The organism is Pedobacter frigoris, from assembly GCF_005116445.1.
GTDB lineage: Bacteria > Bacteroidota > Bacteroidia > Sphingobacteriales > Sphingobacteriaceae > Pedobacter > Pedobacter frigoris.
Map to the genome: position 1 here is coordinate 173015 of NZ_SWBQ01000005.1, position 115343 is coordinate 288357.

The following is a 115343-nucleotide window of genomic DNA, read 5'->3' on the forward strand; positions in this document are numbered from 1 at the left end:
AACAATAATGTAAGCAACAATGACGGTCTTGCAATAAATAATCCTTTGATCCGTCTCGAATTACTGAGTGGAAATACAGAAGCTCTTATTTCTTTCGTGCCAACCCAGATCTTTAATCAGGTTGAAGTTAGCATCAACGACGGACTTGCAGGCTTATTAAAAACAGTAGATCTGAACTATGTACAACGTTTAGCTGTAGCTCCTAAAGTAGTTTCTGCAAATGTAACTGCGTGCGAAACTCAGACTGCGCTTTTAAGTGTACAAAGTCCAAATCCCGGAATTACTTATAAATGGTATGATGCAACGGGCAACTACCTTGCAGATGGTACAACCTTTACTACTCCGGCATTGACAACAAATACAAGATTCTTTGTAGAGGCAAATACTGCTTCAGGATGTACAAGCTACAGAACGGCAGTTAATGTAACTGTTACACCTAAACCTCTGCCTCCGGTATTGGTATCACCTACAGTTAACGCCTGTGCGGGAACTGATGTGATCCTGTCAGTGAGCAACCCCCTTGTTGGAATCACTTACAAATGGTATGATAACAACGGAGTATATCAGGCCGATGGAGCAACGTTCACAATTACTGGCATCACCGGTACTGTAAGTTATCTCGTAGAGGCTGTAAATTCTTGTAGTGTAGCATCTTCAAGAACTACTGCTACAATCAACGTAGGTATCATTGATAAACCCGTAGTAACTCCTGCTTCGGTTACCGTAAGATCAGGTTCTCCAGCTGTGTTGACAGCGACATCAAGCACAGTGGGGGCCACATTCAGATGGTATGATAGTTCGACGTCTACAACGGTACTGTCTACAGACGCACGTTATGAAACAGCTCCGTTAATTAACAACGGTGCCTCACCATTAACCATCACTTATTACGTTGAGGCTTTTGTTTCGGGAGGCTGTACATCAGCTCGTACTTCAGTTGATGTAATTGTAATTCCTAATGGCACACCGACTGACGTGCCTTGCGAGGCCGCTATTAATCAGGTGAGAAGTGGGGTTGATGGTATTGCATTGCTAACAGGAGTATTTAATCCACAACTTGCGGTTGACAATAATGTTGAAAGTGCTTCTTCATTGGTAATGCCTGTAGGTGTATTAGGTGCTTCAGTTTATCAACACATTGGATTTACAGGACTTTCCAAAATTGGTGATACCGTAAAAGTACGTATCAGCTCCCCTGGAAAACTACTTTCATTGGCCGTATTACCTTCTATAGAATTAACAACTTATAACGGATCAACCAGCAACAATGATGCGGTCGTTGCTAGCAGTCCATTAATCAATTTAGAATTATTTAGTGATAACAGCGGAGCAATTTTATCTTTTGTACCTCAAAAAGAATTTGATGGTGTTGAACTAAGATTAAGATCAGGTCTTGCAGCAGTATTGACCACGGTAGACTTTAATTATGCACAACGTGTAATTGCACATCCGATTGTAGAAAGTACTTCAGCTAGTGTTTGTGCCGGTTCTTCAGCTACTTTAGCAGTGAAGAATCCTGCATCAAGCGGTATAACCTATAAATGGTACAGAGGAACAACTTACCTGGCAGACGGAGCTACAATTTCTACCGATCCAGGGTTGGCAGCAGGAACATATGATTATTTTGTTTCGGCAAACCGCAATGGATGCGAAAGTGTAAAAACCAAAGTTGTGGTAACTATACTAGCCGCACCTGATGCGCCGGAAGCTAATGCAAACCCGCTTACAACATGCCCAAATACTCCTGTTAATTTGAGTGTTAAAGCTGTTACTGGCGTGTCATTTAACTGGTATACCGCAGCGGTAGGTGGAAATCTTTTAGCTGCTAATACAAATACCTATACAACACCTGCAAGTTTGGGCGGTGGCATTCATGATTTCTATGTAGGCGCTGTTAATAGTAATTCTTGTGGCAACACAACCGGACGAACTAAAATTACACTTACAGTTAATCCTACTGCGGTTGCTGCAGACGTTACAGTTAACGGAGCTGGTGCACCATTCTGTGCAGGAACAAAAGCTACTTTGAAAGCAACAAGTACTACCGTTACCGCTCCAGTATTTACCTGGTACACCGATCCTTCACTTACGAATGCAGTATTTACAGGAGATACATTTGTGACCGATGCATTGACTGGAACGACAACTTACTATGTAACTGTAAGGGGCACAAATAAATGCGCGAATGCTGCGGCCGATGCAAAAGTGGTGACCTTAATAGTCAATCCTCCTGCGACAGCAGCTGATCTGGATGTGACGGGTGCGGGTTCGCCATTCTGTTCAGGTACTACCGCTGTACTGACTGCTACAACCAGCACAATTATAAACCCTGTATTCACCTGGTATACTGATGCTGCTTTAACAAACGCAGTATTTACCGGAGATAAGTTTACAACACCAATGCTTACAGCAAGCATAACTTATTATGTGACAGTAAAAGGAGATAACAAATGTGAAAATCTTGCCTCAAATGGAGAAGTAGTTTCATTAATTGTGAATCCTCCGGCGCAAGCTTCAGACATTAGTGTAACTGGTGCGGATGCTCCATTCTGTGCAGGAAATACAGCTAGCCTGGTTGCTACAACAACTACAGTAACAAATCCGGTATTCACATGGTATAGTGATGCCAATCTAACAGTTGTTGTTTCTAATTCATCATCATTCACCACCCCGGCGCTTACTGCAACCACTACATATTATGTTACAGTAAGAGGATTGAATAAATGTGAGAATACAGCTGCCACAGCTAAAATTGTTACCGTTACAGTTAATCCTCCTGCTTTGGCCAGTGATATAAATGTCACAGGCGCAGGCACGCCACTTTGTGCAGGAGCCTCAGCTACCTTAACAGCGAGTAGTGTAACGGTTACGAATCCGGTGTTTAACTGGTACAGTGATCCGGCTCTTGCGAACGCAGTTTGGACAGGGCCAATATTCAATACCGGTGCACTTAATGCCACAACTAATTATTATGTTACGGTTTCAGGCTCAAACAGATGTGCGAATACAGCAGCTAATGCCAGGGTAGTAACGGTAACCATAAATCCTCCAGCTTTGGCTTCGGATATAAATGTTACAGGAGCAAGCACACCATTATGTGCAGGTACGACAGCTACCTTAACAGCTAGCAGTACTACCGTAATTAATCCAATATTTACCTGGTACAGTGATCCGGCGCTTACAAATGCTGTTTGGACGGGAAGTGTGTTCAATACTCCTCCAATCACCGTGACCACAAACTATTATGTAACAGTCAGAGGGGCCAACAAGTGTGAAAATACAGCAGCCAATGCCAGAGTGGTTACACTAACAGTAAACCCGCCAGCATTAGCATCTGATATCGCCGTTTCAGGAGCAAATCCGCTGTGCGCCGGTGGATCGGCCACCCTAACGGCCAGCAGTACAACTGTTACGAATTCAGTATTCACCTGGTATACAGATGCAGCCTTAACTAATGCAGTATCGACCGGAGCAATATTTAACACACCGGTGCTAAATGCAACGACAACGTATTATGTAACTGTAAGCGGTGCTAATAAATGTGCAAATACAGCAGCGACAGCAAGAGTTGTTACGATTACAGTTAACCCGCTACCAGTTACCCCGGTAATTGCTGCTACCGGAACGAATATCTGCAGTGGCGAGTCTACTGTATTAACAGTTCAAAATGCACAAGCGGGTGTGTCTTATATGTGGTATGATGTTGCTAATGGTGGAACTTCTATATTCACGGGTACTCAGTTTACAACCGGAATATTAAATACAAATACAGATTTCTATGTAGTTGCAGTAAGTGCCTCGGGATGTGGAAATGCTACCGGAAGAGTTAAATCAACTGTAACAGTTTCTCCAAAACCGCTTGTTCCAACGGTCGCTTCTTCGTCTGTAAGTATTTGTTCAGGTAGTGCTGCAGTATTGATTGTGTCAAATCCTCAAACAGGAGTAACTTACAAATGGTATACAGCTGCTACGAATGGAACTGAGCTTGCATCAGGTACCAGCTTTACAACACCTGGTATTACAATTCCTACAGTATATTATGTAGGTGCCTCTACAGCAACATGTACAAGTACAAGCCGCACGGCAGTTACGGTAACTCCGACAGCCATTCCGGTACCACCAGCATCTGTATCTGGAGCTTCCGGACCACTGTGCTCGGGCTCAACTACAGTACTGACAGTAAACAATCCTGATGCTGCGCTTACTTATCGTTGGTACAGTACTGCAACTGGAGGTACAGCATTGTCTAGCGGGACATCATTTACTACACCAGGATTGACGGCGACAACCACGTATTATGTTGAGGCTTCCAATACGCTTACTACTTGTACCAGTACAACACGTACTCCAGTAGTTGTAACAGTTCTTTCTAAACTGGATGCTCCGGTAGTGTCAGTTCAGTCAGCTACATCTACCAGCATTACGTTCCAATGGAATGTTGTTGCAGGAGCTACGGGTTATGAAATTTCTCTTGATAATGGTTTGACTTGGATAGCGCCTACTTCAGGCACGACATACCTTGCTGCCGGTCTGCAGCCAGATCAAAGTGTAACCATCAGGGTGAGGGCAAAAGGACAATTGGATTGCCAGTTAAGTGATGCGACATCATTAACAGCGAAGAGCGAAAATCCTTTGGGCAACACTGTTTTTGTTCCAAACACATTTACACCAAATAATGACGGAAAGAATGATGTATTCCTTGTATACGGAAATACGATTGCCAAAATGAAACTGCGTGTCTACAACCAATGGGGACAGTTCATATATGAGTCATTAAGTATTCAGAATGGATGGGACGGAACATATAAAGGTGACATGCAGCCGAATGGTGTATATGTTTACTACCTGGATGTTGAATTTAATGATGGTACAAAAACAACTAAGAAAGGTACAATAACATTATTAAGATAGAAGATGAGTCCAGTTAATATGAACTATTTACCTAAAACCTCGAAAAACAAATTTGTTATGAAGAAACTAATAAAAATACTGGCAATAGGAGCATTTTTAAGTTTGGGAGCCGTAAGGGTTACAGCCCAGATCGATCCTCACTTCTCACAATACTATGCACACCCTTTGTGGTTAAACCCTGCATTGACAGGAGTAACAGATGGAGAGTACAGAGTTTCACTCAACGCGAAGCAGCAGTGGGGATCAATTTCAAACTCATTTTTAACTGGTGGTGCGTCATTCGACATGGCACCGGTTAAAAACCTCGCTTTTGGTGCGATGGTCTTGAATCAAAATGCAGGAGATATTAGTTACAATCATCTAAGTGCACTGGTTTCAGGAGCATACAGGATCCATTTTGGAAGAGCTGGTTTAAATATGATTAATTTTGGACTACAAGCAGGTATCCTTAATAAGAGTTTTGATCCTTCAAAGATTACATTGGGCTCTCAGTTTAACCCCATTACAGGATATGATCCTAATTTCGGTATCAATGAATCATTCGCATCTTCTAATACGCTGGTTCCGGACGTAAATGCCGGAGTAATGTTTTTTGATGGAAATCCTGATCAAAGAATAAATACATTCGGCGGTGTAATGGCCGGGCATATTACGAGGCCGGTAGATAAGTTTCTGGGCAACAGCGTGAGAATGCCCATAAGGTATGCTGCTCATGGTGGTGCAAGGGTAAGAGTTTCAGAGGTACTTGATATCACTCCTAATATGTTGTATATGAAACAAGGTAATGCACAAGAGATTGCCGTAGGTGCTTATGCACAGCTGATGCTAAATCAGGAATCAGATTTACTTTTTGGTTCAAATTACCGCGTTGATGATTCCGCTATTGCATTTTTCGGCTTACATCTGAAGAACATGGTGTTTGGATTGAGCTACGACTTCAATACATCGAGTTTGAATCGTGCCACAAGAAGTCAGGGTGGATTAGAACTCTCTGTTTCCTTTACAAGCAGAAAAGGAATTATAGGTCCGAACTTCTTTTGCCCACGATTGTAACTAACGAATAGAATAATAGAAAAACATAATTTCATACAGATGAAACTGCTTAAAACATTGATGATCCTTTGCCTGTTTACAACTGCTGCCAATGCTCAGTTTGTAACGAATAGTAAGAGAGTAGCGGATGTATATTTTCAGAATAAGGAGTATTATGCTGCCGCCGAATACTATAAAAAGGCATTACAAATATCCCCGGATAGTGCAGGTTTTGTTATTCCTTATGGTTTTGAAAATAAGATCAAGGAAGAAAGTCCTAAAAAGGATGACTATGAGTATAGCGTATTCCAATTGGCTGAATCTCTAAGGTTGTATAAAAACTTTACTGATGCTGAAAAGTGGTATGCCATAGCCACAGAATTCACTAATCCAAAATATATATTGAGTACCTTTTGGTATGCTGAAACTTTACGTGCCAATCAAAACTATAATGAAGCAATCACTGCGTTCAACAGGTTTCTTGCAAAATATAAAGTAAATGATATTTATTCAGTTAAAGCTAAATCTGAAATAGCTTCCTGCCAGTTTGCCCTTTACGAACTTCGCTACCCAAGACTATTCATGTTGAGTAAACTTCAGAATGACATCAATGATAAAGGGTCTAACTATACTCCGACTTTAAAAGGTGGTAGTTTTTATTTTACTTCTTCTCGTCCTGTTAGTACCTCTGGAAAAAAAGAAGTACTGACTGATAAGAATAATGAGAAAGTAACCAGGAAAGAGACACCTTATTTAAATGCTGTGTATGAAGTTTCAGGAAATCCTTTGACAGAGAATGTTTCTGTTAAAAAACTTCAGGTTACCAGCAAAGACCGGGAATCGGCAGCACCGGCATTTCATCCAAATGGTAAGTTGATGTATATCACAAGCTGGACAGCACAGAATGATAAAAAAATTTATCAGCTCAATATAGGAGCGGATGGAAAAAGCTGGTCAGATCCTATTGAGTTGGGAGGTCAGGTAAACGTTAAAGGCTTCAGTTCGATACAGCCATTTGTAACCAAAGATGGTAAATACCTTATATTCTCATCTAACAGACCTGGAGGCTCAGGTAAATTTGATTTGTGGTACTGCCCGCTTAGGGGAGACGGCTCGCTGGGTCAGGCTATAAATTTCGGAAATACCATCAATACTACAGAAGATGATCAGGCCGCATATTTCGATAGCAGAACAAATAAATTATTGTATAGCAGCAACGGACGAGTGGGGATGGGAGGATTTGACTTTTTTGAAAGTGAGGGTGATTTTACTAAATGGTCAGAGCCTAGAAACCTGGGTTATCCATTTAACTCTTCAAAAGATGACATCTATTTTACGCCCTCTCCGGTTTCCGAAAATGAAGGCTACATCAGCTCGGATAGAGAATCACTGTGCTGCCTTGAGATGTTTCACGTAAAAAAGGAATTTCTTACCGTAAAGGGAACAATATTAGATTGCAATACTTTGAAGCCACTTTCCAATGCAACGGTTACATTGACTGATTCACTGGAAGTAATAAAATTCGTCACTGATGAATCTGGTAAATATGCGTTTAAAATAAATACCAATCGTAAGATTAAGATCACTGCAGAGAAAGAAAAGTACTTCAGTAAAGTCATCAATTTCAGTTATGATGACCTAGCAAAAAAAGATACATTATTTAGTCCTGACATTTGTCTTGTTCCGTTTGAAATGGATAAGCCTATCGTGCTTAAGGACATTTTATATGAGTTCGACAAAGCTACATTGACCGAAGATTCGAAAACAAAGCTGGATTATCTGTATACGATTATGGTTGATAATCCAAAAATTGAGATAGAACTTAGCGCCCATACCGATAGTAAAGGGGTCGAAATTTATAACCTCGATCTTTCTAACAGGAGGGCAAAGTCATGTGTGGATTATCTTATTTCTAAGGGGATTGATATCAACAGGATGACAAGTAAAGGTTATGGAGAAACCGTTCCAATTGCGCCTAATGAATTTCCAAATGGCAAAGATAATCCTGAAGGACGCGCGTTGAATAGAAGGACTGAATTTAAGGTGACCAAAAAATAATACTCTTTTATCAGATTGAATTAACAGGGCATAATTAATTGTGCCCTGTTTTTGTTAGAAATATTACGCTAAAGTTTCATTAAATTGTAAATTGGCATTTCATTTTTAACTATGCGCTACTCATCATACGCCATTTTGGTAATTCTACTATTAAGCTTTCAAACAGCAATTGGTCAGATCTATACAGTTACCAGCACTGCAGATAGTGGGCCAGGTACATTGAGGGAGGGTTTGTCTACTGTTCCGGCTGGTACAACGGGTTATACAATTAACTTCAATCTTCCAGGAGATCCATCCGATTACAATAATCGGACAATTCGTCTCCGAAACCAGTTACCCGTTGTTTCTTCAAATGTAATCATTGATGGAAGCGCTCAACCTGGCTGGCCGGCTCTTGGGGCTTCCGGGGCGAAAGTAATTATAGAACCTGAAAATGCAAATACCACTTTTAGCGGTTTAGTAATTGGACAATATTATGCTGATAACAGGGTCACTTCGGGAGTAGAAATTTATGGTCTCTATCTTCGCAATTTCTCAAAGATCAATAGCCTTCAGAATATTACAGGCAACGGATCTGGTATTGTCATCGATTACAGATCAAGCAATATCAGAATAGGAGCCCCCGGAAAAGGTAATGTTCTTGGAGGTAATCTAAATGGGATCATCATTCAGAATTCAAATTATTTTACGGCAACATCTCTTATTAATATAAATATTCAATCCAACCTCATCGGTGTTTTATATGATGGAATTACGCCTCACTCTAATGTGACAGGTATTTCTGCTAATTTATACGATTGCTCTCTTAATATTGGAGGCGATAATGCGGGAGATGGAAATGTGATTGCTGCCAACCAGATCAATTTAAATATTGTTAGAAATGGTTACAGCAACGCCTCGAATCGATTTGAAGTTAATATTGTAAGTAATAAAATAGGAGTAGATTATACAGGAACAAAGGACTTTCACGAACTTCCATTGTTTCTTTCTTCCTCTTCACTTGAAATTTCAGGAGTTAAAATAAATTCTTCTAATACGCAACTTTATATGCGTAACAACATCATCTCAGGTAACCGTACTTTTGGTGTATCCATAACAAATGCTGACTTCATATTAACAGGCAATGCTATCGGAACAGGGGTCGCCGGGACAGAGGTACTCGGCAATGGGATTGGAATCAAAGTCGAACAAGGTGCTTCAGGTACTGTAGGTGGTGCCAATCCAACTGATGCAAATCTTATCGGATATAATAATTTTGGATTTGAAAGTGTTTCTGCCAGGACTGTAAAAATCACCAGAAACAGTATGTTCTGTAATAAAGTATTTGGTATAGGTAAAGCATTAAACAATTATCAGCCCTATGTACAGGTTCTTAAAAAAAGAAGTGATTATATCTCGGGGAGGGCGACTCCAAATTCCGAGGTAGAATTGTTCTATACAATTAATTGTGAGGGTATTTGTGAAGGGAGAACCTATTTCAAGACCATACAGGCGGGAAGTGATGGACGCTGGGAGTATTCCGGGTCCATAACCGGTAATGTCACTGCCACAGCGAGTTTATTAAATGCTACTACTTCTCAGTTCTCAACTGCGGCACTATTGGACAATGAAGAAGTCATTGATCCTGTTACCTGTAACGGCAATGGCTCCATTAAAATTCCTGAGCCAAGAGAAGGCTTCACTTTTACCTGGAATAAAATTGTAAATAATGGGGGGAGGGTGTTTCTGGGTAATGATCAGCAAATTAGTGGTTTAGAGGTAGGCAGTTATGAAGTGATCATCGATGATGGCTGTAAGGCAATAGCTGAAGTATTTGAAGTAAAAGATCAGAAGTTAACGGATCCGGTCGTTACCTGGCCGACACCCGTTTGTGGTCAGCTGAACTTTGCATTTTCAGCTGAGGTATTGCGCGGTAAAGGGAATATTAAATACGAATGGATCAATAAAGCGGGAAATGTTGTCGCCAGTGGTAAATCAGTATCCCTCCCTCAGGGCGAATATAAACTGAAGATTACCGATGAAGCAGGCTGTGTTAAGGAAACTGCATTTAAGGAAATTAAGCGACTCCCGGCACCGGTGATCAGTACTTCGGGAATGACAATAGTGCGTGCCGCCTGTGGTAAACAAAATGGATCAATCAAAGGGATTACGGTTTCAGACCTTACCGGAACTGCTTCATATAAATGGTATAGTTATGATGCGGCAGGCCGTATAATTATAGGGGAGGTTGCGCAAACTCAGGACCTGGAAAATGTAGAAGGCGGATATTATATTTTTGAAGTAACCGATCAGAGCGCTTGCTCGCCTGTAAGAAGCAGTCCTATTCTAATCTCGATTTATAATTCAGTGGAGATCAGTGCAGGTATACTTAAGGGTGCGACCTGCAATACCAGTAATGGTTCAATTGCCAATGTAACCATTAAAGAAGCAGATAGGTACGAATGGCTGAATTCAGCGGGTGTCAGCCTATTAAAAGGTAATTATTCTACTGGAATGGTTTTGAAACTTGAAAATCTGGCGCCCGGTACTTACAGACTTGTGGCGAGTAACAGTACTACACCATGTGCCGATACTAAATCTTTTGTCATTGAGCAGATTGCGCCTACACAATATACGTTTACAGAGTCTGTGAACCCGACTACATGTGGATTGCAAAATGGTAACATCACATTGAAGTTTGCCGCAAACACCCCTTTGCCTTACAGCTATGTTTGGAAAGATGCAGCAGGAGCAACAGTTCCGGGGAGTACATATGCAGATAGCAGGACGATGGAAATCAAAGGTCTCACCGGAGGAAGTTATTCGATGATTGTCTATGATGTTTATAACTGCGAGACTGTTTTTGGTCCCTATGTCATTACCAACACTCCTTTGTTGGTAATAGAGCCAAATACTGGAACCGTAGTCAACGACGGCTGCAGTTTACTGAGAGGGTCAATAACGGGTATAAAAGTGAACGGCGGTATTCCGCCCTATAACTTCACCTGGGAGAATGAGGCCGGGGAAGTAGTAAAATCAAATCAGGCTAATGCGGACCTTACGGGTATACCAGAAGGAAAATACAGGATGATCCTTAAAGACAATACAAGTTGCGGACTGGCCACCAGTCAGTACTTTATCGTAGCGAATCCTTCTTTTGCAATTGAAACTCCTGTGGTCAATGATATGAGGGTTTGCTATGCTACTGAAGTTATGCTTTCTGTGATAGCGCCTCAGGATGGCACTTATCAATTGTACCAAACAGAAACCGATGCTGCACCCATTTCTGTGAACGATAAAGGAATATTCACTTTTAAGGTAAGTAAAACTGCCGATTATTACATCAGACGTAAATTGGGAAGCTGCTACAGTCTTTTTGAAAAAGTACATATCGAAGTGACCAATGATAATTTGGAGATCAAAAATACAATGACTCCAAATGGCGATGGAATGAATGATTACTGGATGATTACCGGACTGCCGGATTATGGAGATATCAACATAAAACTCTATACACGAAGCGGGCAGCTGGTTTACGAATCAGTAGGTAAATACGATAAACCATTTGACGGAAGGTTCAGGGAAAAAGAACTGCCTGCAGGTGTTTACTACTATAGTATAGACTTAAGAGCAGATTGTAAACCTATCGGCGGTAGTTTAACATTGCTTAGATAAGCTGTAGACTCAAAATTGCCTGGTCGAACATTTCACATTGTACCTGTTGTTCAGTAGTATACCCAATACAATTTCATGAGTTCCATTGTTTACCGATCTGAGTGCAGATGTCGTTACATCATAGGAATAAGAAAGATTAATCAGAGAAGCCACATTAAAGCCGGCAAGAGCAGAAAAGGAATCATTATTTCGGAAGCTTCCTCCGATCCAGAATTTATCCTGATAGGCAATTTTCAGATTTGCATCCAGGGTTGGAGGGGCACTCAACCAGTAGCTGAGCAACCCAGAAGGTATAAAAGCAATATCCTCGTCAACAAAGAACTTATAACCTCCTGTGATGTAAAAGTTGGTGGTTTGATAAGCGGATAGGTTTGTTTGTTTATTTGCAGTTTTCGATCGGTATCCTAATAGCTGTTTTGCTGATGCTCCCAGGAAAAATCTCGGACTGTATAGCCATATGCCTCCGCCAACATCAGGCCTGATTTTATTATTGTAGTCTGCACTTAGCAATGGATCAGAAGAATTATCGACGAATACACTTGCCACATCAATGCTTGTAGAAGATACTCCTCCAGAAACTCCTACGGAGAGGTTCAGGTCATAGCTTAAACCCAGATGATAAGCATAAGTTGCATTAATATTTGTTTGTCTTATCCTGCCAGCTTTGTCGGTAAGCGCATATACACCAACTCCGTGGTGAGGTTCTGCAGAAGTATAAGAGTTTACATAACTGCGACTTAGCGGATTATCTCCTCTTCCTGAAAAGGAATTAACTGAACTCCTTACAAAATCCTCCCCAATCGGAGCGTGGATAGAGATATATTGGGTAACAGGTGCACCTTCCAAACCTTTCCATTGATTTCTATATCCTAATTTTACATCCGTATAGTTATCTATTCCGGTAATAGCCGGGTTGATGAGGTAATTATTAAATATGTATTGTGTTGATCTTGGGTTCTCCTGCCCGTAGCATAAAGCAGACAAGAGGAGCAAAAAAGAGAGATTAATTATTGATTTCATTATGATTCAATCCGACTGAATGATCAATAATAAGATTATTTTTTTGTAACGCAATAAAATATCACGAAATCATTGTGAAGAGTGTGATTTTTTGATATGATTATTTTCTTCACATTGAGAAAAACTTTGCCCTATTTTAAAAAGGTCATTTTTTACAATAGGAATATTTTGTAAGGTTTTGAAATAGTGAATTAAATTATTCGCGCTTAAAATGTGCTGAAAATAGAATGTAAGGCCAGTTTTTCTCTAGAAATAATTTTGCAATCCAGGTTCTTAATAAATCAGGTATGGTAATTGTTTAATGCTACCAAACATCACTAATTGCTTGTTATCAATTCGTTGCGGGTATTGTTGAAGCATCGGGAGGTAAAGGATTAAAGAAAATCAAGATGATTGGAATGGATATTATTGCTCCAGATGAAAAGGAGCGCATTGAAAATTTGAACAAGTATAAAATCATTTATACAAAGTCTGAACCCGTATTTGATCAGTTAGCTGCCATTACAGCGACCATGCTTAATACACCTGTTGCGATGATAAATTTTATAGATCGTAATACTGTATGGACAGGCAGGACTGAAAATAAGATAAACAGTGAAGGCGCATTTGACTGTATTAGTTTATGTTCTTTGGCAGTGCTTAAAGGGAGTGAACATGCATTTCAAAATGTAACCAAGGAATTGTTCCTGATTTCAAATCCCCTGATTGCAGGAGAATACGGCCTTAAATTTTATGCTGCGGCACCAATAACTACTGATGATGGCTTTCATGTAGGCTCCGTTTGCATTGTTGATAAACAACACAGAAGCTTCGGCGAAGTTGAGCAAAAGAAACTGGAATGGGTAGCTTCTATGGTCAGATTGGAAATGAATAAGAGAATTGCCCTGAACGCCTGTGCCTAGAATATAAAAATAGTCCTATTTGGTTATTTTCATAAATAGTGAGGAGCTTTCCGGAAAATTTATTTTTATGGAAAAGCTGAAGGCATGCTTTTTTTGCAGCCGTTCTATTAAGGGGCGATCAGATAAGAGGTTTTGTAATGATCTTTGCAGAAGTAGCTACAATTATGGAATCCGGCGACGGACCTCAATGCTTTTGATCAGCCATATCAATTGTACGTTAACAAGGAACAGGCGTATTCTGGATAAACTGATCACAGCTGGTCATGCACAAGTAAGCAAAGAAGTTTTATTAAGTGATGGTTTTGATTTTGAACATTATACCAGTGTTGTCAGTGAAAGTTTCAATACCTATTGCTTTTGCTATGACCTGGGTTATCAGATCATTGGCGAAGAACAGATTTTGCTGATCAAAAAGGAGGAACTCTCCGGATTAAATTCTTGAGTCTGATTTATTCTTTAAGAATTTTGAAATGTCTGGTGCCCATAACATCAGATACCTGTAACAGATAAAAACCTTTTTCTATTTTTTCTATTCCTGACAATATGTTCTCCCCGGGTCTTAATTTTCTTTGTATAATTATTCGTCCGAAGAGATCTCTTAAAGTAATGCTGCACTCGATATAAGTCGCTCTTCTTAGAAACAGTTTGTCTTTAAAAGGATTTGGATAGACCATCATTCCCTCAATACTTTCATCCGGCGGCCAGTTTTCAGTCTCTAACTGAAGGGTAAATCGTTCACTTCCGTAGGTTTCCTTTATTGCAGGATCAATAGTAAACTCATATAAATAATTTTTTCCTGTTAATCTGAGACTTTGATTTAGGTATTTGTCAAGAAGAGATACCGTTGCGCCTTTAAAATTCTCAATACCAGTTAGTGTCAGCTGATACCTTCCGGCTTCCCATCCTTTAACATGTAGTGATACCTCCTTGTCAAATCCGTTTAGCGACCTTTCATTTATGGCCAGAAGCTGACCTTTCACCATACATGCAATACTTACGTAGCCCTCGTCTATCTTTAATGCATCGCGGTCATCTATTCCGTCATTACCGACGGCCGGGAATTTGATTTTACAATGCTGTTTAAAAATTCCTTTTGAAAGCTCAAGACTCAATGTGTTCACTTCCTTAGTCGCGTCAGGTGCGTTAATGACCGAAGTTTTGATGAATGATGCCGGAGCGGGGGGTACTGAAGCATCAGAAAAATATTTGCTGGTTTCAGTAAATGTGATTGTCCCACTGGAAAAGCCATTTTTAACCTTTACAAAAAAACCACTGCCTGAAGGAATATGCGTTTCCGGTAAATCACTCACGGTATAGGCATTGTTTAATGGGTCAAATATCCAAACAAAGTCAGCCAGATTCTCTTTAATTAACTTTCTCCAGGTTATTGCCGCAGGATAAGGATTACCAATTAAATTGAAGCCATCTCCATCTTTTCCCTCGTTCCTGTTATCAAGTGCAACAGATAAATTCCCGGTATGTATAATTCCCGAGTGAGTTAAAATATAGCCCTTAGGATTTGAAAATGGGACATTTTGTATCTGCTTCAGGTATGCATTTGATACGGTTTTTTCTCCTCTGGAAAATACGCAGAGACCCTTTCCAAAAGGGATGCTTATAAATGCATTGGCTATCGGGATATATTTTTGAGAGAGCTTTCCTGATACAGACTGATCATGAGTGTAAATAGTTGCACTATTCAGAGGGGAAGGGTCAAATCCATTACTTGCACCTCCAGAGCCTGTTACGAACATGCTATTTTGTATGGCTGCAATCGTATAGCTCCTGCTGCCTTGATTTTCGGAATGATATACAGGGGAAGCAAGAAGTTTCCAGCCTCTGGCGGTTGCGGGCGAAGGGTAGTCACCGTCGATGTATTTCTGAACATGCACAATTCCGGCGATGGCTGCGGAATCCGTTTTTAGTATAGGCAAAAGTGAAGCTGTTTGCTGTTGGGTTGCCAGTAGTTTGAGGTAGCCGTTTGAGTTGAGTGTGCCATTGTCTAATTTTACTTCTCCGGATACCAAAATAGGGGCATTCATCAAGAATACGTTTGCTGCGAGGGATTGGCTGTTCTCTATCCTGTAAATGTTTGTAGTTCCACTGCCCGTGAAATGTTGAACAGGCTGGTTGCCAGAAAAAATTAGCGTACCAAGGCGCTGAGCCATAGAAATGTTTCCATGATTTATGACATCTCCACCACAGTTTAAAGATGCATTATTACCGAGAGAGATTCTCGCCATTGACTTAATCTCCACTTTACAATTCACCTTCAGTTTACCTTCGATTAAGAGCTGCGCTCCGCTCTCAAGTATAAAGCTGTTGCAACTGAGGTTTTGTGCGGCTTCAATCTGGAGCACCTTGCCTGCAGCAATAACAATATTTGAATTTAATACAGGTATCGTGCTATTTTGCCAGTTCCCTGCCGTTGTCCAGGAAGAATTGAACGTTCCTGTAAACCTGGAGCGTTCTGCAGGATTGTATTCCTCGCCAGACACGCTATAAAAGTCAGCGTTGTTCTTTTGGTTCTCATATTCGGTCTGAAGCCATGGCAGGGTTCTGACGAGTTTATGTATCCTTAATTCATCCACAATCCCTTTGAATGGCAACGAGCTAGATTTATTTGTGCCAATTCTGATAGCGCCACCAGCGCCAAGTCTTTGCAATGTGCCCGACCTGCCGAGGTCTGCGACGCCATTCACAAAAAGATTATTGTCCTTTCCATTTGATGTAGCACAGACATAATACCATTTGTCTCTTTGCAATTTAATGCCGCCGGTACTGATGAATGTAGCCGAAGTTGCCCTGCGCATTTCAAATGCAAGGTTGTCGTTGGCATTTAGCTTGAGTGTATATCCATTAGCACCGAAAGTTCCGCTGGTATCATTACTGATGATGACTTGTTCCAGTCCTGTTGCATTTAGCCTGATCCATGCTGATAGCGTGAGGACCGTACTTGTTTCCTCTCCTGTAGTCATATACTGTGAGGTTCCGTTAAACTGTACCCCAGTGCCGAGTAGTGCCGTGCTGACATCCTGCGGCCCCATGTCCGGGCTTCCTGTCAGGCGGTTTTCAGAGGCCTGTGTTTTGGCATCCCTGCTTATACAGGGCGAATCATCCAGGTTCATGTGCCAGACCCTGCTATACTCACTGTCTGTCCAGGTATTCTTAGCAAATGATCCTTCAGTATCATGCAGAACAGACGAGCCATAATACAAGAACAAGGAAGTAGGGGTAGAAGTACTCATATTAGCCGATAGTGAAGGGATCTTCACCCACAGTCTTAACTTGCCCGTAGCGGCTTCATAATGCTCCAGCTCGAAATTAAGCGGGCTTGCTGCAGCTGTACTCAACGCCAGATTTATGTCTCTTCCTTTAATGTCTCTCACCTTGTTGCCGCAATTGCCGGGTACATGAATAAAATCCGGATCGGTTAATTCAATTAAGACCGGAAAATCTGTAAGGTCATAGTAAATGGTATTTGACTGGACACGAACGGCAATAGGGGATACTTTATTCTTATCAATCGTAATCTTTTTCCTGTGTGTGTAATTGCTCATCCAGGATTGTCCAAAAGACTGATGATGTAATAAAAGGAATGTACCCGTGATCAGAACTGAATTTAAAAACTTACCCATACTTATTTGCTTGCGCAAATTTGTATAGTCAGTAGGTTAATAGTCGGTTATTCTACGCTTAATTTTATTCGGGGTTGTTTTTCTTAGTGAAATTAGATGAATTTCGCCACATGAAAGCAAATTTTAAACAGCTGAAAGTGTACATTCTATTTACTGCGCTTATGATCATGAATACCATAGCGATGGGACAGGGTAATCCAGGATTGCCAGGTGAAGATCCCGATGTGCCTATAGATGGAGGTATTGGAATCCTCTTATTTGCAGGGGCAGCCTATGGTATTAAAAAGGTCCGGGAAATGAATAACTGATTTAAACCAGGATACCTTCTTTTTTCAGGATATAGTTATAAATCCCTTCGATAGGCTTTTGGTAAATTTTCCCTAGTTTGACATCATTTTCAAGACAAATTTCGCGTAAGATATCCTGATAATAAAAAGCTATTGATCCCACAAAATGACAGTCCAGGTTTTTATAGTTTTTGTAATCTTTGATGTTGGTGTCTACAAATTCCTGAAAGCCCTCACGAAGAATATCTATAATCCAGGGGTGATCGCGATGACCTGCCATAAAACGGCTGATGGAAGCAAGATAGGTGTTTGGGAAAGATTTCTGGTAAACATTGGTGATGACTGTTTCTTTATCTACCTGGTAAGTACTTGCAAATTCTTTACTCAGATCAGCAGGCATTTTTCCATAAAGATAAGATGTGATCATTTTGCGGCCAAAATAAGTGCCGGCTCCTTCGTCGCCCAGCACGTAACCCAGACCGTGAACACCATTGTGTACATCCTTTCCATCGTAATAGGAGATATTGGATCCCGTACCCAAAATGCAGGTAAGGCCTTCCTTATCGCCACAGGTAGCATACGCAGAACCTAGCAAATCATGTTCTACCGAAACGTAGGCTTTGGTAAAAAATGATGAAATTCCGTTAGATATCACTTCAATTTTATCAGGTGAAGAACACCCCGCCCCAAAAAAGTATATTTCCTTCACCCTATCTGCATATTCAGCAATTTCCTTTTTCTTAGAAAACAGCTTGAAGATATCGTGGGCGTTTAAAAAATAAGGGTTTATACCTTGCGTGCTGAAGTTGATTTGTTCATTCGGGCTGTAACCCATCCAATCGGTTTTTGAAGAACCACTGTCTGCTACTAGAATCATTTGATAAAAATACTAATCTTATTGAATATTTAAAGTGCCACTGATCTCTTTTAGACTGATTTCTGTAAGTTTTGCCTGATATTGGGCCTCCAAAAATCTTGTGATCGCATCAATTGAATTTTTTTGGGCCTCTCTTAGCTCAAGTGGCGCAATACTGCCTAACCTGTATTTTTCAAGGGTAATCTCCAAACTTTGTTTTGCAATATCAACATTGTTCCGTTCCACTTTTACCAGATCCAGATTGGTGCTGTAATTTTGATACGCTGCAATCAGCTGGGCACTGATCTCCTGTTTTACCTTGTCCAGTGTCAGTTCTGAAGAACTGATCTGTATCTTCGCATTACGCTCATTTTGTCTTTGCAGAAACCCATTGAATATGTTCAGGCTGGCAGTCACACCATACGTAAAGCCGTTTGCCTTCTGCTGGGTATTGAACCCGGTAGGGCTAGAACTTTTTTGAAATTCATAGCCACTGTTTACCGCCACCACCGGGTAGCGCTGGCCTTTAACCTGCTTCAGGTTCAGTTCGGCTATTTTTTTGTTGATGAAAGCATTCTGTAAATCGGGATTCAACTGTTCCATTTGGGAAGCCAGAGCGGTATAATCTAGTTTTGCATCAATATTTATTACTTCATCTACCTTGAAATCCGTATTAAGGTCTCTGGCCAACACCTGGTTTAGTGTGGTTTTGGCAGTCTTCAGCAAATTCAATTCCTGCAGGTATGCTGATGTATCTGTATTGTAGTCTACCGTCGCAGTCAATACATCCAGCTTAGAACCTCTTCCTATTGAAAGTTTGTTGTTTGCTATTCTCAGACGAAGCTGTGATACATCCATAGCACTATCTCTGGCTATTACGAGTTGCTGTTCTTTTAATACCGTATAGTATGAATTTACTACGGCGCTGATGGTCGTTAAAATGGTTGCTTTGGCATTTACTTCACCTAGTTTCTGAAGTTCTTTAAGTCTTTCATAATTGGTAAACATTTGCAGACCATCAAAGATTGTCCATCCAAGGGCTACACCATAGCTCATATTGCTGTTCCTTACATTATTTAGGGTTTGCTGATTGCCGCTGCTTTGTGTTCTGGTCGTATTCTGAATACTACCGCCTTCACTGAAACTGGCATCCAGCCTTGGCAAAATACCGGCATTACCAGCATTAACGTTGTTTTTAGCAATCTGAACATCGTTATTTACCAGTTTGATATCGTAGTTATTTTTTAAAGCAATGCTGATGGCTTCCTGGAGTGTCAATTTTTCCTGAGCAGAGACCAGCTGTACCGAACAGGCCAGCATGACGATCATTGAAAATAAATTTCTATTGCGCTTCATACCCCAATTATTTTTCGTTTTCATTCTGGATGCTGTCCTTTGTTTCTAGAGATGCCTGCAAGTCCTCGTTCACTTTATGTTCCTTTGACCAATAAGAATATATGGCTGGTATTACAAATAAAGTAAGTACCAGGGAGAATGTTGTGCCGCCGACAATTACGATACCCATGCCCATTCTGCTCTTCGCCGCTGCACCCAATGCCATTGCGATAGGCAGCGCTCCAATAGCAATGGCTAAGCTGGTCATCAGAATCGGTCTCAACCTTGAAACGGAAGCTTCCCTGATTGCGTCTTGTATACTCATGCCTTTTTCCTTCAGCTGATTGGCAAATTCGACAATAAGAATACCATTTTTCGTTACCAGCCCAATCAGCATGATCGTCCCGATCTGACTGAAAATATTCCAGCTTTGTCCAAATAACCATAGAGATAAAAAAGCTCCGGCTACAGCCATTGGCACTGTCAATATGATGATGATCGGATCAATAAAACTTTCGAATTGAGCAGAAAGGATCAAATATACCAATAGGAGTGCCAGACCAAAAGCAAATAATGTGTTGGATGAACTTTCCTTAAAGTCCCTGGATTCACCGCCCAAATCGGTAGAGAAACTTTCATCCAGTACTTTCTCCGAAATTTTATCCATTGCCGCAATACCCTCTCCAATACTTCTGCCAGGTGCCAAACCTGCAGATACTGTTGCAGAAGTAAACCTGTTATTTCTGTAAAGTTGCGGTGGACTGCTTTCCTCCTTTGCTGTTACCAGATTGTCGAGTTGTATCAGTCCCCCCTTGTCATTTCTTACATACACGGAGCTCAGGTCCAGCGGATCTTTCCTGTCGCCAACCTCAAACTGCCCGATCACCTGGTATTGTTTTCCATTCATAAAGAAATAAGAAAAACGCTGACCACTCAACCCTAACTGTAAGGCAGAACCAATATCTGCTGCCGATACACCCAGGTTCTTGGCTTTTTCCCTGTCTATAGTAAGGTCTATTTCCGGTTTATTAAATTTAAGGTTTACATCAGAAGTAGTAAAGGTAGGATCCTTTGAAACCTCGTCCATGAACAAGGGAACTTTTTCCCGTAGTTTTTCAAAATTCTGTGCCTGGATGATGTAATTTACCGGCAAGCCGCCGCGTCTTCCTACGGAAATAGTTGGCTGCTGCGTTACAGTCACTTTTCCCTCACTATACTTACGGGTCATGCCGGTCAGTTTTTGTGCAATCTCTGCCTGTGTGCGATCCCGGTCTCCAAGATCTACGAGACCCATTCTTACAAAACCACTGTTGGTAGAACCGGCACCGCCAAAACCCGGAGAAGTAATGGTAATGTTCACTTTCTTTTCCGGAACAGAATCCGTTATCAGTTGCTGCACTTTCATAATGAAACGATCGGTATAGGCAAAAGACGAACCTTCTGGCGTAGTAATGTTCATGTTGATCGCACTACGGTCATCATAAGGCGCGGTCTCCTTAGGCAAGATGATCCAGAACAAAGCAATTAGTCCGACACAGACAGCTATGATTGGAATGGCAAGCCAACGCCTTTCCAGAAACTTATTGAGTTTTTCTTCATAAACCTCGTTCAGCTTAACAAAATAGGGTTCAGTCAGATTATAGAATTTAGACTTCTTATGTCCCGTTTTTTTCATCAGGTATGCATTCAGCATTGGTGTAAGTGTAAGGGACACAAATGCTGAAATCAATACAGCAGCCCCTATTACGATTCCAAACTCTCGAAAGAGCCGGCCTACGAAGCCTTGTAGGAAAATTACAGGTAAAAATACCGCTGCAAGGGTAATGGAAATAGAGATTACTGCAAAGAATATCTCATTAGACCCTTTTATAGCTGCCTCAAAAGGTGAATAGCCTTCCTCTACTTTCTTAAAAATGTTTTCTGTCACCACAATCCCGTCATCCACCACGAGCCCGGTAGCCAACACGATGGCCAGAAGAGAAAGTACGTTAATCGAAAACCCAAAGATGTACATGATAAAAAAGGTAAAGATCAATGATACCGGAATGTCGATCAATGGCCTTATCGCAATCGCCCAGTCCCTGAAGAACAAGTAAATGATCAGGATAACCAAGATCAAAGAAAGGATAATGGTTTCCGCTACCTCTGTTACCGACGATTTGATGAACTTTGTGGTGTCCAGAGATATGTTTAATTTAATGTCCTTTGGAATGTCTTTTTGCAGTTGTTCAAAACGCTTGTCAAATTCTTTGGAAATGTCCAGATAATTGGCGCCTGGCTGAGGTATTAAGCCTACAGCAACCATTGGCTTGCCAGATTCCCTCAACACAGTTTCTTCATTCTCAGAACCAAGGGCGGCATATCCGATGTCCCTTAGTCTAACGATGTTGTTGGAATCGATTTTCAGGATCAGGTTATTAAACTGCTCTTCATTCGTTAGTTTACCTAATGTTTTTACGATCAGTTCGGTGTTTGCGCCGGTTATTTTTCCGGAGGGAAGTTCCACGTTCTCTTTGTCCAGGGCAGTCACAATATCCTGGGTAGTGAGACCGTAGGCAGCCAGTTTGTCCGGTGCAATCCTGATGCGCATGGCATATTTTCGCTGCCCCTGTATCTGTATGCTGCTGACACCGGAAATGGTCTGTAAACGTTCTGCAATTACATTTTCTGCATAATCACTCAATTCCATTACATTGCGTTTATCGCTTTGTATGGTCATGGTAATTACCGCATCAGAGTTGGCATCGGCCTTACTTACAACGGGATTCCCGTCAATGTCTTTAGGCAGACTTCTGGCCGCCTGAGATACCTTGTCACGGACATCATTTGCCGCATCATCAATATTTTTGTCCAGGTTAAATTCAATCGTGATGTTGCTCGTTCCCTGGTTGCTCGACGAGGAGATGTTCCTGATTCCATCTATTCCATTGATTGATTTTTCAAGAGGCTCCGTGATCTGCGATTCAATGATATCTGAATTGGCCCCCGGATAAGAAGTTCTCACAGACACGACCGTTGGATCGATGTTTGGGAATTCCCTTACGCCCAGGAAATTATATCCGATAACCCCAAACAACAGGATCATCAGGTTCATTACAATGGCCAGAACCGGCCGTTTTATACTTGTGGTTGAAATGCTCATAAGGTGATCTTAGTTTTTTACCACAGTTACTTTCACTGGAGCATCAGCTTTCAGCGCCATTGCACCGGTTGTCAATACCGTATCACCAACTTTTAAACCAGAGGTGATTACAATACTTTCCGCAGTGCGTGTTCCCGCTTCAACTGGTACCTGCTGTGCTTTCCCATTTTTACTGATGAAAACCGTTTTTCCTTCCAGTACAGGAATAATAGCTTCATTTGGAATCAATATGGCATCTTTTGCTGTATTCAGCGACAGCTTTATTTTTGCAAAAGACCCTGGAAGCAGTTCGTTTTTAGGATTTGGTACCAGGGCTTTGATTTGTAAAGTTCTTGTTTGTGTATTTATACCAGGTTCGATTGCGAATACTCTTCCTATGAATGTTTTCGTAACACCATCAGTCGTAAAAGATACCTCAGAATTCAATCCTATCTGTCCGGCATATTTTTCCGGAACCGAAAAGCTTACTTTTAAAGGATTGATGCTGGCCAGATTAGCTATCGAAGTAGAAGAAGTGAGGTATTCCCCGGTTGAAATTGAGCGTAAACCTATCTTTCCGCTAAACGGGGCATAGATGGAAGTTTTTGCCAACTGGGCTCTGATGAGCTGTGACTGCGCTTTTAAGGATTGAAGCGCTGCTAATGAAGTGTCGTATTCTTCCTGACTGATCGCCCCTTTTTCCAGAAGTTGCTTAGATCTGTTTTCATTTGTCGCAGCCAGCTGCTGTTTGGTCAGTGCGTCCTGCAACTGTGCCTGTATGTCCCTGTCATTAATTTTAACAAGCAAAGTGCCTTTGGTCACGTTCGCGCCTTCTTTAAAGTTGATGCTGGTTACCAGTCCTGATACTTCACTTCTTAATGCCACAGATTCATTGGCTTCAAGCGTGCCACTCAGATCCAGATTATTTGTAAAATCGCTTGACTTTACTACGATCCCCTCTACTTGTAATCCTTTCCCGCCACCTTTCATGTCCTTTCCACCACGTCCTCCTGCACCCTCGCCTTCCAGTTTTTTATTGGCAGAGATTCTGTAGTAAATCAGGTAAGCAAGCCCTAAAACGATCAGGGTATAAATTACATATTTTAGCTTCATATTGGGGGTCTTGAATTAGTTAACGTGCAAAAATATTCAAATATGATGCCTGATAAAACTTGTATTAAGTATGTTACAGCTTCGGCCGTATTAAGTGTGTTACACCATTCATTGTCAGAATTGTTTTGAATCTTCTGTTAAAGCTTTCGTCATCCTGCCCTCGAAGAAGCTGCGAAGCAAAATGAACTCGGGATGATGCGTGTGCTAATTATGTCAACATCTTTGATGTTTTATTGTTTTTACATAACTGGTATCAAGGTCTAAACTCCCATTTGCATATTTTTATTTAAGTTTGGGGCAAGTTAAATATCAGCACAATGAAACAATCACTAGCAGGATTAATCGTATTACTAGCAATAAGCATGACAGCTAAATCTCAGGTAAAGATAAATTTTGAGGCCAGTTTTACCGAGCCTCAGGCACATTACGTTGAAATGGAAATGAATATTTCCGGATTATCAAAAGAATATATAGATGTTAAAATGCCTGTTTGGGCGCCAGGATCTTACCTTGTGCGTGAGTTTGCTAAAAATATCGAAGGTTTTACAGCATCAGCAAATGGTAAGCCGGTCAGGTTTGAAAAAGTAAGGAAGAATGCATGGAGGATTTACTCAGCTAAAGCCGCTAATGTTAAAATCAACTATAGAGTATACGCTTTTGAAGTATCAGTACGTACTTCATTTATAGATGACTCACATGCCTTTTTATCGAGTACAGGTATATTCCTCTATCCTGATGGAATGCTTAAACAACCAAGTACCGTAAAAATAAAGCCTTTTAAAGGTTGGGAAAAAGTCTCTACTGGTTTGGAGCCTGTAGCAGGACAACCATTTACTTATACAGCGGCAAATTTTGACGTCTTATTTGACAGTCCTATCGAGGTTGGAAATCAAGATATTTTTGAATTTACTGCGTCTGGTGTAAAGCACGAAGTGGCGATGTTCGGTGGTGGCAACTATGATAAAGAAAAGCTGAAAGTAGATATGGCGAAGATTGTTGATCATGCAACCGCCATTTATGGAGAGAATCCCAATAAACATTATACATTTATTGTTCACAACTTCTTTACAGGTGGCGGGGGTTTAGAACACCTGAACTCAACTGTTCTTGGAGCCAGCAGAAATGGATATTCAGATATTAAAGCATATAAAGGCTTTTTAAATCTTGTTGCGCATGAGTACTATCACTTATGGAATGTTAAACGCCTGCGTCCTGTAGCGCTTGGGCCATTTGATTATGACAATGAAAACTACACCACCAGTTTATGGGTAGCAGAAGGATTCACTTCCTATTATGAAAATAAATTGATGTACCGTTCTGGTTTCTTTACAGATCAGGAAACGGCTCAAAATCTGGCCACAGCCATCACGAATGTAGTTAATACACCGGGGGCAAAAATCCAGACCGTGGCCGAAGCAAGTTATGATGCCTGGATCAAATCTTACCGCCCAAATGAAAATTCTAATAATGCTACCATATCTTACTATAGCAAAGGAGAGGTAGTGGGCATGCTGATGGATATTGAGATTGCAAACGCTACAAAAGGAGCTAAGAATCTTGATGATGTAATGAAGGCCATGTATGACGAGTACTACAAAAAACTGGGCAGGGGATACACTGATGCAGAATTCAAGACCATGGTAGAAAAAATCAGCGGCATCAGCTTTACAAACTTCTGGAAAACATATGTGAATGGTACAGATCCTATTGACTACGTAAAATACTTCGGTTATGCGGGTATTAAAGTAACCAATGAGCATGCAGGTAAGAATGTTCCTTATCTTGGTTTGGCGACTAAAAAGCTGGAAGGAAGAGTGATGATCACTGCTGTTTCCCGTAATTCCGGATCATGGATCGGCGGCCTGAATGTAAATGATGAAATTATCAGTGTGGATGGAAATCCTGTGGAGGCTGCGGTTGATAAGATGCCCGCAATAACAGGTAAAAATGTTGGTGATTCAGTAACGTTTACTATTAGAAGAGACGGAATTGTAAAAGACATTACCATTAAGCTGTTGGCAGCGACTTCAGTAAAGCTTACTGCAACTGTTGATGAAAATGCAACTGACCTTCAGAAGGCCGTAAGAAAAGGATGGCTGAACTAAGCTGGTCTGGACCACTGAGAATAGATCAACAAAAAAGGCTGCGGATATCCGTAGCCTTTTTTGTTGATAGGTAGATGTGTATGTTTTATTAGAATGTAAAGCGTACGCCTAAACCAACATCACCACCCCAAAAACCTGTGTCAGGAGTTAACTGTAATGCAGGAATCCAATCCAATGATAAATTTATAGGTGCACCCTTAAATTTATAATCTAATCCAAGCACACCATTCGCTGAAAGGTACACATCACCGTCGAATCCCTTTACCTTATAAGATCCTATGGTAGCACCTGCACCATAGTACCAGTTTAGGCCTTCAGCACCACCTATTGGATTGTATACTTCATACAAACCTGTCAGGTTAAAATAAGATGTCCCTTTGGTACTTCTAAAATTACCAATTAATTCCAACATCGCTTTTTTGCTTAATCCTGTTTTAAAACTCACTCCATTGGCAGACCCAAAGCGGCCACCAATAGCATTTTTGTAATCCTGTGCCTGAGCATCAGTTAAGCCCGCCGTAAATAGCGTAGCAATCGCAATAAGAGTAAAAAGTAATTTCTTCATAATTGTAAATTTTGTTTAATTTTTAAGATGAATTGAGCTAAGCAAGTATTGTGCCTAATTTTTCAGTGAAGCCATATCAATCACAAAACGATAGCGGACGTCACTTTTTAACATGCGTTCGTAGGCCTCATTGATATCCTGCATATTGATCATTTCAATTTCTGAAACAATACCATGTTCACCGCAGAAATCCAGCATTTCCTGCGTCTCAGCAATGCCGCCAATCACAGAACCAGCTACTGATTTTCTTCCCAGGATCATCGGAACCGTATTCAGCATAGGTTCAAGTGGTCCCAGGTAACCAACCAATACGATCGTTCCATTAATGTTCAGCGTCGGAGTGTAATGATTTACATCATGTACATAGGGAACTGTGTCTATGATCAGGTCAAATTTTCCTTTCGCAGTTAGCATCTGGCTGTCGTCTGTTGATATGATCACCTGATCTGCACCCAGTTCAATTGCGTCCTGCTCTTTTCCCGGTGATCTTGAAAACAGAGTAACATGGGCGCCAAGAGCTTTCGCCAGTTTAATTGCCATGTGACCCAATCCACCCAGGCCAACAACAGCGACTTTGCTGTCTTTTCCAACTTTCCAGTGTCTGAGCGGAGACCAGGTCGTAATCCCCGCACACAGCAATGGAGCGGCCGCTGCAGGATCTAGATTTTCAGGTACCCGCAATACAAAATGTTCATCTACTACAACTTTCTCAGAATAGCCACCAAAGGTCTGCATATTCAGGTGCTTATCCTTACCATTGTAAGTGCCTGTAAATCCGGGAACGCAATATTGCTCCAGATCTTGACGACAACTCGGACATTCCCGGCAGGAATCTACCATGCAGCCAACAGCAGCCAGGTCCCCCACTTTAAACTTGGTTACATCAGTGCCAACCTTGGTTACCCTGCCTACAATTTCATGGCCCGGAACTGCCGGATAGACGCTCCCTCCCCAGTCATTTCTCGCTGTGTGCAGGTCGGAGTGACATACACCGCAATAGAGGATATCTATTTCAACATCTTTTGAGGTTGCTTCCCTGCGTTCAATATTTAATTGTTTTAGTGGAGCTTTAGCAGATGGAGTGCCGTATGCTTTTACTTCAAATTTTTCCATTTTTTATAAATTTATGTTAGGGCCTCTGTTTGATGATTCTAAGTTCGCGTTTTCCTTGCTAATTCTGTGCTTTATATGAAATGATGACATAAAAAAAACCGCACATCCATGCGGTTTTTTTTGGGATAATAAGGGATAATAAAATGCTACATGCATAGCATAGACTTTAAAACTGTAAAACGATTAAGAAGCATGGAACAGGAATAAAAATAAATACTAAATTGCATACAACCGATGTTCGCCTTTTTACAGGCAACATCCAACCATATGCAGATGTCAAATATTACAGATCCGAATATTGTTCAATATTATCCGCTTGGTGATGCAGCGATTGTGCTGCAGTTTGGTGATGAGATCAGCAAGGACATCAATGCAATGATCCTCAATGTCGCTGCCTGGCTGGATGAATATACTTTTGAAGGCTTTGTAGAATACGTTCCTGCATTTACCAGCATTACCATTTACTATGAACCCTGGGTAGTCCGCTACTCCGAGGTGTTGTCAATGCTGAAGGAGATGATTGAGGATATGGAGGAAAATGAAAATCCGGAACCTCCTGGAACAGTCACCATCCCGGTATACTATGGCGGAGCTTCTGGCCCGGATCTTAACCATGTCGCAGACTTTCATCAGATGAGCGTTGACGAGGTGATCGCCATGCATACCCAACCGGAATACCTCGTCTACATGATCGGGTTTGCCCCGGGTTTCCCTTATTTGGGTGGGATGGACGAACGCCTGGCCACACCCCGACAGGAAAGCCCCAGGGCGAAGGTTCCCAAGGGATCGGTGGGCATCGCCGGAAGTCAAACTGGGGTATATCCCCTCGAAACACCTGGGGGCTGGCAGGTCATCGGACAGACGCCGCTCGAACTATTCGACCTCAGCAAAGAAGAACCCGCATTATTAAGGGCAGGGCAGAAGATCCGTTTCAGCCCGATAACCGAAGAAGAATTTCTTAAGATAAAAGCAGATCATGGGCATTAGAATTTTAAAACCGGGTCTGCTCAGTACCGTACAGGATACGGGTCGCTATGGACACCAAAAATCTGGTATGGTAGTCAGCGGTGCAATGGATACACTGGCATTGAAAATAGGCAACATGCTCCTGGGCAATGCCCTGGCTGAAGCGGCACTGGAGTGTACCCTTTCCGGACCAGAACTTATTTTTGAGCGTGATCAGTTGATTGCGATCACGGGAGGAAACCTCTCCCCTCAGATTGATGGAGTTCCGCTTACGATGTGGAAGCCCGTTTATGTACGCGAAGGAGCGAAGCTTTCCTTTGGAAAAGCGACGAGTGGCTGCCGGACTTACCTTTCGGTTTACCGGGGGTTTGATGTACCTGAAGTATTGGGCAGCAAATCCACGTACCTGCGTGGAGGAATGGGCGGATGGGAAGGCCGGGCTTTAAAGAAAGATGACTTTATTCCATTTAACGCCATTTATCAGGGACAACACAAGTTCGATTGGTCGGCCGGCAAATATCTGTATCCGGATTTATCCAATCATAAAGTAAGGGTTATAGAGGGGCCTGAATTCGGGCATTTTACAGCCGAAAGTATTGCCGCTTTTTTTAGTCAGCCATTCGCCATCAGCAATGAAGCCGACAGAATGGGGTATCGCCTAACCGGGCAAACCCTGCAAAGACATGAAACCAAAGAAATGCTTTCTGCAGCCGTCACTTTTGGTACCATCCAGGTCCCGGCTCAGGGCGTACCGATTGTGTTGATGGCCGATCATCAGACCACCGGTGGCTATCCGCGAATTGCGCAGGTTATCAGTGCCGATCTTACACTTTTAGCACAAATGCAGCCCGGTCGGGAAATCACATTTGAATTAATTACCTTAGAAGAGGCGCAGGCCCTGCTGCTTGCGCAGGAACAGCAAATGAACCAGCTTCGGCAAACAATAACTTTAAAATATGGCTAGTCAATACATTACAGACCTGAATTGTGACATGGGCGAAAGCTTTGGCACATGGAGCCTTGGAAATGATGCGGCCATCATGCCATATATCTCATCGGTCAACATCGCCTGCGGTTTTCATGCTGGTGATCCCGCTACCATGAAAAAGACTGTGAGGCTGGCGCTGGAGCACGGTGTGGCCATTGGCGCGCACCCCGGACTATCCGATTTGCAGGGCTTCGGGAGAAGAGAAATGAAGATTACGGCAGAAGAAGCCTATGATATGGTAGTCTACCAAATAGGCGCACTAGCAGCCATAGTCAAAGCCGAAGGCGCTATATTGCATCATGTGAAACCACATGGGGCACTGTACAATATGGCTGCGGTAAAAAGCGAACTTGCCGATGCGATTGCTCAGGCCGTTCACAGCGTTGATGAGGAATTGATTTTATACGGACTATCTGGAAGCGAGCTGATCCGCTCCGGACAAAAACTTGGGTTAAAGGTCTTCAGTGAGGTATTTGCCGACAGGACTTACCAGCAGGACGGAACGCTCACTCCCCGCAACTTACCGGGTGCTTTGATCACCGACCATCAGGAATCACTAAAACAGGTGCTGAAAATGGTAAAAGAAGGTAAAGTAATCAGTCAGCAAGGCAGCGAGGTTTCCATACAGGCAGATACCATTTGCATACATGGCGATGGAGCAACAGCATTAGATTTCGCAGAAAAGATTTACGATAGATTTAAGGAAGAAGGAATCCGGATCAAATGAAACAAATAAGCAATAGAACAGCGCTGGTAGGGGCGGCTTTTTTAATGGCTACATCGGCCATTGGTCCGGGATTCCTCACCCAGACTACAGTTTTCACACAGTCGCTGGGTGCCAGCTTTGGATTTGTGATCCTGACCTCCATCATTATCGATATCGGTGTACAATTGAACATCTGGCGGGTCATTGCTGTTTCTGAAAAAAGGGCACAGGATATTGCCAATATGCTGATGCCGGGATTGGGCAGCCTGATCTCTGCGCTGATCATTTTCGGTGGACTCGCTTTTAACATCGGCAATGTGGCCGGAGCAGGACTGGGATTGCAGGCCTTATTTGGCATTGATGTCATCACCGGTTCGGTCATTTCGGCCGGAATCGCCATCGCTATATTTTTGATCAAGGAAGCCGGACGGGCTATGGACAGGTTTGCCCAACTGATGGGTTTCCTGATGATCATTGCCATTATTTATGTGGCGATCAGTTCCGTTCCTCCCCTAGGTGAGGCCGTGCTTAGAACGGTGCTGCCGACAAAGCTGGACCTGGTCACCATCATCACCCTGGTAGGTGGGACAGTAGGAGGATACATTACATTCTCAGGCGGTCACCGTCTGCTTGACGCCGGTATAAAAGGTACTGCTGCCTTGCCACAGGTGAGCCGCAGTGCCGTAATGGGCATATCTGTGGCTTCACTTGTACGTATCCTGTTGTTTTTGGCTTCTTTGGGTGTGATCAGCCAAAACCTGCTCATCGACGAAGGAAATCCCACCGCATCAGTCTTTCAGCTTGCGGCGGGAAACATTGGTTACAAGTTATTTGGTCTGGTGATGTTTGCTGCGGCGATTACTTCCATCATTGGGTCGGCATATACATCGGTATCCTTTATCAAGTCCTTTCATAAAAAGATTGAAGAGCAGGAGAATAAGGTCATCATTGCTTTTATCCTGGTTTCCACAGTTATTTTTGTTTTTGTAGGTAAGCCGGTCAGCCTGCTCATCGTAGCAGGGGCGATAAACGGGTTTATACTCCCTGTCACACTTACGGTGATGTTACTTGCTGCCTATCAATCTAAAATTGTAGGCAGCTATAAACATCCAAAATGGCTGGCGGTGTTCGGACTGCTGATTGTTGCTGTGATGACTTACATGAGTGCGAATGTATTGATCAGGATGTTGGTTTAAGGAATCCATACGCTGTCACTCACGCTCAGCCGATCGTCGCCGGCAAAAGCAATATAGGCATGTATGGTTTGTGTGAGTTGTGCCGGTTCCAAAGGAATGAAATCCCGGAGTTCGCTTCTGCGGGCTCCGCTTAAATCAAATATGGCGGTCTTGCTTTCCGGAAAATAGAGCAGGAGCATGGCGCGGTTGTATAAATCGGCATAGGTCATATCTGCCGGTATCTGCCATGTAAATTCTACGCCGTTTGGAAGCTTGCTAATAGCTGGAGATTGGGCAGGAGGCAACTCCCCTTTGCTGACCAATGCTTTGCTGTAATCCATTTCTATATCTGGGTATTCGCCTTGGAGGGCAAACCGTTTGTTGTAGGAAACAGCTTCATTGTGCTGGTTGCGATCTGTACGTTGTACTGCAAAAGCAAAACCCAGATTGATGAGAGGCAGGATGGGTTTTAAGAAAGCATTTACTACAGCCATTTTCTGATAGTTGGCGAGCTTAGGTCTGGTAGGAGGTTTTGCTGTTTGCCCCAGTTCCCGAACTACGTTTTTCCCGTTTAAAGTATAGCTGACCAGATTTCCTACTTTTCCTCTTAGGTGGCCAAATGCCCCGTTGTCTAATGTTCCCATGGTAAATGATTTGGAATAAAATTAACGAGGTGTAGCTTAGACGGCGGGCTATTAATATCCCGAACAGCGACTATTTTTCTTTATCGAATGCCGGTTGTTTCCTATTGCGTTTGGTATCCTTTCGGTGTGTGATCGTGGGATAGCAACTGAAATGCAACAGCTGTACAATTCCTACATAACCATTTGAAAGGCTGTAGCCCTTCCAACCCTTGAGTAACCCCTATGAAGGGGTTGTGAAGTGCTTTAGTGGACACGAGTGGATACCGAAAGTGTGTTGAAAGTAGAGTGAAGTCCCATTAGGGTTTGTGGGGAGAGGTTACTGAAACGAGTTCAGCACAGGCTGTAAAATTGAAAAGCGCCGCAATGGTACTGAGAGGGTTATTTCCCAGAATTTTTACTGAACATGGTGTGTTAACGCTTTCAAATGTGCTTAAAAGTAAAAGTGCTATAAAGATGAGTATTCGTATTATCAGAAAATAGAAGTGCTGTTTACTTACCTGAATAACTTTATGGATAAGGTAGATGGTCCATAGGAACAAATTGGGTTTATGAGGAGTTCACTTTGCTGATCGGTAGGATAGGCAGGATGATTGAGCAAACAAATATTACTATTCAATACAAATCTGATACGATATCTTTGTCTCTGAAAACTCAACGGCATCCTATAACAGATAAGCGAAATCCAATGATCAAAAGAAAAACTACTACTGGAGCGAAAACCTACGAACATGTTATCGAGCGGGTTGATTTTACAATCGAAAGGCTAGATTCTACATACGAGTCTACAGAATTCCAAGCTTGTACATTTGGTGAGGTCTCTGGCATTGCTTTTACAGACTGCCTTTTTACTGCCTGTAATCTCAGTAATGCACAAGTAGCGAAATGCAAAGCAATGGACTTAACCTTCCGGGATTGTAAATTAATCGGCATCAACTTTTATCAGATGCTCGATTTTGGGTTCTCGCTGCAGTTTGAAAACTGCCTTATGGACTACGCAAGCTTTGATGGTAAGAAAATGAACAAAAGCAGCTTCAGCAATTGCAGGCTTCATGGTGCGAATTTTAGTAATGCTGATCTGTCCAAAGCCTCCATGACAGGATGCGATCTTGCAGATGCGGTATTCTCAGGAACAAACCTTTCTGGTATGGATTTTACAACGAACAGAAATTTTAGCATCGATCCTCAGCTTAACATGGTTAGAAAAACAAGGTTTTCTGCGAATTCCCTTGCAGGTCTTTTAACTAAGTTTGACATTGTAATTGAGTAGGGTCAAACCGAAAAAAATCAATTTACACTATGGATTCAATCCCTATTCAGGTTACTGAACTTCTGAATTATAGCTATTCATTAGCAAAAGCACTTCTTGAAGAACAAAAAGAGTTCTTTCCCTTTGGAGTAAGCATGGATTATGAAGGCAATATTAAACAGCGGTTGGTTCATGACGGAGACGCGTTTCCGCTGAGTAATGTGCTTGTTGATGTCATTCAAAGAGATTTTGATGCTAAACTGGTATCGAGAAGCCTATCAGCATATTCCATAATTTATGATGCCCGAGTTAGGAACACGATGTATCCGGAAGGAATTGATGTGGTGGTAGCGATGGTAAAGGGTATTCATGATGAGTCAGCTGAGGTGTATTATTTGCCATATAAGAAGATAGAAGGACAGTTACAATACTTTGAACCGTGGGGGGAAAGATGAAACATACTTTAGATGATATTGTTGTGCTAGTCGGGTCATTTATCCATCAGTTCAGTCCAGGTGTTAACCTTTTTTTTACAATCAAGGCTCAGTTAACAGCTTAGTACCCTGAATTATTGATAAGAAACTGGTATCTTCATAACGATGAAAGTTTTAAGAATTGTACCCAATTTTCAAACAGATAATTTAGAGGCAGCAAAATGTTTTTATCAGCAAATCCTGGGTTTGGACATCCTTATGGATCATGGCTGGATTGTGACTTATGGGTCGCTGGAGCCTATGCAGGTTCAGGTAAGTTTTGCGGCCAATGGCGGATCAGGTACAGCCGTGCCGGATTTATCCATTGAAGTAGACAAGCTTGATGTTGCCTATGAAAAAATGAGGGAGGCCGGGTTTGAAATTGAATATGGCCCGGTTAACGAACCCTGGGGTGTCAGGAGGTTTTATGTGCGGGATCCTTTTAATAAACTGATTAATATCCTGGCTCATTTGGAGAAAATGCCGGGTGAAAGTTAGGGAATAGAGAATGCATCAATATAAAAATGCCTTTGGTGTTTGCCCTGTGAATTTTTTGAATTCTCTGATAAAGTGTGATTGGTCAAAAAATCCGGCGTCTAATACCGAATCAAGGAGCTTATGGCTCAGGGGTGTATGGACGATTAAAGATTTCATCCGCACGATGTCTGAAAACTGCTTGGGTGTCGCACCCACCACTCTTCTAAACCGTTTCTCAAAAGCATCTATGCTTATGTAGAGATGGTCGGAGAGTTCCCTGATACTAAGTATCCCATTTGCTGTCTTTATCTTTTCGACAGCATGAGCGATAAGCAGATCATGTTGTTGAGGACAAAGTCTCGAAATAAAAAATTGTTGAACAGTATTTACTTTTCCATGAATAGATTGCTGAGCCTCCATTTGTTCCTGTAGCGCCATTAGTGCTGAAGGGGCGAAAAAAAGATCCAGGTTAACACTGGATTCGAATAACTCATGCATAGGTAAATCCAGAAATGCTCTAGCACCCCCCTCTTTAAAATGAACCAATATATTTGCACTGGCATCTGCATATTCGGCCATCCTGTAAGATTTTCTTAAGCCGGAGATGGAAAACGTGGGCAGTGCAATATGTCCGCTTTCGTTATTGAATGTTACTTGGCCTCTCAATCGAATTGCAGCAACTAAAGTTGTGTCAGGCAACAAGCGGTTTACTACGGGATGGGTGCTTTCAACAACCATAAAGGATTTGATGTACGGGCGTAAATAGGAAACCGGTTCAAATACTTGCATAATAATAAAAGTACAAATTTACTTAGGTAAGCGCAACCATTTCCAAATCGCTCTGCCGATTTCTTCTGCTGAATCTTCCTGTAAGTTATGATGTCCTTTGACAATTATATGGGTTTGATTTGGACAGCGCAAGCAGGCCTTTTTTTCATTATCGGCTAAAGTACCGGGACTGGCTTCAATGAATAATTTAGAGATACTGCTTTCTGCAAGCCAACTGCTATTTTGATGTATAATCTTAATAATTTCTGTGGGTTCTCCGCCTATTGGCAACTGACGGGCCCAGTTGAGCATCGCACGTCTGTCCTCGCCCGGCTCAAGAAAAGGCCGTCTGTATTCGGCAATTTCCGGCTGCGAAAGGCTGCGTAAAATAGTTTTTGGCAAATTAAACTCGATGAAAGAATTTTCATGGAGCACCATTTTCTCGCCTTGTTTTGTACGTAGTTTTTGAAAGGTTTCCCGGGCCGCTCCTGGCACTTCTTCCCAGGAGCGAGATCTTGTGAGGGCTTCCATATAGACAATTCCTTTTACTGCTCCTGGGTGATTCCTTGCCCAATAAAAAGCGAGTGGAGCACCCCAGTCATGCACAACAAAAGTAATGTTTTGCTGAAGGCCAAGGCGGTTGAAAAGTTCGTCAAGGTATTTTTCATTATTCAGAAAGGTATGGTCTGCTGGGTTAGCGAACTTATCAGAGTCGCCCATGCCCATCAAGTCTGGGGCGATGCAGCGCCCTGCGTCCTGAACATACGGGATAATGTTTCTCCATATATAACTTGATGCCGGATTTCCATGGAGAAAGATAATTGGATCACCTTTACCTTCATCATGGTAGGCCATTTTGTAGCCATTAATGATTTGGTATTTTTTAGTCAGCGGCTTGTTGGTTGGTATGATTTCCATTTTTTTCTCCTTTTGTGATTTGATAATGATCGTTGAATGTTCTTGTGCGGTGTTAGGTGTCGATGTTAGCATCTGTATGGCTGCAATCAGCCAGGCCTTATGTATCAGTTTCATAGTTATCGTTTATGCAAAGGGAAGATTTTCTAATTCCAGAGAATAGTATAAAATCATTGATTTTAAATAGATTGTGGAGATATCACAATGGATTGACCAAACAAACCTGATGTATTTGCGTTTATTATAGAAATTTTTTTGCCTAATACCATTAAACAAAACAATCTGGATCCGATGCTGCTTGTCACTGTACTGGAAGCAACGAATACGGGAATTGTGATCACCGACAATTTATTGCCGACAACCCGATTATTTATTGTAATCCGGCTTTTGAGCAATCAGGTTACAGCAGGGAGGAGATTATTGGACGGAATTGTCACTTCCTGCAAAGTCAGGACCGGACTCAACAAGCCCGTTTTTACATTAGAGAAGCTATCGATGCCGGGGAAAGCTGCGTGGTTAAGATCCGCAATTATACCAAAGAGCAGAAACTATTTCATAATGAGCTATACTTATCACCGGTAAAGAATGACCTAAATGAGGTCACGCATTTCATCGGGATACAAAACGACATTTCCGAAAGGGTTAGAGCAGAGCAGGAACTGGAACAGCAGTACAAGGAGACAGAAGAGAAAGTAACCGACCGTACCAATATGCTTCCGGAAAGTGAAGAATACTTATCCAGCATTGTGGAGACGATCAGGGAGAGCCTGATCGTGATGGATAAGAATTATAAGGTGCTGAGCGCGAATTAGACTAAGGGCAAATTGTTGTATGACTTGGGTAACGGGCAGTGGGATATTCCGGAATTGAAAAAGATGATGGAGGATATTCTGCCTACCAATAACCCCGTTCTGGATTATGAGGTGGAGCATGAGTTTCCGCATATTGGACGCAAGCTGATGCTGCTCAATGCACACCGGGTAGAGTTGGAGGGCAAATTCAAAGACCGTATTTTGCTGGCCATCGAGGATATTACTGAAAGAAGGAATAGGGGTAAAATCCATTAATCTCATTGAACAATACTGAACGCCTTATACTAGCCGCAAACTACATAAAGATAGCCCGGAGCACATTTCTCCGGGCTATCTTATCAAATTATAATAGAGGCTACTTCTTTTTTGGTTTGCTATCTGATTTGACAGATACGCCAGATTCATTAATAGACCTCGCTGCTGGGTTTTGTCCACTGAGGCCTTGTGATTCATAAAGCGGGTTAAGCGTAATAGCATTTGGATCCCCTGTCTTATTGCTCTTTAAAACTTCAACTCTTCTTCTTTGTGCCGCGTTTTTAGTGCTATCAGCAGGATTTGCTGTTGGGGCGGTCACTCTGCCGGTCGCGGCATAGGAAGCAGCTGCTGCACCACCACCGGCTCCGGCAAGTTTACCTACTGAAGATACGGCTTGTGCTGGTGCCAGGGGTTGGGTTTGAGGTTTTACTGGTTCTTGATTTTGTTTTTGAACAGGTGATTGGGCGATAGCAACTGCACTGATCAGTGACAGGATAATAGCTGGTAGTATAGATTTCATAATCTTGATTTTAAATGTTAATTTATGGTTGTTTACAGGTATATCAATCAAGACCAGATTTTGTTACCCCTCATCGGTAGGATAAAGGTTAAAATAGAAATTCGTAACTTATGCCACATCATAAGAGCAGAAAGATTGATATGCAATATTCATCAAAAGCAGAACAACTCCTGGAACAAATCAATAGTAAGACCAAACTTGGCGACCTGCGCAAGTTGGCAAAGGAAATCAAGATGGATCATGCCCTGGCTATTGAACTTTGGAGCAGTGGCGATTTCCTGCCCAGGCAGTTGGCCATCTTAATTATGGACAATAAAGTTCTTACGCAAGAGGTGATCGATAAACTGGATAGGGATATTCAGGAGCACCCGCTTAACGAGCGAAATCAATTGACAGACTGGCTCATGGCCAATCAATTTACCAAAAACAAGAAAATCATTACATCGATTGAATCCTGGGAAAACAGCCCTTCGCCTCTCCAAAGGAGGGTCTTCTGGTATTACCAAGCGCGGTTGAGATGGCTGGGGCAAGTTTCGCCTGACAATACTGAATACTTGCTTTCTGCAATTGAAGCTAGCATAGCCAGTGAGGTACCCGAAGTGCAGTGGGCCATGAATTTTACTGCAGGCTGGATAGGTATATATGATAAAAAATACCGCGTACGCTGTATTGCTATAGGCGAGAAAACGGGGCTTTACAAAGGTAAAATGGTGTCAAAAGGGTGTACTCCTGATTATTTGCCGGAGTTCATCGCTATTGAAAGTAGTAAACGAAGCCTGTGATGAGCTAGGAACCATGTAGCGTTAGGGTCATAAAACTCGTTTAATTGTAAATTAACCTTAGACAAATATGAAGATCATTTATCTATTAATCGCAGGATTATTACTTGCTGGCTGCTCCAAAGAAAAAACTCACGGTCCCTGGAATTTAAAGGATGGACAGGAAGTAGAAGTCCTGGTCAGTCACCGTTATGCTGCTACTGATGACCTGTTGACGCTGCTCCCTCAGAAAAAAATGGATATTGGTGGTGTTTATTCCTTTACAGATCGTGAGCCGGGATACAATTACAGAGTTAAAGCAAGAATGGTTGCTCCTGATGTGCCTCCGCAGGACGGACCCTCTTATTGGCTTGAACTGGTAAAAGTACTTAGTAAAGAACGATACACCGGAAATGATTCTTTTGTTATTGAGCTAATTTACAGAGGTTGGGGTTCTCCGGGTATCATGCTGGAGAAAAAAGACGGCTTATATGATTTCCAGGGAAAAGTTAAACTAACCCCTGCAACACCGGCAATTTCGGAGAAGTTAGCCGAGATGTGGGCGTATTACGAAGACTATCTACAGAGGATAAAAGGGTATAGGCCAGGCAATCCAATGCCTGTTTTGAAATGGAAATCCATTAAAGGCAGAGTGACACATGATCCCGCAAATTTCGGTAAATCTTATTTGGTATCAAATTTAGAATTTATGGAATAGAAGGGATATATGTTTGTTCTTAATTAGTCTTGACCTTTACATCCTTGAACATGAACGGATTGTCGCTGATCCTCACCGCTTTCTTGCTGGCAGTTGTGACGTTCCTGAGGATGACTTCATTGGTTTTGACATAGGGAAACTTTTCCTGATAGGTATTATCTTTCATTTCCGGATTGAAATTGGTGAAAATAGCAATTCCCTGGTAATTGTCGGGATGCCTGGAATCGTCAATCTGAAGATTTTCGATGGTGATCCGCTTCGGCATATAACAGGTATAACCGAAATTATGCTGACCTGAATAAGAACCGCTGATCAGAGAGGCACTGATAGACTTGCCGCCTGCCGGTATAAATATACAGTTCCGGATCACCAGCTCTCCCTGCCATGTACTGCCATAGTCAGGACGCAGATTCACAAAACTCCGCCCGCGGACGGTAGAATTTTCGATGGTCAGGAGTCCGCTGCCGATGGCATTGATGCCCATATGTCCGAGGATTGAGTTGCGGATAGTGGCATTCGCAACTCCCTGGTGGGCATCGAACCTGGAGAGTGTACAACTGTCATAAAGCAGGTTTTTGCAAAAGTTTGATCCCAGGATACCCCAGTACTTGTTGTCGTCGATGTCATTGGTTTGGCTGCAATTTACGAAAGACACATTGACTGCATGGTTGACGGAAAGGTCATAGGTGCCCATTGAAACAGGCTTGCCCGCTGCACCGATGGTACTGTAAGTCTTGTGTCCGGTTAGGACGGTGTTTTTTACCGTTATATAAGCGCAGTTGGCGATGTTGATAAAGCCTCCGTATGGCGCACCCTGTTCTCCTTCGCCCTTGATGTGGTGTTGAAGACCTTCAATAAGTACATGTGATCGCCTGACCGCAATATTTCGGTTATAATAGGTGTATTTTGATTCGGCTTTATTGGCAATTGTGGTGAAATGGCCGCCGGTGATCTTCAAAAGATGCTCATCGATGGGTAGGGCGGTGATGTCTGTGATCTGTTTAAAGTCCCAGATGATTGGAGCGTTCATGTCTACATTGCCATTTTTGTCCACAACAAAAATATCTGTCTGCGAAGAGCCCTTGTTTTGGTTTAGTCCAAACCGGACGTATTGCTTTAGGTTGGAATTCGTGACTGTAATTAAACATGGACCTGGTAAAGGCAGGCTGACCTTTTGCTGGTTCCGCTTTATCGAGGAAATAGTTTCCGGTTTAAAGGGTTTCTGGCTTGAACTTACTGTGAAAACAGACGCGTCGCGATTTTTTACATCGGTATCATCAATGATGAAAGCCGCGGTTCCGAAATCAGTGTCCGTTTGGATGAACGCCGTGCGGTCTTTACCTCCGATGTAGTAGGTGGCTCCGGAGTCTGCTTTGACTGGAAGACCATGCAGGTTGGCAAAAGCATGGGCCTCGGCAATAGCATCTATATCATCAGTCTTTCCATCACCTTTGGCACCAAAGTCACTGTAACGAACTAATCCGGTAGTTTTTTGCTGTGCCTGAGTGACCAGTGTGCAGTTTAATAATACGGACATCAGAAGTATGTATTTCATCATAAGGTTTGGTACGCCATTGTGAATGACGGATATAAATGTTTTAAACAATTTTAATCAATATACTGCGGATAAAAAAATGGCACCCATTACTTTTCCCTGATCCATTGGTCAATATGTTCAGCTACCTCTTCCCAGCCTTTCTGTCCAGCTATAAAATGACTTCGCCCTTTGAATTCTTTGTAGTCGACAATACTTTCAGGTGCTTTATATCTGCCAGCAATTTTACGGGTAAGTTTAGGAGAAAAAATAGTGTCTTGTTCTCCGGCTATGAATAACAATGGCTGATGTTTTTTGTTGAAATCAACGTTAGCAAATGATTTTAATAAAGTATCTCTGGCTATTTTTCTGCTTTCCGGCACTGCTATTTCTTCAAAGGCCCTGTTGCTTTCGGCCAGTGACATATTGTTGAAGAATGCTTTTTGGTACCAGCTCTTACTCCCCATAAAGGCAGAATTTCCTTTGAAAAAATCGACAACCGGGTAAACAATTTTGATGGTAGACCATGGTGCCAGTACATTTTTTGGAGGAGCTCCATCTATGCTGATGCCTGCTGCCGCTTTGTCTAATTCCACCAGTTTTTGTACAACTAGTCCGGCTAGTGAATGGCCTATTACAATTGGCTTTTCAGGAAGCGTATCGATCAGTTTAATGATGTTGTTTACCACATCCTCAAAGCTGGTTTGTGTGAGCTCTGGATGAATATGGGTTCTCAATGCTTCTGGATTTCCTTCATGTCCGGGATTGGCAGGCGTATAAACGGTGTATCCTTTTTGTTCAAAAAAGGCTTTCCATGCGGCCCAGCTGGTATTGTTGACAAACAGACCGTGAATCAGAATAATGGTTTTTGACTGTATCATTTTTTTAGTGTTTAAGATGAACTAACGATACAAAGTTGGGGAGTAAGCAGCAGTAAAAGTTTAACCCAGGTTAAAATCGCATCATCTGTGTGAAAGTCTTTTGCGGATCCTGCTTAATGAGGGACCCTGAATCCCCAGATAAGAAGAGATATGGTATAAAGGAACTGCATTGAAGATGTCAGGATAATCTTTGATCAGATTTAGGTAACGTTCTTCAGGTGTTTGAAAGAGAAAACTTTCTGTACGTGCCATCGCCACATTAAAGGCTTCCTGCGCGAGCAGCCTGCCAAAACTCTCCCATTTATGCGATTGCTGATAAAGTTTTAACAGGTCTGCAATGTGAATATGGATTACAGACGCGGGAGTTAACGCGGTGGTATGATAGTCGCATGGGATTTGCTGGATAAAACTTTTGAAAGAAACAACAAACTGATTGCCGGAAAACAAGAAAATGTTCTTTTCTTCCCCTGTTTTCTCGTCTATGATGTAGGAACGGAACACGCCTTCTACTACAAAACCCAGGTATTTGCAAACTGACTTTTGCTGATTGTAAAAATCTCCCTTTTTGTAATGTATGGTTTTCCAGAAAGGTACAGAAAGTTCAAAATCCTGCTTGCTCAGCCCGGCGAATTGTTCTAAGGCAAGGCCCAGTTTTTCGGTCAGTTCCATGCAATAAACTTAATTATTTATATCAGGTATTGCAAGTAGTCCTTATCCAGAGTTGCGGTTTACTATAATCTTTTTATTTTAGCGGAGAGAGACAAAATTATAAGTTATGAAGCGACTACTTTTTATTGCGGCACTGTCGTGCCTGTTGAGCACCAAGGTGCTGGCTCAGACCACCCATCAAAATACAGGATGGCTATTTCTTATGAACAGCACCAAAATTAATGAGAAATGGGGTGCCCATTTTGACCTCCAGCTCAGGTCTTCGGACAATTGGGAAGACGTAAGAAATTTGCTGATCAGGCCCGGTGTTACTTATTTTATTGATAAACAAAATGATGTGACGCTTGGCTATCTTTTTACACAAACTTATAGTCAGGCCGCGGGAGTGAAAAATGCCCTGACTGAAAACAGGATCTGGCAGCAATACATTCATAAGCATAAAATCAGTAGTGTGAACATCAGTCATAGGTTTAGGCTGGAGCAGCGTTTTATAGAACGGGCGAACAATGACGACCTTTTTGCCCAGCGGGCAAGGTATTTTGTGCGGGCTTTGATTCCATTGCAGAAAAAAGAAGATGCGTTTGATAAGGGACCGTTTGCAGCATTGCAAAATGAATTGTTCTTTAATATTCAGGGTAAGAGTGGGCTTAATGGGCACGTCTTTGATCAGAATCGTGCGTACCTGGCTGCGGGGTATAGATTTAGCAAAAAAATGGATGTAGAGGCAGGGTATATGAATCAGGCAGTAAAGGGTGCAGTTAGTAATACGAATAACAATATCATCCAGCTGGCAGTTTATACAAGGTTTTAAAATCTGATGTAGATGTTATCTGGTGCGAGATGACGAATGTTGCTTTCAATGTCTTAAGAATTTAATCTGGATGAAGATGGTTTTTCAGTGATAATAATTTAGTTATTTTTAATTAAGTTTGGGAAAGGCGATTACAAAAGATTCATATCCGCACCGTCGTTGATGGTTTTTTTATAACCCTTTTAACCGAATTCCTAATTATATAAGCTGAAAGTATGGCTGCGACGATAACCAGAGTATTTGATTTACTTCAATACAATTTAGAGAAATTTCCAAAGGAAGAATTTATAAGCGGTAAGGTAAATGGCGAGTGGATAAAATACAGCACTCAAAAATTTTGCAGTACTGTGGATACGCTGAGCAGAGGCTTGATCAGTATTGGAATTGGTAAGGAATCGCGTGTGGCGGTAATGTCGCACAACAGGCCTGAATGGAACATCACTGATTTTGCGATCATGCAGATCGGTGCGTATCAGATTCCGCTTTATCCTACACTTGCCGAACACGACATTAAATTTATCATAGAGAATGCAGCGGTAACAGTTGTCTTTGCTGCGGATGATGCGATCTATAAGAAACTGCAGGCAGTCAATATACAATTGGCTTCGCCTGTAAAAATCTATACGTTTAATGATATTGAAGGTGCGGACCACTGGAGCTTGCTCTTAAAGGAAGGAGACGCTAAAACAGATGTGAACCTAGATGAGTATAGAAGTGATGTAAAGCCGGAAGATATCCTGACGCTCATCTATACTTCAGGAACTACCGGAACTCCAAAAGGCGTGATGCTGACGCATGACAACCTGGTGAAGAATTTTGAAAACTCTGCAGTGCTGTTACCGGAGGGAATCAATACCGGACTAAGCTTTTTGCCGTTGTCGCATATTTTTGAACGGATGGTGGTTTATCTATATATGTATTCCGGTGTCGGTGTGTATTATGCAGAAAGTATGGATACCATCGTAGCAGATATACAACACGTAAAACCTAGTGTGTTTTCTACAGTTCCCCGCCTATTGGAGAAAGTGTATGAGAAAATCATGGAAAAAGGAAAGGCATTAACAGGTATTAAAAGAGGGATGTTCTTCTGGTCTGTTGCGCTTGCTGAAAAATATGAAATAGACAATAGCTGGTTTTATAACTTGAAACTGGGCATCGTCCGCAAGCTTGTCTTTAAGAAATGGCAGGAGGCTCTTGGAGGGAACATCATTGTGATTGTCTCTGGAGGAGCGGCTTTGAACCCAAGACTGGCGCGGATTTTCTGGGCGGCAGGTATGCCGGTATTTGAGGGCTATGGCCTGACAGAAACATCGCCGGTGATTACAGTAAATCATTTTGATAACGCGATGTTCGGCACCGTTGGCCCTGTGATAGAAGGAATGGAGATCAAGATTGCTGAAGATGGAGAGGTATTGGCGAGAGGACATGCGATCATGAAAGGTTATTACATGAGGGAGGACCTGACTGCGGAAACTATTGATCGTGATGGATGGTTCCATACCGGCGATATCGGTGAGATCGTAAACGGAAGATTTCTTAAAATCACTGACCGTAAAAAAGAGATCTTCAAAACTGCCGGAGGTAAATATGTAGCTCCGCAAACCATTGAAAATAAATTTAAAGAAACCCCATTGGTAGAGCAGGTAATGGTGTTGGGAGAAAACCGTAAGTTTCCTGCTGCGCTGATTGTTCCAAACTTCGCAGCTTTGAAAACCTGGGCGGCTAAAAAAGGAATTGCTTATACGAGCGATGAAGAAATGGTGAAGAACCCTCAGATTGTAGAGAAATTTAATCAGATAGTAGAATATACCTGTAAAGATTTTGGTAAATGGGAACAGGTTAAACGTATTGCTTTACTTCCTAAACAATGGAGCATTGATGGCGGGGAGCTGACGCCTAAATTGAGCCTGAAAAGAAAAGTTATTCTGGAAAAAAATAAAGACATTATAGAGAAGATCTACGCAGATGCGGAAAACTATAAAGGATAATGCATTAGTACTGTTTTGTTTATGTGTTTTTTTCTTGTCGGCCTGTGTAAACGGGCAACTAGGGAAAAACAACAGTAATGAATACCGGAATGGAATGGTGGTGTCTGCCAATCCAATTGCCTCGCAGGTAGGCGTAGACATTTTAAAGAAAGGTGGTAACGCTATTGATGCAGCGGTAGCTGTACAATTTGCGCTGGCAGTGGTTTATCCGAATGCAGGTAATATCGGCGGCGGTGGCTTCCTGGTTTACCGTTCGGCGTTGGGGGAAAGTAATACGCTTGATTTCAGGGAGCGTGCTTCAATAAACGCTTCGAGAAATATGTACCTGGACTCGGCAGGAAACCCAATTACAGATAAAAGTCTTTATGGTCACCTGGCAGCAGGAGTGCCGGGCTCTGTAGCAGGCATGGTTGCAGCCCATGATAAATATGGTAAACTAGACTGGGCAGATTTGCTGGAACCTGCGTATAGGCTGGCAAAAAATGGTTTCCCTGTTACCACCAGGCAAGCTGCTGAACTCAATGGAATGAAGACGCTTTTTAGTCAGTTCAATCCTGATGGTACAGCTTTGCTGAAAACAGACGAATGGGAAGAAGGCGACTTGCTCGTACAGGAAGAATTGAGCAGGACTTTGCAGGAGATCATGAATAAAGGCAATTCCGGATTTTATGAGGGATGGGTGGCCGACAGTCTGGTGAAAGAAATGAAGCGCGGAAATGGAGTTGTTTCGCTGGAAGACCTTAAAAATTATAAAGCCGTATGGCGTAAGCCAATAACGGGCAGCTACAAAGAGTATGGTGTGATTACGATGCCGCCGCCATCTAGCGGGGGTATCGCCTTATTGCAGTTGCTCAAATCGGTGGAGGGTTACCCATTGAAAAGATGGGGTTTCAATACAGATTCTACTGTTCAGCTTATTGTGGAAGCCGAGCGTCGTGCTTACGCAGATAGGGCTGCTTATCTGGGAGATCCTGATTATTTTAAAGTGCCTCAGGGTCAACTGACCGATCCGGCATATATTAAAAGCAGAATGAGCGGTTTTAATTGGAATGCCGCGACACCGAGTATTGTTATAAAAGAGGGTCAGATGATGGACGAGCATGAAGAAACCACGCACTTTTCTATTGTGGACCGGGATGGAAATGCAGTTTCCCTGACTACAACATTAAATGGTTCTTACGGTTCTTGCGTGGTGGTAAAAGGGGCAGGTTTTTTATTGAATAATGAAATGGATGACTTTTCTGTTAAACCGGGATCGCCTAACATGTACGGACTTGTTGGTGGCGAAGCAAATGCTATTGCTCCGGGCAAGCGGATGCTGAGTTCTATGACCCCTACGATTATTGAAAAGGACGGTGAGTTGTTTATGGTGGTGGGTACTCCCGGAGGCTCTACCATTATCACGTCAGTTTTTCAAACGATATTGAATGTGATTGAATTTGAAAAGAATATGCAGGCAGCTGTTGCCGCTAAAAAATTCCACCATCAATGGTTGCCGGACGAGGTGTATATAGAAGATGGCGCCCTAGATAGTGTAGCACTGATCAAGCTGCAGTCCAAAGGATATAAGATTGTACCACGCGGACAAATTGGAAGGGTAGATGCCATATTGAGAACGAAGTGGGGTTACTATCAGGGCGGTGCGGACCCGAGAGGGGATGATGAAGCGCTTGGCTGGTAATCTATAGTTTTTATAGTCTACAATAGTATTCGGTTTAAAAAGCTTTCTGATTGGATTAGGAGGCTTTTTTTATGACATAAATATTTGAAAATTATGTTTGCATCCTAATAATTATTTCGATAGCTTTGTTATGCAAGCATAGTATTTGATGAAACAGCAGGAAACGGTAGATTATTTTTTAAAGGTAGTGTGGCAGAATATGGCCAACACCTACAACCAGATTGCATCTGGTTTTGGTATTACACAAGCCATTGGTTATGTGTTGATTAATATTGACAAAGAGGGGACGGCAGTTTCTCAGCTTGCCGGTCTGCTTGGGGTTAAGGCCACGAGCCTGTCCAGGATGTTAAACAACATGGAGGAACTGGGGTTAATATACAGAGAAGCCTCGACTGGTGATAAACGCTCTGTAAAGGTATACCTGACGGATTTTGGTGTGGAGAAAAGGCACCTTGCGAAAGGGGTGGTGATCTCGTTTAATGATTACCTCAGCAAAAACCTGACGACCGGTGAAAAGAATAACCTGATATCGACTTTACAAAAGGTGAATAAACTCACTTTAGCATATACAAATATTGAACATGATGAACAAAAGAATAAATAAAGTAGCGGTATTGGGCTCAGGTATTATGGGTTCGCGCATTGCCTGTCACTTTGCGAATATTGGTGTCGAAGTGTTGCTGCTGGATATTGTACCTAAAGAAGGTGCAAGAAACAGCATTGTAGATGCGGCATTGCAAAATGCAGTGAAAACCAATCCATCTCCTGTTTACTCAAAAAAGGTGCTGACGAAAATCACTACCGGTAATTTCGAAGACGACATGTCCAAAATTGCAGCCTGCGACTGGATCATCGAAGTGGTAGTAGAAAACCTGGACATCAAGAAGAAAGTTTTTGATCAGGTAGAACAGCATCGCAAACCAGGTACTTTAGTTACTTCTAATACATCTGGTATTCCTATCCATTTGATGGCTGAAGGCAGAAGTGATGATTTTAAAGCAAACTTCTGCGGAACGCACTTCTTTAATCCCCCACGTTATCTCCGGTTACTGGAAATTATCCCGACCCCGGATACAAAACCGGAACTGGTGGACTTTCTGATGCATTATGGTGATAAATTTTTGGGTAAAACTACTGTTTTATGTAAAGATACCCCTGCTTTTATCGCAAACCGTGTAGGTGTTTATTCTATCATGGCGCTTTTGCACTTGGTAGAGAAAATGGACTTAACGGTAGAGGAGGTAGACAAATATACAGGTCCTGCATTGGGCAGGCCTAAATCGGCCACTTTCCGTACCACAGATGTAGTTGGTCTGGATACGATGATCAAAGTGGCGAAAGGTCTGTATGAAAACGTGCCGGACGATAAAGCGCATGATTTATTTAAGCTGCCTGCATATGTAGAGAAGATGGAAGCCAACAACTGGCTTGGTGATAAAACCAAACAGGGATTTTATAAAAAAACGAAATCTGCAGATGGAAAGACTGAAATCCTGGCGCTGGATTTAAAAACATTGGAATACCGTCCGCAGCAAAAAGTAAAATCTGCGACGCTGGATGTGACCAAGCCTATTGAAAATGTAAAGGATAGAATGAAAGTTTTTGTGGCAGGTAAAGATAAAGCCGGTGAACTTTTCAGGGCCTCTTTCTTTGGTTTGTTTGAGTATGTGTCGGACCGCATTCCTGAAATTTCTGATGAACTGTACCGGATTGATGATGCCATGCGGGCAGGTTTTGGATGGGATTTGGGCCCGTTTGAAGTTTGGGATGCTGTTGGCGTAGCCGAATCTATTGAAGGAATGAAGAAATATGGTCATGAGGCTGCTGCATGGGTACACGAAATGCTTGCTGCCGGACATACTTCATTCTATAAAGTAGAAGACGGCATTAGAAAATATTATGACATTCCTTCGAAAAGCTATAAGGTTGTTCCGGGTACAGATGAGTTCATCATTCTGGATAACCTCAGGGCAAATAAAGTGATCTGGAAAAATTCCGGTGCTTCGATTATTGATCTTGGAGATGGCATTTTGAATGTAGAATTCCATTCGAAAATGAATACCATCGGCGGCGATACCTTGCAGGCCATTAATAAAGCCATCGATATGGCAGAAAAAAACTACAGAGGCGTAGTAATAGGAAATGACGGTGCTAATTTCTCCGCAGGAGCAAATGTTGGGATGATCTTCATGATGGCGGTAGAACAGGAATGGGATGAGTTGAATATGGCGATCAGGATGTTCCAGAATACTTCTATGCGTATCCGCTATTCATCTATCCCTGTAGTAGTGGCACCTCACAACCTGACTTTAGGGGGCGGATGCGAATTTAGTTTGCACGCGGATCATGTACAGTTGAATGCTGAGACCTATATGGGATTGGTAGAATTCGGCGTGGGTGTGATCCCCGGAGGCGGCGGAACGAAAGAGTTCGCATTGCGTGCTTCTGATGAGTTTAAAGACGATCAGGTTGTACAAAATGTGTTAAAAGATCGTTTCCTGACTATAGGGATGGCAAAGGTGTCTACCTCAGCTGTGGAAGCTTATGAACTGGGCTATCTGCAGAAGGATAAGTATTCCATTACCATGAACAGAAGTAGGTTGATTGCCGATGCGAAGGCTAAGGCAATTGAGCTGGCGGATGCAGGATATACTAAGCCGGTTCAGCGTACAGACATTAAAGTTTTGGGTAAACAAGGATTGGGAATTGTTTATGCCGGAGCGAACACTATGTATTCCGGGCATTACATCTCTGAGCATGATAAAAAAATCTCTGAAAAACTGGGGTGGGTAATGTGTGGCGGTGATTTGTCGTCACCTACAGAAGTGACAGAACAGTACTTGCTGGATTTGGAAAGAGAAGCGTTTTTGTCTTTATGTGGTGAACGTAAGACTTTAGAGCGGATTCAGAGCATTGTAACCAAAGGCAAACCTTTAAGAAACTAATTAGGCTAATAAAAGATACTGAAATGCAAGAAGCATATATAATAGCAGGATATCGTACAGCAGTGGGCAAGGCCCCGCGTGGTGTATTTCGTTTTACCAGGGCTGATGATCTGGCTGCAGAAGTAATCAGGCAACTGGTGGCTTCGGTTCCGAATTTGGATAAGGAGCATATCGATGATGTGATTGTAGGGAATGCTACGCCTGAAGCGGAACAGGGATTGAACGTTGGCAGGATGATTTCTTTGATGGGACTGGATACGGATAAGGTGCCAGGCGTAACGGTGAACAGGTATTGTGCGTCGGGCCTGGAAACCATAGCAACTGCGGTGGCGAAGATCAAAAGCGGAATGGCCGATTGCATCATTGCCGGCGGTGTGGAGGTGATGTCCGGGATGCCTTTTGGTGGCTGGAAGGTTGTCCCTAATCCGGAAGTAGCGATGAAAAATCCGGATTGGTATTGGGGAATGGGCTTAACTGCAGAGGCGGTAGCCAATGAATATCAAGTGAGCAGGGAAGATCAGGATGAGTTCGCGTTTAATTCTCATCAGAAAGCAGTAGAAGCCATTAAAAACGGGCATCTGAAAGCAGGCGTATTGCCGATCACGGTAAACGAGAATTACCTGGATGAGCAGATGAAAAAGAAAACCCGCAGTTATGTGGTAGACACTGATGAGGGACCAAGAGCGGATACGACCTTAGATAAGCTGGCGAAGTTAAAGCCTGTATTTGCCGCAGATGGCTGTGTCACAGCAGGAAACTCTTCGCAAACCTCAGATGGTGCTGCATTTGTTCTGGTGGTTTCTGAAAAGAAAATGAAAGAGCTGGGCGTGGAGCCTATTGCCAGATTGGTAAGCTATGGGGTGGCCGGAGTTCCTCCGCGCATTATGGGGATCGGACCTATTTATGCCATTCCGAAAGCACTGGAAAAAGCAGGGATGAAATTAGATCAGATAGATCTGATTGAGCTGAATGAAGCATTTGCCTCCCAGTCGCTAGCCATTATAAGAGAACTTGGTTTAGATACATCCAAACTGAATGTGAATGGGGGTGCGATTGCATTGGGGCATCCACTCGGATGTACCGGGGCTAAATTATCAGTACAGTTATTTAACGAATTAAAAAGAAGAGATCAGAAATACGGTATGGTGACCATGTGCGTAGGAAGCGGGCAGGGTGCGGCTGGTATTTTTGAGATGCTTTAAAATCTTATACAAGTATGGAAACTACAGACAAAAAAACAATTAAAGGCGGCGAATTCTTAATTACGGAAACGTTTTACCAGGATGTATTTATTCCTGAAGAATTTGATGAAGAGCAAAATATGATTGCACAGACCTGCCGTGATTTTCTGGCAGCGGAGGTATATCCTAATCTAGACCGAATTGATACCCAGGAGGAAGGATTGATGACATCATTGATGGATAAAGCAGGTGAATTGGGTATACTGGGTGTTTCTATACCTGAAGAATATGGAGGTTTTGGAAAGAATTTCAATACTTCGATGTTGGTAGCTGATGTAATTGGTGCGGGGCACTCTTTCGCGGTGGCACTTTCGGCACATACAGGAATTGGTACATTACCGATTTTATACTATGGAAATAAAGAACAGAAAGATAAATATATCCCTAAACTGGCAACAGGAGAGTGGAAAGCTGCATATTGCCTGACTGAGCCGAACTCCGGATCGGATGCAAATTCTGGAAAAACTAAGGCCAAACTTTCTGAGGATGGTGAGCATTATATCATCAATGGACAAAAAATGTGGATCACTAACGGTGGCTTTGCAGATGTGTTCATTGTGTTTGCGAAAATAGATGATGATGCTAACCTGACTGCATTTATTGTTGAGCGTGAATTTGGTGGCATCACGATGAATCCGGAAGAACATAAAATGGGAATCAAAGGCTCATCAACCAGGCAAGTGTTCTTTAATGATTGTCCTGTGCCTGTTGAGAATATGCTGTCTGACAGGCAAAACGGATTTAAGATTGCCGTAAACATCTTGAATATCGGAAGGATTAAGCTTGCTGCGGCTGCGATCGGCGCTTCAAAAGCGGTGATAGATACTGCTGTCAACTATTCTAATGAACGTATTCAGTTTGAAAGGCCAATTTCAAAGTACGGAGCAATCAGGTTCAAGCTGGCTGAAATGGCAGCAAAGGTATACGCCGTAGAATCTGCGAACTACCGTGCAGGTCAGAATATTGATGATGCTTATGATGCTTTGGTTGCCGGAGGCATGGATGAAGGAAAAGCAAAGTTGAAATCTACTGAGCAGTTTGCTGTAGAGTGTGCCATATTGAAAGTATGGGGTTCTGAGGCTTTGGATTATGTGGTGGATGAGGGTGTGCAGATCTATGGTGGTATGGGATTTTCAGCTGATGCGCCAATGGACAGGGCCTACCGTGATGCCAGGATCAACAGGATTTTTGAAGGAACGAATGAGATCAACAGATTGCTTACGGTGGATATGATGCTGAAAAGGGCAATGAAAGGTGAGCTGGACCTGATGACCCCGGCTACTGCCGTGGCGGCAGAACTGATGTCTATTCCTGATTTTGGGGAAGAAGACGACACTTTATTTGCTGCGGAGAAAAAGATCATCAAAAATTTAAAGAAAGCAACTTTAATGGTAGCCGGTGCTGCTGTACAAAAGCTGATGATGAGCTTGTCTAAAGAGCAGGAAATCCTGATGAACATAGCCGATATGGCAAGTTATATTTACGTAGCAGAGTCTGCAATGCTGAGAACTGAGAAACTGGTGAGTATTAGAGGGGCAGAGGCGTGTGAAGGTCAGCTGAACCTGATGCGTATGTACTTTGTAGAGGCGGTAGATGCAGTTCAGAAGGCCGGTAAGGAAGCTTTATGGGCATTTGCTGAAGGTGATGAACAAAGGATAATGATGGTAGGACTTCGCAGGTTTACCAAAATGGAGGCATTTAATGTAAAAGATACCCGTCAGAAAGTAGCTCAACAGATGATAGCTGCCAATAAATATTGCTTTTAAGATTAAGATTCATAATTAAACTGAGGACGCCCTTATTTATTAAGGGCGTTTTTTTATGCCTGATTGCTTAATCAGGGCTTTAATTGTTAAAATTGGTTAAAAATTGTTCTATCCCTAATAAAAGAGTATTTTTGTGCATTATGTTAAAAAATAGGCTTTTATTAGGGATGATTTTCATTGGTTGTGTAATTGCCGCCTGTGAAAAGCCTGAGGTCTATGATGAACAGTCACAGTATGAAATTGACGAAGCACTCATAAAAAAGTGGTCTGATAGTAGTGGAGTGGTGCTGACAAAACATGAGAGCGGGGTGTATTACAACATCATCAAAGAAGGAACAGGGGCGGATGTCGTTACCTTGGATGATACTTTAAAAGTGCAGTATGAGGGTAAGTTATTGACTGATTCTGTGTTTAGTCAAACGACTGCCGAAACTGATACATTTAGATTTGTACTGAAAACTGTGATGCCCGGATGGCAACAAGGACTGCCGTTGATAAAGGAAGGTGGGGAAATTCGATTGTTGATCCCTTCAAAATTGGGTTACAGAAACTATCCTGTTAAGCATGGGGAATTGCCCCGCCAGCAGGTGCCGGCAAATTCTGTGTTGAACTTTAAAATAGATTTAAAAAAAGTAGTTAAAAAGAAATAATAAATATGTTAAAAAAAATATCCTCGTATACCTTTGTTTTATTAGGGATGATCGTTGTGTTGAGTTCTTGTAAAAAGGAATATGAGTCAATTGAAAGTATAGATCAGGCAAAAATCCAGGAATATATTTCTAAAAATAACATAGCTGCGGTAGAAGACCCTGCAAAATCAGGATTCTATTATCAGGTAGTTACACCAGGTACTGGAGATCAGTTTGCAAACACGGACTCCGTATTGTATACTGTGACTGTAAAATCATTGTTGAATGGGACTATTTACTATGAGAGTCCGGTTTATAGTAATATAGGAACATACGTGGGGTATACCAATGCACTCCTTGGACTGAATGCCACTGGAGTTCGCACAGCAATCCAGGCCTTAAAACCAGGAGGTAAAGCACGGGTAATCCTGCCTTCCTACCTTGCCTTTGGCAAAAATGGAAATACTACTATCGGTATCCCATCTAACGAAATCATCGATGTAGTGATCTCTACGTATCCGGAGAAAAAGCAAAGATTACTTGATGACAGATTGATCAGGGAGTATTTAATTGCAAAAGGATTAACTGCAACAAAAGATCCTGTTACCGGAGTTTACTATATTGTAGTAGCACAAGGAACGGGCACTGAGGTAATAGATATGACAACTAAGATCAAGGCTAATTATACCGGACGTTATCTGTTGAACGGTAGTGTGTTTGATTCTTCCAGCGATGGATCATATTCATTTACGCTTACCCAACTGATATCAGGCTGGGATGTATTGACAAAATTTAAAAAGGGAGCGAAGGTTAGGTTGTTTATTCCTTCTTCAGAAGGTTATGGAACTGCCGGTTCTGTGAATCCAAATACAGGGCAGGTCATGATCTCTCCCAACGCAATTCTTGATTTTGATATCGAAATTTTAGACGTTACGAATTAAGCGCTTCTTTAAAGACTTTTAATATTCTTTCTCTTGCAAAAGCATGTTCGACAATAGGTTTGACATGCTTTTGTTGTTTATGTTCGGGTAGCCATTTATTGATGTACCTGTAGTCCGGATCGAATTTTTTGGTTTGAAGTTCCGGATTAAAAACACGGAAATAGGGTGCCGCATCGTTGCCACAGCCACAAGCCCATTGCCAGCCCCCAATGTTACTCGCCATCTCGTAATCCATTAGTTTCTCTGCGAAGTAAGCCTCACCCCATCTCCAATCTATAAGAAGATGTTTGGTGAGGAAACTTGCAACAACCATTCTTACCCGGTTATGCATATAGCCTGTTTCATTTAGTTGTCTCATACCGGCATCGACCAGGGGATAGCCGGTTTTACCTTCGCACCATGCTTTAAATTCATCCTCATTGTTTCTCCATCTGATCTTGTCGTACGCGGGTTTGAAGGATTGACTTACTGTGTGCGGGAAATGCCATAATATCATCATGTAGAAATCCCTCCATGCGAGTTCTGAGAGCCACTTGTCAGCATTTTGTTTCAATGCTTCACGGGCAGCATATCTTATGCTTATGGTTCCAAACCGGAGATGCATGCCGATATGAGTAGTCGCGTCATCGGCCGGATAGTCGCGTCTTTCTTCATAATCTCTCAGCTTACTCTCAAAATCTAATCCGGGCAGGGCCTGGGTAGATTTTTCAAATCCCATGTCCCTTAGTGAAGGAATCTCAAAAGGTGGCGTGGTCAGGAAGTTGTTGAAATATCTTTTTGATGGGTATGATTTAAGGTAAAACTCGTTCAGTTTTTGTTGCCACTGTCTGAAATATGGAGTAAAGACTGTATAGGGTTTTCCATCTGCTTTTAAGATCTCATCTTTCTCAAAGATGATCTGGTCTTTAAAAGTCCTGAAAGCAATACTCTCAGAGGACAGATATTCTGCTAATCCACTATCGCGTTCTGTCGCATATGGTTCATAATCGTGATTAGTGAAGACAGAGTTGACGTTGTAGGTGTTTAATAGGCCGGTCCATACTTCCTCTGGAGTGCCATATTTAACAAGTATTGAGGTGTCATATGCTTGGAGTTGCTGATTGAGATGAATGATGGTCTCATGGATGAAGTTTACCCTCACGTCCTTTTTATCTAAGAGCTTATTTAGTATGTTCTTATCAAATATAAATAATAACAATACCGGATCCTTACTTTTTAAGGCGTGATATATAGCGGCATTGTCATCCAGCCGAAGGTCTCTTCTTAACCAGCAAATGTTGATGCTTTGTTTACTCATTTGCTGTAAATATCGGCTAAAGCATCTTCAAGATGGGTGTATTTGAAAATAAATCCGGTATCTAGTAGTTTTTGTGCCGATGTATTTGTGCTGAGTGTAACGACGACACTCATTTTACCAAGAATCATTTCCAGTATTTTTTCCGGCACTTTGAGCGGCCAAACCGGACGATGTAATTCTTTTGCAATGGCCTTGGTAAGGGTAGCATTGGTGACGGGGAATGGTGCGCATGCATTGTAGGCTCCTTCGAATGTAGGATGGTCAACTGCTAGCTTAAACATTGATACTATATCATCAATATGTACCCATGGTATCCATTGTTTACCGGTGCCCAGTGGAGCTCCTGCAAAAAAGCGAATAGGTTTATCAAGAGATGCCAATGCTCCATCGTTCTTAGCAAGAACGAAGCCTATTCTAAATTTAGCTATTCGCAAGCTGAGTGATTTTCCTTCGTCTACGGCATCCTCCCATAACTTACAGCAACGCGCCATGAAGCCAGTTCCATTTGTCGATTCTTCTGTAAGGATCTCATCTTCACGATCGCCGTAATAACCAACGGCGGAAGCTGAGATAAATGTGCTAACAGGAGTTTGCGTTTCTCTAATGGTTTGATATAGTAGTTCTGTGCTCATTACCCGACTGTCTATGATTTGCTGTTTTCGTTCTTTAGTCCATTTCTTGTCAGCAATGGGTTCCCCTGCCAGGTGGATAATGGTGTCTATCCCGTCCAGACAGGCGGGATCGATCTGTTTATTATAAACATCCCATAGATAAACTTTTACGTTTTTTAAGGACTTGTTTTTTCTTGAAAGAATTGAGATAGTATGTCCATCTTGCAATAAGGCAGCGATTAGTTTTTTACCGACGAGACCAGTTGCCCCCGTAATTAAAATTTGCTTCTTCATAAATCAATAACCTGTAGTTTTAACTTTAGTTTCGAAAAATGGACTTTTAAATGTAATATTTTGTTTTGCTTATGTAAATATTGCATGAGGTATTCGTACTAACATAAAAAATCGTATATTTTTGTTGATTATAATAAAAGCCCTCTTTCAATTTAATGAAATCTAAGAAAATATTAGTTTGGTTTAGGAATGATCTTCGCTTGCATGATAATGAAATGTTGGTTGAAGCGATTGCTAAGTCAGACAGTATTTTGCCGGTTTATTTTTTTGACCCACGTTATTTTGATGACACCCGGTTTAGCACTTCAAAAACAGGATTAAACCGTACGCTTTTTTTACTTGAAAGCGTTGATGCCCTGCGAAAGGCTTTTCAACAAAAAGGAGGAGATATCCTTATTGTGCATGGTAAACCGGAGGAAGAGATTCTTGAGCTCGTGGAGCGTTTTGAAATCTCAGAAGTCTATCATCACAGGGAGGTAGGGCCCGAAGAGACGGCTATTTCTGCGAGTGTAGAAGATGCGCTTTGGAAGCAAAAAATTAATCTAAAGCATTTTATTGGGCATACTCTTTATAATAAAGAAGATCTTCCATTTCCGATAAAGGATATTCCGGATGTTTTTTCTCAGTTTAAAAAGAAAACAGAGCGGGATGCGATTGTGAAATCTTGTTTTGAAACGCCGCAAAATATTACTTTCGTAGAAAATGATATATGGGGAGATTTGCCTGATCTTCAAGTATTGGGTTTTGAACAGAATGTGGAGGAGGACAATTTAACTAAGCGTATTTCGGGTGGAGAAGAGGCCGGACTTGAGCATTTGGCTGAGCTACTTGAAGAAGGTTCAGAAATCTACTTGAAAATAAACTCTAAAGGTAATGCCGATAAACAAGGTTTTTCGTCCCGATTATCAGCGTGGCTTTCATTTGGTTGTCTGTCGCCGCGTAAAGTTTATTGGAAGATCAAGGATGCTGAGACACGGTTTGGAAATAACACTAATTTTAACCAGGTTTTGCTTGGCTTACTATGGAGGGATTATTTTAGGTTTATGTTTAAAAAGCATGGGGTCAACTTTTTTCAGGAAACTGATTTTCAGGAGTTGATACTTACCCCTGTGGAAAGTGATAGTGAAATCGTTCACCAATGGAAAACAGGTCATACCGGTCATGCATTGGTGGATAAATATATGCAGGAACTAAACGGTTCGGGCTTTATCCCACAAGCCGGCAGGCTGGTTGTTGCGACCTTTCTGGTTCATGTTTTGAAAGTACACTGGACGCGGGGAGCAGCTTATTTTGAGGAAAAACTGGTTGATTATTCTCCGGCAAGTAACTGGGGTAACTGGGCAAACGTTGCAGGGGCTGGTTTGGATCTGAAATCAAAAAACACTTTCGATCTGGAAAAACAAATTAAGATTCTGGATGTTGATTTAGATGAAGCAGTTTGATTTACTGAAATTTTTGTCGGCTGTTAGTTAGGTTTTATTCTTTTAGGTAATTTTAAGTTGCCAAAAGAATGAAGCGTTGGAAACATATTGAAATGTTAAACAAAAATTGTTTTTTAGCCAAGTTTGTTTAACATTTGTTGTAAATACTAACGTGAAGAAATTCTCAATAAGTGACATAGAAGGCCTTATCGGCATCAAAGCACATACTATAAGGGCATGGGAGGTAAGGTATGGCCTGGTACCACCTAAAAGAACGCCTACTAACATCAGGTATTACGACGAAGAGGACCTTAAAATTCTGCTTAACATCGTTGCCTTAAATGAGAATGGCTATAAAATCAGTAAGATAGCCAAAATGGGACATAAGCAAATCTCTGAGCTTGTTACCCAATTAAAAACGGACTGGAATAATGATTCTGTTCAGATGCTGAATCTTTCTAATGCTGCTATCACCTATAATGAAGAAGTTTTTTCTGAAATCCTGGCTGGTTGTATTACTGAGATGGGTCTGATTAAAACTATGGATACTGTGCTATTCCCTTTTATGAAAAGGGTTGGGATGCTTTGGCAAACAGGAACAATAGATCCCTCACATGAACATTTTGCTTCAAATCTGATAAGAGACCGGATTATAGTGGAAATTGATAAACTAAGTAAGCCTGAAAAAAAAGATTCCAAAAGATTTTTGCTTTTTCTGCCTGAGGCTGAGATGCACGAGACCGGTTTATTGTTTGCCAGATATTTACTAAAAAAGTGTGGCCATGAAACGCTTTACCTAGGTTCGGAAATTCCATACTCAGATCTTAAAAAAGTTGTAGAATCCTATAAGCCAGACTATTCATTTATTGTGCTTACATCTTTAAATTTGGGTAAGGACATTAATAAAATTATTGGTAAGGTAATGGACAATCTAAATGTTCCTCTTCTCGTAGGGGGAAGTTTGATCTCAGAATTTGATATTCTTGTGCAGGATCAACTCACGCCATTGAAAAATGTTTGTGATATGGTTGAATTTCTCGAAGATTTATAAAGAAGTTTACCTGTTATTAAAGGTAAAATCCTAATTTTGCAACACTTATAGCAATTCATACATGATGGATAATTTATCTTATCTCAACGGCGCAAATGCCGAATACATAGAATCCTTATATCAATCTTATAAAGAAGATCCTAATTCAGTTGAATTTGGATGGCAAAAGTTCTTTGAGGGCTTTGATTTCGGGAGGGGGTCAGCAGGAAGTTCTGTTAGTGCAGAGACACCTGAGCACTTTCTGAAAGAGATCAATGTTTTGAACCTGATTAACGGATACCGTCAGCGCGGCCATTTATTTACCCGTACTAACCCGGTAAGGGAGAGGAGATTACATCTTCCGACTTTGGATATTGAGAACTTTGGTTTAATAACGACAGATCTTGATACCGTGTTTAACTCGGGTATAGAAATCGGTATCGGTGCCGCTAAGCTGAGTGATATTATTGCTTTCCTGAAACAGACATATTGCCATTCCATAGGTGCGGAGTATAAATATGTGCGTACTCCTGAAGTTTTGAGATGGATTGAAGGGAAAATGGAGGGTGTCCGCAATACACCTAATTTTTCTATTGATGAGAAGAGGAGGATTTTAAAGAAACTGAATGAAGCGGTTAGCTTTGAAAACTTTTTGGGGACAAAGTTCCTTGGGCAGAAACGCTTTTCACTGGAAGGTGCGGAATCATTGATCCCAGCATTGGATTCAGTTATTGAAAAAGGTTCTGACCTGGGAATTGAAGAGTTTGTAATCGGTATGGCACACAGGGGACGTTTAAATGTCCTTGCTAATATCATGCAGAAGACTTATAAAGACATCTTTGCTGAGTTTGAAGGTAAGGGGTATAGTGCAGAATCTCCATTTGGAGGTGATGTGAAATACCACCTTGGATATTCTACAGATGTTACCACAAATAATGGAAACAGCGTACACTTGAGCTTATGCCCAAATCCGTCGCACCTTGAAACAGTAAACGGCGTGGTAGAGGGAATGACCAGGTCTAAAATAGACTTTAAATACGGCGGGGATAATTCACGTATTGCACCTATTTTGATACATGGCGATGCCTCCGTTGCAGGACAAGGTATTGTTTACGAAGTAATTCAAATGGCAGGTCTGGATGGTTATAAGACAGGTGGTACCATACACCTGGTGATCAATAACCAGATTGGCTTTACGACTAACTTTAAGGATGCGCGTACCAGCACATATTGTACAGATATTGCTAAAGTAACGTTGTCTCCCGTATTCCACGTCAACGGAGATGATCCTGAAGCTTTGGTTTATGCCATTAACCTGGCAATGGAATACCGTCAGAAATATAAAAATGACGTGTTCATTGATATTCTGTGTTATAGAAGATTTGGCCATAATGAGTCTGATGAACCTAAATTCACTCAGCCATTATTATATAAGAGCATAGAGAAACACGCTAACCCGCGTGATATATATATTCAGCAATTGATAGGAGAAGGTAAGCTAGAGGCCAGCCTTGCGAAGGAAATGGAAAAAGAATTCCGTGGAATTTTGCAGGAGCGCCTTAATGAGGCCAAAGAAATTACTTCTACTTATCAGGATGTGAAATTCGGTGGCGCATGGTCCGATATGCGTATTGCTACACCTAAAGATTTTGAGAGTTCACCGAATACCTCGGTTAAGAAAAGCACATTGCTTGAAATTGCCAAAAGAATCAGTACGCTTCCTTCAAATAAAAAGTTCTTTAAGAAAATTGAAAAGTTATTCGAAGAACGGAGCAAAATGGCAAATACTACCAATGTATTTGACTGGGCGATGGGCGAACAGCTTGCATATGGTACTTTACTTGCGGAAGGTAAACGTGTTCGTTTGAGTGGACAAGATGTGGAGCGTGGTACATTCTCTCACCGCCATGCCGTACTGACTCTTGAAGATTCAGAAGAAGAATATATCCCATTGGCTAATATTTCAGATCAGCAGGCGACTTTTGATATTTACAATTCGCATTTATCAGAATATGGCGTGTTGGGTTTTGAGTATGGTTACGCCATGGCTAACCCTAATGCATTAACCATCTGGGAAGCTCAATTTGGTGATTTCTTTAACGGGGCACAAATTGTCGTAGATCAATATATTGCAAGTGCTGAGACTAAATGGCAACGTGAGAACGGATTGGTTATGTTATTGCCACATGGCTATGAAGGACAAGGACCTGAGCATTCATCTGCAAGGATTGAACGTTTTATGGAACTTTGTGCGGATTATAACATGCAGGTAGCCAATTGTACTACGCCGGCAAACTTCTTCCATGCTTTACGCAGACAATTTAAACGTGATTTTAGAAAACCTTTAGTCGTATTTACACCAAAGAGTTTACTTCGTCACCCTCAATGTGTTTCCCCTCTTGCTGACTTTACTGATGGTAAATTCCAGGAGGTGATTGCAGATCCTAATGTGAAAGCAGCGGATGTAAAACGCGTATTGTTTTGTTCAGGTAAAATCTATTATGAATTGCTTGAAAAACAACAAAAAGATCAGATCAACGACGTAGCTATCGTTCGTGTTGAACAGTTGTATCCTACTCCTTTGGAGCAAATGGAGACCTTATATAAAAAATATAAGAATGCAAAGGAAGCCGTTTGGGTACAGGAAGAGCCTGAAAACATGGGTGCATGGCCATATTTGCTGCGCAGATTAAGAAGAACTATCTTTAGTGATATTGAAGTTATTTCAAGAAGAGAGAGCAGTAGTACCGCTACAGGATTTGCAAAACAACATGCAGATCAGCAGGCATATATTTTAGCTAAGGCTTTTGAGATGCCGGTTACTGAAAAAGAGCAGAAGATTGCTAAGAAATCAGTGAGTAAAGTATTTAATGTAGATTAGAAAAAATAATACATCAGTTATGAGTATAGAAATAAAAGTTCCGCCAGTAGGCGAGTCGATAACCGAAGTTGTTTTGTCACGCTGGGTGAAAAACGATGGCGATGCAGTAGAAATGGATGAAGTAATTGCCGAATTAGAATCGGATAAAGCAACGTTTGAATTAACTGCAGAGCAAGCCGGAACTTTAAAAACAGTAGCTGCTGAAGGTGATACTTTGGCTATTGGTGCTGTAGTTTGTAAAATTGAAGATGGCGGTGCTGCCCCTAAAGCTAAAGAAGAAGCGCCGGTAGCAAAAGCTGCTGTCGCTGAAGATAAAGTGGCTGCTCCTGCGCCGGAAAAATCGGCAGAGAGTTACGCCACTGGTACGCCGTCGCCTTCTGCCGGAAAAATCCTTGCAGAGAAAGGTGTTGATGCCGGATCTGTAAAAGGAACTGGTGTTGATGGCAGGATCACTAAAGAAGATGCAATAAATGCACAGAAATCTGCTCAGCCTGCAGCGAAAACGGAAGCTGCTAAAACAGCTACGACGCCTGCTGCGGTAGCCGGATCTAGATCTGAACGCAGGGAGAAAATGTCTCCACTACGTAAAACAGTAGCTAAACGTTTAGTTGCCGTGAAAAATGAGACAGCAATGCTGACCACTTTCAACGAGGTGAACATGAAGCCTATCATGGATCTGCGTGCCAAATACAAAGATCAGTTTAAAGAGAAATTTGGTGTTGGTTTGGGCTTTATGAGTTTCTTTACCAAAGCTGTTTGTGAAGCTTTAAAAGATTTCCCTGCGGTAAATGCACGCATTGATGGAGAAGAAGTTGTTTACAATGAATTTGCTGATATTTCTATTGCGGTATCTGCACCTAAGGGATTGGTAGTTCCAATTATTAGAAATGCGGAGAGCATGAGCCTTGCTCAAATCGAAAAGACGGTAATTGAACTGGCAACTAAAGCACGTGACAGCAAATTGACGATTGAGGAAATGACAGGTGGTACTTTTACCATTACCAATGGTGGCGTTTTTGGATCTATGATGTCTACGCCAATCATCAATGCGCCACAGTCTGCAATTTTAGGTATGCACAATATCATTGAGCGTCCAATTGCTGAAAAAGGCGAGGTTGTAGTCAGGCCGATGATGTACGTAGCTTTATCATATGATCACAGAATTATCGATGGTAGAGAATCCGTTGGATTCCTGGTAAGGGTAAAGCAATTACTGGAAGATCCAGCAAGATTGCTTCTAGGCGTGTAACTTTAAAGAATAGGTATATAGAAAGCTCCGGTACATGTGTGCCGGAGCTTTTTTTGTCTGCAGGTATTCTAAAGACTAATCAACGGTCTTCAGGTTGATGTAGAAATTCGGATCTGCCTTGAAGTTATCCTTATTGATGCTTTTATCCACAGCAATTGTCTTCCATGCTGTGCCTGGCTTGATCAAAGTATACACACCCGGTTTTAAAGATACCTTTACTGGCATGTCAAAATCTTTAACGTCCGCTACCCATTTGTATTTCAATTGATTGTTCTCGATTTTGTATTCCATGGAGGGAATGTTGCTGTGACGCAGGTATTGATCAAATATTTTATTGAGTTTTAATCCGCTTTGCTTGGCGATGTAATTCTCAATTTCCTGAGTAGTTACTGTTCTATGATAGAATGTTTTATTCAAACCTCTTAGGATGCTCCTAAATTTTTCATCATCATTAATGAGCTGTCTGATGAGATGCACCATGTTTGCGCCTTTATAATACATGTCTCCGGAACCCTCACTATTGACGTTGTAGTTACCTATGATAGGGATGTCGTTTTGAATGTTTCCTCTAATGCCGACAACATAGTCAGTCGATGCAGCTTTTCCATATTTGCTTTCAGTGAATAGTGACTCTGAATAATTTGTAAAGCTTTCGTGGACCCACATATCGGCAATGTCCTTGGTTGTGATGTTATTTCCAAACCACTCGTGCCCACTTTCATGGATGGTAATGAAATCAAATTTCAATCCCCATCCCGAACTGGATAAATCTTTCCCCAGATAGCCCATTTTAAATTGGTTGCCGTAGGCTACTGCACTTTGATGCTCCATGCCCAAATGAGGAGCCTCAACAAGTTTATAACCATCTTCATAAAAAGGGTAAGGGCCAAACCAGTGTTCAAAGGACTTTAGCATAGGTTTTACATCAGCATCCCAGTGAGGACGTGCTTTGGTGCTGTCTTCCTTTAGAGACCAGAAGTCCAGCGACAGATTTCCTTTTTCTCCTTTATACTGATCTGTCCAGTGTGCATATTTTCCGATATAAAGCGTGACATTATAGTTGTTAATGGGATTGGATACAAACCAGTTGTACTGTGTGAAACCATCAGGTTTCTGAACAATGCTTCTGAGCCTGCCGTTGGAAATATCCTGAAGTCCTTTCGGAACAGAAATGCTGATGAGTATACTATCTACTTCGTCGCTCTGATGGTCTTTGTTTGGCCACCATGAGCTGGCACCAAATCCCTGACAGGCAACTGAAACCCAGGGATTGCCGGACTTATCTTTGGTAAATATGAAACCTCCGTCCCAGGGGGCTCTTTTGGCAATTACAGGATTGCCTGAATAAAACACAGTGAAGTGCTCTTTTGTGCCTTTTTTTACCTCATTGGGGAAGTTTACAAATACAGCATTGAACTCTCTTATAAATTGAAGTTCAGTACCTTTGTAAACAACTTTTTCCACCTTTAAATTACTAAAAAGGTCAAACTGCAGTTTTTTGAAATTCTGAGTGGCAGTGAATTGAAATTCATTGCTCCCGCTGATGAATTTTTTATCTATATCGACCTTAACATCAAGGTGATAGTAATTGATATCGTAGCAGCTACGTAAAGGTGTTATCATCCCTCTTAGTGTGTCCGCACGGGTAAAGGTATGCTGGCCATCCATTAACTGCGCGGAAGCCAGCTGACAGCTCAATAAAACAGCAATTGCACTAAAAAATAAGTTCTTCATTTAAAATTATGGTTTTAAAACGTTTACGGTTATTGTAGATGAGTTGTAAACATCATGGAAAATTCTGTGTGTTGCTTTTCTAAAATCTCCGGGTTCTGCCTGATAGATATCCATAAATTGTTGGGGATTTCTATCAGCCAGAGGAAACCAGGAATTTTGTATCTGTATCATGATGCGATGACCCTTTTTAAAAGTGTGTGCTACATCAGGTAATGTATAATTAACTTTAGTAATTTGCCCAGGTACAAATGGCTCAGGTTTTTCAAAGCTATTGCGGTATTTTCCTCTCATAATTTCTCCACGTACCAGCATTTGATAACCACCCATAATGATATTTTTAGGGTTAGGAGCTGGGTTAGGTGCATCTTCCGGATAAACGTCTATTAGCTTAACCACATAATCGGCATCTGTACCTGTTGTAGATACTACGAGTTTTGCAAGCACAGGTCCGGTAAGGGTTATATCTTCTGTCAATGCTTCGGTTTGAAATACCTTTACGTCAGGCCGGCGAGCCGCGAAACGCTGATCGTCTACCATATATTCACGTGTTCTTCTGGCTTGTACGCCATCCTGATAAGGTACAGGTGCGTTTGGATCACTTACATACTCGTCCCAGCTATCTGTTCTTTGTACTTTTTCAAAACTTAGCTTACCATTAGGCTGCAGATATAAGGTTCTTTCTTCAGTATCTTTAGGTGGCCAGGTGTTGAATTCTCTCCATTGGTTACTGCCTGTTATAAAAATATTGGCTTCACCCGTCTTGAAGTCACCTTCCCCTTTTAAATAATGCTTAAAGAAAGGTAATTCAAACTTTTCCTGGTAAAGGGTGCTGGTGGCTTGTCCAAAGTCTATGTCTCCGAAACCACTACCTGTACCACGTACCCATCCTCCATGATACCATGGCCCCGCTACAAGAATATTGTTGGCTCCGGGGCTTAATTTTTCTATTGACTTGTAGGTTGCAAAAGTTCCATAGGCATCTTCAGCATCAAAAAAACCGCCCACTACCATAACTGCGGGTTTAACATTAGTGAGGTGCGGCTGTATGTTTCTGGCTTTCCAGAATGTATCCAGGTTAGGATGAGCAAAAAGGTTATTCCAGAACCTGATGCTATCTGCAAAATATTTTTCTTTGAGGTTTTTAACCGAGCCTGACTCAAGATAGAACCGGTAGTTGTCCTGAACAGGAAACTGAAAACCTTTAGGGCCTTTATCGGGAGTAATCGGTTTTGGTCTAGGCACGCCAAAACTACTCATAAAACCAAAAGCATCCATTAGAAACAAAGCTCCATTATGGTGAAAATCATCGCCGATAAACCAATCTGTAACTGGTGCCTGCGGAGAGACAGCCTTTAATGCAGGATGGGCACCAGGTAATGAGGTGGTTGAATAGAACCCAGGATAAGAAATTCCATAAATCCCTGCCTTTCCATTGTTGTTCTTTATATTTTTTACCAGCCAATCTATCGTATCATAGGTGTCTGAGCTTTCGTCGATGTCTTTCTTAGTTTTTTTGTTGGCTACATGAGGCCTGATGTCGTCAAAATTACCTTCACTCATCCATCGGCCTCTTACATCCTGATAAACAAAAATGAAACCTTCTCTCATTTCGGCCGGGAAATTACCCAGACTGGTCTTGTATTTGTCTTCTCCATAAGGAGCAACGGTATATGGAGTCCGGTTGATCAGGAATGGATATTTTTCGTGCTGATCTTTTGGTATATAGATCGAGGTAAATAACCTGACTCCGTCCCTCATGGTAATGTAACGTTCGATTTTTGTGAAGTTATCGCGTACAAAGGTAGAATCGGTTTGTTGCGCAAATAGGGGAGATAAAGTAAAAATGCATATAGCCGTAAGCCATAAAAATTTAAAACAGGCCATGATATTGAGTTGGTTTTGAAAATCTAAATATAGCAATTGGAAATGTTTCGGCTGACAGTTGTTTCTGAATTGATTAAAGAAGTTACAATCTTTCCAATATGCGCCATATTTCCATATAGGTTTATTAACTTTGTGCCACAAAAAAATCCTTAATATGCAATACGATGTAGTTGTAATTGGCTCGGGCCCGGGCGGTTATGTAGGAGCAATCAGATGCGCTCAGTTAGGCTTAAAAACAGCTGTTATAGAAAAATATAAAACTTTTGGTGGAACTTGCCTCAATGTGGGATGTATTCCTTCAAAAGCGTTGCTTGATTCTTCGGAGCATTACCACAATGCTGCACATACTTTCAAAACCCATGGTATAGACCTAAAAGATCTGAAAGTAGACATGCCGCAAATGATTGCCCGTAAGAATGACGTAGTGGCACAAAATACAGCAGGTATACAGTATTTATTCAAAAAAAATAAAATAGATTCATTTGAAGGAGTTGGTTCATTTGTAGATAAGAATACAATTAAAGTGACCAAGTCAGATGGTTCCACAGAAACCGTTACAGCTAAAAATGTAATCATTGCTTCTGGTTCAAAACCAACTGCATTGCCTTTTTTGCCGATTGATAAAAAACGCATCATCACTTCTACAGAAGCTTTAAATATTACAGAAGTTCCTAAGCAAATGATTGTTATAGGTGGTGGTGTAATTGGATTGGAGTTAGGATCTGTTTATGCGCGTTTGGGTACTAAAGTTTCTGTGATTGAATTTATGCCCTCCATTATCGGTACAATGGATGCAGGTTTGGGTAAAGAACTGCAGCGAGTACTTAAAAAGTCTCTAGGTATGGAGTTCTTTATGGGACATAAGGTAACAGGTGCTGCTGTGAAAGGTAAAAAAGTAACGGTTACTGCTACTAATGCCAAAGGGGAAGAAGTGAAACTCGATGCTGACTATTGTATCGTTGCAGTCGGACGTACCGCTTATACTGAAGGCTTGGGATTAGAGAACATCGGTATCAAAACAGAAGAAAGAGGAAATAAGATTCCGGTTAATGCACATCTGGAGACATCGGTACCCGGTGTATATGCGATAGGCGACGTGATTAAAGGAGTAATGCTTGCGCACAAAGCCGAAGATGAAGGTATATTCGTTGCAGAACGTTTAGCCGGACAGAAACCACATATCAATTATAACCTGATCCCTGGAGTTGTTTATACCTGGCCTGAGGTTGCATCAGTAGGGTATACTGAAGAGCAATTAAAGGAGCAAGGCGTACAGTATAAGTCAGGGTCATTTCCTTTCAAAGCTAGTGGCCGTGCTAAAGCAAGCATGGATACTGATGGCTTTGTTAAAGTATTAGCAGATGCAAAAACTGATGAGATTCTTGGTGTGCACATGATAGGTCCACGCGCAGCAGATATGATTGCTGAAGCTGTTGTGGCTATGGAATTCCGTGCATCTGCTGAAGATATTGCCAGAATTTGTCATGCTCACCCAACATACACTGAAGCACTAAAAGAAGCTGCAATGTCAGCGACAGAAAATAGGGCGATTCATATTTAATCATAATCCTGTTATAAAATCAAAAGGGTCTCAGAACAATCTGAGACCCTTTTGATTTTAGCTCGTGGTCTTTATATTAATGACCATGGTCCAGATCATATTCCAAAACATCTTTATGATCATATGGTTCTTCCATCATCTCATCGATGGTCTTGCCTTTTTTATTGAAACCGAATCTTTCCAATATATTATCGAAGATTTGATACATCACAGGTACAACGACCAGCGTTAAGAACAGCGAACTCGTCAAACCTCCGATGATGACCCACGCCAGACCATTTTTCCAATCGGCACCTGCACCACTTGCCAATGCGATCGGTAGCATACCAATTACCATGGCGATGGTAGTCATGAGAATCGGGCGCAGACGTGCATGGTTTGCCAATATCAAGGCCTCATGAGTAGTTTTGCCCTGTGCCTTCATTTGGTTGGTAAAATCCACCAATATAATCGCATTTTTCGCAACCAGCCCCATCAACATGATGAAACCAAGGATGGTGAAGATACCCAAAGCATTGTTGGTTAAGGCCAGTGCGAGTAAAGCACCGATTAACGCAAGCGGTAAGGAGAACATCACCACAAAAGGGTAAACAAAACTATCATATAAGGCTACCATGATGAGGTATACCAAAACGATTGCAGCTAATAATGCGATCCCCAAAGTACCAAAACCCTCACTTTGGTTTTCCTGTTCGCCCGCCCAGTAGAAGCTGATGCCTGCAGGTTTTTTCAATTTATCTAATTCCGTCTGGAAATCTGTTACCACCGAACCGGTTGGCCTTCCTACAGTTTGTGCTTTAACTGTTACGGATGTAGACTTGTTTAGTCGTTCTAACAAACTCGGACCAGAGCCTTCCTTAATCGTTGCAAACTGCGATAGCTTAATCTGCTGACCAGCCTGGTTTACGAAAGTTAAGTTACGCACATCGTCGATATCCTTACGGTCAAAATCCTGGTATTGGATATTGATGTCATATTCGTACTCGCCCTGACGGAATTTACCGTCAGTATTTCCGGCAAAGGCCGTCTGCATGGTTGCACCTACAGTTTGCAGGTTTAATCCCAGGGCCGACATTTTATCACGGTCTACTTTAACGTTGATCTCTGGAGTTCCTTTCTCAACCGATAGCTTAGTTTGTGTAGCGCCTGGTATTTTTGACAATACAGTCTGGGCTTTTTCTGCGAAAGTTAACACACTTTCTAATTCTGAACCCAATACAACAAGTTGGATAGGCGCATCATCAGCAGTTCCCAATATTCCAATTGGAACAGTTTTAATTTTAGCTCCTACCAGTATTTTCTCCAATTCACGTGTGTAAGTGGTGGAGATGATGTCGGATGCCACGTTGTTCCGCTCCGGTTTGTCTACCAACTTAACGTTGATTTCAGATTTATATGCAGTGGCTGTTGTACCACCCATACCCTCACTCGATTGTCCAACAGTAGTAATCATCTGCACAATTTCCTTTTTCTCGCTCAGATAGTTTTCAGCCTTTTGAGTATAAAGGTTGGTCTGTTCCAATGACACATCTTTAGGCATCTCTATTTGCAATAAGAATTCGCCTTTATCCGATTTAGGAAAGAATTCGAAGCCGATATATCCGGCGCCAAGCAAACCGCAGGAAGATAGAAATAACACAAACATAGACATTAAGGTAATCGCTTTGTGTTTAAGGGTCCATTCTAATATATTCGTAATCCACCTGGTAAACTTATGCAGTTGTTTTTCGAACCATAAGATAAATTTACCAAATAAGTTTTTGCCCTCGATGCGCTCCAGTTTGCCATAACGCGAGAAAATTAAAGGGACAATCGTAAATGAAGCGACTAATGAGAGCAATGTAGATATAATAACCACCACGCAGAATTGACGTAAGATATTAGCCACCATACCCGTACTTACCGCGATAGGGAAGAAAACCACCACGATAACGAATGTAATGGAAACCACAGTAAAGCCGATTTCACGTGTTCCATCCATAGCCGCACGTACTTTATTTTTACCCATCTCCATATGCCGCTGGATGTTTTCCAGCACCACGATCGCATCATCCACCAAAATACCCACTACCAGTGATAAGCCCAGTAAAGACATCAGGTTCAAAGTATAGCCGAACAGTGCTATCCCGATGAACGTAGCAATTAACGACGCAGGAATAGAAACCATTACAATAACTGCATTACGCAAGCTATGCAGGAAGAAGAGCATGACTACCGCTACTAATATTACTGCCAATATCAAATCGTGGATTACTGCGTCCGCAGACTGCAAGGTGTAAACTGAACTGTCGTTTACAATTTTAATGTCTAATCCAATGTTTTTATAATCAATTTTCAGCTTTTCGATAATCTCCTTCGTGCCTTTACTAACAGTTACCGCATTCGCGTCACTTTGTTTAATAATTTGTAAGGCGATAGAGTTTGACCTATTAATACGGGCAATTTTATCAGTCTCTTTTTGTGTGTCCTGTACGTCGGCAATATCACCTAAGCGGATCTGGGCGCCATCTTTACTGGTTGTGACCACTAAGTTGCGCATCTCTTCTACGCTGGCATACTTGCCCGATAGACGGACTAAGATATCTTGAGCCTTAGTTTTTACACTACCTGTAGGGAAATCAAGATTTGAGGCTAAGATGGCTTGCTGAACATTCGGAACCGATAAACCATAACCCTGCATCTTTTTAGCATCTAACGATACTTTGATCTCACGCTCAGCACCGCCTATTAAGTTGACCTGAGCTACACCAGATACCCGGGAAACGATTGGGGCGATACGCTTGTCCATCAAATCGTAAAACGAGATATCGTCCATGTTGCCGGATGCCGACATGGTAATCACGGGGAAATCATCTAATGAGAATTTGCTCAATGATGGCTGCTTAACGTCGTCTGGCAAATCGGCCAGGATCGCATTTACCTTTCTTTGTGCATCATTTAAGGCAATGTCTATGACTGCTTTATCAGTAAGCGTGATGATCACTACTGATAAACTTTCGTAAGAGTTTGCGTTAATTTTCTTGATGTTTTCCATCGAAGAAACTGCGTCCTCAATCTTTTTAGTTACGGTACTCTCCACCTCATTTGGCGACGCACCGGGATAAATAGTAGAGATAGATACTACGTTGGGACTGAACTTAGGTAACAGCTCATATCCTAACGAGAAATAACTCAGCATGCCCAGCATGGTAAGTGCGGCAAAAACCACAATTACCAGCGAAGGTCTTTTTATAGATATATCAGTTATTTTCATTTCTTTTCTTTCTGTAATTGGTTATTAATGCCATTTAGCAGTATTTATTTAATAACCGTAACTGGAGTGCCTTCTGTTAAATTAATTTGTCCACTTGTAATCACTGTCTCACCTTCCTTCAGTCCCTCTAGAACTTCAACGTTATCTCCTAAAATACGTCCAGATACTACTTTGCGAGTCTCAGCTGTATTTTTAGATGTGTTTAATACGTAAACTTCGTTGCTGCTTACACTGCCGACAAATGATGTGCGGGGAACTAAGATCGTTGGTGCCTGCTTAGGGAATTTGAAAACTGCAGTACCATACATGCCTGCTTTTAAGCTGTTTTTAAAGTTGTTGGCCACTTCAATTTCTATTGGAAAGTTTAGTGTTTCATCAGCTTTTGGTGCAATGAATGTTACTTTTCCGGAAAACTTATCCGTAGGGAAAACTGATGATTGAATGTCTACCGTATTTCCGATTTTTAAGTTGGCTACTTGGCTTTCGTTTACATTTACTTTCAATTTTAATTTTGAGACGTCAACGATCTCAAATAGCTGAGTTCCTGGAGTACCGGCTACAACCGCACCAACCTCTATGTAACGTTTATTGATTATGCCATTGATTGGCGACTTTATATGTGCGTCACTGACTCTGCGTTGAGATGCCTGTAAGCGCAACTTCGCATTTTGAGTAGCGAGTTTGGCTTGGTCTAGTTGCTGCTGAGTCACTCCGCCGGTCTTGAATGAGCTTTGGTATCTGGCTTCATCACGAACAGCATTTTGATAAGTGGCCTCTGCAGTTTCGCGATCGGTGTTAATGATTTCAGCGTCAATGCGTGCCAGGATCTGACCTTTGCTTACACGATCACCTTCATCTACGAAGATCCGGCTAACACGGCCAGAATTTTCGGCAAGGAAATTCAATTCTTGATTTGCAGCGAAATTACCATTTGCAGTAAAATCTAAATTCATTTCTTTACGCTCGACTGTTGCTGTTTTCACTGCTACGGCACCACTGCCTTTAGCAATAAAGTCAGTTGTTTCCTGTGCTTTCTTTTTATTATTGTTCAATACATAAGCTATTCCACCTAGCACCACAACAAGAACGACGATTATGATTATTATTCTTTTCATTATAAAAGTGATTTAATATTTCCTTGAGATTTGATTAATTGAATTTCGGCTATTTTATAGTTTAGCAAAGCCTGCGTATAACTGTTCTGCGCTTCTGTTAGTGCATTCTCGGTGTCTAATAAGTCTGTTAGACCTGCCAACCCATTATTGTAGTTATTTCGAGTGCTATTGTAAATCTCCTGAGCCAATTTTGCATTTTCACGTTGTGAATTAATGGTCGACAAGCTATTTCTCAATTGTATCTTGGCATTTTCATAAGCAAGGTTCAACGAGTTTTTCGTGTTTCTTATGTCTTCGTCAGCTTTATTTATGTCTACCTGAGCCTGACGTATTCTAGCTCTTGTTGCAAATCCATTAAAAATTGGAATTCTTAGACTTAGACCTATAGCAGAAGCATCATACCAAAAAGCTGTACTGTTAGATTTGTATAAATCGAACTTATCACTCATTCCTGTGTAAGAAATGTTTCCTGTTAGCGCTAAAGAAGGATAATATTCAGATTGATAGGCTTTCTTTTGCAACGTCAATAGATCCCGCTGAACATTTAACAGCCTAAGCTCAGTTCGGTTAGTCGTGCTGATGCTGTCGCTAAGGGCAGGTAATACCGGCACATTATTTAGTTCAGTAGGAGGTAGTGTGATGGCATTCTCAACAGGCATGCCTATAGAAAATTTCAACTGATTTTCCAATTGAATAACAGCGTTTAAAGTTTGTTCACGACGAGTTTGTAGATTAGTCATGTTTACTTTTATTCTATCAACGTCAATTTTCCTCGCCAGGCCATTTTTGTATTGATCGCCAATCAGCTTTTCAATCACCCTTACATTTTTAATGTTAGTGTCAATTACATTTAGCTGTTGTCTATTGACAAGTACCTGGTAGTAATTGTTTGCCACAACTTCGATGACCTGTTCGTCAGTCATTTGAGCATTAAGCCTATAATAATTTTCACTTGCTTTTGCTGCCTTTAGTCCGGTAAAAATGGTTTGATTAAAGAGTTGCTGATCTAACTGGACACCAACATTGGAATTCCATGTTCGCCCCATTTGGAAGGACTGATCTCCAACTACAAGTTGCCCAATAATCGGATTGTAGGTTAACCCCGCATTTCCGTTAATTTGAGGCAGGGCCTGTCCTCTAATTTCGTCAGTTTTATATTTTCCGTAGTCAATGTCAAGTTTTGCTTTTCTAACATTTGTGTTGTTTTGGATCGCATAATTTAATACATCCTTTAAGCTTAGTGTCTGTTGTGCCGTTGCGACATTTGATAATATCAACCCCATCAACAGTAGCGGGATTATTTTTATCTGTTTAATTATTGTATTCATATGATATAGTTAGTGGTCTTTACTTTAGTCCTTTGACAAAAATTCTTGATAAGTTAATCTGTTTTTCAAGCATTGCTTTGAACTCTTTTTTACTGGGAAATAGTTCTTTGTTTCCATGAAGGATACATAAAGAACTAATGCCTGCTAAACTATCGAGGTATAGATCGGCAGTTTTTTCTGCATCTGTTTCTGCAATTTCTCCATTGTTTATTGCCTCTTGAAAAAGGCCCGCATGGAATTGCTTATTCTTTTCCTTCATTTTCATAAAGTGGGATTTCAGCTCTTCAGAATTCAAAGAAGAATCCGGGCTTCCACCTGATAAATGAAGCATATAATATTTTTGAAAAAAACGGTGACCGATCTCTATGAATGAGAGTAATTTGTCTCCCAATAAAATAATAGAAGTGTTTTCTTTTTCTATCAGTTCAAAATAATCAGAGAAAATTTTATCAATCACACCGAGCACAAGGCTGTTTTTGTCGGGGAAATAATAGTATAAGGAGGGTTTAGATACCGACAAGTCTTCCGCAATTTCGTTCATCGTGGTTTTATTAATTCCATAATGAATGAAACGTTTTATCGCCCCTTCTATAATAGTGTCCCTTTTTTTATCTGTCTCTACCATTCTACTTTTTTACTTTTTGACTTTTTTATTTCAAGGGTCAAAAATACTGCCATAATTTTGGTTAAAGAATTTTAGTGTTAAAATCAATTAAAACTGACAAAGAAATGACGAACGGGGGGTTTATTTGACTTGCAGACCTGCCATGTATATATCTGCAAACATTTTTTCTTTAATGAATATTTGCTTGAATTGTTCTTTGCCAGGGAACATGAGCTTTCCTTTACTCAGTATGTTAAAATGGATTCCAGACAGCGCCTCGATAAAGATGTCGGTTGCCAGCTTAGGATCTTGTATCACAAGTTCGCCACTTGCTACCCCTCTTGTAAATAATGAGCTAATAATAATTGCTTCAAAAGTCTTAGCCCTTTGAAATTTCTCATAAAGATCTTCAGGAAGTTCATTCCCTATAATTTGATTCGATTCAAAGAGATTATAATATTTTTGAATATAGGCCTGTCTTTTTTGGAGTAATTTAAGTATCCCTTCGGTTGAGGTTTTGGTTTTGTCGATTGACTTTACCAACTCCCGGCTCATTATGTGCATAAGGTGTTCTACAGCACTTACATATAGACTCAATTTGTCTGGAAAGTAATAATATAGGAGTGCTTTTGAGAAAGTGATGTCTTTAGCAATTTCTGTCATTGTAGTTTTTGCCAGACCATAATGTGCAAATCTTTTTAGAGCGGCTTCAATGATTAGAATTCTTTTTTTATCCTGATTTTCCATACAAATAATATCGGTCTCCTGTCAAATAGTCTAAAATGTCCGGTCTTTTAACAATCGAGAGGAAAAATAGGAAAATTTTTCAAATATTGATTTAAACATATTTATTACGGCCCTTTCAGTTACATTTGTACGTTATTAATCTGTTCAAACTTCTATGTCTGTATTACAAGAAAACAAATCCTTAAAATCATATAATACGTTTAGAATCGATGTTAGCGCTAAGCATTTTACTGAAATTTTTAGTGAAAAGGATTTAATAGAATTGCTAACCTCAGACCCTGCCATTGATCAGGATCTACTGGTTTTAGGTGGCGGAAGTAACGTTTTATTTACAAGAGATTTTGAAGGATTGGTCATTAAGGTCAGTATCCCCGGTATTTCGAGCGTAGTTGATGGAAATGAGGTCATAGTTACAGCAGGAGCAGGCGTAGTATGGAGCGATTTTGTAAATTATTGTGTGGAGAATGGATTTGCTGGAGTTGAGAATCTGAGTCTTATTCCAGGTACAGTAGGAGCCTCTCCGATACAGAATATCGGTGCATATGGGGTCGAAGTGAAGGACATATTTAGTTCTTGTACCGCTTATGAAATAGCTACTGGCATTCCTCGTCATTTTAACTTTGAGGATTGTAAGTTTGGATATAGGGATAGCATATTCAAAAATGAACTGAAAGGGAGATACATTATCACATCTGTAAGCTTTAAATTAAGTAAATCTGCGCGGCTCAATACTCATTATGGGGCTATTCAGGATGAATTGAAAAGCAGGGGTATTTTAGATCCTAATATTGCAGATATTTCTAAAGTAGTATCTCAGATAAGGGTTAGTAAATTACCTGACCCATCTACAATAGGTAACGCAGGTAGTTTCTTTAAAAACCCGGTAATAGATAAGAATTTATTTGAAAAGATACTTGATCAATATCCTGACATAGTACATTTTCCAGTAGCAAACGATCGGATAAAGCTGGCTGCTGGTTGGCTCATAGAACATTGTGGTTTTAAAGGAATTATTGTTGGGAATACTGGGACCTGGAAAAATCAGGCCTTGGTCCTTGTCAACCACGGACATGCAACAGGTCAGGAAGTGTATAGTTTTTCAGAACAAATTATAAATTCCGTCGATGCCAAATTCGGTGTGAGATTAGAAAGAGAAGTAAATATTCTGTGACATCATGATAGAAGGATATATACGCCCATAAAATTTATTTCATAATATAGGATTTAATTTTTTGGTACACGAATTGTATATGTTTTAGTGTGTAAGATTAAACAAACCAGAGGTCGCCACTCTAATTTTCTTGTTTGTTTTTGCTTGTTAAACCCTAAAACTTAAAACATTATGACAAAAAATGAATTCAATCTCCAGCTCAACGACCATTCAGTTTCTTTACAGTCATTCGCTTTAAATTTTACCAAGGACATTGAAGATGCTAATGATTTAGTACAAGACACAATGTTGAAAGCGGTAACTTATTACAGCAAGTTTAAAGAAGGGACTAATTTAAAAGGGTGGTTATTTACAATTATGAAAAATACTTTTATCAATAATTACAGAAGATTGGTAAAAACAAATTCATTGATTACTCAATCGGACGATATTTCTTCAGCTAATTTGCATTATAGTGCATCGAAGAATAATAGTGAAAGTAAATTTATCATAGGCGACATTAATAAAGCTTTGGCTACTCTTCAGCCAGAATATTACGTGCCGTTTATCAAATATTTTGAAGGCTTTAAATACCATGAAATCGCAGAAGAACTGAACATTCCTATTGGAACAGTAAAGACAAGGATTCACGTAGCTCGTCAAATTCTTAAAAAATTCTTAAAGACTTACTCAAAAGAAATATTAGGCGCTGATGTTGCCTAACAAAAAAGCCGCTTATTAAGCGGCTTTTTTGTTTATTGCTTCTCTATAAACGCTTTTAAATTTGATAGTCCTTTATCGTAGTCTTTTCCAATCATAGGATCATAGGCTAGCGACATCCATCTTGAAAAAATTGAAGTATTTTCGCCCTTGAAATCCCAGGTTACTTTGGTCCCTCCAGAAGTAGTTGGCTCAAAATAGAATGAAGTCATTGCAGTGCTTTCAAAAGGTTTGATAAAGACCAATTTTTGGTCTATTTGCTTATAGGCATTTAATTTGTCCATTATAATTGCTCCTGTCCCGACTTCCTTTCCATCCCAGCTGAACTTTGATCCGGTAGAGATACCGTCGCCCGTTACATTAAATTTTGCGGCACTATCCATTTGCATCCATGGGTTCCAGGAGCCAAGATCATTTAGATTTAGGGTCTTCTGATACACGATGCTATCAGGTTTGTTGATTTCTATTGATCTGCTTACATTATAAGTTTTGGGCAGAAATAGTCCGATGATGAAGAACAGTGCAACAAGTACGACTATAATGCCAGCCAGAATTTTAATAACTTTCATGGTTTATTTATTTGGTTAAATAAATTTAACTCAAAATGTTTTCACCAACAAAATTTTATAACCTAAAGAATAATGAATTTAAATTTAATCTTCCTGTTTCTTTTGAATTGTTCGTTATATCAATAACACCCGCAAAGTATTATATGTTAACAAGGATTATAGTCGTAAGTATTTTTAAAATTTCATTCCAAATTATTATCCCAAAAACCGCATGTATGTGCGGTTTTTTATACACTTGAATCTTACTTTTTGTACGCAGTGTGCTGAAACGGGAGTTGAGAAATGGATTGTCGATCTCTCAGATATGACCTGTATTTATTATGATAAATCCCGAACCGAAATATTGGTAGAGTGTATACCTGTTCCTTAGGGAATAGTTTTTCTTTTATAATGAATTCTTTTTAATACCGATAACCCCTGCAAAATCATACTTTTGGGTGGAATTTAAACGAGTACATGAATTATACTTACTTACTGATAGATGTGGTCCTCCTGCTGCCTCAGGTATATGCATACTTCATGCTGATTATCCTGCTTACTGTATATGTATTTGAATTGTTCAAAAGTAAAGTCAGGGTATAATGGAACTGCCTATTTATACCAAACAGCAGCTGGCGTTGCGCAACGGGCAAGACAAACCGCAGATCTGGGTGGCCTATAAAGGTTTCATTTATGACGTCTCAGACAGCAGGCTTTGGAGGAACGGCAAGCATTATGAACATTGGGCAGGGCAGGACCTGACTGATGAATTACCAGATGCCCCCCATACGGAGACAGTTTTCGAGAAGTTTACCATTATTGGGGTATTAAAATAACAAAGGAGCTAATCAGATAGCTCCTTTGTTAATACCGTACTGTGTAAACAACGAATTGTTTTATGCATCAATTGTGAATGAACTCAAGTTTACAAATTCCTGAACACGGGAGGCAACTTCTTCGGCAGAAAGATTCAGGATTTTCTCAGTTCCGAATTTTTCTACGCAGAATGAAGCAAGGGCAGATCCGAAAATAATCGCATTCTTCATGTTATTAAAATTAACCGTTCCAACTTTTGCCATATACCCTATAAAGCCACCTGCAAAACAGTCTCCAGCCCCTGTGGGATCAAATACTTCTGCTAAAGGAAGGGCCGGAGCAGAAAAAATCTTGTCTTCATGGAATAGTAAAGCCCCATGTTCACCCTTTTTGATGATCAGGTATTTTGGTCCCATAGTTAGGATTTTCTTTGCTGCCTTAACCAATGAATACTCTCCGGATAACTGGCGGGCCTCTGCGTCATTTATCGTAAGTACATCAACTAATTTAATAGTCTCTAATAAATCATCCATCATAATGTCCATCCAGAAGTTCATCGTATCCAGGACGATTAATTTTGGACGATTTTTAAGACGCTCAATAACTGTTCGCTGTACAATTGGAGTTAGATTACCAAGCATCAGGTATTCACAATCCTGGTAGCTTTCTGGTATAATGGGATCAAAGGTTTCCAGTACATTCAGCTCTGTAGCCAATGTATCACGGCTATTCATGTCATTGTGATATTTTCCCGACCAGAAAAACGACTTTTCGCCTTCTTTAATCTGTAATCCTTCAGTATTTATACCATGTTCTGTAAACTTGTCGATATTCTCTTTTCCGAAATCATCACCAATAACTCCGACTATTTTTGTGTTATTGTAGAAGTAAGAAGCCGCTAAACTGGCGTAAGTTGCGGCGCCACCTACTATTTTATCGGTTTTTCCAAAGGGAGTTTCAATTGCATCGAAGGCTACAGTACCTATGATTATCAGGCTCATATAAAATAATTAAAATTTTTTTTAAATTTTTTCACTGCAAATATTGCATAAATAATTTAAAAGCCCTAATATTGCATTCCCAAAACGAACAAGACTTTATGTTCTTTAAGAGTTCAAAAAGTACGTTTTGGTAGCCGGATACTCCTTCTTAGCTCAGCCGGTTAGAGCATCTGACTGTTAATCAGAGGGTCGCTGGTTCGAGCCCAGCAGAGGGAGCTCACAATCAGTGAGTTAGCCCCACTCCGTCCGAGTGGGGCTTTTTATTTGCACACGATTTGCACACAAATTTTGGCTAAAAAAAGTTTAATTTTTTTTCCACATTGCTGTTGAAGCTGGCTTTTATCTTGACTTTTTCCTCCCTTTATACATTGCTACCATTTAATATAGGTTATAACCTTGGGTATAATCCATTACTAAAATACCATGTCTGCAATTTTGGACACAGAAATTATTAGATGTGTCAGTCCGAATTTTGCTAGGAATAATTAATTCTCTGCATGGATATAAATCTAGATCATAAAAATTAATGAACATCTTTTCAATTCTAATTGGATAATTCAGGCAAACTCAAGTTTGCAGCAAGATGTACCAATGCATGCGCATTGGGAATCTTGCCGTCCTATTGGCCGGAGAATTACTCGGAACTCGTAATTCTAAAAGTACCAGAAATGTCAAAGAAAAAGACCAGCGAAGATGAACTGTTAAAGCACAATCTGATCATTCGGGTAAACGATTCACTGCATCAGAAATTGACCAAACTCCTAACTGAAAGCGACTGCCAAAGCATTGCAGAGGTAGCTAGAAAAATCCTGACCAGCCAAAAGATCAACTGCTTCTACAAGGATGCGAGCATGAACGAGCCGATGGAAGAAATGGCTTTGATCAGAAAAGAACTTAAGGCAATCGGCGTAAACATCAACCAGCAGACCCGGTACTTTAATGCCTGTAAAACCGATGCCGAAAAGAAGTTCCATAGTGACCAGACAGTAGCCTTGTTTACCAAGGTCGAAGGCAAGGTGGAAAGACTGTTTGAACTCATTTCCAAACTGGCAGAACGATGGTTGCAAAAATAAAGTTTGGCAAGAGCATGAGAGGGATATTGATCTATAACGAAACCAAGGTTGAAAAGGGCGAGGCCAATATCATTTTGGCCAGCGGGTTTGCTATGGACATTGACAAATTAAACCTCAACCAAAAAATACAGCGCTTCAAAAACCTCACCGATCTAAACCCGACAGTAAAAACCAATGCGATGCACATCAGCCTAAACTTTGATGCCACTGACAAATTGGACTTGCAAAAGGTACAGCAGATTGCCCAAACCTACATGGAGCAGATCGGATTTGGCGAACAGCCTTTCATTGCCTATCAGCATCTGGATGCAGCGCACCCACATATCCATATTGCAACCACCGTGATGCAGAAAGACGGCAAACGAAAATACACCCACAATTTAGGGCGACTAGTTTCAGAGCCCGCAAGAAAGGCAATTGAAATCGAGTTTGACCTAATTAAAGCCGAGGGCAGAAAGCAAAATAATACGCTAGCCATTAAACCTGCGGTTTATGGAAAGCAGCCCACCAAACAGACCATCAATTCCATTTTGCTATCGGTCAGGGGAAATTATGCATTTACCTCATTAGCCGAATTCAATGCCATTCTCGGGCAGTTCAATATCAGGGCCGACAGGGGAAATGAAGAAACTGCCATGTTCGAAAAAAAGGGATTGCTTTATTCCATACTTGATGAGAAACAAAATCCAATTGGCGTACCGATCAAGGCGAGTAATTTTTATAGCCAGCCCACGCTTAAAAACCTTGAGAAGGATTTTCAGGCGGGTATGGAAAAGAGAAGACCAATGAAGGAAAACTTAAAGAAACGGATTGATTGGGTATTGCAGAAATATAATACCGTTTCCAGAAATACCCTCGTCAATGAACTGGCCAAACAGCATATCGGACTGGTATTAAGACAGAATGAAAAGGGAATCGTCTACGGGTTGACCTTTGTTGACCATAAGCTTAAAGCCGTTTTCAATGGTAGCGATCTTGGGAAAGAGTATAGTGCAAAAGCAGTTACCCAAAAATTTGCAGTCCAAGATCAGATCAGAACCTATCTCAAAGCAAATACTCCGACACATTATCTTGGAAATCCACTTGAAGCGCTTCTTGAAAAAGCAGATTATGATGCGCCAACTTTCATCGGTAAAAAGAAGAAAAAGAAAAAATCTAACCAGCAAAATTTATAGACATGAATACAGGGGAAGACATACAGGGACTAAGGAAGATCATAGATTTTACGCGGCTGATCAGTTTATTTATATTATCCATCCATTTCTACTTGTGCTGTTATCAGGCATTTGCAGGCTGGGGATTTACGGCAGGCATCACGGACAGGCTTATTGAGAATATTTCACGTACCGGACTCTTTACCGGACTGTGGCGGGCAAAGTTTGCCTGTCTATTATTGCTGGTTGTTTCGCTCATCGGGGTAAAGGGAAAAAAGGATGAAAAGATAGAGGTCAGAAGTATCATTGCTTTTTTACTGACTGGACTGCTTCTATATTTTGTTGCAGCACTTGTTTTTTACCTGCCTGCAAGTTCATCTATCATTGCCATCTGCTATATCGGCATTACCTCCATTGGTTATATGTTGATTTTGACTGGCGGGGGGCAGTTGAGCCGATTGATCAAGGACAAGCTCAACAAGGATATATTCAACGAGGAGAATGAAACCTTTCCACAGGAAGAGCGATTGCTCGAAAACGAATATTCCATCAACCTACCAGCAAAGTATAGACTTGGGAAACAATTACGGGATAGTTATATCAATGTGATCAATCCATTTCGGGGACTGCTGATTGCAGGAACGCCCGGAGCTGGTAAGAGTTATTTTGTTATCCGCCACATCATAGACCAACATATCAAAAAAGGGTTTTCGATGTTCCTATATGATTTTAAGTTTGATGACCTGAGCAAACTGGCTTATAACAAACTATTGAAATACGCCAAGAATTATCCAATAAAGCCCAAGTTTTTTGTAATCAACTTTGATGACTTGAACCGTACCCATCGTTGCAATCCCTTGCATCCAGAAAGTATGGAGGATATTACCGATGCAACTGAAGCCTCACGGACTATTATGATGGGACTCAACCGCGACTGGATTAAAAAGCAAGGCGATTTTTTTGTGGAATCCCCGATCAATTTTTTGACAGCCTGCATTTGGTATCTGCGCAAATATGAAAATGGGAAGTATTGCACCTTACCACATGTGATCGAGCTGATGCAGTCGGACTATGACCAGTTGTTTGCGGTACTGGAAACGCAGGATGAGATCAAGGTCTTGATGAACCCCTTTATTTCAGCTTATCAAAGGGATGCGATGCCGCAGCTGGAAGGACAGATTGCTTCTGCTAAGATCGGGCTTGCAAGATTAGCTTCGCCCCAGCTCTATTATGTGCTCAGCGGTAATGATTTTACATTGGATGTCAATAATCCGCAGGAACCAAAGATCATTTGTGTGGGAAATAATCCGCAGAAACTGCAAGTTTACGGGGCAGTCCTATCGCTCTATATTTCTACCATGATCAAACTGGTCAACAGAAAAGGTCAACTCAAAAGCAGTCTGATCTTTGATGAGTTTCCAACGATCTATTTCAACAATATGGACTCACTAATTGCAACAGCAAGGAGCAACAAGGTTTCTACGGCTTTGGCTGTTCAGGATTTTAGCCAGCTTAAAAAGGATTATGGCGCAGAACAGGCTGATGTAATTACAGGGATAGTGGGAAATGTAATCAGCGGACAGGTGACCAATTCGACAGCTAAAACATTGTCGGAGAATTTTGGCAAGATTTCCCAGCAAAAGGATTCAATGAGCATTAATAGTAGCGATACGTCCATTACTAAGGCAACCCAGATGGATTATGCCATTCCAGCTAGCAAGATTGCCACGCTTTCTTCGGGGGAATTTGTTGGGGTTGTTGCCGATAATCCAGAGCAGAAGATCAAGCTAAAAATGTTCCACTGTGAAATCCAGAATGACCATAAGGCAATTGCAAAGGAAGAAGCTGGTTATAAAGATATTCCGATCATTAAAAATGTTTCATCAGAAGATGTAATGGCAAACTATAACAGGATTAAGGAAGAGATTGCGGATTTGTTGATGGAAGAACTGAAGAAATTGCCGCCGCTCCAAACTACGACAGAAAAATCTGGTAAGACCAAAAGCGAGGGTCCCCGAGCAGATAAGTCGGTTTCATTCTGATCATGATTTTGTACAATTCTAATAGTAAATTTAGTTTCACCAAAACCAAATCAAATGTTAGAAATACTCAGCTCCCGGTTACTTGGGAAAATGGAAAGCGAACTGGAAGAGATTTATCATGGGGAAGAAAACCTTCAGGAAAAAACGAACCTGACGCTCAAAAAATCTGCCCATCTCATAGGAATAATAAATAATCATGTCGCTACCAACGGATTTGAAGACCAAGAGCAGGAAATCGATTTTTTCCGCAATACGCTCCCAAGTTTTTATAGCCTCAAAATATTCTACGATGAAATTTATTTCATTGAGTTAAGGATGCCTATTGGTGGACAGAAAAAAGTTGTCAGTTTTTATCAAAGTGAAATTGATATTATCGAGCGGTTTTTTGAAAGGCATTGCTTCTTTTTTGGTTATTATAAGATGAATGCCACCGACCTCGATCATACCTTTTTTGTTCAGGATGTGAAACTAGACAGTGTGCTTTTGATGGGACTGGAAGAGGTCGAAAGTAATACTAGTACCCCGGTCAGCTATCTGTTTGCTAAGTTCAAGGCCTATGAACAGGTGATGGTGATCTTAAAGCACAGGATGATGGAACAGATCAAAGGAAATATCAATTTCAGAACCACCGTCAAAACCTTGGATACATTGGTCTGGACTGGCGAAGTTATAAACCTTGTCGAACTGGCGTTTGGTATTTATCATACCAAACAGCTTAACAACGGTTCCGCTGGAATTGGTTCGATCTGCCATTGGTTGGGGGAAAGCTTCGGTGTAAATTTGGGCGTTCCATCTAAACGGTGGTCTGAAATTGCTCGTAGGACAACGATGAGCCATACTAGATTTTTGGATCAGATGAAAAAAACGATCATTTCAAGAATTGAGGATGATGCAGCAAGAAAATCCGAACCATCTAATCTTATTTGAAAAGTAAAATATCAAAAGTGGTTACCTTACGCATAACCACTTTTGGTAAAACACTAGTTCTGATTAATACTCATTTAATTATTGGCCTTGAGCCTGTTCATCAGCCTGTGCGGCCAATTGGATTACATAGCCAACCAAGAAAGAATCGACGAATGAAAGCGCATAGTCACGGTCTATGGGCAACATGTCCTCGCTCAGTAGTTCTTTGTCGATAAAATGTTCCGCATTCCATAATGCACGGGTCAATTCTGGGTTTTCAGGTTCGATGCGCTCGAAGATGCGCTCAAACGAGCGATTTGCCGCTTTAATAAATTCATCACGATCATCTCTGTTGAGCGGGAGAAATGTGATTTTTGCGGTTGAATTACTTTCATTATCCTGAACGTATCTTTCATCCGGCAATAGGCGATAATCGTCATAGTAAACATCCTGTTCCCTTTCCAAAAATACCTCTTTAAATATCTGTAATCTAAAGTCGTCATCAATCGTAACTTTATTTTCAGTTTCTATGCGGGAGATGTATTCTTCCCAGTCCCGCACACTGACCCTGTCCATGTTATCGAACAGCAGGATTGCTAATTCAACTCTAGCAGGCAAAGCTTTTAGCAGCTCAACCCATTTGGTAAAGCCACATAACTTGGCAATGATATGCTGTGCATTCCCGAGTTTGAAGCTGTCTTCATTGATTTTGAAGTCAGGCACGAGCATATCGAACTTAAAATAATTCGGTTCGTAGTCGTAAACTTTACTTCCCAATTTTGGGTCGAAAGAAAAAGTTTGGGTTTTGAAATCTTTGTTAAGATTTTTTGATTGGATTTTTAAATACTCAATAGGTGTCATAACACATTCCTGTTTAGAGCTACTTTATTATCCGGGGGTATTTGCGTTCGTCATCTTGTTTGGATAATAAGCAGGAAGGTTTGCATTATTAAACAATTAATTGGCTGAATCTATCTTTACACGAACGGGAAAGCTTGCCAATAAGCTTAGGCAATTATAGAAATAAAAATTATCATTGTCAATACCTAGATTCAAAATCGTAGTGCTTTTCTTTTATGGCCACCAATCGGATTGTTTGCCACATAGTTGATTGCTTCCTGCTCTATCTGGTCATTGCTTTTTATTCGATAATTCAGCAATATCTCATTCAGCGCTTTTTTCTCGAACCTTAAATATTTACCATACTTCAAAAAAGGGATTTCGCCGCTGCTTGTTTTCTTGTACATCGCAGATTTGCTGAGGTTCATGAACATGCAGGCCTGCTCGATGTTTAAAATCTCATCCTCTTCGAGTGAAAATCCTTTTTTGGATAGCAAAGCTTCTATGCGTTTAACTGCACTGATCAGTTCGCTGATTGCTTCAGGCAATTGTTCAAAGGTTAATTTTTCCATTTAATCTTTCCTTTTGTGGGTTATCACAAGAACTATCATTTTTAATCTGGATGGATTCAGCACTAAAATAGAGAGAACAACAAACTGTTCAGTTTCATCCGGAGAACTTTTATGGCCTTATGGATCTGTTTTTTGACAGTATCATCGGCAATGCCAAGTTCCTGTGCGATCTGGCTATGGCTCATGCCCTGTTTTCGGCTAAGCTCAAACACTTCCCTCATCTTTGTTGGAAGCTTGGAAACCTCCATCTCCACCTGTTGGGACAGTTCCCTGAACCTGACCTGCTCATCGGTGACAAATTCCCCCTTTTCGTAGATTTCCGAAAGCGAATCCAAATAAAATCCCTTTACCTTGCTGTGGCGGATCTTGCTGATGATGCGGTTACGTACCGACACATAGAGATAAGATTTGATAGAGCTGGTGATGTCAAGGGTTTCGCTGGCGTTCCAGATATTCGTGAATACGTCCTGCACGATGTCGACGGCTTCGTCTTCATCCTCCAGAAGCTTGGTGGCAAAACTGGCCAGTACCGCCCAGTACCGGTTGTAGATTTCGGTGAACGCGGCACGGCTCTGCCCCTTGAGTAGTTCAAGCAGCTGATGGTCCGTGTATGTGCCGTCTAATTTCATCTGGAGTTTGATTGGAGCTAGCTAAATTTACTTAAAATAACGGGCAATGTTAAATATTTATTTCCTAATTGTAATTCTTTTAACGTTTTTATTGCCCTTTCTTCCAGTTATTTAACATTTAATTCCCCACATTTAAAAAAATTCATTTTTTTCTGAATCCCGCGTACCACCTTGGGCCGAGCTGTGCGTCCTATTCTAAATGGGGGCAAATATTCCCCTTGGCATATGGAAGAAAAACAGGCAAAAGAACTTTTGGACAAATACCTTTCCGGAGATTGCACCGAGCGGGAAAAAGCGGTCGTGGAAACATGGTTCAATTTGCAGGCAACCAAAAAGGAAAGTCTGGGCATAGCTGATTTTGATGCGATCAACCAAAGAATCATGGAAGGTCTTCCAGAGGGTTCAGTCATTAGGCCAACAAAAGCTAAGTTATGGCCTCGTCTTGCCGTTGTTGCTTCTATAGCTTTAGCGGTAATGGTGGGTGGTTATTATTATTACGACAGTATAAATGAAAATAATATTCCCCAGATCGCCCAACAGCATGATATTGCTCCGGGCAAGGATGGGGCAACGCTGACCTTGGCCGACGGAAGGAGGATCCTGATCAACGATGCGCTGGCTGGAAATATTGCCAGTCAGTCGGGGGTTAAGATTTATAAGACTGCGGACGGCCAGATCATTTACGAAGTGACGGATCAGCAATCAGGATCTTCACAGTACAATACCTTAACTACCTCAGCAGGGGAACAGACACGGGTGCGTTTGCCTGATGGTTCGATAGTGTTTTTAAATGCGGCCTCTTCACTCAAATATCCGGTAAGTTTTGCTAAATCAGCGGCCAGGCGGGTTTCTTTAACGGGTGAGGGCTATTTTGAGATTGCCAAATCTTTTGCCTCAATCGGGGGACAACGGACTAGGCAGTCTTTTGTGGTGGAAAGCCGTGGTCAGCAGGTGGAGGTATTAGGTACGCATTTCAACATCAACAGTTATGCGGATGAGGCTGAGGTGGCGACGACTTTGATTGAAGGGAGCGTGAAGGTGTCGCGAGCCGGTAAAGAGGTGATCCTGAAACCTGGGCAGCAGGCGCTGAATAAAGAAAATGCATTTGTGGTGGCGGCAGTGGATACGGAAAGCATTACGGACTGGAAGGATGGTGATTTTCACTTTGAACATGCGGATTTTCGTTCGGTGATGCGCAAGATCGGCAGGTGGTACAATGTGGAGGTAGTCTATGATGCCTCGGTACCGGACAACATTACCTCCAACGGTCTGATATCGCGAAATAATAAATTATCGGAAGTATTGAAGTCTATTGAGAAGGCCGGAGAGGTGCATTTCAGGATACAGGGAAATAAAGTATACGTCACCAAATAAATATTATTACCTATCGATACAATCAACTTAACCATTAACAACTAACCAAAAAACATGAAACAATTTTTACGACAGCGACATTAGGGAATAAAGCAAACCAGAAATGCGGACACTCCTGGTTTGTGTTTGGAACAATTCAAAAAATTCAAAGTGTTAACCGCAGCAAGCCAAAGTTTTCGACGACATGGGGCTGCTGCATAGAACCAAACTAAACAAATGTACGATATTATATCACCATTTGGTAGGCTTCGGCTATACCACAAAATTATGCTAATAATGCGCTTAACCACCGTTATACTCATAGCATCCCTTATGCAGGTCAGTGCGGCGTCCTTCGGGCAGCGCATTACCCTGAACAAAACCAATGCGTCCTTATTTTCTGTGCTGAAGGATATCAGGAAGCAGAGCGGGTTTGATTTTTATTATGAAGAAAAGACGAATTTGCAGGATCAGAAGGTTAGTCTTTCGATTTCCAATGCGACTTTGGAGGAAGCGCTTTCTACTGCGCTAAAAGGTCTTGATCTTGTTTATGAAATTGACGGGAAGATTGTGTCTATTAAAAATAAGAAGGTGCCTTCCTTTCTGGATCGCTTGGCTGAGCGCTGGGCTGCTATTGATGTTCGGGGTAAGGTGGTTGACAATAAAAACGGCCCGCTTATAGGTGCTACGATAACCATTAAGGGAACGACAAGATCTGTCAGAACTGGAGATGATGGAGAGTTTAGATTAACAGATGTGGACGAGAAGGCGGTTCTAGTGATTTCTTATTTGGGATATGAAATTAGGGAGGTAAGTGCTAAATATGACTTGGGTACTATTACGATGATAGTCACTGAAGCTAAGCTTGATGAGGTAAGTGTAGTGAGTACGGGCTATCAAACCATTCCAAAAGAAAGGGCGACTGGTAGTTTCGTGCAGATTGACAATGAACTTCTAAATCGCAGGGTTGGAACAAACATTTTGGATCGGCTGAACGGTGTAGCCAGTGGCGTCTTCTTTAACGGCACTGCTTCAAATACAATTGCAACGACGGTAAATAACAGGAACAACGGTATCACCATACGTGGACAAAATTCATTTAGCACGACCACAGCGCAACCTCTGATTGTAGTTGACAATTTTCCGTATGAAGGTGAGATTAATAATATCAACCCAAATGACATAGAATCGGTTACGGTGCTAAAAGATGCCGCCTCAGCTTCCATCTGGGGTGCCAGGGCGGGAAACGGCGTAATTGTAATTACCACAAAGAAGGGTGCTAAGAATCAAAAGATGAAAGTGGAGCTTAATAGTAATGTTACGATAATTGATAAGCCGGACTTGTACAATAGTAAAGATTTTCTGAACTCAAGTAGTTATATTGAAGTAGAGAAGGTATTATTTGATGCGGGATTCTTCAATTCAGATATTACCAATACATCGGCAAGACCAACAGTTTCACCGGCCGTCGAGTTATTTGCTTTATTGCGGGCAGCAACTAATGATGCTGATAAAGCAGCAATCAATGCAAGGATAGGTGCCTTGAAACAATATGACGTGCGTGATGATTATGATAAGTATGTGTATCAGAAAGCCGTAAATCAGCAGTATTCGCTAGGAATCAGAGGTGGCGGAGATAACCTGTCTTATTCATTAAGTTTGGGTTACGACAATAATTTAAACAGTTTGATTGGTAATTCATACACCAGGACAACAGTAAATTCTACAAATACCTATACACCGGTTAAAAACCTAGATCTCACTGCTAGTATTAACTACAGCCAAAACAAAACTACCGAAAACAATGAATTTGGCTATAAGACTTATACAGGAACAGGTGGAACTAAATACAACTATCTATATCCGTACGCAAGATTAGCCGATGATAACGGAAATCCCTTATCTGTTGACAATAGTATTAGAATGTCTTACCTGGATTTAATGGAAAGCAGGGGTTTCCTAGATTGGCACTACCGTCCGTTGAATGAAATCAAGACAAATGATTACACGACTAAAATAAATGATTTGACCATGCGGCTTTCAGCCAGATATAAGATTCAGCCTTCGCTGAATGCAGAGGTAATTTATCAGAATGAGAAGCAGATCATTGACAGAAACAACCTGAAAAGCCAGGATACCTATTATACACGTAATTTGATCAACAAATATTCAGTATACAACGCTGCAACTGGAAAAGTAACCTATGTATTTCCATTGGGTGGAATACTGACCAAAGGTAATTATGACTGGAGTAACTACAATGTAAGGGGCCAATTAAATTACAACGAAAAAATTGGTCAGCATGAGATAAATGCCATTGGTGGTGCGGAACTAAGGGAACTCAGTAATGAGGGCTTTACAAGATTATCTTATGGTTACGACGATCAGTTTGGTACTTCGGTGCCCACTCTTGATTTTGTAACAAGTTATCCAACCAATCCATCTAGTTCAGCTAGGATACCAAGTCTATCATCCAGCATAAGTGGGTTCACAAATAGATATTTATCCTACTATGCGAATGCGGGTTATACCTACAATGAAAAATATACCTTAACCCTAAGTGGTAGAAAAGATGGAGCCAATTTGTTTGGTGTAAATACCAATGATAAGGTTACCCCTTTGTGGTCAGCAGGTGCAGGCTGGGACATTAGTAAGGAGTCTTTCTACAATGCGGAAATTGTACCTTATTTGAGATTAAGGACGTCCTATGGGTATAATGGAAATGTGAACAGGAATGGTACGGCTTTACTGACAGGCTCTTACACCACCGACCCAATAACTGGGGCTAAAATCATTTCTGGAGCTACTGCTCCCAATCCAGACTTAAGATGGGAAAAGATCAAGAACATCAATATCGGGATAGATTTTGCCTCTAAAAATGACATCTTAAGAGGTACTATTGAAGGATTTTATAAAAAAGGATTTGATTTGTTCCAAGCTACGGCATTAGCACCACAGACTGGTTTTACCAGTTATAATGCAAATGCAGCAAATTCACAGTCAAAAGGAATTGACCTGACTTTGCAAAGTCAAAATCTTCGTGGAATTATTGGTTGGAACTCTACGTTGTTATTGAGTACATTAAACGATAAAGTTGTCAAATATGATCCACCATTGACTAGTAACAGCATTACAGGTTTGGGGTTTGTCGTCGGCTATCCTATGTATTCCATGTTTAGCTATAAATGGGCTGGATTAAATGCAACAAATGGCAACCCGGTGGGTTATTTAAATGGAAAGACAAGCGAAGAATACACGGCTATTCGCAACAACTTCAAACCGGACAGTTTAGTATATAGTGGTTCAGCAAGGCCGACGGTTTTTGGCTTTTTAAGGAATGACTTCACATACAAAGGATTTAATCTATCGGTAAATGTGAGTTACAACCTCGGCTATGTATTTAGACGAAACACTACATCTTTGAATTACCGGGACGTGTTGTTAACCAGACAACATGAGGACTATGATTTGAGGTGGAAGCAAGTTGGAGATGAATCAAAAACAGATGTTCCTTCTTTAGTTTATCCTAATAATAGCGATAGGAGCACCTTCTATCAGTATTCAGAAGTACTTGTCGAGAAAGCAGATAATGTTAGGATACAAGATATTCGGTTTGGATATGACTTTTCGCCGAACATATTGAATAATCTTTCCATACGACGGTTACAGGTATTTGCATATGGAAACAACATTGGAATAATCTGGAGGAAGAATAAACTTGGCATAGATCCAGATGCTGGCCTATTTTCCAATCCCCGGTCTATTGCGTTCGGTTTATCCGCAAACTTTTAAAATTAAGGGCATGAAAAAATTTAATACATACATATTAATTATTCTTACGATTTCCGCACTATCAGGTTGTAAAAAACAAAATGATTGGCTTAACGAAAAGACGAATAAATCAGATATTGTTCCTCAAAAAATTGGCGATTATCAGGCAATTTTGGACAACACCCTTGAGATGAACGAAAGGGCATTTATTAATTCAGGTTTAGTTGCCTCAGATAATATGTTTATCCGGGATAAGGATGTTGCAGTTTTATGGGAATACGAACGTAATATTTATTTGTGGCAGGGAAACTACTGGGAAGGTGGGAATTCTTCTGAATGGAACTATGGTTTTAGGGGAGTTGAGTTTTCAAACCTTGTTCTTGAAGGCTTAGCGGCGATTAATAATGTGACTGCCGAACACAATAATGTAATGGGTCAAGCCTATTTTTATAGAGCATTTGCTTTGTATAATTTGGCGCAACTATTTTGTAAGCCCTATACAGAGACATCGGCAGGGTCAGATTTAGGATTACCTATACGGGAAACATCAGATGTGAACGTGATCATAAGAGAACGTTCATCGTTAAAACAGACCTATGATTTTATTCTTGCAGATCTTCAACATGCTATAGAACTATTACCTCAAACGCAGCCATATAATACTAGGCCAAACGTAAGGGCTGCAAAAGCGTTACTTTCAAAAGTATATCTTGTAATGGAAGATTATGCAAAGGCTGGTATATATGCTGATCAGGTGCTGACTGCGTATGGTCAATTATTGGACTTCAATAATACAAGTATAATCAATTACAATAGCGACAATCGCTTCCCCCTGTATGGCACCAATAATCCCGAAATACTGTTCTACGCACAAAAGTATAATTATACAAGTATTACTGCTGCCACCATTAATACGGGTGTTATCGTGCCAGAGTTGTACACATCCTACTCCTCCGATGATTTACGGAAGACATTGCTTTATACAACAAGAGACGGTGCGGTGCGGTATGTGGGATCATATACCGGGTGGTATTACAATTTTGTGGGTATAGCTACCAATGAACTTTATCTGATCCGGGCGGAATGTTCCGCCCGAAATGGCAGTAAAGACCAGGCACTAGCGGATCTTAACCTGCTGCTACAGAAGAGATTTAAAACAGGCACGTTCACAGGTATCACTGCTAGCAGTGCGGAAGATGCTTTGAAGCTTGTACTAATTGAAAGGCGTAAAGAACTGCCCTTTACTGCCAACTTACGATGGGAAGATCTAAGGCGGTTAAATCGCGACCAAAGATTCCAAAAGACAATCACGCGAACAGCTAATGGTACAGTTTATACCCTTTTGCCTAATGATAAAAGATATGTGTTCCCAATTCCTGATTCGGAGATTGAGCAAAGTGGTATACAACAAAATGAAAGATGATTAGATTATTAACGTATAGTATGAAAAATTTTTATAAAATTTCTTTACTAACTGGGTTTTGTACAATCGCTTTAATGGTCTTACCCTTTCAGTTGAATGCAAAAGCTTCATCCTTTAAACCAAGTAAAAAGATTACGCTGAATGTGACTTTTTTACAAGCGACAGATAGTTTGAAACTTAGGATTTCTAATAAGTATATCGGGGCCTTTGTTGACGAGCCAGCAACATATTACGGATTCAAAAATAGTAATGGTTCGTTCCAGTTTACTATACCGGTAAATGCTGATTTCGGTTACTTTGAATTGAGTTCCCCAAGAACTCATACAGGCATCGGGAGCTCAGATGATTACTGGATCATTATTGAACCCCAGTTTTGGGAACAAGGCGACAGCATCGCAATTCAAATTTCCGCAATTGAAAAAAAAGCGGGAATTTATGCTCAGTGCCAATTTTCCGGCAGAGGTTCCGGGAAATACCAAGCGCGATATGAGATACAACAAGTCAAATACAAAAATGGCCGGCCCACCTTCGACGGAAACATATTAAAGTCAACTGACTATTTAGATTTAAGTAAATCTGCTGAAGAAAAGTTAGTTAAATTAACTCAATTGAAATCTAAAATGAGTTCTCTTAGTTTTGATATACTGAAAGCCGATATTTTCTTTTCTGACCGCGAGGGTCTTTTCTTTTTTATTCAACAGTATTACCAAAAAATGATTAAATCTAATCAAACTGATAGTGCGAATTTTTATAGGATTGCTTTTTACAAGAAGTTTGGTTCGGAATCTTTTAATGGTCTGTCCGAAAAGGGAATGGAAAATTCTATTGGCTTTATTGGGTATTCATATCGAAAAGCTACGTGTATGACGTATCTGAGTCATGGCTCTTTCTCTTCGCATTTTCTGTTTAATACTCTAGTCGATAATTTTAAAGGTAAGGCAAGAGAAATTATGCTTCTTTATTATTTTAAGACAACAAGGAAAAGCGAATATAGCGCCGCCGAATTTCAGAAAGCAGTTTTAATTATAGCAGAAGAACAGAACCAGAAAATACTAAAACATTTAAGCAATGCTTTGCCCGGAAGAAAGTTTAGCGATTATTCCTTAACTGATTGGAAAGGCAATAACATTAAGTTGTCAGACTTTGATGATAAAATTGTGTTTTTAGATTTTTGGTTTACTGGATGTGGGTATTGTTCTGTATTTTATAAAACGGTGTTGTCGAAAATTGAAGATAAGTTTAAAAACAATCCCAACGTAGTGTTTCTTTCAATTTCGACAGACAAAACTCTTGAAAAGTGGAGCGTGGGCATAACTAGTGGTGATTACACATCTTTAGGAGCCGTTAATCTGTTTACGAATGGAGAAGGGTTTAATCATGCCATAATTTCAGAGAACAATATTTACGGTTATCCTACAACTATCTTACTCAGTAAGGGGCGCGTTCTTCATTCATTTAACGCGGAAAGTTTATACAAGTATGATTCTTTATTGAAAGAAATAGAAAGTTTGCTTTAACTAGCTTTAGGTAATAAGCGGATATTTAATGCTTATTACCTTTATTCTAGATTTCGATCAATCTCTTAATGTTTAAGTGGATACTGACAATTGAAAAATTAGATAAAAAGAAATTGCTATGATAGAATATATTGCTGGGACACCAGTTGAACATGACTTTCCTTATTTCTTCATTCAATGTGAGGGAAAAGGGAAATTGATGCGGATATTAAAGGATGAGATCTTATTTGTGGAGAGTGCGTTGAACTATCTGCGTATCCATTTGCATTCTTGCAGTTATACTACTTATCTGACGATAACCGAGATTGGCGAGATTTTACCTGAAAAGCAGTTCTTGCGGGTACATAAGTCTTTTGTGATCAATATTGAAAAGATTACTGGTGTGGAGGGGAATATGGTATATCTGGGTAATAGCGTGACAGTAGTACTTGGACCGAATTATCGAAAGTCTTTCTTTGACAGGCTGGAGCCGATGTTGGTTAGGAGTAAAAGGAGAGGGTAATATAACTTAGGTTTAAATATGCCGGTATCAGCCGGCATATTTATTCAGTGGTCGTTGTACCTAACAAGTTTTAGAAATAGTTGGTAGGGTCAAAACGGTCGTTGACATGTTCAATATGCCTTCCGCTTGATTTTTTTTAAATTTAAAAGCTGTTTTTCTTTTCAACTGTGTTGTTAATGTTTTCATAATGAATAATTTTTAAGTGATTGAATTGTCTATTTAAAAATAATACTAAAGGTATCCAGTTCCAATTATTTTACACCAACAGGCGTTTTCGGTAGATCAAAAAAGTTATTCTTCTGTTTGGCCTTTTCCCTTTGCAGTTCTTTGGTCAAAAAGTAATACATGATCATTTCATGGCTACGCTGGTTGGTGCTAGATAGACGGTTTATATGCATGTGTATCAGGTCTCCTAGCAACTGTCTTCTTTTGATCGCTGGCTGACATCCTGCAATAGTTTGGTTAAAGGATTGGGTGAAGCGCTGGCGGAGGAATTGCTGCGCCTGTGTTAGAATGATTTCGGGTTCAGCTTTGAATTTCTTATAGGCGATATTCAGTTCTTTGTAGTCGGCAGCCTCCAGCTGATGCTCCTCATTAAAGTAGGTGGAGACCTTGTTGATTACATAGGTGAATTCATCGTCTTTGGAGGTGAGGACTCCTGCTTTATCAATGTCCTGGGCAAGGGTGATGCATAGCTGGTACAGCTGGTTAGTAGATGGATTAGTAGCGAGCAGCGCTGTAACGTAATCGCTGTCTTTGCTGAAGTGTGATTCAACGGCCTCAATGCCGGCATGGCCGTACCTGGTGATCTCTCTTTTATAGGTTTTGATCAGGAATTCGGAAACTACTCCGGATTGTATTTCTTGCTTTAGCCCTTCAGTCAGGGCAGCAGTTATGTAATGTGCGTTTGTGGGATCGTTTAACTGTATTCGAAGACGTATATGCTGGCCATACTCATTATAACGGATGAAAAACCACTTTTTGATGAGAGCTGAATATTCGTCCACCAGAGGCTGGATATGGTTTGTCAATACCTGGTTGCTGCGCTGGGGATGGGTATAAATTTCAAAATACAGCCAGTCCTGACCTGGGGGAATGTTCTTTTGGATGCAGTTTTCATCTGTATGTGGTGCGGGGACATAGGTTTGTCGGTAAATTTGCTCTTTGTGGGTCAGGCTCAACAGATACTGACCAAGATAGGGCTTTCCTTGACTGTCTTGAACCAGGCTGCTTGGGAGAAGGGCTTCTTCAACATAAGTGCTTTTTTGTTTACGCAGGTACTGAAGGAAGGCGGAAAGATCGGCGGATTTTTCCCTGTCGAAGCAAAGCGTTTGATCGGCAAAACCAGCTTTGAAATACCTGCTGACCTTAAGTTTTTCCAGTTGTAGTTTTAAGCTTTCTTCAATTAACGGTGTAGCATGGTTGTTGGTTAGGTCTTTAAAGACTATTTTCCATTTTCTAGGTGACAATATAAAATTTTTGAACTGCAGCCTGGGGTAAAAGGCTGCATCAGGAAGGATAGCTTGCAGGTCAAGCGCCAAATTAGCGGTAATCCCCTGATTCTGCATCGCGCACAACAGCCGAAACAGGGATAGGTCTGAGCGTGAGTAGTTATAGGCGGTAGCCAGCCGGGGTATGAGCCGCTTGTTATGTTTTTTTGAACGGAGAATCAGCCAGCCGCGCTGCGCAGATATCATGATGTCGTTTAAAGTGAGTGGCTGCTCGGTCGTGTCGTAGTTTAACAAGCTCACCTGCATAGGATAAACAACTGATCTGCGGCTGATGTTGTCCACATTGTTCTCAGCGATATAGGCGATGTCAAAAAAAAGAACTTCGGGATTTGCCTGTTGTTCAATGGCTGCAAGTTCTCGGCTTAGGCCTGTATATTTCTTTCCGGCTAGGGTAAAGCGACCAAGCAAGGTATTGGCATTATTGCCGCCAAGGGAGTCAACGCTAATGTATTCATCTCCTATAGTAAGTAAAGCACTGAGCGTATTGGGCAGAGGTAATTTGGCTGATTGTGTGCCTGACTGAAGTTGATCGAGCTGAATGATCTGATCGGGGTTGGGCTGCCCGTTCAATAGCGCAGATAGCAGCGTAGTTTTCAATTCAGTTTCAGCAGTTTTGCCAGTGTTTTTTTTTGCAATAAGTTTATTGATCAGCGGATCGGGATGGTCCGATTCTTCCAAATCATCAAAACCGACACCCAGTTCAGGATCGAGTGCCTGCATTAGGGGAATTTCCTCTTCGCCGAATTTTTGGCTTAATCTGTTGATAAATTGTTTTAGTGGTTCGTTTTCTGTCTGTGGAACCAGATTGTGAAGCAAGTTTATCAGCTCGTCTAAATTCTTAAAAAGGGATTCGTCTAGGTGTCCTGAGATTAATTTGCGCTCAGCTATGATGTATTTATCGGGGTAGTTTTCCGATTGGAGATTGATCCGGTTAAAGTATTCCTCGCCGATCAGATTGGGATGCTTGCTGCTGAGCAGGAGCTGCAACTCGACCATTTGTTCAATTAACGTTGCGATATCTTCGGTTACATAATTCTTGTCACGGAGTGCTGTTACCATCGTGCTGTAGGGGATCGGATGCTCGCATATTTCAAGGATGGTGATGAGCATTTCATCCCAGTCAAGTTCTGAGATCTGGAATTCTCCATCCAAGTGTGTGATATAACGGATCAGTTCTTGGAATTTATAATAACTGCTGTTGGCAAACAATTTCAGGTCTTTGTCTACGATTTCATCAATGGTGATTTTGATCTGCTCTTTGTAGGGCCAATCGATAAAACTGTGCAGTACTTGCTGTCCATCTATTTGCAGTTGGGATGACGCATCGCCTTTTCCGATTGGACAAAGCCCCACACCTGCAAAGCTAGCGTAAGGAGTAGCCCTGTACTTTGCCCGGTTAAAGTATTTCCATATGGTGTATTGCATGGCAGTTGTTAAGGTGTCCAGCTGATCTGCTTTGATGTCTTTGATGTTTTTATAGAATTCGGTCGAGGAAAGGGAAATTGCTGTTTTAAGTTCTTCCCAGGACTGTTCGAGGGTTGCGTTCAGCGGAAATAACGGCACTCTAAATAATGCGGTAGGATGGATAGTGACCTTCATGTGCTTTAATGTATTTTGACACATTAAGCTAATGGATAATGGGTGGTTTTACTAATCTTTTACACCAATGGACACATGCGCTAGCTGTACAGGTTCATTTGGTAGATGAAGTGTTTTAGTGGATTTTTTATTTGTTGGTGACGTTTGTGGCCGTGTTTCTTTTCTTCATTTTTTTGGTTGTGTCGCATACCACCAGACGCGGAGCTGTGCGTCCTATAGGAAATGCGGTTCTATTTAAGGCGTATTTAATTTAGGTAAATAATTAATGAGGGGCTGGCTTCGGTCAGCTCTTTTTGAAGGCTTAGTTAACCAAATGGATATGAAAAGAATACTGATGAATTTGGGATTGATGATGTTGTTCGTGGTACTTGCCTCGGGTGTAAGTGCACAGATCCAAAAACCGGTGAAATGGAGCTATGCGGCAAAGCGGACAAGTTCGACCACCGCGACACTGTATCTAAGGGCGGCCTTGGATGAGGGATGGCATATCTATTCTACAGGACAAAAGGATGGCGGGCCGCAGAAGACGGTTTTCCGTTTTGAACCTACAAAGGGCTATGTGCTGTTGGGGAAGCTTGTGGAGCCCAAGCCAAAGGTGAGGCATGAGAAGGTTTTCGATATGGACGTGCAATATTTTGAAAAACAGGTGGTATTTACCCAAAAGATCGTGCTGAAGGCAAAACAGGTTTTGTTGAAGGGAACGGTCGAGTTTATGGCCTGTACTGATACATCTTGCCTGCCGCCAGATGAGGTGGCTTTCAGCATTCCAGTGAAATAAATTTTTAGGAAGTAATAGTTAGTTAATTAATGACATGTGCTGGATGGATGTCCGCACATGTTTTTTGTTTAGAGAGGATTTTAGTTTTATCATCTGGATGCGTGGTTTTTAGTAGATGATAAATTTTTTTTCGCTAACGACCCTTAATTCCCCACTCGGGGCATAAACACTGTCGAACTTGCTTTAAAAACAGATAAGCATGAAACCATCATGATCTCTGACAAAAAAATATAAAATGATGAAAAATATTGATTTTGAAAAGGCAAGTTTTAAGGACTTCGAAAACATTCAAGGAATGGATCCGTATGGATGGGCAAAACTTTGGAGTGAGTATGTAACTGACCGTAGCAAGAATGGGCAGTTCAATTATCGACAGGAAAATCTTTCGGGCTGTGGACCAGAGATCGAACTTAATCTGCCCAGTAACCCACACCGTAACTTTGTGAGTTTGGTTTCAAACGACTACCTCGGTTTTACCCAGCATCCAAAGGTAAAGGCAGCCGCTATTGCCGCAATCGAAAAATATGGTTCTGGCGCTGGTGCTTCGCCCGCAATCGGTGGTCATTACCTTTTCCATCAGGAAATTGAGAACAAGATTGCCAAATTTTTTAAAAGGGATAGTGCAATTGTATTCAGTACGGGCTATACGGCAAATAGTTCATCATTACAGGCATTGCTTAAGAAAGAGGACTTGGCAATATTAGATATGGCTGTTCATGCGAGTGTATATGAAGGCTGTCTCAATACTAACGTGAAAACATTTCTACACAATGATCTGGAGGCGTTGGAAAGGATTTTGAAAACTTCAAAAGACAATTACCGTACCCGGATGGTGATCATTGATGGGGTGTATTCGCAAGATGGAGACTTGGCACCACTGGATAAGATCATTCAGTTGACCAAACATTATGGGGCTTATTTGGTGGTAGATGATGCGCATGGCACAGGTGTAATTGGCGATACAGGAAGAGGAGTAATCGAACTGCACAATTTGTATAAGGAGGTGGATATCATTACGGGTACTTTCAGCAAGACCTTTGCCCATGTTGGAGGATATTTGGTGGCCAGTCCAGAATTGGTTGGTTTCCTGAAGTTTCAGGCCAGACAGCATATTTTTTCTGCAACGCTTTCCCCAGCCTCGGCATGTATTTCCAAGGCAATTGATCTGGTGGATGAAGAGCCGATATGGATGCACAAGCTTTGGGACAACATTGAATATTTGAAAACCGGGCTTGAGTCGTTAGGGCTAGATACGGGGATATCACAGTCTGCCATCATCCCTGTAAAAATTGGGGATATCAATTTGAATGCAAAAATTTGCGGGATGCTGCTTGAAGCGGGTATTTACGCCAACCAGATCAATTATCCAGCCGTATCAAGAAAAGATGCAAGGGTGCGGATGAGCGTAATGGCGACACACACGCATACACAACTCGATAAGGTATTGAACGCTTGGGAATGGGTAATCAAAAAAACACATCTGGAAAAATAAGATTTTGACTAAAAGACGCCTAAATAAGATCAGGGATGCGGATGCGACAAAAAGAAAATTTTTGGATGTAATAGGGACGATTTTGACCGAACAGGGCTTTAGTGCAATAAGAACGAATAATATAGCAAGGTTACTTGGAAAGGACAAAAACCTGATCCGCTATCATTTTGGCAGTTTAAATGGACTTTTGAAAACCTATATACAGGATAAGGATTATTGGAAGCCATTTTTTGAGCGTTTCCGTTTTTCCGATAATCCAGATGCCAAGGAAATTGAAGCTTTATTTGTCGGCCTGATGCAGGAGAACTTTAAGGTTTTCTCCGCAAGTGAGGAAATGCAAAAGATCATCCATTGGCAGATATCAGAGGCAAGTGCGTTAATGAGAAGCATTTCTGATGAACGTGAGGTTGAGGGGGAAAAACTGTTGAAAATGGCAACCCCCTACTTTAGGGAAAGCGCAGTAAATTTTAAGGCAATTATTGCGCTGTTATTGGGAGGAAGCTATTATATGGTGCTACAACATAAAGCAATCAATGGCGTGGTCTGTGGTATCGATCTTAATAGCGAAAAAGACAGGGCCGATGTGATGGTGGCGATAGAAAAAATAGTGGAATGGTCGTGGCAATTTGCCCAGGAGAACCATAATGATAAATTACAATCTACCGAAAAGATGAATTACGAATTTGAACAACTCGAAGAATTATCGGAAATCCTGATTAAAGATCCAAGGGACGCTACGGCATTGAACAAATTGGAAAAGGAACTCAAACGCCTGGAACGGGTGTTGTTAAAACAATTGCTCGAGCTGTCCAATGAAACGCAGATTAGTAATTTCCTGCAGATCAACCTCTATCGGATGGGAGAAATATGCGATGACCATTTTGAGCCAAACAGAAAGGAGAACATGGTGGCGCAGGCCATACTTAATTTGATGGATCACCTGACTTCACAGGTTGAGCCATTACTGCCAGACACCTTGAGCCTTCCCAAACTTTTCTGCAAGCAACAGTCCCTGATCTATTATGAGAAATGGCAGTTTCTCAAGAACTGGCTACAGAAAATAGGAATAGATGAGCAGCTTTTGTTGGTGACGGGAATACCATTCGATCAATTTACCCATGATGGAAAAATGCGATGGCACAATTATAAGTACCTTAAGAAGTATGAAAAGGTGTTTAACGAAACAGGTGAAGAACTTCCAAGGGATAATTACGAGCTGATGCATTTGCTAGTAGGCCTTGGTTTTAACCACGTCAGGTTTGAGAACTATTGCACCAAGCTCCTTTCAGCCAAGATGGATGGCCTTGGCGGCGCAGAAGCAAAATCACTGCTGAAAACCGAAAGGACAAAGGTGTTCCAGGTCAACCTACATACAAAAATGGTGTTTGATCAGGATAGAAAACCAGTGGACGAAGCTTTGGCAAAATGGATCGATGCTACCATCAAGGGGCTGACCGAGAGGCCGCAGGATATCCAGCTAAATCCATTGAAGCTGAAAACAAGATTGACGGCGATGCAGTTGGCACTGTTTGAAAAAACGCTATATGCTCATGGCTTTTATGATGAACCCAACCTTGATGTTTTCTCGGAAAAGATTGCCTGTAATTTTTCTACCAAGGGGCAGGATGTACTTTCGGCACCAAGCGTGAAATCGAAGATGTACACCAAGGATATTTCTGCTATCAAACCTTTGGAACCAATGGTTGCTGCGGTTCTGGAAGACCTGCGCAGTTTTTTAGTATAATAAAGTTATTAGTTTAGTATAGTTGGGGCCTGGCAGATTAATCTGTCCGGCCTTTTTTATGGGTCAATTAGATGTGCCATTTGGTTCGACTCCATAAATTCTACATACTCATAGATTAGATGTTGGGTGAAACCGGGGAGGTTTAACAGTTTAGCTGTACGGTGTTGTAGCAGTTCTGAAAAAGTATGAAAGCCAAGTATCTCTGTTACTGTCTTAAACTCTGTACTTAATGGGCTTTGTGCAATTGGCTGATCAAGAATAGCAACATTTTCTGATTGCTTCATAAGATTGGTTTAGGTCTGCCATCCCGAATGCAGAAAGTATATAAACGATATAGCGCGGGACACAAGTCATATCCGCTCTAGAGGTCCCGCTAAGAACCCGACAAACAAGACAAACTGCGCCCGCGCTTTAGCGCAGACGATCAGTCTATTCTTCCTTGTTTGTCTTTTGAAATTTAGCGGGTTTCTAGAACAAGTCAAATAGCTATCGCTATATAATATTTTAACTGTGGCAAATATAAGCATAAGGTTGAGAATTCGGTGTACATGTTTTATACATCCACTTTTTCCCTGCGTGGTGAATTGTGTTCTTTGGGCTCAGATCCGTCTAGGTTGAGCTCTTATTTACTTACTTAAACTTATAATTATGATGGATGAAAAGATGAATGGGCTGCTTGTCAGCCTTGAAAAAGAGTTGGAAGGTTTTGCATTGCTTTCGCCACTGGAACGGATGCGTTCTGAAATTGCTTCGGTGAAAAGGGTGCTCGTGCAGGTCTATGGTTTATTTGATGTTTCAGGCTTCTCGAGGAGGTCAGAAGAAATCGGATTTTTTAAGGTGATTAAGCCAAGGTTTTATTCGCTATTGATCCTTGCGATGGAGCGGTACTGGATGGAGCTGGAAAGACCTATTGGCGTTGGCGCTGATCTGTCCTCTTTTTATGATCGGCAACTGGATCATATTGCTAGGTTCTTTCGCCAACATGAATTCTTTTACCAGTATTATAGGCTCGGCGGCGTGGAGCTTGACGAGCAGTACTTTGTAAAGGATACGATTGCTTCAGTTCTGGTGAATTCGGATGTGCCGGAGCTTGACCCATCTTACGCCACCATTGGGGATTACCTTTTTTCAAAGTTTATGGCGCTGGAACGGCTTCGCGAGGAAATCCTTTTGGAGATGCAGGGTGGTGGTTCTTCACCGGTAGTTTCGGTCAAGAGCAAAAAAGGCCGCGAACTGCGTTGGACGGGTGATGCGAGCAATTTGATTGAAATTCTTTATGGTGTTTTTGAAACCAAGCAGTTCAATGATGGGGAGGTGGATATTGCAGATCTGGTGGATGTTTTCGAGCGGGTGTTCCGTGTCAACCTTTCCAACTACTTCCAACGGTTTGCAAAGATCAAGCAGCGAAAGCTGGTTTCCAAGACCAAGTTTCTGGATGAGATGGTGGTAGCGGTTGCTAAACGCATCGATGATTCTGATGCCTATGTTCCCTCCTGGGCGAAGTAGGCTGATTATTTCTTGGGTTATCTACCGGGTTATAAACCCATTTCAATTTGCGGGTTGCTGAATTTTGGGATGTGCTAAGGGCAATTCAGCGCCTAGCGAAAATTATAAAGATATGTTACAACAGTTTACTTGGGGGCAGTTTCTGCTGGCCTCGTTCATGCTAAGTTTTTTATGGTACTGCTTTGTGATCTTGGTTTTTTACCGCAAAGAGGTATTGGGTCTTTTGGGCAGTGGGGTTTCCGAGCCATTGCCGCACCGTTGGGAAAAGGGGGTGGAAAGCTTGGAGGCAAATGCAGGTTTTGGTGAGGGTCTTGATGTCGGTTTGGATGGTTCGGATTCGCTGATGGGCAGGCCGGCAATGCCCGAGGGGATGGCTATTGTTGGGATGGGCCAGCTTTCTTTTGCAGGCACTAGTGGTTCGGATGGAAGGTATGATCAGGTCGGTATGGTTGCAGATGTGGTGCAGGAGCTGAAACTGATTTTTGCTAGGCTGGAATCAGAGGCGGGCTCGAAGCTTGATTTTTTTAGGCTGCTGGAAAAGGTGAAAGAGGATTATGGGAAGATAGGTGCACATCCCAGTGTGGGTGCCATCAATGAATTTATTGCCGCCCATGTGCCGTTCCATTTGAGCGCCGATGAGCTGGAGAACTTATGGTACTAGGTTTTATTTAAAGGATTTTTTATGAAAAGATTGAGCGAAAAAAAAGAGTTTGGGTTTCGGAATTTGGTGATTGGGTTTTGCAGTGTGCTGGTGCTGTTGTGCGGGCTATGTTTTGGGCAGGACGGCAATGCGGGGATACAGGAAGCGACCAATAAGGTAAAGGGGTATTTTGATACTGGCTGTGACCTGATGTATGCCATTGGTGCAGTTGTGGGGGTGATCGGTGCGGTAAAGGTTTTTTCCAAGTGGAATGCAGGAGAGCCTGATACCAATAAGGTGGCTGCGGCCTGGTTTGGTTCCTGCATTTTTCTTGTTGTGGTGGCGACAGTTTTGAAATCATTCTTTGGGATTTAATTTATCGGTTATGGCTAGTGTATACAGAATAAATAAAGGGGTTTCTAAGCCGATTGTTTTTAAGGGACTAAAAGCGCAGTATATCGCCTATCTGGCGGTTGGGCTGGTGTTTCTTTTGGTGCTATTTGCGGCCCTATATATTTCAGGACTTTCGCTTTTTGTAGTATTGCCGCTCATCCTTTCTTTAGGTTCGGGACTATTTTTTACGGTGTTCAGGCTATCCCACAGGTTCGGGGAGCATGGGCTGGGCAAGTACTTTGCTAAGCGGGGTATTCCAAGGTTTATCAGGTTCAGTTCCCGTAGGGTGTTTATTGCTTTGAAGGGAGGTCGTGATGAAAGAGGCTAGGAAAATACTTCCGATCTATAAGATTGAACACAACTGTATCTTGTCAAGGCAGGGTGATATAACCGTAGGATTTAAGGTGACTTTGCCAGAGATATTTACCCTATCGGACAGGGATTATGAGAGCTATCACCAGGCCTGGGTAAAGGCGATTAAACTCCTTCCCCAGCACTGCGTTTTCCATAAACAGGATTGGTTTTGTGCGGGTAGCTATAAGGCTGATTTTGGTGCTGCTCGTGATAGTTTTTTGTCTCGTTCTAGTGAGCGTTTTTTTAACGAGCGGGAATGTTTGGACCATTCCTGTTATATCTTTTTGACAAAAAAGCCGCTGGGAAGGAAACTGTCTTCTTCGGTGTATAGCAATGTGCTGCGTAAAAGTATCGCTCCAGCGCAGGTCATAAATAAATCTTTGGCTTCTGATTTTCTGGATTCGGTTGGGCAGTTCGTTAGGGTAATGGAAGATTCTGGGTTTGTATCCCTGCATCGGTTGACTGATGATGAACTGGCGGGAACTGCGAATGTGCCAGGGGTGCTGGAGCGATATTGCTTTCTTTTGCAAGATGGACAGGCTTCTGTGATTAGGGATATCCATTTAAAGGAAGGGATTAAGGTTGGTGATAAGGCACTGGAACTGTATACGCTTTCTGATGTGGAAGACCTGCCTTCACTATGTGGTTCTCAGATCAATTATGATAAATATTCTACCGATCGGACCAAGTTTTCTGTAGGGTTTGCTTCTCCCCTTGGGCAGCTATTGCCCTGCAACCATATATTGAACCAATATGTGTTTTTGGGGGATTCTTCGGTTACGCTGAAGAGGCTTGAAGCGAAAAAGTTGCGATTACATTCGTTATCCAGTTATTCTAGGGAGAATGCGATCTCGCGGGATTGCGTAAATGATTTTTTGAATGAGGCGATTGCCTCGGGCAGGCTTCCGGTCAAAGCGCATTTTAATGTTTTGGCGTGGAGTGATGATACTAGTGGCCAGTCTGATATGCGTAACCTGGTTTCCTCTGCCATGGCGCAGCTGGATGCTGTGGCCAAACAGGAGACCGATGGGCAGGCGCAGATCTGGTTTGCGGGACTTCCGGGCAATGAGGCGGATTTTCCGATGAACGATACCTTTGATACGTTTCTGGAACAGGCGACCTGCTTTTTTAATCTGGAAAGTAATTACCGTTCGAGTGTTTCGCCATTTGGTATACGTTTGGGCGACAGGTTAACTGGGCGTCCGGTACATGTGGATATTTCTGATGAGCCGATCTCTTTGGGCTTTGCGACCAACCGGAACAAGTTCATCTTGGGCCCTTCTGGTTCGGGTAAATCCTTTTTTACCAATCACATGGTTCGCAGCTATTATGAGCAGGGGGCGCATGTGGTTTTGGTGGATGTTGGGCACAGTTACAAGGGATTGTGCGATCTAGTGAATGGCTATTATTTTACCTATTCACAGGAGAATCCGATCGCCTTTAATCCCTTCTATCTGTCCGATGGTGATGTGATGGATACCGAAAAAAAGGAGAGTATAAAAACGTTGCTTTTAGCATTATGGAAAAAGGATGATGAGAACTTTAGGCGTTCAGAGTACGTGGCGCTTTCCAATGCGTTGACCCTGTATTTTGAGCATCTGGAATCGCGGAGTGATATCTTCCCCTGCTTCAATACCTTTTACGAGTTCTTGCAAAGTCAGTACCAATCGGTACTCGACCTGTCCAAGGTGAAAGAGAAGGATTTTGATATGGGTGGATTCCTGTATGTTCTTTCTCCCTATTACCGTGGTGGCGAGTTCGATTACCTATTGAACGCTACCGAAAACCTTGACCTTTTGAATGAACGCTTTATTGTGTTCGAACTGGACCAGGTGAAGGATCACCCCATTCTGTTTCCCGTAATTACTTTGATCATCATGGAGGTGTTTATTTCCAAGATGCGAAAGCTCAAAGGGGTGCGAAAGGTAATCCTTTTGGAAGAAGCCTGGAAAGCGATTGCCAAAGAGGGAATGGCAGAATACATCAAATACCTTTTCAAAACGGTTCGTAAGCATTTTGGGGAAGCGATCGTAGTGACCCAGGAAGTGGAGGATATCATTTCCTCTCCCATCGTTAAGCAGGCGATCATCAATAACTCGGACTGTAAAATTTTACTCGACCAGTCAAAATACCAGAACAAGTTTGACCAGATACAGGAGCTGTTGGGTCTCACCGAAAAGGAAAAGGCTCAGGTGCTTTCGATGAACAAAGCGAATGATCCAAAGCGGAAATACAAGGAGGTATTTATTTCCATTGGAGGTCAGCTTTCCAAGGTCTATCGTACCGAAGTTTCATTGGAAGAGTACCTGGCCTATACCACCGAAGAGCGGGAAAAGGTGCAGGTACATGAGTATGCAAGGCGGTACGGCTCGATCCAAAAAGGCATTGCGGTGTTGGCAAATGAACTGAGAACTAAATAAAAAAAGCTATGAAAAATTTATTGTTAAAAATGGGTGCAATAATGTTGGGCCTAGTGGTTTTGTTGGGATGCTCATCCGACAAGGTCAGGGATTTTATTCCCGGGGTTTATGTGAATTCAGCAGGTGGGGAATTTTCGGTGGCGAGCGATACGCTTGCTGTTGAACTAATCGAGGGCAATAATTATCTGATTCATCGTATGACTGGCTTCAATCTGGTAACCAATGGGAAACTAGGTAAAAGAGAATATGAGGTGGAAAAGTGGATTGGGGTTTATAGTTCCGATACTCAAAGGTTAACCGAAACCAAAAAGGGAAAACTGATCTCGTTTTTTCCTGAAAAAGGTTCGCTCATGGTCGGACAAAGGGTCTACAGAAAGGTGGACTAGTGATAAAAAATTAATGTGGAAAATATTTAAAAAGTTGAAAATGAAAATATTCAAGAAGATGAAAAAATTTATGGTTATCCTGCCGTTGAGTACGATGACGCTGTTTGTCGCATTGCCTGTCGGGGCGAATGCGCAGGTAGCAGTTTTGGAAGTGATCAAGGCGGGAGTTAAAAAAGTAATCAAGGCAATGGATCTGAAAGTCCAGCGCTTGCAGAACGAAACGATCTGGCTACAGAATGCGCAGAAGGTGCTAGAAAACCAGTTATCCAAGTTGAAGCTGACTGAAATTTCAGATTGGACGCAGAAGCAGAAGGAACTCTATTCCAGGTATTACGAGGAGCTGTGGAAAGTGAAATCGGCAATCGTCTATTACAAGCAGCTGAAGGAACTTTCCGCCAGGCAACTGGATATTGTGGAGGAATACCGCTGGGCCTGGAGCCTTTTTAATAAGAGTGGCCACTTTTCGGTGGATGAGCTTTCCTCGATGGAAAAGGTGTACTCTGGGATATTGACCGAAAGCGTAAAAAATGTAGACCAGATCTTGGTGGTAGTAAATTCCTTTAAGACCCAGATGGGCGATGGGGCTAGGCTTGAACTAATCTCCGAAGCTGCAAAGGAAATGGATCGCAACTGGTCAGATTTGAAAAGGTTCAATAGGGAAAATAGTCTGTTAAGTATTCAAAGGGCCAAATCGGTTGATGAGGCGGCTAAACTAAGGGAGCTATATGGGATCGAAAATTAAAATATTGGTGTTAGCGGTTTGTTTGGCTTTCGTCTCCAGCCTTTCATTTGGACAGACCTATGCGGAGTTTTTTAGGCAGAAGAAAACGCAGGAAAAATATCTGCTGAAACAACTTGCCTATCTGAAACTGTATGCGGGTTACCTGAAAAAAGGTTATGATGTTGTTTCTGATGGACTGGGTACGATCAAGGGGTTCACCTCTGGGGAGTTCGGTCTGCATGAGGCGTTCTTTGGTTCGCTTGCTTTAGTAAATCCGCTGATCAAAAATGATTATCGCGTTTTAGAGATTGCTTCGATGCAGGGCAAAATTTCAAAGGCATTTAATTTGATGCTCCGTTTGGATCTGGGGAATGAAAACCTTACTTATATCCGCTCGGTTCGTGATGGGGTAATTGAAGAATGCAATAAGGATCTGGATGAACTGCTGCTGGTGGTTTCAGCTTCTAGTTTAGAAATCAGTGATGAGGATCGACTTTCTAGGCTTGCTAGGGTGCACGGCTCGATGTCAGAAAAACTGGAATTTGTTTCGGGATTTTATGTGGAGGTATCTTCGATTGCACAGTCTGGAAGAGATAATAAAAGCGAAGTTTTAAAAATAAGGAGGTTATATGAAAAGGATTAAAAAGATTGGGGTTTTAGGAACTTTGCTTTTTCTGCTGTGCGTTAATATTTGCCTGGCACAATCTTCGGAGGCAACGCAGTTGCTCTTGAACATAGAGAAATTATCACAACTGAAGAACATCCTGACGGATATGAAAAAAGGATATACCATTGTGTCAAATGGTTACCGTTCGGTAAAGAATATTGCAGAAGGGAATTTTTCTCTGCACGAGGTGTTCTTGGATGGGATGATGCTGGTGTCTCCGGAAGTAAAAAAATATGCGAGGGTAGCAGACATCATTACCTATCAGAAGAACATTGTTTCAGAATATAAGCGGGCACTGAAGGCTTTTCGTTCGGCGGATATGTTTTCAGCGGATGAACTCGAATATGTGGGACTGGTCTATGAAAATCTGTTTGACCAGAGCTTGCAGAACTTGGAGGATCTGACAATGGTGATTACTTCTTCTAAACTCCGCATGAGCGATGATGAAAGGCTTCGGGCAATAGATAGGATATTCCTTGATGCCCAGGACAAGCTGATGTTCCTTCGAAACTTCAATTCAGAGACCAATATGCTTTTGCTCCAGAAAAAAAAGCAGAAAAAGGAAATTGGACAGCTCAAAGGCCTTTACTGATTTTAAACTAGAAAATTATGGATAGAAAGATTTTTTTAAGCGCCGTTTTGGTGCTGATCGGGATGGTGTTGCCCCTGGTTTCCTTTGGGCAGGGAGTATCGGAGTCGCTTCGTGGGATGCAGCCGGTTTTGGACAGGGTATATTCGGAAATGATGCCGCTCTGTGCTCGGCTCATTGATGTTGGTCGTGGTTTGGCAGGATTTGGTGCGCTATGGTATATCGGTTCTCGGGTATGGAAACAGATTGCCCAGGCCGAGGCAATTGATTTTTATCCCTTGCTTCGTCCGTTTGCCTTGGGGCTGGCAATACTGATGTTTCCTATGGTCATTAGTTTGATGAACGGAGTTTTGCAGCCGACAGTTTCGGCAACTGGTGAAATGGTGAAGGATTCCAACAAGGCGATTGAAAGGTTACTCGCTGAAAAGGAAGCTGCCTTGAAAAAGACAAAGAAGTGGCAGGTCTATGTTGGGGAGTCTGGGGATGGTGACAGAGAGAAGTGGTATAAGTACAGACATCCAAAAGACCCGAATGGTGATGATGAAGGGTTTTTGGACGGGATGGCCAACGACATCAGTTTCTATATGGAAAAGCAGCAGTACAACTTTGAAAACTCGATCAAAAAGTGGATGAGCCAGGTGCTGGAGGTATTGTATGCGGCAGCTGCGCTTTGCATCAATGTGGTACGGACGTTTATGCTGATCGTTATGGCAATCCTTGGGCCTTTGGTTTTTGGCTTTGCGGTATTTGATGGGTTTCAGCAGACTTTGACGGTATGGATTGCAAGATACGTGAACATTTTTCTCTGGCTTCCCATTGCCAATATCTTCGGGAGCATCTTGGGTAAGATCCAGGAAAATATGTTGCGCCTTGATATTTCCCAGATCGATTCCGCTGGAGATACCTTTTTCTCCTCGACCGATATTGCTTACCTCATATTCCTTTTGATTGGTGTGGTTGGTTACGCCTGCGTACCCTCGGTTGCAAATTACGTAGTCCACGCAGGCGGCGGAAATACGGTGGTGCAAAAAGTGAATTCGATCATTTCGGGAAGCTCTTCTGCTGGGATGCGTGGGGCTTCAGCAGGTGCGGGTATGGCGGCGGATGGTCTTGGTGACCTTGCAAGAAAGGTAAGCCAGGGATATGCGGCTCAAAGTACTGGTGATTATTTTCCAGATGGTGGAAATGCGCACCAACGCGATAAGCTTTCGGGCAAGTAAGCCTTGGTCTAACTACTTTATACTAATTACTAAATACTAGAGAAATGTTTACACAATTTAAAAATATAGATACCGCCTTTAAGCATATCAAGACCTTTAGTCTCTTCCTGATCACTGCCTGCGTACTGGTTTCGGGTTTTGCGATCTACAAGAGCTTTGATATGGTGAGTACAAACAATGCCAAGGTGTATATCCTTGCCAACGGTAAGGCCATCGAAGCGTTTTCGGCAGAGCGAAAGGATAACATTGGCGTTGAAATTAGGGATCATGTGAAAATGTTCCACCACTGGTTTTTTACGCTCGACCCGGATGAAAAGGTAATTCAGCGCAATATGCTATTGGCGCTGAACTTGGCAGATCAGAGCGCAAAGAAAAGTTATGATAATCTGAAAGAGCAAGGTTATTTCACCAACCTAATTTCTGCCAATATCTCCCAGGAGATTGCTGTGGATTCGGTGGAACTTAATCTAGATGTCTATCCCTATTACTTCAAGTGTTTTGCCACGCAGCAATTGATCCGCTCCACTTCGACGGTTGTTAGGCGTTTGGTAACCCAAGGTTATTTGCGCAACGTTTCTCGTTCGGACAATAATCCGCACGGGTTTTTGATCCAGCGCTGGGAAACTTTGGAGAATTCGGATGTGGTAAAGCCGTAAGCTATGGGATGGTTCAAGAGAAAAAGCAAAGAAGAGACTGGGGATAGGTCTTTTGATGTGGTGGCTGAGCGGATCGCAGGAAAAATACTTAACTGGCAGAACTTGCTTTCAGCAAAGCTGAATGCCAAGGCCAAAAAATATAATCCAAAAAAGATCCTATTGGTGATGGCTGTCTTAGGATTGCTATTCGGAGGCTACTGCCTATGGCTGGTAACATGCCTATTTAGATAATCGATTATTTATACAAATCAATTTTTATGGAAACAATTAAAAAAACAAGGGACAAAAGGAAAATCCTTTTGGTGCTGCCGCTGATGCTTTTGCCATTTATGGCACTTGCATTTTATGCGATGGGTGGCGGTCGAGGTGAGATTATTGATACAAAGCTTGCAAGCAAGGGAATCAATACCGCGCTGCCAGATGCAAATTTCAAGGCGGAAGAGCCTGTAGACAAGATGGGGTTTTATGCCAAGGCGGGAAAGGATACTTCAGCTGAAAATGGTGTTTCGGGAATTGCGGGCAAACTGGGGTTTGGAGCAGAGGATCAAAAGACCTCTGAGATCAATGCCAAGCTGGAAGCATTGAACAGGGAAATCAATTCACCGGTTGCACCTACGGTGGAAGCAAAGGCGAAAGTTAATTCGGGTAGCGGAAGTGCTTCGATTTCTGCAGATGTCGACCGCTTAGAACAGATGATGAAATCCATGCAAGAGGGCAAACAGAAAGACCCGGAAATGGAGCAGATGAATTCCGTTTTGGAAAAGATATTGGATATCCAAAACCCTATTCGGGCGCAACAAAAGGTTTTGGGCAGGATCTATTCAGGACAGGATCTGGAAAAATTTTCAGCAATTACTGCGGTGATTGATGGGAATCAAAAGGTGGTACAGGGAGCTTCGGTGAAATTGCGGTTGACCGATTCGGTACTGCTTTCTGGGATAATAATCCCGAAGGGGCACCTGCTTTTTGGTTTGTGCAAGATTACCAATCAGCGTTTGTTACTAGACATCAAGAATGTGCGTCTGGGTAGCCAAATTATTCCGGTTGACCTTTCGGTGTATTCGCTAGACGGTATGCCAGGGATTGATGCGCCTGATGCGGTTTTTCGTGATGCGGCTGGCATGGGTGCGGCTGATGGGATTTCGGGTGTTTCGGTTTACGGCCTGGAGGGTGTTGGAGGGGAACTCGCTGGTGCTGGGATCGATGCGGCGAAATCGCTTTTATCAAGAAAAGTGCGTATCGTGAAAGTTAAACTAAAGGCTGGTTTTCCTGTATTGCTTCGAGTAAACAGGCAATTGTAGAATGGAAAAGCTTAGCCGTCAATTGGCGGACATTGGGCTCTCGGATGAAAATTTACGGCAAAAAATAAACGCTTTTTTTGCCGAGGGTAATCCTTTGGTACTTGAACGTTCCATCGGAAAAGCTAAGGTCAGGTTCGATTTGGAAATCAGATTGGCTGAAAATGGGGATGTCGAACTGTTAGGCTATGAGCTATGGAAACCTAGGTTAGTGGAGATACCTGAGCATTTCAACTATGGCACCCCAACCCAACCGATTGAAGAGCAGCTGAAGCTAATTGATTTTCCCTTGGTGCTTCCACAGGATTTTATGTCACGACGGGATGAAAATGAAACGTTTGATCAGATTGGCAATGTGTTCCAAGAATTCAACCACCTTGAGTTTTTTCTTTTGGGAGAGGATGATGACGTGGAGTTCAAGAAGGTAAATCAGATGCAGAACATGCTGCTTGTCAAATATGGGGCCGGCAATGGTATGAAAGATTACCTATTAAAAATCGATAAAAACTACTGGAAGAAAAAGTTTTATGAGACATTTCCTTTTCCACCAACACTGCATGTAGGTGCAGTAATTAACAGAATTAATGACACGGGCAGGCTTCAGCACTTAAGTGAGCTGACAAAGGGCTACCCCGAAAACAAATTGATTATGAACTTGAATAATTTAGAGAACCTCCGTGAGGAGATGGCGAACTTGGGTTTTAAAAAAGAGCTCATTGAGCAGATGGAAGAAAAGATGAAAGCGAATGTGGCTGATTTTAAATTGTATGATTCAATGGAGGCAACAAGGGGCCGAGTTGACATGACTTTGTTCTTCAAACAGTCGGGTCAATCGGATTATTATTACCTCAATAAGTTTGAGGTGTGCCACGAAAAAGGTCAAGCAATACCAGATGGACAGAAGATCATGGTGCTTACACAAATGGAGGGGGCGGATAAGGGAATGAACAAAAATTTCGTTCATATTGCCGAGGGCATTGCATTTTTCAATGGGCAGAAAGATATGCTTAAAGAACAAAAAGGAATTAGTCATTTGATGGTTGGCAAGGATGCCAATTCTGCGGTCAAACTGGCAACAATGGAAGATGGAAAGGTGAATTATGTGCAAAAAGAATTTGGACAGACCTATCGTACCTCGCCGATCAACCAGACGATTTATGTTGAAAAAGGAAAAGGGTTTTCGGCCGAGCAGGCAGTGAATTTAATCCAAGGTCGCGCTGTTTACCGTGATGACATGGTTTCCCAAGCTGGCCAGCAGTACAAGGCTTGGATCAAATTGGATTTCGATGTGCCAAAGGATAGATTTAATAATTTTATGATTAACCAATATACTGACCCGGCTTATGGGTTTGACTTATCTAAGGTGCTTGATAAATTTGAGATCAAGGAATTAGGCGACCCTGCAAAACGTGAGATTTTAGAAGGAAGCATCCGTAATGGTAACAGGGCAATGGTGACAGTTGAAAAGAATGGTGAACCTGTGAAGTTGGAGCTGGAAGCGGTGCCGCGTTATAGCCAGATCAACCTTTACACCAAGGATGGAAGACCTGAAAAACGTGAGCAGTTCTTAAAGCAACCTGATATGAAGCAGGAATATGCGCAGAGCAGGAATAAGGCCCAGGAAAAAAATAAAAAGCAGGGCCAGGGATTGGGCGTTTAGATTGTAAGGATATTCAAAGGGTTGCAAATAGCAACCCTTTCTTAATTTAAGAGACAAAATCACTTTATGCTTTCCATATCTTTTATTTTTGTTAACTGCCATCCAAGCTTCTTAAAAGATTTAATCATCTCTAACTTCTCAGGCTCAGAATGTTCATCCTCAAGCTTTGCATAGCCGAAAACAAAATCTTCTCCACTTCTGGACATACCCAATGCTCCAACTTCTGCGCATTTAAAATCATGTAGATAATGATGGTGAGTTAAGCTTAGAGCAATAAAGTCATCCAAATCTTCTCGATTAAAATCATCGTCAAAGAAAATAAATACCATATTGATTTTAGGCATTAAATAATGTGTCCGGTTGAGCTTGATTTTTGATGACTTTCCATAAACACAATCTTCATGATATTTCAGAAATGCTCTGGCAAAGTCAGCACGATCAAATCGGTTGAGTCTAAAAAAAAGTT

General features: G+C 41.5%; 96 protein-coding genes and 1 tRNA gene (2 of these 97 running past the window's edge). 65 read left to right on the forward strand and 32 right to left on the reverse strand.

The genetic code is table 11. From position 1 onward, the window contains the following. The 4 genes from FA047_RS16845 to FA047_RS16860 all read left to right on the forward strand — a co-directional run. Nucleotides 1–4911, forward strand: partial view of an Ig-like domain-containing protein gene (locus tag FA047_RS16845; protein WP_136837255.1) — the 3' end only. 7203 nt of this gene lie to the left of the window's left edge; 4911 of the gene's 12114 nt are visible here — the last part of the coding sequence; the start codon falls outside the window, past its left edge; the stop codon is at nt 4909–4911. 57 nt (nt 4912–4968) lie between these two features. Then, nucleotides 4969–5964, forward strand: coding sequence for a PorP/SprF family type IX secretion system membrane protein (locus FA047_RS16850; protein ID WP_169304442.1), 996 nt, complete (start codon nt 4969–4971; stop codon nt 5962–5964). Between the two features lie 39 nt (nt 5965–6003). Beyond that, entirely contained in the window at nt 6004–8001 is a 1998-nt protein-coding gene (locus FA047_RS16855) for an OmpA family protein (protein ID WP_136837256.1), read from the forward strand. Nucleotides 8002–8112: 111 nt separating this feature from the next. Continuing rightward, nucleotides 8113–11655: a gliding motility-associated C-terminal domain-containing protein gene (locus FA047_RS16860; RefSeq protein ID WP_136837257.1), complete on the forward strand. Its 3543-nt coding sequence runs from the start codon at nt 8113–8115 to the stop codon at nt 11653–11655. A gap of 9 nt (nt 11656–11664) precedes the next feature. On the opposite strand, the gene FA047_RS16865 is transcribed toward FA047_RS16860, so the two are convergent. Beyond that, nucleotides 11665–12675: a PorP/SprF family type IX secretion system membrane protein gene (locus tag FA047_RS16865; RefSeq protein WP_136837258.1), complete on the reverse strand. Its 1011-nt coding sequence runs from the start codon at nt 12673–12675 to the stop codon at nt 11665–11667. A gap of 398 nt (nt 12676–13073) precedes the next feature. On the opposite strand from FA047_RS16865, the gene FA047_RS16870 reads away from it, so the two are divergent. Both FA047_RS16870 and FA047_RS16875 read left to right on the forward strand, forming a co-directional pair. Beyond that, nucleotides 13074–13577 carry a GAF domain-containing protein gene (locus tag FA047_RS16870; protein WP_225872768.1) on the forward strand — a complete coding sequence of 168 codons (504 nt, stop codon included), beginning with the start codon at nt 13074–13076 and terminating at the stop codon, nt 13575–13577. Nucleotides 13578–13644: 67 nt separating this feature from the next. After that, the gene (locus tag FA047_RS16875) at nt 13645–14019 is read left to right on the forward strand and encodes a hypothetical protein (protein WP_136837260.1); all 375 of its coding nucleotides are present in this window, start codon (nt 13645–13647) and stop codon (nt 14017–14019) included. A gap of 7 nt (nt 14020–14026) precedes the next feature. Here the strand turns inward: FA047_RS16875 and FA047_RS16880 are convergent, their stop codons facing one another. Continuing rightward, nucleotides 14027–17215, reverse strand: coding sequence for a LamG-like jellyroll fold domain-containing protein (locus tag FA047_RS16880; protein WP_136837261.1), 3189 nt, complete (start codon nt 17213–17215; stop codon nt 14027–14029). 110 nt (nt 17216–17325) lie between these two features. Here FA047_RS16880 and FA047_RS16885 point away from each other — a divergent pair, with 110 nt between their 5' ends. Beyond that, complete coding sequence (locus FA047_RS16885) at nt 17326–17523, forward strand: PID-CTERM protein-sorting domain-containing protein (protein ID WP_136837262.1); 198 nt, start codon at nt 17326–17328, stop codon at nt 17521–17523. Between the two features lies 1 nt (nt 17524). On the opposite strand, the gene FA047_RS16890 is transcribed toward FA047_RS16885, so the two are convergent. Genes FA047_RS16890 through FA047_RS16905 form a run of 4 tightly spaced genes read right to left on the reverse strand, consistent with a single transcriptional unit; the run spans nt 17525 to nt 23927 of the window. Beyond that, nucleotides 17525–18379 (reverse strand): N-acetylglucosamine kinase, encoded by an 855-nt coding sequence (locus FA047_RS16890; protein ID WP_169304443.1) that lies wholly within the window; start codon nt 18377–18379, stop codon nt 17525–17527. An 18-nt stretch (nt 18380–18397) separates the two neighbouring features. Beyond that, the gene (locus tag FA047_RS16895; protein ID WP_169304444.1) at nt 18398–19714 is read right to left on the reverse strand and encodes a TolC family protein; all 1317 of its coding nucleotides are present in this window, start codon (nt 19712–19714) and stop codon (nt 18398–18400) included. A 7-nt stretch (nt 19715–19721) separates the two neighbouring features. Beyond that, the gene (locus FA047_RS16900) at nt 19722–22835 is read right to left on the reverse strand and encodes an efflux RND transporter permease subunit (protein WP_136837263.1); all 3114 of its coding nucleotides are present in this window, start codon (nt 22833–22835) and stop codon (nt 19722–19724) included. 9 nt (nt 22836–22844) lie between these two features. After that, nucleotides 22845–23927: an efflux RND transporter periplasmic adaptor subunit gene (locus FA047_RS16905; RefSeq protein WP_136837264.1), complete on the reverse strand. Its 1083-nt coding sequence runs from the start codon at nt 23925–23927 to the stop codon at nt 22845–22847. Nucleotides 23928–24244: 317 nt separating this feature from the next. Here FA047_RS16905 and FA047_RS16910 point away from each other — a divergent pair, with 317 nt between their 5' ends. Next, the gene (locus tag FA047_RS16910) at nt 24245–26032 is read left to right on the forward strand and encodes a M61 family metallopeptidase (RefSeq protein ID WP_225872769.1); all 1788 of its coding nucleotides are present in this window, start codon (nt 24245–24247) and stop codon (nt 26030–26032) included. Nucleotides 26033–26120: 88 nt separating this feature from the next. On the opposite strand, the gene FA047_RS16915 is transcribed toward FA047_RS16910, so the two are convergent. Next, nucleotides 26121–26597: a hypothetical protein gene (locus FA047_RS16915; RefSeq protein WP_136837265.1), complete on the reverse strand. Its 477-nt coding sequence runs from the start codon at nt 26595–26597 to the stop codon at nt 26121–26123. 54 nt (nt 26598–26651) lie between these two features. Then, a complete protein-coding gene (locus FA047_RS16920) occupies nt 26652–27710 on the reverse strand; it encodes an NAD(P)-dependent alcohol dehydrogenase (RefSeq protein WP_136837266.1) in 1059 nt (352 codons plus the stop codon). Nucleotides 27711–27977: 267 nt separating this feature from the next. On the opposite strand from FA047_RS16920, the gene pxpB reads away from it, so the two are divergent. From pxpB to FA047_RS16940, 4 genes are read left to right on the forward strand one after another with little or no spacing between them, the layout of a single operon-like run. Beyond that, nucleotides 27978–28697 carry a 5-oxoprolinase subunit PxpB gene (pxpB, locus tag FA047_RS16925; protein ID WP_225872770.1) on the forward strand — a complete coding sequence of 240 codons (720 nt, stop codon included), beginning with the start codon at nt 27978–27980 and terminating at the stop codon, nt 28695–28697. Beyond that, nucleotides 28687–29640: a 5-oxoprolinase subunit C family protein gene (locus FA047_RS16930; protein WP_136837267.1), complete on the forward strand. Its 954-nt coding sequence runs from the start codon at nt 28687–28689 to the stop codon at nt 29638–29640. Before pxpB ends, FA047_RS16930 begins: the two co-directional genes overlap by 11 nt. Then, the gene (locus FA047_RS16935) at nt 29633–30391 is read left to right on the forward strand and encodes a LamB/YcsF family protein (RefSeq protein ID WP_136837268.1); all 759 of its coding nucleotides are present in this window, start codon (nt 29633–29635) and stop codon (nt 30389–30391) included. The genes FA047_RS16930 and FA047_RS16935 overlap by 8 nt, the downstream gene beginning before the upstream one ends. After that, nucleotides 30388–31566 carry an NRAMP family divalent metal transporter gene (locus FA047_RS16940; protein WP_136837269.1) on the forward strand — a complete coding sequence of 393 codons (1179 nt, stop codon included), beginning with the start codon at nt 30388–30390 and terminating at the stop codon, nt 31564–31566. Before FA047_RS16935 ends, FA047_RS16940 begins: the two co-directional genes overlap by 4 nt. On the opposite strand, the gene FA047_RS16945 is transcribed toward FA047_RS16940, so the two are convergent. Next, nucleotides 31563–32189: a DUF6266 family protein gene (locus FA047_RS16945; protein ID WP_136837270.1), complete on the reverse strand. Its 627-nt coding sequence runs from the start codon at nt 32187–32189 to the stop codon at nt 31563–31565. The two genes, FA047_RS16940 and FA047_RS16945, sit on opposite strands and share 4 nt — an antisense overlap. A 685-nt stretch (nt 32190–32874) precedes the next feature. On the opposite strand from FA047_RS16945, the gene FA047_RS16955 reads away from it, so the two are divergent. The 3 genes from FA047_RS16955 (at nt 32875) to FA047_RS16965 (ending at nt 34406) form a co-directional block, all read left to right on the forward strand. Continuing rightward, a complete protein-coding gene (locus FA047_RS16955; RefSeq protein WP_136837271.1) occupies nt 32875–33456 on the forward strand; it encodes a pentapeptide repeat-containing protein in 582 nt (193 codons plus the stop codon). A gap of 29 nt (nt 33457–33485) precedes the next feature. Further along, nucleotides 33486–33890, forward strand: coding sequence for a hypothetical protein (locus tag FA047_RS16960; RefSeq protein ID WP_136837272.1), 405 nt, complete (start codon nt 33486–33488; stop codon nt 33888–33890). A gap of 144 nt (nt 33891–34034) precedes the next feature. Next, nucleotides 34035–34406, forward strand: a complete 372-nt coding sequence (locus FA047_RS16965) for a VOC family protein (protein WP_136837273.1) — start codon at nt 34035–34037, stop codon at nt 34404–34406. Nucleotides 34407–34421: 15 nt separating this feature from the next. Here the strand turns inward: FA047_RS16965 and FA047_RS16970 are convergent, their stop codons facing one another. Both FA047_RS16970 and FA047_RS16975 read right to left on the reverse strand, forming a co-directional pair. Continuing rightward, the gene (locus FA047_RS16970) at nt 34422–35174 is read right to left on the reverse strand and encodes a helix-turn-helix transcriptional regulator (RefSeq protein WP_136837274.1); all 753 of its coding nucleotides are present in this window, start codon (nt 35172–35174) and stop codon (nt 34422–34424) included. A gap of 18 nt (nt 35175–35192) precedes the next feature. Further along, nucleotides 35193–36185, reverse strand: coding sequence for a haloalkane dehalogenase (locus tag FA047_RS16975; RefSeq protein WP_205943338.1), 993 nt, complete (start codon nt 36183–36185; stop codon nt 35193–35195). 299 nt (nt 36186–36484) lie between these two features. Between FA047_RS16975 and FA047_RS20910 the strand changes: the two genes are divergently transcribed. Both FA047_RS20910 and FA047_RS20915 read left to right on the forward strand, forming a co-directional pair. Beyond that, complete coding sequence (locus FA047_RS20910; protein ID WP_394347598.1) at nt 36485–36880, forward strand: PAS domain S-box protein; 396 nt, start codon at nt 36485–36487, stop codon at nt 36878–36880. Nucleotides 36881–36904: 24 nt separating this feature from the next. Then, on the forward strand, nt 36905–37135 hold the full coding sequence (locus FA047_RS20915; RefSeq protein WP_225872771.1) for a hypothetical protein: 231 nt from the start codon (nt 36905–36907) through the stop codon (nt 37133–37135). Between the two features lie 100 nt (nt 37136–37235). On the opposite strand, the gene FA047_RS16985 is transcribed toward FA047_RS20915, so the two are convergent. Beyond that, entirely contained in the window at nt 37236–37655 is a 420-nt protein-coding gene (locus tag FA047_RS16985; RefSeq protein WP_136837275.1) for a hypothetical protein, read from the reverse strand. A gap of 110 nt (nt 37656–37765) precedes the next feature. Between FA047_RS16985 and FA047_RS16990 the strand changes: the two genes are divergently transcribed. Beyond that, nucleotides 37766–38437, forward strand: a complete 672-nt coding sequence (locus tag FA047_RS16990) for a DNA alkylation repair protein (RefSeq protein ID WP_136837276.1) — start codon at nt 37766–37768, stop codon at nt 38435–38437. Nucleotides 38438–38504: 67 nt separating this feature from the next. After that, a complete protein-coding gene (locus FA047_RS16995; RefSeq protein WP_136837277.1) occupies nt 38505–39131 on the forward strand; it encodes a hypothetical protein in 627 nt (208 codons plus the stop codon). A gap of 19 nt (nt 39132–39150) precedes the next feature. On the opposite strand, the gene FA047_RS17000 is transcribed toward FA047_RS16995, so the two are convergent. The 3 genes from FA047_RS17000 to FA047_RS17010 form a co-directional block, all read right to left on the reverse strand. Then, nucleotides 39151–40689, reverse strand: a complete 1539-nt coding sequence (locus FA047_RS17000; protein ID WP_136837278.1) for a hypothetical protein — start codon at nt 40687–40689, stop codon at nt 39151–39153. Between the two features lie 86 nt (nt 40690–40775). Then, entirely contained in the window at nt 40776–41546 is a 771-nt protein-coding gene (locus tag FA047_RS17005) for an alpha/beta hydrolase (RefSeq protein ID WP_136837279.1), read from the reverse strand. Nucleotides 41547–41627: 81 nt separating this feature from the next. Next, nucleotides 41628–42215: a Crp/Fnr family transcriptional regulator gene (locus FA047_RS17010; protein WP_136837280.1), complete on the reverse strand. Its 588-nt coding sequence runs from the start codon at nt 42213–42215 to the stop codon at nt 41628–41630. A gap of 106 nt (nt 42216–42321) precedes the next feature. Here FA047_RS17010 and FA047_RS17015 point away from each other — a divergent pair, with 106 nt between their 5' ends. From FA047_RS17015 to FA047_RS17055, 9 genes are all read left to right on the forward strand, one after another. After that, nucleotides 42322–43026 (forward strand): DUF2490 domain-containing protein, encoded by a 705-nt coding sequence (locus tag FA047_RS17015; protein WP_136837281.1) that lies wholly within the window; start codon nt 42322–42324, stop codon nt 43024–43026. A gap of 215 nt (nt 43027–43241) precedes the next feature. Then, entirely contained in the window at nt 43242–45014 is a 1773-nt protein-coding gene (locus FA047_RS17020) for an AMP-dependent synthetase/ligase (RefSeq protein WP_136837282.1), read from the forward strand. After that, a complete protein-coding gene (gene ggt, locus FA047_RS17025) occupies nt 44992–46695 on the forward strand; it encodes a gamma-glutamyltransferase (protein ID WP_136837283.1) in 1704 nt (567 codons plus the stop codon). Before FA047_RS17020 ends, ggt begins: the two co-directional genes overlap by 23 nt. Nucleotides 46696–46843: 148 nt before the next feature. Continuing rightward, entirely contained in the window at nt 46844–47299 is a 456-nt protein-coding gene (locus FA047_RS17030) for a MarR family winged helix-turn-helix transcriptional regulator (protein ID WP_136837284.1), read from the forward strand. Continuing rightward, nucleotides 47280–49640: a 3-hydroxyacyl-CoA dehydrogenase/enoyl-CoA hydratase family protein gene (locus FA047_RS17035; RefSeq protein ID WP_205943345.1), complete on the forward strand. Its 2361-nt coding sequence runs from the start codon at nt 47280–47282 to the stop codon at nt 49638–49640. Before FA047_RS17030 ends, FA047_RS17035 begins: the two co-directional genes overlap by 20 nt. A 23-nt stretch (nt 49641–49663) precedes the next feature. After that, nucleotides 49664–50842 (forward strand): acetyl-CoA C-acyltransferase, encoded by a 1179-nt coding sequence (locus tag FA047_RS17040; protein WP_136837286.1) that lies wholly within the window; start codon nt 49664–49666, stop codon nt 50840–50842. Nucleotides 50843–50856: 14 nt separating this feature from the next. Continuing rightward, on the forward strand, nt 50857–52647 hold the full coding sequence (locus FA047_RS17045) for an acyl-CoA dehydrogenase family protein (protein WP_136837287.1): 1791 nt from the start codon (nt 50857–50859) through the stop codon (nt 52645–52647). A 140-nt stretch (nt 52648–52787) separates the two neighbouring features. Then, a complete protein-coding gene (locus FA047_RS17050; protein WP_136837288.1) occupies nt 52788–53297 on the forward strand; it encodes an FKBP-type peptidyl-prolyl cis-trans isomerase in 510 nt (169 codons plus the stop codon). Nucleotides 53298–53302: 5 nt separating this feature from the next. Next, entirely contained in the window at nt 53303–54217 is a 915-nt protein-coding gene (locus FA047_RS17055; protein WP_136837289.1) for an FKBP-type peptidyl-prolyl cis-trans isomerase, read from the forward strand. On the opposite strand, the gene FA047_RS17060 is transcribed toward FA047_RS17055, so the two are convergent. Further along, nucleotides 54207–55514 carry a cryptochrome/photolyase family protein gene (locus FA047_RS17060; RefSeq protein WP_136837290.1) on the reverse strand — a complete coding sequence of 436 codons (1308 nt, stop codon included), beginning with the start codon at nt 55512–55514 and terminating at the stop codon, nt 54207–54209. The two genes, FA047_RS17055 and FA047_RS17060, sit on opposite strands and share 11 nt — an antisense overlap. After that, entirely contained in the window at nt 55511–56419 is a 909-nt protein-coding gene (locus FA047_RS17065) for a TIGR01777 family oxidoreductase (protein WP_136837291.1), read from the reverse strand. Before FA047_RS17065 ends, FA047_RS17060 begins: the two co-directional genes overlap by 4 nt. 155 nt (nt 56420–56574) lie before the next feature. On the opposite strand from FA047_RS17065, the gene FA047_RS17070 reads away from it, so the two are divergent. The 4 genes from FA047_RS17070 (at nt 56575) to odhB (ending at nt 63000) form a co-directional block, all read left to right on the forward strand. Further along, nucleotides 56575–57861, forward strand: a complete 1287-nt coding sequence (locus tag FA047_RS17070; protein ID WP_136837292.1) for a DASH family cryptochrome — start codon at nt 56575–56577, stop codon at nt 57859–57861. A gap of 151 nt (nt 57862–58012) precedes the next feature. Further along, nucleotides 58013–58891 carry a MerR family transcriptional regulator gene (locus FA047_RS17075; protein ID WP_136837293.1) on the forward strand — a complete coding sequence of 293 codons (879 nt, stop codon included), beginning with the start codon at nt 58013–58015 and terminating at the stop codon, nt 58889–58891. A 64-nt stretch (nt 58892–58955) separates the two neighbouring features. After that, nucleotides 58956–61751, forward strand: coding sequence for a 2-oxoglutarate dehydrogenase E1 component (locus FA047_RS17080; protein WP_136837466.1), 2796 nt, complete (start codon nt 58956–58958; stop codon nt 61749–61751). Between the two features lie 19 nt (nt 61752–61770). Continuing rightward, nucleotides 61771–63000, forward strand: coding sequence for a 2-oxoglutarate dehydrogenase complex dihydrolipoyllysine-residue succinyltransferase (odhB, locus tag FA047_RS17085; RefSeq protein ID WP_136837294.1), 1230 nt, complete (start codon nt 61771–61773; stop codon nt 62998–63000). A 75-nt stretch (nt 63001–63075) separates the two neighbouring features. Here the strand turns inward: odhB and FA047_RS17090 are convergent, their stop codons facing one another. Next, on the reverse strand, nt 63076–64734 hold the full coding sequence (locus FA047_RS17090; RefSeq protein WP_136837295.1) for a M1 family metallopeptidase: 1659 nt from the start codon (nt 64732–64734) through the stop codon (nt 63076–63078). Between the two features lie 6 nt (nt 64735–64740). Beyond that, nucleotides 64741–66618 (reverse strand): CocE/NonD family hydrolase, encoded by a 1878-nt coding sequence (locus tag FA047_RS17095; RefSeq protein ID WP_136837296.1) that lies wholly within the window; start codon nt 66616–66618, stop codon nt 64741–64743. A gap of 154 nt (nt 66619–66772) precedes the next feature. Between FA047_RS17095 and lpdA the strand changes: the two genes are divergently transcribed. Continuing rightward, nucleotides 66773–68179, forward strand: a complete 1407-nt coding sequence (gene lpdA / locus FA047_RS17100; RefSeq protein ID WP_136837297.1) for a dihydrolipoyl dehydrogenase — start codon at nt 66773–66775, stop codon at nt 68177–68179. 76 nt (nt 68180–68255) lie between these two features. On the opposite strand, the gene FA047_RS17105 is transcribed toward lpdA, so the two are convergent. The 5 genes from FA047_RS17105 to FA047_RS17125 all read right to left on the reverse strand — a co-directional run bounded on the left by FA047_RS17105 (nt 68256) and on the right by FA047_RS17125 (nt 75226). After that, the gene (locus FA047_RS17105) at nt 68256–71432 is read right to left on the reverse strand and encodes an efflux RND transporter permease subunit (protein ID WP_136837298.1); all 3177 of its coding nucleotides are present in this window, start codon (nt 71430–71432) and stop codon (nt 68256–68258) included. Nucleotides 71433–71476: 44 nt separating this feature from the next. Further along, nucleotides 71477–72547, reverse strand: a complete 1071-nt coding sequence (locus FA047_RS17110; RefSeq protein ID WP_136837299.1) for an efflux RND transporter periplasmic adaptor subunit — start codon at nt 72545–72547, stop codon at nt 71477–71479. Then, complete coding sequence (locus tag FA047_RS17115; RefSeq protein ID WP_136837300.1) at nt 72547–73875, reverse strand: TolC family protein; 1329 nt, start codon at nt 73873–73875, stop codon at nt 72547–72549. The genes FA047_RS17110 and FA047_RS17115 overlap by 1 nt, the downstream gene beginning before the upstream one ends. Nucleotides 73876–73894: 19 nt before the next feature. Further along, nucleotides 73895–74500, reverse strand: coding sequence for a TetR/AcrR family transcriptional regulator (locus FA047_RS17120; protein WP_136837301.1), 606 nt, complete (start codon nt 74498–74500; stop codon nt 73895–73897). Nucleotides 74501–74620: 120 nt separating this feature from the next. Next, entirely contained in the window at nt 74621–75226 is a 606-nt protein-coding gene (locus tag FA047_RS17125; protein WP_136837302.1) for a TetR/AcrR family transcriptional regulator, read from the reverse strand. Nucleotides 75227–75380: 154 nt separating this feature from the next. On the opposite strand from FA047_RS17125, the gene murB reads away from it, so the two are divergent. Then, complete coding sequence (gene murB, locus FA047_RS17130; protein WP_136837303.1) at nt 75381–76397, forward strand: UDP-N-acetylmuramate dehydrogenase; 1017 nt, start codon at nt 75381–75383, stop codon at nt 76395–76397. Nucleotides 76398–76568: 171 nt separating this feature from the next. After that, nucleotides 76569–77099 (forward strand): RNA polymerase sigma factor, encoded by a 531-nt coding sequence (locus FA047_RS17135; RefSeq protein WP_136837304.1) that lies wholly within the window; start codon nt 76569–76571, stop codon nt 77097–77099. 32 nt (nt 77100–77131) lie between these two features. Here FA047_RS17135 and FA047_RS17140 read toward each other — a convergent pair whose 3' ends face one another. Then, complete coding sequence (locus FA047_RS17140; RefSeq protein WP_136837305.1) at nt 77132–77665, reverse strand: SRPBCC family protein; 534 nt, start codon at nt 77663–77665, stop codon at nt 77132–77134. 211 nt (nt 77666–77876) lie between these two features. On the opposite strand from FA047_RS17140, the gene FA047_RS17145 reads away from it, so the two are divergent. From FA047_RS17145 to FA047_RS17150, 3 genes are all read left to right on the forward strand, one after another. Continuing rightward, nucleotides 77877–78035 carry a DUF1398 family protein gene (locus tag FA047_RS17145; RefSeq protein ID WP_136837306.1) on the forward strand — a complete coding sequence of 53 codons (159 nt, stop codon included), beginning with the start codon at nt 77877–77879 and terminating at the stop codon, nt 78033–78035. Between the two features lie 86 nt (nt 78036–78121). Continuing rightward, entirely contained in the window at nt 78122–78247 is a 126-nt protein-coding gene (locus tag FA047_RS21025; protein ID WP_262709999.1) for a hypothetical protein, read from the forward strand. Next, on the forward strand, nt 78247–78480 hold the full coding sequence (locus tag FA047_RS17150) for a cytochrome b5 domain-containing protein (protein WP_136837307.1): 234 nt from the start codon (nt 78247–78249) through the stop codon (nt 78478–78480). Before FA047_RS21025 ends, FA047_RS17150 begins: the two co-directional genes overlap by 1 nt. Before the next feature lie 60 nt (nt 78481–78540). Here the strand turns inward: FA047_RS17150 and FA047_RS17155 are convergent, their stop codons facing one another. Then, nucleotides 78541–79461 carry a PfkB family carbohydrate kinase gene (locus tag FA047_RS17155; protein WP_136837308.1) on the reverse strand — a complete coding sequence of 307 codons (921 nt, stop codon included), beginning with the start codon at nt 79459–79461 and terminating at the stop codon, nt 78541–78543. A gap of 142 nt (nt 79462–79603) precedes the next feature. Between FA047_RS17155 and FA047_RS17160 the strand changes: the two genes are divergently transcribed. From FA047_RS17160 to FA047_RS17180, 5 genes are all read left to right on the forward strand, one after another. Beyond that, nucleotides 79604–79677, forward strand: a tRNA-Asn gene (locus FA047_RS17160). A 452-nt stretch (nt 79678–80129) separates the two neighbouring features. Then, entirely contained in the window at nt 80130–80534 is a 405-nt protein-coding gene (locus FA047_RS17165; RefSeq protein WP_136837309.1) for a plasmid mobilization protein, read from the forward strand. Then, on the forward strand, nt 80519–81709 hold the full coding sequence (locus FA047_RS17170) for a relaxase/mobilization nuclease domain-containing protein (protein WP_136837310.1): 1191 nt from the start codon (nt 80519–80521) through the stop codon (nt 81707–81709). Before FA047_RS17165 ends, FA047_RS17170 begins: the two co-directional genes overlap by 16 nt. 2 nt (nt 81710–81711) lie before the next feature. Then, nucleotides 81712–83730: a conjugal transfer protein MobC gene (mobC, locus tag FA047_RS17175; RefSeq protein ID WP_136837311.1), complete on the forward strand. Its 2019-nt coding sequence runs from the start codon at nt 81712–81714 to the stop codon at nt 83728–83730. A gap of 54 nt (nt 83731–83784) precedes the next feature. Beyond that, nucleotides 83785–84657 carry an RteC domain-containing protein gene (locus tag FA047_RS17180; protein ID WP_136837312.1) on the forward strand — a complete coding sequence of 291 codons (873 nt, stop codon included), beginning with the start codon at nt 83785–83787 and terminating at the stop codon, nt 84655–84657. Between the two features lie 78 nt (nt 84658–84735). Here FA047_RS17180 and FA047_RS17185 read toward each other — a convergent pair whose 3' ends face one another. The 3 genes from FA047_RS17185 to FA047_RS17195 all read right to left on the reverse strand — a co-directional run bounded on the left by FA047_RS17185 (nt 84736) and on the right by FA047_RS17195 (nt 86677). Then, the gene (locus FA047_RS17185) at nt 84736–85497 is read right to left on the reverse strand and encodes a hypothetical protein (protein ID WP_136837313.1); all 762 of its coding nucleotides are present in this window, start codon (nt 85495–85497) and stop codon (nt 84736–84738) included. A gap of 191 nt (nt 85498–85688) precedes the next feature. Further along, nucleotides 85689–86048: a helix-turn-helix domain-containing protein gene (locus tag FA047_RS17190; RefSeq protein WP_136837314.1), complete on the reverse strand. Its 360-nt coding sequence runs from the start codon at nt 86046–86048 to the stop codon at nt 85689–85691. A 62-nt stretch (nt 86049–86110) separates the two neighbouring features. Next, nucleotides 86111–86677, reverse strand: coding sequence for an RNA polymerase sigma-70 factor (locus FA047_RS17195; protein ID WP_136837315.1), 567 nt, complete (start codon nt 86675–86677; stop codon nt 86111–86113). 225 nt (nt 86678–86902) lie between these two features. Between FA047_RS17195 and FA047_RS17200 the strand changes: the two genes are divergently transcribed. The 5 genes from FA047_RS17200 (at nt 86903) to FA047_RS17220 (ending at nt 95243) form a co-directional block, all read left to right on the forward strand. Beyond that, complete coding sequence (locus tag FA047_RS17200; RefSeq protein WP_136837316.1) at nt 86903–88051, forward strand: FecR family protein; 1149 nt, start codon at nt 86903–86905, stop codon at nt 88049–88051. Between the two features lie 276 nt (nt 88052–88327). Next, nucleotides 88328–91822 (forward strand): SusC/RagA family TonB-linked outer membrane protein, encoded by a 3495-nt coding sequence (locus FA047_RS17205; protein WP_169304445.1) that lies wholly within the window; start codon nt 88328–88330, stop codon nt 91820–91822. A gap of 10 nt (nt 91823–91832) precedes the next feature. Beyond that, the gene (locus FA047_RS17210) at nt 91833–93224 is read left to right on the forward strand and encodes a RagB/SusD family nutrient uptake outer membrane protein (RefSeq protein ID WP_169304446.1); all 1392 of its coding nucleotides are present in this window, start codon (nt 91833–91835) and stop codon (nt 93222–93224) included. A gap of 20 nt (nt 93225–93244) precedes the next feature. Next, entirely contained in the window at nt 93245–94741 is a 1497-nt protein-coding gene (locus FA047_RS17215; RefSeq protein ID WP_169304447.1) for a TlpA family protein disulfide reductase, read from the forward strand. 118 nt (nt 94742–94859) lie between these two features. Next, on the forward strand, nt 94860–95243 hold the full coding sequence (locus FA047_RS17220; RefSeq protein WP_136837320.1) for a LytR/AlgR family response regulator transcription factor: 384 nt from the start codon (nt 94860–94862) through the stop codon (nt 95241–95243). 251 nt (nt 95244–95494) lie between these two features. Here FA047_RS17220 and FA047_RS17225 read toward each other — a convergent pair whose 3' ends face one another. Further along, nucleotides 95495–98353, reverse strand: coding sequence for a lantibiotic dehydratase (locus FA047_RS17225; protein ID WP_169304448.1), 2859 nt, complete (start codon nt 98351–98353; stop codon nt 95495–95497). Between the two features lie 319 nt (nt 98354–98672). Between FA047_RS17225 and FA047_RS17230 the strand changes: the two genes are divergently transcribed. The 3 genes from FA047_RS17230 (at nt 98673) to FA047_RS17240 (ending at nt 102367) form a co-directional block, all read left to right on the forward strand. Then, nucleotides 98673–99131 carry a protein-disulfide reductase DsbD N-terminal domain-containing protein gene (locus FA047_RS17230; RefSeq protein ID WP_205943340.1) on the forward strand — a complete coding sequence of 153 codons (459 nt, stop codon included), beginning with the start codon at nt 98673–98675 and terminating at the stop codon, nt 99129–99131. Nucleotides 99132–99366: 235 nt separating this feature from the next. Continuing rightward, complete coding sequence (locus tag FA047_RS17235) at nt 99367–100623, forward strand: aminotransferase class I/II-fold pyridoxal phosphate-dependent enzyme (RefSeq protein ID WP_225872772.1); 1257 nt, start codon at nt 99367–99369, stop codon at nt 100621–100623. A gap of 4 nt (nt 100624–100627) precedes the next feature. After that, nucleotides 100628–102367, forward strand: a complete 1740-nt coding sequence (locus FA047_RS17240) for a TetR/AcrR family transcriptional regulator (protein ID WP_136837323.1) — start codon at nt 100628–100630, stop codon at nt 102365–102367. A gap of 56 nt (nt 102368–102423) precedes the next feature. Here FA047_RS17240 and FA047_RS17245 read toward each other — a convergent pair whose 3' ends face one another. Then, nucleotides 102424–102651, reverse strand: a complete 228-nt coding sequence (locus FA047_RS17245) for a hypothetical protein (RefSeq protein ID WP_136837324.1) — start codon at nt 102649–102651, stop codon at nt 102424–102426. A 364-nt stretch (nt 102652–103015) separates the two neighbouring features. Here FA047_RS17245 and FA047_RS17250 point away from each other — a divergent pair, with 364 nt between their 5' ends. From FA047_RS17250 to FA047_RS17315, 14 genes are all read left to right on the forward strand, one after another. Continuing rightward, the gene (locus FA047_RS17250; protein ID WP_136837325.1) at nt 103016–103873 is read left to right on the forward strand and encodes an RteC domain-containing protein; all 858 of its coding nucleotides are present in this window, start codon (nt 103016–103018) and stop codon (nt 103871–103873) included. Nucleotides 103874–104030: 157 nt separating this feature from the next. Then, nucleotides 104031–104534, forward strand: a complete 504-nt coding sequence (locus FA047_RS17255) for a hypothetical protein (RefSeq protein ID WP_169304449.1) — start codon at nt 104031–104033, stop codon at nt 104532–104534. Between the two features lie 21 nt (nt 104535–104555). Then, nucleotides 104556–104888 carry a DUF4134 domain-containing protein gene (locus FA047_RS17260; RefSeq protein WP_136837327.1) on the forward strand — a complete coding sequence of 111 codons (333 nt, stop codon included), beginning with the start codon at nt 104556–104558 and terminating at the stop codon, nt 104886–104888. A 10-nt stretch (nt 104889–104898) separates the two neighbouring features. Further along, nucleotides 104899–105234 carry a DUF4133 domain-containing protein gene (locus tag FA047_RS17265; protein WP_136837328.1) on the forward strand — a complete coding sequence of 112 codons (336 nt, stop codon included), beginning with the start codon at nt 104899–104901 and terminating at the stop codon, nt 105232–105234. Further along, nucleotides 105221–107680, forward strand: a complete 2460-nt coding sequence (locus FA047_RS17270; protein ID WP_136837468.1) for a TraG family conjugative transposon ATPase — start codon at nt 105221–105223, stop codon at nt 107678–107680. The genes FA047_RS17265 and FA047_RS17270 overlap by 14 nt, the downstream gene beginning before the upstream one ends. Nucleotides 107681–107688: 8 nt before the next feature. Then, nucleotides 107689–108066 carry a hypothetical protein gene (locus FA047_RS17275; RefSeq protein WP_136837329.1) on the forward strand — a complete coding sequence of 126 codons (378 nt, stop codon included), beginning with the start codon at nt 107689–107691 and terminating at the stop codon, nt 108064–108066. 40 nt (nt 108067–108106) lie between these two features. After that, a complete protein-coding gene (locus FA047_RS17280) occupies nt 108107–108808 on the forward strand; it encodes an SET domain-containing protein (protein WP_136837330.1) in 702 nt (233 codons plus the stop codon). Continuing rightward, on the forward strand, nt 108792–109430 hold the full coding sequence (locus tag FA047_RS17285) for a hypothetical protein (RefSeq protein WP_136837331.1): 639 nt from the start codon (nt 108792–108794) through the stop codon (nt 109428–109430). Before FA047_RS17280 ends, FA047_RS17285 begins: the two co-directional genes overlap by 17 nt. Next, complete coding sequence (locus FA047_RS17290; RefSeq protein WP_136837332.1) at nt 109417–110046, forward strand: TerB family tellurite resistance protein; 630 nt, start codon at nt 109417–109419, stop codon at nt 110044–110046. The genes FA047_RS17285 and FA047_RS17290 overlap by 14 nt, the downstream gene beginning before the upstream one ends. Before the next feature lie 17 nt (nt 110047–110063). Further along, nucleotides 110064–111263, forward strand: coding sequence for a conjugative transposon protein TraJ (traJ, locus tag FA047_RS17295; protein WP_136837333.1), 1200 nt, complete (start codon nt 110064–110066; stop codon nt 111261–111263). Between the two features lie 44 nt (nt 111264–111307). Further along, a complete protein-coding gene (gene traK, locus FA047_RS17300) occupies nt 111308–111919 on the forward strand; it encodes a conjugative transposon protein TraK (protein ID WP_136837334.1) in 612 nt (203 codons plus the stop codon). Between the two features lie 3 nt (nt 111920–111922). Continuing rightward, nucleotides 111923–112150 (forward strand): hypothetical protein, encoded by a 228-nt coding sequence (locus FA047_RS17305; RefSeq protein WP_136837335.1) that lies wholly within the window; start codon nt 111923–111925, stop codon nt 112148–112150. A 26-nt stretch (nt 112151–112176) separates the two neighbouring features. Then, nucleotides 112177–113220 carry a conjugative transposon protein TraM gene (traM, locus tag FA047_RS17310; RefSeq protein ID WP_136837336.1) on the forward strand — a complete coding sequence of 348 codons (1044 nt, stop codon included), beginning with the start codon at nt 112177–112179 and terminating at the stop codon, nt 113218–113220. 1 nt (nt 113221) lies between these two features. Beyond that, nucleotides 113222–114877 carry a hypothetical protein gene (locus FA047_RS17315; RefSeq protein WP_136837337.1) on the forward strand — a complete coding sequence of 552 codons (1656 nt, stop codon included), beginning with the start codon at nt 113222–113224 and terminating at the stop codon, nt 114875–114877. 59 nt (nt 114878–114936) lie between these two features. On the opposite strand, the gene FA047_RS17320 is transcribed toward FA047_RS17315, so the two are convergent. Then, nucleotides 114937–115343, reverse strand: partial view of a hypothetical protein gene (locus FA047_RS17320; RefSeq protein WP_136837338.1) — the final stretch only. It continues 880 nt past the right edge of the window; 407 of the gene's 1287 nt are visible here — the last part of the coding sequence; its start codon lies off the right edge, out of view; its stop codon occupies nt 114937–114939.

Bases quoted from the DNA above. Each gene is read 5' to 3' on its own strand.
- FA047_RS16850 (WP_169304442.1), top strand. From the start codon at position 4,969: ATGAAGAAACTAATAAAAATACTGGCAATAGGAGCATTTTTAAGTTTG.
- FA047_RS16855 (WP_136837256.1), top strand. From the start codon at position 6,004: ATGAAACTGCTTAAAACATTGATGATCCTTTGCCTGTTTACAACTGCT.
- FA047_RS16860 (WP_136837257.1), top strand. From the start codon at position 8,113: ATGCGCTACTCATCATACGCCATTTTGGTAATTCTACTATTAAGCTTT.
- FA047_RS16865 (WP_136837258.1), bottom strand. From the start codon at position 12,675: ATGAAATCAATAATTAATCTCTCTTTTTTGCTCCTCTTGTCTGCTTTA.
- FA047_RS16870 (WP_225872768.1), top strand. From the start codon at position 13,074: ATGGATATTATTGCTCCAGATGAAAAGGAGCGCATTGAAAATTTGAAC.
- FA047_RS16875 (WP_136837260.1), top strand. From the start codon at position 13,645: ATGGAAAAGCTGAAGGCATGCTTTTTTTGCAGCCGTTCTATTAAGGGG.
- FA047_RS16880 (WP_136837261.1), bottom strand. From the start codon at position 17,215: ATGGGTAAGTTTTTAAATTCAGTTCTGATCACGGGTACATTCCTTTTA.
- FA047_RS16885 (WP_136837262.1), top strand. From the start codon at position 17,326: ATGAAAGCAAATTTTAAACAGCTGAAAGTGTACATTCTATTTACTGCG.
- FA047_RS16890 (WP_169304443.1), bottom strand. From the start codon at position 18,379: ATGATTCTAGTAGCAGACAGTGGTTCTTCAAAAACCGATTGGATGGGT.
- FA047_RS16895 (WP_169304444.1), bottom strand. From the start codon at position 19,714: ATGAAGCGCAATAGAAATTTATTTTCAATGATCGTCATGCTGGCCTGT.
- FA047_RS16900 (WP_136837263.1), bottom strand. From the start codon at position 22,835: ATGAGCATTTCAACCACAAGTATAAAACGGCCGGTTCTGGCCATTGTA.
- FA047_RS16905 (WP_136837264.1), bottom strand. From the start codon at position 23,927: ATGAAGCTAAAATATGTAATTTATACCCTGATCGTTTTAGGGCTTGCT.
- FA047_RS16910 (WP_225872769.1), top strand. From the start codon at position 24,245: ATGAAACAATCACTAGCAGGATTAATCGTATTACTAGCAATAAGCATG.
- FA047_RS16915 (WP_136837265.1), bottom strand. From the start codon at position 26,597: ATGAAGAAATTACTTTTTACTCTTATTGCGATTGCTACGCTATTTACG.
- FA047_RS16920 (WP_136837266.1), bottom strand. From the start codon at position 27,710: ATGGAAAAATTTGAAGTAAAAGCATACGGCACTCCATCTGCTAAAGCT.
- pxpB (WP_225872770.1), top strand. From the start codon at position 27,978: ATGCAGATGTCAAATATTACAGATCCGAATATTGTTCAATATTATCCG.
- FA047_RS16930 (WP_136837267.1), top strand. From the start codon at position 28,687: ATGGGCATTAGAATTTTAAAACCGGGTCTGCTCAGTACCGTACAGGAT.
- FA047_RS16935 (WP_136837268.1), top strand. From the start codon at position 29,633: ATGGCTAGTCAATACATTACAGACCTGAATTGTGACATGGGCGAAAGC.
- FA047_RS16940 (WP_136837269.1), top strand. From the start codon at position 30,388: ATGAAACAAATAAGCAATAGAACAGCGCTGGTAGGGGCGGCTTTTTTA.
- FA047_RS16945 (WP_136837270.1), bottom strand. From the start codon at position 32,189: ATGGGAACATTAGACAACGGGGCATTTGGCCACCTAAGAGGAAAAGTA.
- FA047_RS16955 (WP_136837271.1), top strand. From the start codon at position 32,875: ATGATCAAAAGAAAAACTACTACTGGAGCGAAAACCTACGAACATGTT.
- FA047_RS16960 (WP_136837272.1), top strand. From the start codon at position 33,486: ATGGATTCAATCCCTATTCAGGTTACTGAACTTCTGAATTATAGCTAT.
- FA047_RS16965 (WP_136837273.1), top strand. From the start codon at position 34,035: ATGAAAGTTTTAAGAATTGTACCCAATTTTCAAACAGATAATTTAGAG.
- FA047_RS16970 (WP_136837274.1), bottom strand. From the start codon at position 35,174: ATGCAAGTATTTGAACCGGTTTCCTATTTACGCCCGTACATCAAATCC.
- FA047_RS16975 (WP_205943338.1), bottom strand. From the start codon at position 36,185: ATGAAACTGATACATAAGGCCTGGCTGATTGCAGCCATACAGATGCTA.
- FA047_RS16985 (WP_136837275.1), bottom strand. From the start codon at position 37,655: ATGAAATCTATACTACCAGCTATTATCCTGTCACTGATCAGTGCAGTT.
- FA047_RS16990 (WP_136837276.1), top strand. From the start codon at position 37,766: ATGCCACATCATAAGAGCAGAAAGATTGATATGCAATATTCATCAAAA.
- FA047_RS16995 (WP_136837277.1), top strand. From the start codon at position 38,505: ATGAAGATCATTTATCTATTAATCGCAGGATTATTACTTGCTGGCTGC.
- FA047_RS17000 (WP_136837278.1), bottom strand. From the start codon at position 40,689: ATGATGAAATACATACTTCTGATGTCCGTATTATTAAACTGCACACTG.
- FA047_RS17005 (WP_136837279.1), bottom strand. From the start codon at position 41,546: ATGATACAGTCAAAAACCATTATTCTGATTCACGGTCTGTTTGTCAAC.
- FA047_RS17010 (WP_136837280.1), bottom strand. From the start codon at position 42,215: ATGGAACTGACCGAAAAACTGGGCCTTGCCTTAGAACAATTCGCCGGG.
- FA047_RS17015 (WP_136837281.1), top strand. From the start codon at position 42,322: ATGAAGCGACTACTTTTTATTGCGGCACTGTCGTGCCTGTTGAGCACC.
- FA047_RS17020 (WP_136837282.1), top strand. From the start codon at position 43,242: ATGGCTGCGACGATAACCAGAGTATTTGATTTACTTCAATACAATTTA.
- ggt (WP_136837283.1), top strand. From the start codon at position 44,992: ATGCGGAAAACTATAAAGGATAATGCATTAGTACTGTTTTGTTTATGT.
- FA047_RS17030 (WP_136837284.1), top strand. From the start codon at position 46,844: ATGAAACAGCAGGAAACGGTAGATTATTTTTTAAAGGTAGTGTGGCAG.
- FA047_RS17035 (WP_205943345.1), top strand. From the start codon at position 47,280: ATGAACAAAAGAATAAATAAAGTAGCGGTATTGGGCTCAGGTATTATG.
- FA047_RS17040 (WP_136837286.1), top strand. From the start codon at position 49,664: ATGCAAGAAGCATATATAATAGCAGGATATCGTACAGCAGTGGGCAAG.
- FA047_RS17045 (WP_136837287.1), top strand. From the start codon at position 50,857: ATGGAAACTACAGACAAAAAAACAATTAAAGGCGGCGAATTCTTAATT.
- FA047_RS17050 (WP_136837288.1), top strand. From the start codon at position 52,788: ATGTTAAAAAATAGGCTTTTATTAGGGATGATTTTCATTGGTTGTGTA.
- FA047_RS17055 (WP_136837289.1), top strand. From the start codon at position 53,303: ATGTTAAAAAAAATATCCTCGTATACCTTTGTTTTATTAGGGATGATC.
- FA047_RS17060 (WP_136837290.1), bottom strand. From the start codon at position 55,514: ATGAGTAAACAAAGCATCAACATTTGCTGGTTAAGAAGAGACCTTCGG.
- FA047_RS17065 (WP_136837291.1), bottom strand. From the start codon at position 56,419: ATGAAGAAGCAAATTTTAATTACGGGGGCAACTGGTCTCGTCGGTAAA.
- FA047_RS17070 (WP_136837292.1), top strand. From the start codon at position 56,575: ATGAAATCTAAGAAAATATTAGTTTGGTTTAGGAATGATCTTCGCTTG.
- FA047_RS17080 (WP_136837466.1), top strand. From the start codon at position 58,956: ATGGATAATTTATCTTATCTCAACGGCGCAAATGCCGAATACATAGAA.
- odhB (WP_136837294.1), top strand. From the start codon at position 61,771: ATGAGTATAGAAATAAAAGTTCCGCCAGTAGGCGAGTCGATAACCGAA.
- FA047_RS17090 (WP_136837295.1), bottom strand. From the start codon at position 64,734: ATGAAGAACTTATTTTTTAGTGCAATTGCTGTTTTATTGAGCTGTCAG.
- FA047_RS17095 (WP_136837296.1), bottom strand. From the start codon at position 66,618: ATGGCCTGTTTTAAATTTTTATGGCTTACGGCTATATGCATTTTTACT.
- lpdA (WP_136837297.1), top strand. From the start codon at position 66,773: ATGCAATACGATGTAGTTGTAATTGGCTCGGGCCCGGGCGGTTATGTA.
- FA047_RS17105 (WP_136837298.1), bottom strand. From the start codon at position 71,432: ATGAAAATAACTGATATATCTATAAAAAGACCTTCGCTGGTAATTGTG.
- FA047_RS17110 (WP_136837299.1), bottom strand. From the start codon at position 72,547: ATGAAAAGAATAATAATCATAATCGTCGTTCTTGTTGTGGTGCTAGGT.
- FA047_RS17115 (WP_136837300.1), bottom strand. From the start codon at position 73,875: ATGAATACAATAATTAAACAGATAAAAATAATCCCGCTACTGTTGATG.
- FA047_RS17120 (WP_136837301.1), bottom strand. From the start codon at position 74,500: ATGGTAGAGACAGATAAAAAAAGGGACACTATTATAGAAGGGGCGATA.
- FA047_RS17125 (WP_136837302.1), bottom strand. From the start codon at position 75,226: ATGGAAAATCAGGATAAAAAAAGAATTCTAATCATTGAAGCCGCTCTA.
- murB (WP_136837303.1), top strand. From the start codon at position 75,381: ATGTCTGTATTACAAGAAAACAAATCCTTAAAATCATATAATACGTTT.
- FA047_RS17135 (WP_136837304.1), top strand. From the start codon at position 76,569: ATGACAAAAAATGAATTCAATCTCCAGCTCAACGACCATTCAGTTTCT.
- FA047_RS17140 (WP_136837305.1), bottom strand. From the start codon at position 77,665: ATGAAAGTTATTAAAATTCTGGCTGGCATTATAGTCGTACTTGTTGCA.
- FA047_RS17145 (WP_136837306.1), top strand. From the start codon at position 77,877: ATGTATGTGCGGTTTTTTATACACTTGAATCTTACTTTTTGTACGCAG.
- FA047_RS21025 (WP_262709999.1), top strand. From the start codon at position 78,122: ATGAATTATACTTACTTACTGATAGATGTGGTCCTCCTGCTGCCTCAG.
- FA047_RS17150 (WP_136837307.1), top strand. From the start codon at position 78,247: ATGGAACTGCCTATTTATACCAAACAGCAGCTGGCGTTGCGCAACGGG.
- FA047_RS17155 (WP_136837308.1), bottom strand. From the start codon at position 79,461: ATGAGCCTGATAATCATAGGTACTGTAGCCTTCGATGCAATTGAAACT.
- FA047_RS17165 (WP_136837309.1), top strand. From the start codon at position 80,130: ATGTCAAAGAAAAAGACCAGCGAAGATGAACTGTTAAAGCACAATCTG.
- FA047_RS17170 (WP_136837310.1), top strand. From the start codon at position 80,519: ATGGTTGCAAAAATAAAGTTTGGCAAGAGCATGAGAGGGATATTGATC.
- mobC (WP_136837311.1), top strand. From the start codon at position 81,712: ATGAATACAGGGGAAGACATACAGGGACTAAGGAAGATCATAGATTTT.
- FA047_RS17180 (WP_136837312.1), top strand. From the start codon at position 83,785: ATGTTAGAAATACTCAGCTCCCGGTTACTTGGGAAAATGGAAAGCGAA.
- FA047_RS17185 (WP_136837313.1), bottom strand. From the start codon at position 85,497: ATGACACCTATTGAGTATTTAAAAATCCAATCAAAAAATCTTAACAAA.
- FA047_RS17190 (WP_136837314.1), bottom strand. From the start codon at position 86,048: ATGGAAAAATTAACCTTTGAACAATTGCCTGAAGCAATCAGCGAACTG.
- FA047_RS17195 (WP_136837315.1), bottom strand. From the start codon at position 86,677: ATGAAATTAGACGGCACATACACGGACCATCAGCTGCTTGAACTACTC.
- FA047_RS17200 (WP_136837316.1), top strand. From the start codon at position 86,903: ATGGAAGAAAAACAGGCAAAAGAACTTTTGGACAAATACCTTTCCGGA.
- FA047_RS17205 (WP_169304445.1), top strand. From the start codon at position 88,328: ATGCGCTTAACCACCGTTATACTCATAGCATCCCTTATGCAGGTCAGT.
- FA047_RS17210 (WP_169304446.1), top strand. From the start codon at position 91,833: ATGAAAAAATTTAATACATACATATTAATTATTCTTACGATTTCCGCA.
- FA047_RS17215 (WP_169304447.1), top strand. From the start codon at position 93,245: ATGAAAAATTTTTATAAAATTTCTTTACTAACTGGGTTTTGTACAATC.
- FA047_RS17220 (WP_136837320.1), top strand. From the start codon at position 94,860: ATGATAGAATATATTGCTGGGACACCAGTTGAACATGACTTTCCTTAT.
- FA047_RS17225 (WP_169304448.1), bottom strand. From the start codon at position 98,353: ATGAAGGTCACTATCCATCCTACCGCATTATTTAGAGTGCCGTTATTT.
- FA047_RS17230 (WP_205943340.1), top strand. From the start codon at position 98,673: ATGAAAAGAATACTGATGAATTTGGGATTGATGATGTTGTTCGTGGTA.
- FA047_RS17235 (WP_225872772.1), top strand. From the start codon at position 99,367: ATGATGAAAAATATTGATTTTGAAAAGGCAAGTTTTAAGGACTTCGAA.
- FA047_RS17245 (WP_136837324.1), bottom strand. From the start codon at position 102,651: ATGAAGCAATCAGAAAATGTTGCTATTCTTGATCAGCCAATTGCACAA.
- FA047_RS17250 (WP_136837325.1), top strand. From the start codon at position 103,016: ATGATGGATGAAAAGATGAATGGGCTGCTTGTCAGCCTTGAAAAAGAG.
- FA047_RS17255 (WP_169304449.1), top strand. From the start codon at position 104,031: ATGCTAAGTTTTTTATGGTACTGCTTTGTGATCTTGGTTTTTTACCGC.
- FA047_RS17260 (WP_136837327.1), top strand. From the start codon at position 104,556: ATGAAAAGATTGAGCGAAAAAAAAGAGTTTGGGTTTCGGAATTTGGTG.
- FA047_RS17265 (WP_136837328.1), top strand. From the start codon at position 104,899: ATGGCTAGTGTATACAGAATAAATAAAGGGGTTTCTAAGCCGATTGTT.
- FA047_RS17270 (WP_136837468.1), top strand. From the start codon at position 105,221: ATGAAAGAGGCTAGGAAAATACTTCCGATCTATAAGATTGAACACAAC.
- FA047_RS17275 (WP_136837329.1), top strand. From the start codon at position 107,689: ATGAAAAATTTATTGTTAAAAATGGGTGCAATAATGTTGGGCCTAGTG.
- FA047_RS17280 (WP_136837330.1), top strand. From the start codon at position 108,107: ATGAAAATATTCAAGAAGATGAAAAAATTTATGGTTATCCTGCCGTTG.
- FA047_RS17285 (WP_136837331.1), top strand. From the start codon at position 108,792: ATGGGATCGAAAATTAAAATATTGGTGTTAGCGGTTTGTTTGGCTTTC.
- FA047_RS17290 (WP_136837332.1), top strand. From the start codon at position 109,417: ATGAAAAGGATTAAAAAGATTGGGGTTTTAGGAACTTTGCTTTTTCTG.
- traJ (WP_136837333.1), top strand. From the start codon at position 110,064: ATGGATAGAAAGATTTTTTTAAGCGCCGTTTTGGTGCTGATCGGGATG.
- traK (WP_136837334.1), top strand. From the start codon at position 111,308: ATGTTTACACAATTTAAAAATATAGATACCGCCTTTAAGCATATCAAG.
- FA047_RS17305 (WP_136837335.1), top strand. From the start codon at position 111,923: ATGGGATGGTTCAAGAGAAAAAGCAAAGAAGAGACTGGGGATAGGTCT.
- traM (WP_136837336.1), top strand. From the start codon at position 112,177: ATGGAAACAATTAAAAAAACAAGGGACAAAAGGAAAATCCTTTTGGTG.
- FA047_RS17315 (WP_136837337.1), top strand. From the start codon at position 113,222: ATGGAAAAGCTTAGCCGTCAATTGGCGGACATTGGGCTCTCGGATGAA.